Source organism: uncultured Exiguobacterium sp., from assembly GCF_964277885.1.
Lineage (GTDB): Bacteria > Bacillota > Bacilli > Exiguobacteriales > Exiguobacteriaceae > Exiguobacterium_A.
This window is the reverse complement of sequence record NZ_CAXYJR010000005.1, coordinates 803,975-919,317: the sequence shown is the minus strand read 5'-3', so window position 1 is coordinate 919,317 and position 115,343 is coordinate 803,975. Positions and strand designations below refer to the sequence as shown.

General features: G+C 47.8%; 117 protein-coding genes and 1 riboswitch (2 of these 118 running past the window's edge). Of the genes, 10 read left to right on the top strand and 107 right to left on the bottom strand.

What is annotated here, in order from left to right:
• The 29 genes from fliI to smc all read right to left on the bottom strand — a co-directional run.
• Positions 1-1,028, bottom strand: partial view of a flagellar protein export ATPase FliI gene (gene fliI, locus ACHWTJ_RS06300; protein ID WP_294740851.1) — the 5' portion only. It extends 286 nt beyond the left edge of the window; 1,028 of the gene's 1,314 nt are visible here — the first part of the coding sequence; its start codon is at positions 1,026-1,028; its stop codon lies beyond the left edge, outside the window.
• Positions 1,021-1,752: a FliH/SctL family protein gene (locus ACHWTJ_RS06295; RefSeq protein WP_294740849.1), complete on the bottom strand. Its 732-nt coding sequence runs from the start codon at positions 1,750-1,752 to the stop codon at positions 1,021-1,023. Before ACHWTJ_RS06295 ends, fliI begins: the two co-directional genes overlap by 8 nt.
• On the bottom strand, positions 1,736-2,743 hold the full coding sequence (gene fliG, locus ACHWTJ_RS06290; protein ID WP_023468720.1) for a flagellar motor switch protein FliG: 1,008 nt from the start codon (positions 2,741-2,743) through the stop codon (positions 1,736-1,738). Before fliG ends, ACHWTJ_RS06295 begins: the two co-directional genes overlap by 17 nt.
• Before the next feature lie 4 nt (positions 2,744-2,747).
• Complete coding sequence (gene fliF / locus ACHWTJ_RS06285) at positions 2,748-4,316, bottom strand: flagellar basal-body MS-ring/collar protein FliF (RefSeq protein ID WP_294740847.1); 1,569 nt, start codon at positions 4,314-4,316, stop codon at positions 2,748-2,750.
• Positions 4,317-4,344: 28 nt separating this feature from the next.
• On the bottom strand, positions 4,345-4,632 hold the full coding sequence (gene fliE / locus ACHWTJ_RS06280; RefSeq protein WP_294740845.1) for a flagellar hook-basal body complex protein FliE: 288 nt from the start codon (positions 4,630-4,632) through the stop codon (positions 4,345-4,347).
• Between the two features lie 23 nt (positions 4,633-4,655).
• Complete coding sequence (flgC, locus tag ACHWTJ_RS06275) at positions 4,656-5,054, bottom strand: flagellar basal body rod protein FlgC (protein ID WP_294740843.1); 399 nt, start codon at positions 5,052-5,054, stop codon at positions 4,656-4,658.
• Between the two features lie 2 nt (positions 5,055-5,056).
• The gene (gene flgB, locus ACHWTJ_RS06270; protein WP_294740841.1) at positions 5,057-5,419 is read right to left on the bottom strand and encodes a flagellar basal body rod protein FlgB; all 363 of its coding nucleotides are present in this window, start codon (positions 5,417-5,419) and stop codon (positions 5,057-5,059) included.
• A 564-nt stretch (positions 5,420-5,983) separates the two neighbouring features.
• On the bottom strand, positions 5,984-6,763 hold the full coding sequence (gene codY, locus ACHWTJ_RS06265; protein WP_023468725.1) for a GTP-sensing pleiotropic transcriptional regulator CodY: 780 nt from the start codon (positions 6,761-6,763) through the stop codon (positions 5,984-5,986).
• 16 nt (positions 6,764-6,779) lie between these two features.
• Positions 6,780-8,153: an ATP-dependent protease ATPase subunit HslU gene (gene hslU / locus ACHWTJ_RS06260; protein WP_035406964.1), complete on the bottom strand. Its 1,374-nt coding sequence runs from the start codon at positions 8,151-8,153 to the stop codon at positions 6,780-6,782.
• Entirely contained in the window at positions 8,146-8,697 is a 552-nt protein-coding gene (gene hslV / locus ACHWTJ_RS06255; RefSeq protein WP_294740840.1) for an ATP-dependent protease subunit HslV, read from the bottom strand. The genes hslU and hslV overlap by 8 nt, the downstream gene beginning before the upstream one ends.
• A gap of 14 nt (positions 8,698-8,711) precedes the next feature.
• Entirely contained in the window at positions 8,712-9,617 is a 906-nt protein-coding gene (locus tag ACHWTJ_RS06250; RefSeq protein WP_294745638.1) for a tyrosine recombinase XerC, read from the bottom strand.
• A 145-nt stretch (positions 9,618-9,762) separates the two neighbouring features.
• A complete protein-coding gene (gene trmFO, locus ACHWTJ_RS06245) occupies positions 9,763-11,067 on the bottom strand; it encodes an FADH(2)-oxidizing methylenetetrahydrofolate--tRNA-(uracil(54)-C(5))-methyltransferase TrmFO (protein ID WP_023468729.1) in 1,305 nt (434 codons plus the stop codon).
• Positions 11,068-11,070: 3 nt separating this feature from the next.
• Positions 11,071-13,167, bottom strand: coding sequence for a type I DNA topoisomerase (gene topA, locus ACHWTJ_RS06240; RefSeq protein ID WP_294740836.1), 2,097 nt, complete (start codon positions 13,165-13,167; stop codon positions 11,071-11,073).
• A gap of 47 nt (positions 13,168-13,214) precedes the next feature.
• On the bottom strand, positions 13,215-14,042 hold the full coding sequence (dprA, locus tag ACHWTJ_RS06235; RefSeq protein WP_294740834.1) for a DNA-processing protein DprA: 828 nt from the start codon (positions 14,040-14,042) through the stop codon (positions 13,215-13,217).
• Positions 14,043-14,125: 83 nt separating this feature from the next.
• The gene (sucD, locus tag ACHWTJ_RS06230) at positions 14,126-15,043 is read right to left on the bottom strand and encodes a succinate--CoA ligase subunit alpha (protein ID WP_023468731.1); all 918 of its coding nucleotides are present in this window, start codon (positions 15,041-15,043) and stop codon (positions 14,126-14,128) included.
• 13 nt (positions 15,044-15,056) lie between these two features.
• On the bottom strand, positions 15,057-16,217 hold the full coding sequence (sucC, locus tag ACHWTJ_RS06225) for an ADP-forming succinate--CoA ligase subunit beta (RefSeq protein ID WP_023468732.1): 1,161 nt from the start codon (positions 16,215-16,217) through the stop codon (positions 15,057-15,059).
• Between the two features lie 87 nt (positions 16,218-16,304).
• Positions 16,305-16,565 carry an EscU/YscU/HrcU family type III secretion system export apparatus switch protein gene (locus tag ACHWTJ_RS06220; RefSeq protein ID WP_023468733.1) on the bottom strand — a complete coding sequence of 87 codons (261 nt, stop codon included), beginning with the start codon at positions 16,563-16,565 and terminating at the stop codon, positions 16,305-16,307.
• Entirely contained in the window at positions 16,562-17,428 is an 867-nt protein-coding gene (locus ACHWTJ_RS06215) for a flagellar hook-length control protein FliK (RefSeq protein ID WP_394679274.1), read from the bottom strand. The genes ACHWTJ_RS06220 and ACHWTJ_RS06215 overlap by 4 nt, the downstream gene beginning before the upstream one ends.
• 12 nt (positions 17,429-17,440) lie before the next feature.
• Positions 17,441-18,193: a ribonuclease HII gene (locus ACHWTJ_RS06210; RefSeq protein WP_294740831.1), complete on the bottom strand. Its 753-nt coding sequence runs from the start codon at positions 18,191-18,193 to the stop codon at positions 17,441-17,443.
• Positions 18,194-18,244: 51 nt separating this feature from the next.
• Positions 18,245-19,108 (bottom strand): ribosome biogenesis GTPase YlqF, encoded by an 864-nt coding sequence (gene ylqF / locus ACHWTJ_RS06205; protein ID WP_035396901.1) that lies wholly within the window; start codon positions 19,106-19,108, stop codon positions 18,245-18,247.
• Positions 19,109-19,255: 147 nt separating this feature from the next.
• A complete protein-coding gene (lepB, locus tag ACHWTJ_RS06200; RefSeq protein ID WP_294740829.1) occupies positions 19,256-19,795 on the bottom strand; it encodes a signal peptidase I in 540 nt (179 codons plus the stop codon).
• 104 nt (positions 19,796-19,899) lie between these two features.
• A complete protein-coding gene (rplS, locus tag ACHWTJ_RS06195; RefSeq protein ID WP_023468738.1) occupies positions 19,900-20,253 on the bottom strand; it encodes a 50S ribosomal protein L19 in 354 nt (117 codons plus the stop codon).
• A 111-nt stretch (positions 20,254-20,364) separates the two neighbouring features.
• Positions 20,365-21,093 (bottom strand): tRNA (guanosine(37)-N1)-methyltransferase TrmD, encoded by a 729-nt coding sequence (gene trmD, locus ACHWTJ_RS06190; protein WP_394679273.1) that lies wholly within the window; start codon positions 21,091-21,093, stop codon positions 20,365-20,367.
• Positions 21,090-21,599, bottom strand: coding sequence for a ribosome maturation factor RimM (gene rimM, locus ACHWTJ_RS06185; protein WP_023468740.1), 510 nt, complete (start codon positions 21,597-21,599; stop codon positions 21,090-21,092). Before rimM ends, trmD begins: the two co-directional genes overlap by 4 nt.
• Before the next feature lie 62 nt (positions 21,600-21,661).
• Positions 21,662-21,937 carry a 30S ribosomal protein S16 gene (rpsP, locus tag ACHWTJ_RS06180; protein ID WP_023468741.1) on the bottom strand — a complete coding sequence of 92 codons (276 nt, stop codon included), beginning with the start codon at positions 21,935-21,937 and terminating at the stop codon, positions 21,662-21,664.
• A 93-nt stretch (positions 21,938-22,030) separates the two neighbouring features.
• Positions 22,031-23,380: a signal recognition particle protein gene (gene ffh / locus ACHWTJ_RS06175; protein ID WP_023468742.1), complete on the bottom strand. Its 1,350-nt coding sequence runs from the start codon at positions 23,378-23,380 to the stop codon at positions 22,031-22,033.
• A 12-nt stretch (positions 23,381-23,392) separates the two neighbouring features.
• The gene (locus ACHWTJ_RS06170) at positions 23,393-23,713 is read right to left on the bottom strand and encodes a putative DNA-binding protein (protein WP_023468743.1); all 321 of its coding nucleotides are present in this window, start codon (positions 23,711-23,713) and stop codon (positions 23,393-23,395) included.
• Between the two features lie 99 nt (positions 23,714-23,812).
• A complete protein-coding gene (gene ftsY / locus ACHWTJ_RS06165) occupies positions 23,813-24,817 on the bottom strand; it encodes a signal recognition particle-docking protein FtsY (protein ID WP_294740822.1) in 1,005 nt (334 codons plus the stop codon).
• Positions 24,814-28,377, bottom strand: a complete 3,564-nt coding sequence (gene smc, locus ACHWTJ_RS06160; RefSeq protein WP_394679272.1) for a chromosome segregation protein SMC — start codon at positions 28,375-28,377, stop codon at positions 24,814-24,816. Before smc ends, ftsY begins: the two co-directional genes overlap by 4 nt.
• 126 nt (positions 28,378-28,503) lie before the next feature.
• Here smc and ACHWTJ_RS06155 point away from each other — a divergent pair, with 126 nt between their 5' ends.
• The gene (locus tag ACHWTJ_RS06155; RefSeq protein WP_023468746.1) at positions 28,504-28,704 is read left to right on the top strand and encodes a DUF1128 family protein; all 201 of its coding nucleotides are present in this window, start codon (positions 28,504-28,506) and stop codon (positions 28,702-28,704) included.
• 70 nt (positions 28,705-28,774) lie between these two features.
• Here ACHWTJ_RS06155 and rnc read toward each other — a convergent pair whose 3' ends face one another.
• The 11 genes from rnc to ACHWTJ_RS06100 all read right to left on the bottom strand — a co-directional run bounded on the left by rnc (position 28,775) and on the right by ACHWTJ_RS06100 (position 38,964).
• Positions 28,775-29,545 (bottom strand): ribonuclease III, encoded by a 771-nt coding sequence (rnc, locus tag ACHWTJ_RS06150; protein WP_023468747.1) that lies wholly within the window; start codon positions 29,543-29,545, stop codon positions 28,775-28,777.
• A 56-nt stretch (positions 29,546-29,601) separates the two neighbouring features.
• A complete protein-coding gene (gene acpP / locus ACHWTJ_RS06145) occupies positions 29,602-29,841 on the bottom strand; it encodes an acyl carrier protein (RefSeq protein WP_029342095.1) in 240 nt (79 codons plus the stop codon).
• A gap of 70 nt (positions 29,842-29,911) precedes the next feature.
• Positions 29,912-30,643: a 3-oxoacyl-[acyl-carrier-protein] reductase gene (fabG, locus tag ACHWTJ_RS06140; RefSeq protein ID WP_035396763.1), complete on the bottom strand. Its 732-nt coding sequence runs from the start codon at positions 30,641-30,643 to the stop codon at positions 29,912-29,914.
• Positions 30,640-31,560: an ACP S-malonyltransferase gene (gene fabD / locus ACHWTJ_RS06135; protein WP_035396761.1), complete on the bottom strand. Its 921-nt coding sequence runs from the start codon at positions 31,558-31,560 to the stop codon at positions 30,640-30,642. Before fabD ends, fabG begins: the two co-directional genes overlap by 4 nt.
• A 17-nt stretch (positions 31,561-31,577) precedes the next feature.
• Positions 31,578-32,573, bottom strand: coding sequence for a phosphate acyltransferase PlsX (plsX, locus tag ACHWTJ_RS06130; protein WP_294745611.1), 996 nt, complete (start codon positions 32,571-32,573; stop codon positions 31,578-31,580).
• A complete protein-coding gene (gene fapR, locus ACHWTJ_RS06125; RefSeq protein ID WP_023468752.1) occupies positions 32,570-33,139 on the bottom strand; it encodes a transcription factor FapR in 570 nt (189 codons plus the stop codon). The genes plsX and fapR overlap by 4 nt, the downstream gene beginning before the upstream one ends.
• 85 nt (positions 33,140-33,224) lie before the next feature.
• A complete protein-coding gene (gene recG / locus ACHWTJ_RS06120; protein WP_294745608.1) occupies positions 33,225-35,255 on the bottom strand; it encodes an ATP-dependent DNA helicase RecG in 2,031 nt (676 codons plus the stop codon).
• Complete coding sequence (gene sdaAA / locus ACHWTJ_RS06115) at positions 35,239-36,135, bottom strand: L-serine ammonia-lyase, iron-sulfur-dependent, subunit alpha (protein WP_023468754.1); 897 nt, start codon at positions 36,133-36,135, stop codon at positions 35,239-35,241. Before sdaAA ends, recG begins: the two co-directional genes overlap by 17 nt.
• Positions 36,136-36,139: 4 nt before the next feature.
• A complete protein-coding gene (sdaAB, locus tag ACHWTJ_RS06110; RefSeq protein WP_294745605.1) occupies positions 36,140-36,802 on the bottom strand; it encodes an L-serine ammonia-lyase, iron-sulfur-dependent subunit beta in 663 nt (220 codons plus the stop codon).
• A gap of 100 nt (positions 36,803-36,902) precedes the next feature.
• On the bottom strand, positions 36,903-38,576 hold the full coding sequence (locus tag ACHWTJ_RS06105; protein WP_394679271.1) for a DAK2 domain-containing protein: 1,674 nt from the start codon (positions 38,574-38,576) through the stop codon (positions 36,903-36,905).
• A 25-nt stretch (positions 38,577-38,601) separates the two neighbouring features.
• The gene (locus tag ACHWTJ_RS06100) at positions 38,602-38,964 is read right to left on the bottom strand and encodes an Asp23/Gls24 family envelope stress response protein (protein ID WP_023468757.1); all 363 of its coding nucleotides are present in this window, start codon (positions 38,962-38,964) and stop codon (positions 38,602-38,604) included.
• A 283-nt stretch (positions 38,965-39,247) separates the two neighbouring features.
• On the opposite strand from ACHWTJ_RS06100, the gene rpmB reads away from it, so the two are divergent.
• Together rpmB and ACHWTJ_RS06090 are read left to right on the top strand one after the other, a co-directional pair.
• Positions 39,248-39,436 (top strand): 50S ribosomal protein L28, encoded by a 189-nt coding sequence (rpmB, locus tag ACHWTJ_RS06095; RefSeq protein WP_023468758.1) that lies wholly within the window; start codon positions 39,248-39,250, stop codon positions 39,434-39,436.
• Positions 39,437-39,576: 140 nt separating this feature from the next.
• Positions 39,577-40,980: an amino acid permease gene (locus ACHWTJ_RS06090; RefSeq protein ID WP_294740807.1), complete on the top strand. Its 1,404-nt coding sequence runs from the start codon at positions 39,577-39,579 to the stop codon at positions 40,978-40,980.
• Positions 40,981-41,034: 54 nt separating this feature from the next.
• On the opposite strand, the gene ACHWTJ_RS06085 is transcribed toward ACHWTJ_RS06090, so the two are convergent.
• The 12 genes from ACHWTJ_RS06085 to gmk all read right to left on the bottom strand — a co-directional run bounded on the left by ACHWTJ_RS06085 (position 41,035) and on the right by gmk (position 53,782).
• Positions 41,035-41,637 (bottom strand): thiamine diphosphokinase, encoded by a 603-nt coding sequence (locus tag ACHWTJ_RS06085; protein WP_394679270.1) that lies wholly within the window; start codon positions 41,635-41,637, stop codon positions 41,035-41,037.
• Position 41,638: 1 nt separating this feature from the next.
• Positions 41,639-42,199, bottom strand: a complete 561-nt coding sequence (gene thiT / locus ACHWTJ_RS06080) for an energy-coupled thiamine transporter ThiT (protein WP_394679269.1) — start codon at positions 42,197-42,199, stop codon at positions 41,639-41,641.
• A gap of 60 nt (positions 42,200-42,259) precedes the next feature.
• Positions 42,260-42,369, bottom strand: a riboswitch (TPP riboswitch).
• Positions 42,370-42,391: 22 nt separating this feature from the next.
• Positions 42,392-43,048 carry a ribulose-phosphate 3-epimerase gene (rpe, locus tag ACHWTJ_RS06075; RefSeq protein ID WP_294740801.1) on the bottom strand — a complete coding sequence of 219 codons (657 nt, stop codon included), beginning with the start codon at positions 43,046-43,048 and terminating at the stop codon, positions 42,392-42,394.
• Positions 43,049-43,050: 2 nt separating this feature from the next.
• Positions 43,051-43,956, bottom strand: a complete 906-nt coding sequence (rsgA, locus tag ACHWTJ_RS06070) for a ribosome small subunit-dependent GTPase A (protein ID WP_394679268.1) — start codon at positions 43,954-43,956, stop codon at positions 43,051-43,053.
• A gap of 25 nt (positions 43,957-43,981) precedes the next feature.
• Positions 43,982-45,916: a Stk1 family PASTA domain-containing Ser/Thr kinase gene (gene pknB / locus ACHWTJ_RS06065; RefSeq protein ID WP_294740797.1), complete on the bottom strand. Its 1,935-nt coding sequence runs from the start codon at positions 45,914-45,916 to the stop codon at positions 43,982-43,984.
• A gap of 2 nt (positions 45,917-45,918) precedes the next feature.
• On the bottom strand, positions 45,919-46,653 hold the full coding sequence (locus tag ACHWTJ_RS06060) for a Stp1/IreP family PP2C-type Ser/Thr phosphatase (RefSeq protein WP_294740794.1): 735 nt from the start codon (positions 46,651-46,653) through the stop codon (positions 45,919-45,921).
• A gap of 18 nt (positions 46,654-46,671) precedes the next feature.
• Positions 46,672-48,003 (bottom strand): 16S rRNA (cytosine(967)-C(5))-methyltransferase RsmB, encoded by a 1,332-nt coding sequence (rsmB, locus tag ACHWTJ_RS06055; protein ID WP_294740793.1) that lies wholly within the window; start codon positions 48,001-48,003, stop codon positions 46,672-46,674.
• On the bottom strand, positions 48,000-49,382 hold the full coding sequence (gene fmt, locus ACHWTJ_RS06050) for a methionyl-tRNA formyltransferase (protein WP_294740791.1): 1,383 nt from the start codon (positions 49,380-49,382) through the stop codon (positions 48,000-48,002). The genes rsmB and fmt overlap by 4 nt, the downstream gene beginning before the upstream one ends.
• 9 nt (positions 49,383-49,391) lie before the next feature.
• Positions 49,392-51,716: a primosomal protein N' gene (priA, locus tag ACHWTJ_RS06045; protein WP_394679267.1), complete on the bottom strand. Its 2,325-nt coding sequence runs from the start codon at positions 51,714-51,716 to the stop codon at positions 49,392-49,394.
• A complete protein-coding gene (coaBC, locus tag ACHWTJ_RS06040) occupies positions 51,713-52,903 on the bottom strand; it encodes a bifunctional phosphopantothenoylcysteine decarboxylase/phosphopantothenate--cysteine ligase CoaBC (protein ID WP_394679266.1) in 1,191 nt (396 codons plus the stop codon). Before coaBC ends, priA begins: the two co-directional genes overlap by 4 nt.
• Positions 52,904-52,959: 56 nt before the next feature.
• The gene (rpoZ, locus tag ACHWTJ_RS06035) at positions 52,960-53,163 is read right to left on the bottom strand and encodes a DNA-directed RNA polymerase subunit omega (RefSeq protein ID WP_029342114.1); all 204 of its coding nucleotides are present in this window, start codon (positions 53,161-53,163) and stop codon (positions 52,960-52,962) included.
• A 1-nt stretch (position 53,164) separates the two neighbouring features.
• Positions 53,165-53,782 carry a guanylate kinase gene (gene gmk, locus ACHWTJ_RS06030; protein ID WP_174316772.1) on the bottom strand — a complete coding sequence of 206 codons (618 nt, stop codon included), beginning with the start codon at positions 53,780-53,782 and terminating at the stop codon, positions 53,165-53,167.
• Positions 53,783-53,950: 168 nt separating this feature from the next.
• On the opposite strand from gmk, the gene ACHWTJ_RS06025 reads away from it, so the two are divergent.
• On the top strand, positions 53,951-55,642 hold the full coding sequence (locus ACHWTJ_RS06025) for an NFACT family protein (protein ID WP_394679265.1): 1,692 nt from the start codon (positions 53,951-53,953) through the stop codon (positions 55,640-55,642).
• Between the two features lie 64 nt (positions 55,643-55,706).
• Here the strand turns inward: ACHWTJ_RS06025 and ACHWTJ_RS06020 are convergent, their stop codons facing one another.
• The 4 genes from ACHWTJ_RS06020 to ACHWTJ_RS06005 form a co-directional block, all read right to left on the bottom strand.
• Complete coding sequence (locus tag ACHWTJ_RS06020; RefSeq protein WP_394679264.1) at positions 55,707-56,618, bottom strand: aromatic acid exporter family protein; 912 nt, start codon at positions 56,616-56,618, stop codon at positions 55,707-55,709.
• Positions 56,615-57,517 carry a hypothetical protein gene (locus ACHWTJ_RS06015; protein ID WP_394679263.1) on the bottom strand — a complete coding sequence of 301 codons (903 nt, stop codon included), beginning with the start codon at positions 57,515-57,517 and terminating at the stop codon, positions 56,615-56,617. Before ACHWTJ_RS06015 ends, ACHWTJ_RS06020 begins: the two co-directional genes overlap by 4 nt.
• A 206-nt stretch (positions 57,518-57,723) precedes the next feature.
• Positions 57,724-58,413 carry a metal-dependent hydrolase gene (locus ACHWTJ_RS06010; RefSeq protein WP_023468776.1) on the bottom strand — a complete coding sequence of 230 codons (690 nt, stop codon included), beginning with the start codon at positions 58,411-58,413 and terminating at the stop codon, positions 57,724-57,726.
• 19 nt (positions 58,414-58,432) lie between these two features.
• Positions 58,433-58,747: a helix-turn-helix domain-containing protein gene (locus tag ACHWTJ_RS06005; protein ID WP_023468777.1), complete on the bottom strand. Its 315-nt coding sequence runs from the start codon at positions 58,745-58,747 to the stop codon at positions 58,433-58,435.
• Positions 58,748-58,851: 104 nt separating this feature from the next.
• On the opposite strand from ACHWTJ_RS06005, the gene ACHWTJ_RS06000 reads away from it, so the two are divergent.
• Together ACHWTJ_RS06000 and ACHWTJ_RS05995 are read left to right on the top strand one after the other, a co-directional pair.
• Positions 58,852-59,343, top strand: a complete 492-nt coding sequence (locus tag ACHWTJ_RS06000) for a lactoylglutathione lyase family protein (protein WP_023468778.1) — start codon at positions 58,852-58,854, stop codon at positions 59,341-59,343.
• 2 nt (positions 59,344-59,345) lie between these two features.
• Positions 59,346-60,317: a zinc-binding dehydrogenase gene (locus ACHWTJ_RS05995; RefSeq protein WP_394679262.1), complete on the top strand. Its 972-nt coding sequence runs from the start codon at positions 59,346-59,348 to the stop codon at positions 60,315-60,317.
• Positions 60,318-60,410: 93 nt separating this feature from the next.
• Here the strand turns inward: ACHWTJ_RS05995 and ACHWTJ_RS05990 are convergent, their stop codons facing one another.
• From ACHWTJ_RS05990 to ACHWTJ_RS05820, 35 genes are all read right to left on the bottom strand, one after another.
• A complete protein-coding gene (locus ACHWTJ_RS05990) occupies positions 60,411-61,220 on the bottom strand; it encodes a GNAT family N-acetyltransferase (protein ID WP_394679261.1) in 810 nt (269 codons plus the stop codon).
• Positions 61,221-61,305: 85 nt separating this feature from the next.
• Positions 61,306-61,947 (bottom strand): orotate phosphoribosyltransferase, encoded by a 642-nt coding sequence (gene pyrE, locus ACHWTJ_RS05985; RefSeq protein WP_394679827.1) that lies wholly within the window; start codon positions 61,945-61,947, stop codon positions 61,306-61,308.
• Entirely contained in the window at positions 61,935-62,636 is a 702-nt protein-coding gene (pyrF, locus tag ACHWTJ_RS05980; RefSeq protein WP_394679260.1) for an orotidine-5'-phosphate decarboxylase, read from the bottom strand. Before pyrF ends, pyrE begins: the two co-directional genes overlap by 13 nt.
• Entirely contained in the window at positions 62,611-63,543 is a 933-nt protein-coding gene (locus tag ACHWTJ_RS05975; protein ID WP_394679259.1) for a dihydroorotate dehydrogenase, read from the bottom strand. The genes pyrF and ACHWTJ_RS05975 overlap by 26 nt, the downstream gene beginning before the upstream one ends.
• Positions 63,540-64,271, bottom strand: a complete 732-nt coding sequence (locus ACHWTJ_RS05970; RefSeq protein WP_394679258.1) for an NAD-dependent dihydroorotate dehydrogenase B electron transfer subunit — start codon at positions 64,269-64,271, stop codon at positions 63,540-63,542. The genes ACHWTJ_RS05975 and ACHWTJ_RS05970 overlap by 4 nt, the downstream gene beginning before the upstream one ends.
• Positions 64,268-67,477, bottom strand: a complete 3,210-nt coding sequence (gene carB, locus ACHWTJ_RS05965; RefSeq protein ID WP_394679257.1) for a carbamoyl-phosphate synthase large subunit — start codon at positions 67,475-67,477, stop codon at positions 64,268-64,270. The genes ACHWTJ_RS05970 and carB overlap by 4 nt, the downstream gene beginning before the upstream one ends.
• Positions 67,470-68,558: a carbamoyl phosphate synthase small subunit gene (locus ACHWTJ_RS05960; protein WP_023468786.1), complete on the bottom strand. Its 1,089-nt coding sequence runs from the start codon at positions 68,556-68,558 to the stop codon at positions 67,470-67,472. Before ACHWTJ_RS05960 ends, carB begins: the two co-directional genes overlap by 8 nt.
• Positions 68,551-69,822 (bottom strand): dihydroorotase, encoded by a 1,272-nt coding sequence (locus ACHWTJ_RS05955; protein ID WP_394679256.1) that lies wholly within the window; start codon positions 69,820-69,822, stop codon positions 68,551-68,553. The genes ACHWTJ_RS05960 and ACHWTJ_RS05955 overlap by 8 nt, the downstream gene beginning before the upstream one ends.
• A complete protein-coding gene (locus ACHWTJ_RS05950) occupies positions 69,806-70,741 on the bottom strand; it encodes an aspartate carbamoyltransferase catalytic subunit (protein WP_394679255.1) in 936 nt (311 codons plus the stop codon). Before ACHWTJ_RS05950 ends, ACHWTJ_RS05955 begins: the two co-directional genes overlap by 17 nt.
• Positions 70,742-70,864: 123 nt before the next feature.
• A complete protein-coding gene (locus tag ACHWTJ_RS05945) occupies positions 70,865-72,178 on the bottom strand; it encodes a uracil-xanthine permease family protein (RefSeq protein ID WP_294749726.1) in 1,314 nt (437 codons plus the stop codon).
• 51 nt (positions 72,179-72,229) lie between these two features.
• Positions 72,230-72,760 carry a bifunctional pyr operon transcriptional regulator/uracil phosphoribosyltransferase PyrR gene (gene pyrR / locus ACHWTJ_RS05940; RefSeq protein ID WP_294749731.1) on the bottom strand — a complete coding sequence of 177 codons (531 nt, stop codon included), beginning with the start codon at positions 72,758-72,760 and terminating at the stop codon, positions 72,230-72,232.
• Between the two features lie 248 nt (positions 72,761-73,008).
• Positions 73,009-73,932 carry an RluA family pseudouridine synthase gene (locus ACHWTJ_RS05935; RefSeq protein ID WP_294749727.1) on the bottom strand — a complete coding sequence of 308 codons (924 nt, stop codon included), beginning with the start codon at positions 73,930-73,932 and terminating at the stop codon, positions 73,009-73,011.
• Complete coding sequence (lspA, locus tag ACHWTJ_RS05930) at positions 73,929-74,405, bottom strand: signal peptidase II (protein ID WP_294749728.1); 477 nt, start codon at positions 74,403-74,405, stop codon at positions 73,929-73,931. The genes ACHWTJ_RS05935 and lspA overlap by 4 nt, the downstream gene beginning before the upstream one ends.
• Before the next feature lie 72 nt (positions 74,406-74,477).
• The gene (gene ileS / locus ACHWTJ_RS05925; protein ID WP_394679254.1) at positions 74,478-77,213 is read right to left on the bottom strand and encodes an isoleucine--tRNA ligase; all 2,736 of its coding nucleotides are present in this window, start codon (positions 77,211-77,213) and stop codon (positions 74,478-74,480) included.
• A 298-nt stretch (positions 77,214-77,511) separates the two neighbouring features.
• On the bottom strand, positions 77,512-78,033 hold the full coding sequence (locus ACHWTJ_RS05920) for a DivIVA domain-containing protein (protein ID WP_023468794.1): 522 nt from the start codon (positions 78,031-78,033) through the stop codon (positions 77,512-77,514).
• Positions 78,034-78,057: 24 nt separating this feature from the next.
• Positions 78,058-78,828: an RNA-binding protein gene (locus ACHWTJ_RS05915; RefSeq protein WP_294740756.1), complete on the bottom strand. Its 771-nt coding sequence runs from the start codon at positions 78,826-78,828 to the stop codon at positions 78,058-78,060.
• Positions 78,825-79,100, bottom strand: a complete 276-nt coding sequence (locus ACHWTJ_RS05910; RefSeq protein WP_035406819.1) for a YggT family protein — start codon at positions 79,098-79,100, stop codon at positions 78,825-78,827. Before ACHWTJ_RS05910 ends, ACHWTJ_RS05915 begins: the two co-directional genes overlap by 4 nt.
• A gap of 2 nt (positions 79,101-79,102) precedes the next feature.
• Positions 79,103-79,429: a cell division protein SepF gene (locus ACHWTJ_RS05905; RefSeq protein WP_231496839.1), complete on the bottom strand. Its 327-nt coding sequence runs from the start codon at positions 79,427-79,429 to the stop codon at positions 79,103-79,105.
• A 193-nt stretch (positions 79,430-79,622) separates the two neighbouring features.
• Positions 79,623-80,294, bottom strand: a complete 672-nt coding sequence (locus ACHWTJ_RS05900; RefSeq protein WP_294740754.1) for a YggS family pyridoxal phosphate-dependent enzyme — start codon at positions 80,292-80,294, stop codon at positions 79,623-79,625.
• Positions 80,281-81,057: a peptidoglycan editing factor PgeF gene (gene pgeF / locus ACHWTJ_RS05895; protein WP_294740753.1), complete on the bottom strand. Its 777-nt coding sequence runs from the start codon at positions 81,055-81,057 to the stop codon at positions 80,281-80,283. Before pgeF ends, ACHWTJ_RS05900 begins: the two co-directional genes overlap by 14 nt.
• An 84-nt stretch (positions 81,058-81,141) precedes the next feature.
• A complete protein-coding gene (gene ftsZ, locus ACHWTJ_RS05890; RefSeq protein ID WP_294740751.1) occupies positions 81,142-82,302 on the bottom strand; it encodes a cell division protein FtsZ in 1,161 nt (386 codons plus the stop codon).
• A 46-nt stretch (positions 82,303-82,348) separates the two neighbouring features.
• The gene (gene ftsA / locus ACHWTJ_RS05885) at positions 82,349-83,653 is read right to left on the bottom strand and encodes a cell division protein FtsA (protein WP_294740749.1); all 1,305 of its coding nucleotides are present in this window, start codon (positions 83,651-83,653) and stop codon (positions 82,349-82,351) included.
• Between the two features lie 229 nt (positions 83,654-83,882).
• Positions 83,883-84,662 carry a cell division protein FtsQ/DivIB gene (locus ACHWTJ_RS05880; protein ID WP_294740747.1) on the bottom strand — a complete coding sequence of 260 codons (780 nt, stop codon included), beginning with the start codon at positions 84,660-84,662 and terminating at the stop codon, positions 83,883-83,885.
• 60 nt (positions 84,663-84,722) lie between these two features.
• A complete protein-coding gene (gene murG, locus ACHWTJ_RS05875) occupies positions 84,723-85,817 on the bottom strand; it encodes an undecaprenyldiphospho-muramoylpentapeptide beta-N-acetylglucosaminyltransferase (RefSeq protein ID WP_294745554.1) in 1,095 nt (364 codons plus the stop codon).
• Positions 85,814-87,160, bottom strand: a complete 1,347-nt coding sequence (gene murD / locus ACHWTJ_RS05870; protein ID WP_294740743.1) for a UDP-N-acetylmuramoyl-L-alanine--D-glutamate ligase — start codon at positions 87,158-87,160, stop codon at positions 85,814-85,816. The genes murG and murD overlap by 4 nt, the downstream gene beginning before the upstream one ends.
• 33 nt (positions 87,161-87,193) lie before the next feature.
• Positions 87,194-88,156 carry a phospho-N-acetylmuramoyl-pentapeptide-transferase gene (mraY, locus tag ACHWTJ_RS05865; protein ID WP_294740741.1) on the bottom strand — a complete coding sequence of 321 codons (963 nt, stop codon included), beginning with the start codon at positions 88,154-88,156 and terminating at the stop codon, positions 87,194-87,196.
• Positions 88,157-88,178: 22 nt separating this feature from the next.
• Entirely contained in the window at positions 88,179-89,498 is a 1,320-nt protein-coding gene (gene murF / locus ACHWTJ_RS05860; protein WP_294740740.1) for a UDP-N-acetylmuramoyl-tripeptide--D-alanyl-D-alanine ligase, read from the bottom strand.
• A 108-nt stretch (positions 89,499-89,606) separates the two neighbouring features.
• Positions 89,607-91,619, bottom strand: coding sequence for a penicillin-binding protein (locus ACHWTJ_RS05855; protein ID WP_294740737.1), 2,013 nt, complete (start codon positions 91,617-91,619; stop codon positions 89,607-89,609).
• Between the two features lie 122 nt (positions 91,620-91,741).
• Positions 91,742-92,128, bottom strand: coding sequence for a cell division protein FtsL (ftsL, locus tag ACHWTJ_RS05850; RefSeq protein ID WP_023468808.1), 387 nt, complete (start codon positions 92,126-92,128; stop codon positions 91,742-91,744).
• Positions 92,129-92,141: 13 nt separating this feature from the next.
• Positions 92,142-93,080 (bottom strand): 16S rRNA (cytosine(1402)-N(4))-methyltransferase RsmH, encoded by a 939-nt coding sequence (rsmH, locus tag ACHWTJ_RS05845; protein ID WP_035396712.1) that lies wholly within the window; start codon positions 93,078-93,080, stop codon positions 92,142-92,144.
• A gap of 161 nt (positions 93,081-93,241) precedes the next feature.
• Entirely contained in the window at positions 93,242-94,804 is a 1,563-nt protein-coding gene (gene bshC / locus ACHWTJ_RS05840; RefSeq protein ID WP_394679253.1) for a bacillithiol biosynthesis cysteine-adding enzyme BshC, read from the bottom strand.
• Between the two features lie 29 nt (positions 94,805-94,833).
• Positions 94,834-95,190 (bottom strand): DUF3397 domain-containing protein, encoded by a 357-nt coding sequence (locus ACHWTJ_RS05835; protein WP_294740733.1) that lies wholly within the window; start codon positions 95,188-95,190, stop codon positions 94,834-94,836.
• On the bottom strand, positions 95,187-95,996 hold the full coding sequence (locus ACHWTJ_RS05830; RefSeq protein WP_394679252.1) for a ketopantoate reductase family protein: 810 nt from the start codon (positions 95,994-95,996) through the stop codon (positions 95,187-95,189). Before ACHWTJ_RS05830 ends, ACHWTJ_RS05835 begins: the two co-directional genes overlap by 4 nt.
• A gap of 83 nt (positions 95,997-96,079) precedes the next feature.
• On the bottom strand, positions 96,080-96,253 hold the full coding sequence (gene rpmF, locus ACHWTJ_RS05825) for a 50S ribosomal protein L32 (protein WP_012370841.1): 174 nt from the start codon (positions 96,251-96,253) through the stop codon (positions 96,080-96,082).
• Positions 96,254-96,299: 46 nt separating this feature from the next.
• Positions 96,300-96,824 (bottom strand): DUF177 domain-containing protein, encoded by a 525-nt coding sequence (locus ACHWTJ_RS05820; protein ID WP_023468813.1) that lies wholly within the window; start codon positions 96,822-96,824, stop codon positions 96,300-96,302.
• A gap of 156 nt (positions 96,825-96,980) precedes the next feature.
• Between ACHWTJ_RS05820 and ACHWTJ_RS05815 the strand changes: the two genes are divergently transcribed.
• Positions 96,981-98,132: a nucleotidyltransferase family protein gene (locus ACHWTJ_RS05815; RefSeq protein WP_294745537.1), complete on the top strand. Its 1,152-nt coding sequence runs from the start codon at positions 96,981-96,983 to the stop codon at positions 98,130-98,132.
• On the opposite strand, the gene ACHWTJ_RS05810 is transcribed toward ACHWTJ_RS05815, so the two are convergent.
• Genes ACHWTJ_RS05810 through ACHWTJ_RS05790 form a run of 5 tightly spaced genes read right to left on the bottom strand, consistent with a single transcriptional unit; the run spans position 98,105 to position 100,941 of the window.
• Positions 98,105-99,103: a SepM family pheromone-processing serine protease gene (locus ACHWTJ_RS05810; RefSeq protein WP_294740714.1), complete on the bottom strand. Its 999-nt coding sequence runs from the start codon at positions 99,101-99,103 to the stop codon at positions 98,105-98,107. The genes ACHWTJ_RS05815 and ACHWTJ_RS05810 overlap by 28 nt on opposite strands.
• Positions 99,103-99,594 carry a pantetheine-phosphate adenylyltransferase gene (gene coaD, locus ACHWTJ_RS05805; RefSeq protein ID WP_294740712.1) on the bottom strand — a complete coding sequence of 164 codons (492 nt, stop codon included), beginning with the start codon at positions 99,592-99,594 and terminating at the stop codon, positions 99,103-99,105. The genes ACHWTJ_RS05810 and coaD overlap by 1 nt, the downstream gene beginning before the upstream one ends.
• Positions 99,591-100,172 carry a 16S rRNA (guanine(966)-N(2))-methyltransferase RsmD gene (gene rsmD, locus ACHWTJ_RS05800; RefSeq protein ID WP_294745534.1) on the bottom strand — a complete coding sequence of 194 codons (582 nt, stop codon included), beginning with the start codon at positions 100,170-100,172 and terminating at the stop codon, positions 99,591-99,593. Before rsmD ends, coaD begins: the two co-directional genes overlap by 4 nt.
• A gap of 46 nt (positions 100,173-100,218) precedes the next feature.
• A complete protein-coding gene (locus tag ACHWTJ_RS05795) occupies positions 100,219-100,476 on the bottom strand; it encodes a YlbG family protein (RefSeq protein WP_023468818.1) in 258 nt (85 codons plus the stop codon).
• Positions 100,477-100,500: 24 nt separating this feature from the next.
• Positions 100,501-100,941, bottom strand: a complete 441-nt coding sequence (locus tag ACHWTJ_RS05790) for a YlbF family regulator (protein WP_214859713.1) — start codon at positions 100,939-100,941, stop codon at positions 100,501-100,503.
• Positions 100,942-101,033: 92 nt separating this feature from the next.
• Here ACHWTJ_RS05790 and ACHWTJ_RS05785 point away from each other — a divergent pair, with 92 nt between their 5' ends.
• Both ACHWTJ_RS05785 and ACHWTJ_RS05780 read left to right on the top strand, forming a co-directional pair.
• The gene (locus ACHWTJ_RS05785; RefSeq protein ID WP_294745531.1) at positions 101,034-101,810 is read left to right on the top strand and encodes a RimK family alpha-L-glutamate ligase; all 777 of its coding nucleotides are present in this window, start codon (positions 101,034-101,036) and stop codon (positions 101,808-101,810) included.
• A 110-nt stretch (positions 101,811-101,920) separates the two neighbouring features.
• Complete coding sequence (locus ACHWTJ_RS05780) at positions 101,921-102,271, top strand: YugN family protein (protein WP_035406760.1); 351 nt, start codon at positions 101,921-101,923, stop codon at positions 102,269-102,271.
• A gap of 142 nt (positions 102,272-102,413) precedes the next feature.
• Here the strand turns inward: ACHWTJ_RS05780 and ACHWTJ_RS05775 are convergent, their stop codons facing one another.
• The 9 genes from ACHWTJ_RS05775 to cyoE form a co-directional block, all read right to left on the bottom strand.
• On the bottom strand, positions 102,414-102,671 hold the full coding sequence (locus ACHWTJ_RS05775) for a hypothetical protein (RefSeq protein ID WP_294740706.1): 258 nt from the start codon (positions 102,669-102,671) through the stop codon (positions 102,414-102,416).
• A 6-nt stretch (positions 102,672-102,677) separates the two neighbouring features.
• Positions 102,678-103,283 carry an SCO family protein gene (locus ACHWTJ_RS05770; protein WP_294740704.1) on the bottom strand — a complete coding sequence of 202 codons (606 nt, stop codon included), beginning with the start codon at positions 103,281-103,283 and terminating at the stop codon, positions 102,678-102,680.
• A gap of 12 nt (positions 103,284-103,295) precedes the next feature.
• The gene (locus ACHWTJ_RS05765) at positions 103,296-103,757 is read right to left on the bottom strand and encodes a DUF420 domain-containing protein (protein ID WP_290751586.1); all 462 of its coding nucleotides are present in this window, start codon (positions 103,755-103,757) and stop codon (positions 103,296-103,298) included.
• A gap of 18 nt (positions 103,758-103,775) precedes the next feature.
• Entirely contained in the window at positions 103,776-104,681 is a 906-nt protein-coding gene (gene ctaG / locus ACHWTJ_RS05760; RefSeq protein WP_294740700.1) for a cytochrome c oxidase assembly factor CtaG, read from the bottom strand.
• A gap of 131 nt (positions 104,682-104,812) precedes the next feature.
• Positions 104,813-105,142, bottom strand: a complete 330-nt coding sequence (locus ACHWTJ_RS05755; RefSeq protein WP_294740697.1) for a cytochrome C oxidase subunit IV family protein — start codon at positions 105,140-105,142, stop codon at positions 104,813-104,815.
• A gap of 1 nt (position 105,143) precedes the next feature.
• Positions 105,144-105,773 (bottom strand): cytochrome c oxidase subunit 3, encoded by a 630-nt coding sequence (locus tag ACHWTJ_RS05750; protein WP_035406743.1) that lies wholly within the window; start codon positions 105,771-105,773, stop codon positions 105,144-105,146.
• Between the two features lies 1 nt (position 105,774).
• The gene (gene ctaD / locus ACHWTJ_RS05745; protein ID WP_294743324.1) at positions 105,775-107,643 is read right to left on the bottom strand and encodes a cytochrome c oxidase subunit I; all 1,869 of its coding nucleotides are present in this window, start codon (positions 107,641-107,643) and stop codon (positions 105,775-105,777) included.
• A gap of 35 nt (positions 107,644-107,678) precedes the next feature.
• A complete protein-coding gene (coxB, locus tag ACHWTJ_RS05740) occupies positions 107,679-108,710 on the bottom strand; it encodes a cytochrome c oxidase subunit II (RefSeq protein WP_294740696.1) in 1,032 nt (343 codons plus the stop codon).
• A gap of 64 nt (positions 108,711-108,774) precedes the next feature.
• The gene (cyoE, locus tag ACHWTJ_RS05735; RefSeq protein WP_294740694.1) at positions 108,775-109,707 is read right to left on the bottom strand and encodes a heme o synthase; all 933 of its coding nucleotides are present in this window, start codon (positions 109,705-109,707) and stop codon (positions 108,775-108,777) included.
• A 324-nt stretch (positions 109,708-110,031) separates the two neighbouring features.
• Here cyoE and ACHWTJ_RS05730 point away from each other — a divergent pair, with 324 nt between their 5' ends.
• The gene (locus ACHWTJ_RS05730) at positions 110,032-110,925 is read left to right on the top strand and encodes a heme A synthase (RefSeq protein WP_294740692.1); all 894 of its coding nucleotides are present in this window, start codon (positions 110,032-110,034) and stop codon (positions 110,923-110,925) included.
• Between the two features lie 42 nt (positions 110,926-110,967).
• On the opposite strand, the gene ACHWTJ_RS05725 is transcribed toward ACHWTJ_RS05730, so the two are convergent.
• Both ACHWTJ_RS05725 and ACHWTJ_RS05720 read right to left on the bottom strand, forming a co-directional pair.
• Complete coding sequence (locus ACHWTJ_RS05725) at positions 110,968-112,323, bottom strand: deoxyribodipyrimidine photo-lyase (protein ID WP_294740690.1); 1,356 nt, start codon at positions 112,321-112,323, stop codon at positions 110,968-110,970.
• Between the two features lie 75 nt (positions 112,324-112,398).
• Positions 112,399-115,343 carry the 3' portion of a pyruvate carboxylase gene (locus ACHWTJ_RS05720; RefSeq protein ID WP_294740687.1) on the bottom strand. The gene runs 490 nt beyond the window's last position, so only the last 2,945 of its 3,435 coding nucleotides appear in the window; its start codon lies off the right edge, out of view; its stop codon occupies positions 112,399-112,401.

Below are 115,343 nucleotides of genomic sequence, written 5' to 3'. Positions count from 1 at the left end.
TTGTTTGCTAGATTTCGATCAAGAACGAAATGTCCATCTAGTATTCCACGTACAGCATCTGCAATCGGCTCGTTCATGTCATCACCATCAACCAAGACGGTATAAAAAGCAGTAATGGAGCCATTTTCCGTTTTACCACTCCGCTCCAAGAGTTGCGGGAGAAGTGCGAATACACTCGGTGTGTACCCTTTAGACGCGGGAGGCTCTCCCGTCGCTAAACCAATCTCACGCTGCGCCATTGCAAATCGTGTGACCGAATCCATCATGAGAACGACGTTTTTTCCTTGATCCCGAAAATACTCCGCGATTGCCGTTGCAGTGTAGGCACCTTTCAGTCGAACGAGGGGGGATTGATCACTTGTAGCCACAACGATAATCGAGCGACGCATCCCTTCCTCCCCAAGCTCTGCCTCGATGAACTCCTTGACTTCGCGTCCGCGTTCTCCTATTAAAGCAATGACGTTTATATCTGCTGTCGAACGTTTCGCAATCATCCCTAGAAGCGTTGATTTCCCAACACCAGATCCCGCGAATAAACCAACACGCTGTCCTTCTCCCACCGTCAATAATGTATCAATCGCGCGTATCCCCGTAGATAATACGTCGCTAATACGTGGTCGACTCAGTGGGCTAGGTGGTTTGCGGACGATTGAAGTCGTTTTTAAGTGATCTATATTTTCACCATCTAGCGGTCTGCCTAATCCATCCAATACCTGACCAATCAATGCGTCACCTACCGGAACATGTAGCGGTTTACCTGAAGCGACTACGATAGATCCTGGAGCGATAGCTGTCGTTTCGCCATAAGGCATAAGTAAGACATGACCTTCTTTAAAACCAACGACCTCTGCTTCGATTTCATGGTGTGCATTCAACTGTATAAAACAACGTTCCCCGATTGAGACAGCTGTTGGTCCCCTAGATTCAATCATCAGACCAATCACTTGGACGACCTTCCCCGAATGCTTGAGTAAATCATCAAATTTGATATCTTGAAGCGCTTGTTGCAGGTGCTGCACTTTATACATCCGTCAGCACCTCGAAAATTTTCTTCTCCAGATGTTTGAAGCTTGAATGTAGACCACCCGTGATAGCTCCATTTTCCGAGTCAACCCTGAAATCACGTGGCGGTAATTCCGGATCTAGACGAAGTTGGACGGTCACCGTCGCACCGAGAATGGATTGAATTTTCTCTTCCATCATGATGAGTCGTTCAAAATCTTGAGGGGAAGCGTATATGAATAACTTCTCACGATCTCTGAATTGAATTAGTAGTTGATGAATCATCTTATATAAGGTTTCCTCATCAGAATCTAATAGATTTTCTAAAAACAGATGTGTCGTTTGAAGAGCAGCTACACATAAATCATGCTCCATCATCAGTAACTTTTCTTGAAAGCGTTGCTCAAGTCTGACGCTCAGTTCGTTTACCTCCATCATGGCTTGATGGTAAGTCGCTAATCCACTGGATTGTCCTTCGGTAAACCCTGCTTCGAAACCTTGACGCGCCGCATCTTCTAGTGCCTGTATTTTTTCCTGTTCGAATTGTTGTAGTCGTATTTCTTGTTCTTCCATCAATCGTTTTTCTAGAAGAGTCAACTGGTTTTGGCGTTCTATCCATTCTTCTTCATATGAAATCGTAGCTATGTCGGTTTCATGATCAATGTTTTCAGATGGACTGACTGGATGAATCAACCGCTGTGATTTAGACAAGACACTCTGCCGTTTAATGACATTAGACAACGATATCATCTCCTCCACCACGTGCGACGACGATCTCACCCATATCTTCTAAGCGACGAATGATGCCAACGATACGACTTTGCGCTTCTTCCACATCGCGCAAACGAACGGGTCCCATGAACTCCATGTCTTCTTTGAAAGACTCCACCATCCGCTGAGACATGTTGCGATACACCATATCTTTCACATCATCAGACGATACTTTCAGTGCAAGAAGTAGGTCTTCATTCGATACTTCACGAATGATACGCTGAATAGCACGCGCATCCAATGTGACGATGTCTTCGAATACGAACATCCGTTTCTTGATTTCCTCAGCCAGTTCAGGATCTTGAATCTCAAGTGTGTCCAAAATCGTGCGTTCTGTCGTACGATCAACACCATTTAAGACTTGAACGACTGCTTCGATACCACCCGACTGTGCGTAATCCTGCATTCCTGCTTGAGATAAGTTCCGTTCTAAAATCAGTTCGACTTCACTTATGATTTCCGGATTCATTCGATCCATCGTAGCGATTCGTCTTGCTACATCCGACTGTGCCTCCGCAGGAAGCTCAGATAGGATTTGTCCCGATTTCGCTGGATCCAAGTGTGCAAGGACTAGAGCAATCGTCTGTGGGTGTTCATTTTGAATGAAATTCAGTAATTGTTTTGAGTCAGCCTTGCGCGCAAATTCGAAAGGACGTACTTGAAGTGTTGATGTCAGACGATGAATGAGTTCCATCGCCTTCTCTTCTCCAACCGCTTTCTCTAGTACCGATTTTGCAAATCCGATACCACCTTGAGTGATATAGTTTTGCGCCATCGCCAAGTCGTGAAATTCGTCTAGGACACCAGCCTTGTCCTCTGGATCAATGCGTTTCATACTTGAAATCTGTAGTGTCAGCCATTCCATCTCTTCTTCGCTTAAGTGCTTATATACATTCGCCGCGACTTCTGGACCTAATGAAATCATCAGGACGGCAGCCTTTTCACGACTATTCATCTCTAATTTCTTCATAGGATCAATCCTCCGCTAACCAAGTTCTAAGTAGTTTCGCAAATTCGTCTGGATTTGAAGCTGCTAATTTTTCTAATTGTTTTCGTTTTTGTGCTTCATTACTGTTATCTTCAGTAGTCAGTTCTGGAATTTCTGTTTCGATCGGTGTCCATTCCTCTAGACTCTCTTCTTCTGCTTTACGTCTACGCATCATGAAGAAGATCAACCCTACGATGACTAATCCTGCTGCACCTAATGCAAACCAGACCCACATTGGAATCGTTGCTGTAGCTGCCGTTTGTTTCGTTGTCGTATTAGCGAATGGACGAGACATGACGACTACTTTATTCGTCAATTCCGCATCAGTTAATGTTGTTTTAGCGTCTTTTTTCGTAATCGACGTTCGAATGATCGAGTACATCATTGTTTGAAGATCCGTTTGAAGCTGTGGATCGATTTGCGTCTGTCCTTTTGGTGGTTCTACGATGATTTGAATACCTAAATCACGGATTTCATAAGGTGCCCCAGAAATCTGTTTTGTGATTCGGTTCACTTCATAATTAATGATGTCGTGTGTTTTATCGCTCGTATCACCTGCTCCACCATTTCCTGTCGGGAAATTGATGGTTTCATTTTCACCTGTACCGGCTGTTCCTTGATTTGCTGCACCAGTATAGGCTTCTGCCACTTTTTCCGCAGACGTTACGATTCCTTGTATTTTATCCGGATCTACAGGTTCCACCAGTTTTTGTTCTTCCTGACGTTTCGTGACATCGACATCAGCCGTAACTGATACGAGTGCTTTTTGTGGTCCAAGAACAACTGAGAGCATTTGTTGGATTTGCTTACGTAAATCGTTCTCCGTTGCTTTTTTAAGTGCCATCGGATCCGTTCCGCCTGCTGTTTGCGTAGCATTTCCCGGTTCATAGTACGTGAAGTACTGATCCATGATTGTAATGTTTTCTTCTTTAAGATTTGGAATACTTTTTGCGATCAAATGATACAGACCTTGAACCGTCTGATTATTCAAGTTGCTACCTGCGCTAGAAGTCAATACGACCGATACTGTTGAAGATTCTTTCTCATCAGATAAAAAGACACTCTTTTCTGGGAGCGTAATCATGACTTTGGCTGACTCGATTCCATTGACTTGTGTGATCAAGTTTTCGAGTTCAGTCTGCATTGTGTCGCGTTCCAAAATATTCATTTCTTTATCCGTAGTTCCGAAACCCGCGTTTTCACTAAAGAAAGAGTAATCAATTTGACCAGACTTTGGAATGCCTGCCGTCGCCAGCTCGACTTTCAAATTTTCAACATTCGCTTCAGGTACGAGAATCGTTACTCCGTTCGCCTCACTTACGACCTCAGACGGAATGCCATCTTCGTTTAACTTTTCAGTCACTTGACCAGCTTCCTGCGGTGATAGCTTTGAATATAAGGGTGTCATCGTCGGCTTTGACAACCAGATGATCGCAACGATCAATGCTGCCAGGACCGCGATAATGATTCCAAGAATCGTTGCTTTTTTCGCAAGTGACCACGATTTCCATGTTGTATTGACCGTATTCCATCTTGCTTTTAATCCTTCGTTCATTCAACATCTCCCACGCTTTCCTTAACATTCACAGTTGCATACGCATCATTTCTTGGTATGCTTCGATGCCCTTATTTCGGACTTCAATGGCGAGCTGCATAGAGAGAGATGCTTCTTCTGTTTTAATCATAATATTATGTAGATCCGATGACTTCCCTGTCGCCAGATCTACCCGTGCCTGAGATGATGCATTTTGTGTGGAATTTAATCCATTCATCGCTTGACTCAATACCTCACTAAAGTCACTTGGTGTCGTTTTTGGAGTCATTTGGTTTTGAAGGATTGGCTGTAATCCTTGAATCGCTTGAATTGCCATGGTTATTCATCATCTCCTTTTTCTTACTTGCCTATCTCCATTGCCTTAACGAGCATTGCCTTCGTTGCATTCAATGCTGTTACGTTTGCTTCATAAGATCTCGTAGCACCCATCATGTCCACCATCTCTTTTAAGATATCGACATTCGGCATTTTGACGTATCCTAGATCATCTGCGTCGGGATGGCTAGGGTTGTATTCCAATTTAAATGGTTCCTGATCTTTACGAAGCTCGCTTACCGTGACACCATTGGACGTTTCTTTTAAAACTGCCAATTTACGAGCATATGGTTGCCATTGACCATTGACGAGTTCTCCACGTGTCGTTTGTGCGTTGGCAATGTTTGCTGAAACTGTATCGAGCCGGAGACGTTGTGCAGTTAATCCTGATGCAGAAGTATGAAATCCTCCAAACATGCTCACTGTTATTTCCCTCCTCTAATCACTGATTGAATACCAGAGAATTTACGATTCAACTGTTCGACCAATGCCTCGTACTCAATTTGATTGCGTGATAATTCAGACATCTCAAAATCAATATCGACACCATTTCCATCGTTGCGCATAGAAGTAGATTGTTCGACGATTGCACCTTGCGTATCAATTTTGGCATGACGCTTCAGACTCAACTTCATTTGAGAGTCCAGTACATCTGAAAACACTAACCGTTGCGCTTTATATCCTGGCGTATCGACATTCGCAATGTTTTTGGAGATAACTTTTTGAGAATTGACCGTACGATTGACTGCTTGGGTAAGTAAAGAATAATCGGAGCCTAACCAATCCATGAATCTGACCTCCATATATGAATAGTTTGGAATAGAAGAATATTAAAACTAGTAAGTCATTAGTAACATATCTGAAATAATTGAAACAAATAGGTCAATGTTTGAAAAGGATAAATTTTAAAAAAAGGGTAATGAGATGTTGAATTTTAACCGTTAATTACCATTATGTTCAAAAATGATAAATATTACCTACGTGCCAACTTACAGAATAAACATTATTTAATTATAATGGACTAAATGTCGATAGACATAAAATGGATAAACAGAAAATAAACTAAGATTTTATATATTTCATTTGCGGGCAACAGAATTGATTATACAACTAATATTGAACGAAAAAAACATCAAAATGTAATTTCCTTGAATAAATATAAAAAAAATTCCTTCTATTTTAACTTTTTTATCCATGTTTTTCACCATGGTGAAGGACTTCGTTCATAGGCAGCAACTATGGTGATGATATCCTTTTAGTAAGAATACATAAGGCTATCTAGTAGTTACAAAAAAAACGATTCTTCTCTTTTATGAGAAGAATCGTTTGGTGATTTTGATAGATCCGTATGATCAGTTCGATTTAATTCGCTCTAATTCATATAGGAAATTATCGTTTAAGATTTTAATGTATGTTCCCTTCATCCCGAGCGAGCGTGACTCGATGACTCCTGCACTCTCGAGTTTACGGAGTGCGTTGACGATGACGGAACGTGTGATCCCGACGCGATCCGCAATCTTTGAAGCAACGAGTAGTCCTTCATTTCCTTCAAGCTCTTCGAAGATATGCTCAATCGCTTCAAGTTCCGAATAGGATAGTGAATTGATCGCCATCTGAACGACTGCTTTCTTCCGTGCTTTATCTTCTGCCTCATGAGCCTTTTCACGAAGAATCTCCATCCCTACTACTGTTGCACCATACTCAGCAAGCACGAGGTCTTCTTCGTTGAAGTCTTCGACCATACGACCGAGGACAAGAGTACCAAGGCGCTCGCCACCACCGATGATTGGTACGATCGTCGTTTTCGACGTTTCGAACGTGTCACGGTTGTCAACTGGGAATGCCGTGTGTTCACTATCGATGGCAATGTTTGCCGTCGTTTCCGTGACGTTAAACAATTTTTTCGTGTAATCTTCCGGGAATTGACGTTCTTCTAAGAAACCACGGACCCGGTCATTTTCGATTTGTTGCTTGATTGCGATACCTAGTAACTTACCGCGCCGACTTACGATGAACGTATTCGATTCCATGACTTCGCTGAGTCGATCAGCCATGACCTTGAAATCAACATGTGTGCTCGCTTCTTGTTGTAACATCGTATTCAGCTTCCGCGTTTTCGCCAATAAATTCATTTTTTCTTCCTCCACTTTATAAGATGAACTGACTTAAGTCTCGATCATCTGCTACTTTTCCAACTCGATCCGTCACGTATTGTGGCGTGATCGTCACATCCGTCTCCGGCATGTCTGCTGCTTCGAAGGATAATTCTTCGAGTACGCGCTCCATGATCGTATACAAGCGTCGCGCTCCGATATTATCCGTCTCATCGTTTACCTGTGCAGCAATCCGTGCGATTTCACGAATCGCCTCTTCTGTAAAGGTGACATGAACGTGCTCTGCCCCTAATAATGCTTTATATTGTTTGAGTAATGCTTGATTCGGTTCAGTTAAAATCTTAACAAAGTCATCTTCTGTCAAACTATCGAGTTCGACACGGATCGGAAAACGACCTTGGAGTTCAGGAATCAGATCAGATGGTTTCGCCATATGGAAGGCACCCGCAGCGATGAACAAGATGTGATCCGTCTTGACTGGACCATATTTCGTAACGATCGTCGATCCTTCAACGATTGGTAAAATGTCTCTTTGAACACCCTCGCGTGAAACACCAGCTGAATCATGTCCTTTTGTCGCGATCTTATCAATCTCATCGACGAAGATGATACCCATCTGTTCTGCGCGACGGACCGCTTCGTCATGGACTTCGTTCAAGTCAAGCAATCGTTCCGCTTCTTCTGCCGTCAGAATTGGTCGTGCTTCCTTAACGGTGAGCTGACGCTTCTTCGTTTTCTTCGGCATGACTTGTCCGAGCATATCCTGAAGATTCGCGAGCCCCTCCATGCCTTGTTGCCCAGAGAATAAATCCACTTGACGTTCTTCAACATCGACCTCGATCATTCGATCCTCGAGTTGTCCCGTCAGTAATTGCTGACGAAGTAACGAACGGTCGGCTGTCGCTTCCGATGTATCCGGCTCTTGTTGCTTCTGGTTGCCGCCGAACAACATTTCAAACGGATTCGTTCCACCACCGAGACCAGATGACGCTTTTTTACCAGACAACGCATCAACGATTCTTTCGTTCGCCACTGCTTCCGCTCGATCTTTGAGCGCTTCCTTTTTCTCATCTTTGACAAGGCGTAGAGACGCTTCCACGAGATCCCGCACCATTGACTCCACATCACGACCGACGTACCCTACTTCCGTGAACTTCGTCGCTTCGATTTTGACGAACGGCGCACGGACGAGTTTCGCAAGACGTCGCGCAATTTCTGTTTTTCCGACCCCAGTCGGTCCAATCATCAGGATATTCTTCGGTGTGACTTCATCCCGCATCGATGCATCGAGTAATTGTCGACGGTACCGATTACGTAAAGCAATCGCCACCGCACGTTTAGCATCCGCTTGTCCGATGACATGTTCATTCAACTTCTCGACGATTTGTCGTGGCGTCAATTCATGCATGGTCATTGCCTCCGATCGTTTCTAGGATGATTTGATCGTTCGTAAAGACACAGAGCTCCCCAGCCGTCTCAAGCGCTGCACGGGCGATTTCCTGTGCTGTCAGATGACTTGCATGTCGAGCTAACGCGCGACCTGCTGCAAGCGCATAATTACCACCTGAACCGATTGCGAGAATACCGTCATCCGGTTCGATGACTTCCCCGTTTCCGGATACAAGTAAGAGATGTGTTCCGTCCATGACGAGTAAGAGTGCTTCTAGTTGGCGCAACATTTTATCGCCTCGCCATTCCTTCGCCAGCTCAACTGCTGCCCGTTGTAAGTTCCCGTTATACATTTCAAGCTTCGCTTCGAATTTTTCAAAGAGTGTGAACGCGTCCGCGACACTTCCAGCAAATCCGGCAATGACTTTGCCACCATAGAGGCGCCGTACTTTTTTCGCACTTTTCTTCATGATGACTTGGTTTCCGAAAGTCACCTGTCCGTCTCCGCTCATCGCGGATTGTCCGTTATGTTGAATCGCAAAAATCGTCGTTGCATGAAACATCAATGTTTCCTCCCTTAGGCACGAGGATGTGCTTGTTGATAAACATGTCGTAATCGTTCCGTCGTTACGTGTGTATACTGACCAGTCGTCGACAGCGATGCATGACCAAGTAACTCCTGGACCGCTCGCAAATCGGCGCCTCTTTCCAGTAAATCGGTCGCGAAACTATGACGAAGCGCATGTGGTGTCACATGTTTCCCAACGAGTTGTTCCCCTTTTTTCATGATTTTCCGAATCGCATCCGTCGTCAATCGACGCCCTGAATGAGACAAGAATAATGCTTGCTCATGACCTACGACTGGATCTCGTGATGGTAAGTACAGTTCTAATGCATCTTTAGCAAAGGTTCCAATCGGCGCGATGCGTTCCTTCCCACCTTTTCCATACACATGGACGTAGGAGTGATCCGTCGCGAGATCACGAAGATCTAGTTGAACGACCTCGCTGACCCGCATACCCGTCGCATATAAAAGTTCTACTAACGCCACATTCCGGTTACCAAGCGTATCACTCGATCGAAAGGCATCGAGGAAACGTTCATATTCCGTTGGGACGAGGAATGTCGGAAGTCCTTGTTGTCGTTTTGGTGCTTTCAATCCATCGAATGGATTAGGCTCATCGGTGTCACGTGTCAAAAAACGACCAAATTGTTTGAGGCAGGAAACTTTTTGTGCAATCGTCGCCCGCGCCAGCTCCTGATCGTAAAGAGCATACAAATAACGCCGTGCACTTGCCAATTCAATCGATCGTAACTGATGATCGCGGCAAAAAGCGGCGTATTGTCGAAGTGTTTGATCATAAGAGCGACCCGTGTTCGGAGATAATTGACGTTCAATATGAACATACCGCATGAAATCTTCTAGCAGTCGCTCAAAAGCAGTGTCTATCCCCATGAATGCGCCCCCTTCTGACCATTTCATTCTCGAATCGCCCTTAGCATAGCACAGACCAAGTAGTCTGACAATAGACCAAAAACCGAAAAATTAACGAAATTATCGCGCTTTTGTGACAAATTAAGAAATGGGGAGAAAGAGCGCTGAATCACGCCTTTCTCCCCATCAACAATCACATATCCGTGAAATCTTTGATTGCTTCAAGTGCTCGCTCTGCGTAGAGCGCATACTTCTCAGGTTTTTTCATTCGAACCGGATGACCGACGAGTGCTGGTACCAATCCGAAGTTGGCATTCATTGGCTGGAAGTTCTTCCCTTCCGTCGTCGTGATATAGTGCGACATCGCACCCATCATCGTTTCCTGCGGGAACGTTACCGGTTCCGCCTCATTGACGAGACGTGCCGCATTGATTCCTGCCGTCAAACCGGACGCTGCTGACTCGACATATCCTTCGACACCTGTCATTTGACCAGCAAAGAACAAGTCGTCACGTGTACGAGTCTGATACGTTGGTTTCAACAAATTCGGTGAGTTGACGAACGTGTTACGGTGCATGACACCATAACGGACGATTTCTGCATTCTCAAGACCAGGAATCAAGCGAATGATCCGCTTTTGTTCGCCCCATTTCAAATGCGTCTGAAAGCCGACGAGATTGAACAATGTTCCAGCTGAGTTGTCCTGACGCAGTTGAACGACAGCATATGGTCGTTTGCCTGTTTTCGGATCTTCCAGTCCGACTGGCTTCATTGGTCCGAACAAGAGTGTTTTCGGTCCGCGAGAAGCGAGAACTTCAAATGGCATACAGCCCTCGAAGTAAATCTCTTTTTCAAATTCCTTCAGTGGAACAACTTCCGCATTAATCAGCTCATCATAGAAGAGCTGGAATTCTTCTTCCGTCATTGGACAATTCAAGTAGGCAGCTTCACCTTTATCATATCGTGATTTCAGGTAAACCTTCTCTCGATCAATCGTGTCTCCATCGAGAATCGGAGCCGCTGCATCGAAGAAGTATAGGTAATCTTCACCTGTGAATTGTTTAAGTGATTCCGATAAGGCCGCACTCGTCAACGGACCCGTCGCGACGATCGTCGGACCATCTGGAATCGCTTCGATTTCTTCATGATGGACGGTAACGTTCGGATGGTTTTTCAACGTTTCCGTCACATATCCTGCGAAGTCATGCCGATCGACAGCAAGTGCTCCACCTGCTGGAACGCTCGCTAAGTCTGCTGCTTTCATGATCAAGGAATCGAGCTGACGCATCTCTTCCTTTAAAACACCGACTGCGTTCGTTAACTGGTTTGCTCGAAGTGAGTTCGAACAGACGAGTTCAGCAAATTGGTCTGTATGGTGCGCGGGTGTCTGTTTGACAGGCCGCATTTCATATAAATCTACTTGTACGCCGCGTTTTGCAAGTTGCCATGCTGCTTCAGAACCTGCAAGTCCCGCGCCGATTACCGTTACACGTTTCAACGGTCATTCCTCCTCTTGCTCCTGATCGATGCGTGTTTCATGATGTCCACAAGATGTACATTCTACTTTCACACCGTTCTTGATTTTCTTTTGTACCATCATACTACTACATACCGGACATGGTTCTTCGACCGGTTTATCCCACGAGACGAACTCACATTCCGGATAGTTTGAACACCCATAGAACAAACGTCCTTTTTTACTACGACGTTCGACGATGTCGCCCGTTCCACATGTCGGACACTTCACACCGATCTCGACTTGGATCGGTTTTGTGTTACGACACTCTGGGAAGTTCGAGCACGCCATGAACTTGCCATAACGTCCCATCTTGATGACCATTGGATGCCCACAGACTTCACAATCTTCTCCAGCCGGTTCATCTTTGATTTCAATCTTTTCGATCTCTGCTTCTGCTCGTGTCAGACGCTTCGCAAAGGACTTATAGATTGGATCGACGACTTCTGTCCACTGCATGTCGCCTTTTTCGATTGCATCGAGTAAGGCTTCCATATCTGCCGTGAACTGGACGGTGATGAACTCCTGGAAGTAGTCACTGATCATATCAATGACCAGTTCACCAAGTTCTGTTGGTAAGAATTTCTTCTCTTCAAGCGTCACGTAACCCCGTTTTTGAATCGTATCGAGCGTCGGCGCATACGTCGACGGACGACCGATTCCGAGTTCTTCCATCGCTCGGACAAGACGTGCTTCCGTATAACGTGGTGGTGGTTGCGTGAAGTGTTGTTTCGGTTCAATCGCTGACTGCTTCAGTTCTTCCCCTTCATCGAGTGGAGGAAGTAATCCTTCTTTGACGTCAGTGACCGCCTCATCATCCGTATCTTCGATGTAAACTTTCATGAAGCCCGGGAATTTAACGGTCGACCCGTTCGCACGGAATGTGACATCATTTGATACGAGATCAATCTTAACGGTATCAAGAATCGCTGGCGCCATCTGGCTTGCGACGAATCGTTCCCAAATCAGTTTGTATAAACGGAATTGGTCACGCGATAGATACGATTTAACGAGTTGTGGTTCGCGCATCGTCGAAGTCGGACGAACTGCTTCGTGTGCATCTTGTGAGTTCGCTGATTTCTTTTCTTTGCGTTTTTCACTTGCGATGTATTCTTTTCCATACGCCTGCTCGATGAACCCGTGTGCTTCGAGGTTCGCTGATTCCGACGTCCGTGTCGAATCGGTACGCATATACGTGATCAAACCGACTGTACCTTCTTTTCCAATCTCGATTCCTTCGTATAACTGTTGTGCGATCATCATCGTCTTCTTCGCTCGGAAGTTCAGCTTACGTGCGGCTTCCTGTTGCAAAGAACTCGTCGTAAATGGTAACGCTGGATTCCGTTTCCGTTCCTTTTTCGTGACGGAATCAACTGTGAAGTCTTCTGAGAGTTGATTCAAGATTTGATCGACTTCTTCTTGCGAGTGAAGTTCACGCTTCTTGCCATCGACTCCGTAGAAGTTCGCTTCGAGCTTTTCACCGTTTGCATCGAGTTCGAGTTTGATCGTCCAGTATTCTTCAGGCATAAACGCATTGATTTCTTGTTCACGATCAATGATCATCTTGACGGCAACGGATTGAACGCGTCCCGCAGATAACCCTTTTTTAATCTTCTTCCATAATAACGGACTCATACTGTAACCAACAAGGCGGTCCAAGATACGACGGGCTTGCTGCGCATCGACAAGATCATAGTTGAGCTTGCGTGGTCGCTTGAACGAATCCTTGATGGCATCTTTCGTGATTTCATTGAAGACGACGCGGCACTCCGTTGATTCATCAACGCCTAATGCTTTGGCTAAATGCCATGCGATCGCTTCCCCTTCACGGTCGGGGTCGGCTGCGAGATAGATTTTTTGTGCTTTTTTCGCAGCTGTCTTGAGTTCTTTTAAAACCGGACCTTTACCACGGATCGTGATATATTTCGGTTCATAGTCATGTTCGACGTCGACTCCCATTTGGCTTTTCGGCAAGTCAATGACGTGCCCCATCGACGCTTTCACGGTATAGTTCGATCCGAGATAACGTTTAATGGTTTTTGCCTTAGCGGGTGACTCGACGATTACTAGATATTTTGCCATTGCAATCGCTCCCTATTAGAGGCGTACTCGTATTTTAATCTCACTTATCATAGTAGTCTCGATTCCCATTTGTCAACGTTCAGCCGAATACTTTTTGAAACTTCTTCCGGATCAAGGAGTGGAATCGCACCTTCTGCGATCAATTGATTCGTTCCGGTAAAGAACGATTCCGTGGGACAACCCGGCAAACAATAGACATCTTTTCCTTGGTCAAGCGCGTGATTAGCAGTGTTCATCGTACCGCTTCGTTTCGCCGCTTCGACGATGATCAATGATGAAGACAAGCCAGCAATGATCCGATTTCGTTCTAGAAATTGAAATTTTTGAATAGGAGTTCCGGGTGGATATTCGGAGAGAAGAAGACCGTGCGAGAGGATACGTTCAAATAGAGTAGCATGGGAAGTAGGATAGAGGCGGTCAAGTCCGCCAGCGAGAACCGCAATCGTTGTCTGCTGGTGTTTTAAGGACAAGCGATGGACGAGGGAATCGATACCATAAGCACCTCCGGAAACGGTGGCGAGATCTGGGTGAAAGAAGGATTGCAGGAAGCGCATGCGGGAAAGGTGTTGCGGTGAGGGAGTACGGCTACCGATGATACTGACGCGTGGGAGTGTTAGGCGGGACGGATCACCGCGGTAAAAGAGGGCATAGACCGGTTGAGGGATCGTCAGTAACGCAGTCGGAAACAATGGATCTCCTTTGACTAGAATCGACTCTTCAATCCAATCAAGCTGGAGTGCTTGTTCATACCGTTTTCGAAGACGCGTCGAAACGGGTAATTCATGACTGGGAACGATTCCGAATTGCTCAATCAATCGGACGATCGTGTACGGTACCTGACACATGGCGAAGCGGACATACAGTTCACGTTTCATGAAATCAACGCTCCTTATTTAAGCTTCTTATTTATATAGAAGAAAGCCGTCCTGATTTGATCAGGACAGCTCCTTTTTTTGATTTATTTGACTGTGCTGTTCGTCACGCACTCGTCATAGATCCCTGCTTCTTTGATGACACGGATTAACGTCTCACCAATGACAGCTGGTGTTTCTGCTACTTCGATTCCATTTGCACGGAGTGTCTTGATTTTTTCAGCAGCTGTTCCTTTACCGCCAGAGATGATCGCACCTGCGTGACCCATCCGTTTACCGGCAGGAGCTGTTTGACCACCGATGAAACCAATGACTGGTTTCGTCATGTTCGCTTTGACCCACTCAGCCGCTTCTTCTTCAGCCGTTCCACCGATTTCACCGAGCATGATGACGGCTTTTGTTTCTGGGTCTTCATTGAACGCTTTGAGCGTATCGATGAAGTCCGTTCCATTAACCGGGTCGCCCCCGATACCAACAGCTGTCGATTGACCGATGCCAGCCGTCGTTAATTGATGGACAGCTTCATACGTCAAAGTCCCAGAACGTGAGACGATACCGACATGACCTGGTGTATGGATATATCCTGGCATGATACCAAGTTTCGCGACACCTGGAGTGATGACGCCCGGGCAGTTCGGTCCGATGAGACGAACTGGTTTACCTTCGAGGTAACGTTTTACTTTGACCATATCAAGAACTGGAATACCTTCCGTGATACAGATGATCAACGCGATGTTCGCGTCTGCTGCTTCCATAATTGCATCCGCTGCGAATGCTGGTGGAACGTAGATGATCGATGCGTTCGCACCTGTTTTTTCGACCGCTTGTGCGACCGTATCAAAGACAGGGACACCACCGAGTACTTCCGTACCGCCTTTTCCTGGTGTGACACCGCCTACGAGATTTGTGCCGTAGTCAATCATCTGTTCACCATGGAACATCCCTTGGTTACCAGTAATCCCTTGAATAATGACTTTCGTCGATTCGTTCACCCAAATACTCATCTTTAGCTCCCCCTTACTTCACGAGCGCAGCGATTTTTTCTGCGCCGTCTGCCATTGATGTAGCTGCTGTAATCGCTAGACCTGAATCTTTGAGAATTTGTTTCCCTGCATCAACGTTCGTCCCTTCAAGACGAACGACGAGTGGCAATTCGAGACCGACTTCTTTTGTCGCCGCGACGATACCTTCTGCGATGACGTCACATTTCATGATTCCACCGAAGATGTTGACGAAAATCCCTTTGACGTTCTCATCCGACAAGATCAGTTTGAAGGCTTCTGTTACTTTTTCCTTCGTCGCACCACCACCGACATCGAGGAAGTTCGCAGGATCACCACTGAAGTGTTTGATGATATCCATCGTTGCCATGGCAAGACCCGCACCATTGACAAGGCAGCCGATGTTTCCATCGAGCGCGATGTAGTTCAAATCACTCTTTGATGCTTCGACTTCGCGTGGATCTTCTTCTGTTTCGTCACGTAACGCCACGATGTCCGCATGACGATACAATGCATTTGAGTCGAAGTTCAACTTCGCATCGAGTGCGAGGACTTCGCCATCCTTCGTCGTAACGAGTGGGTTGATTTCTGCGATCGAACAATCCTTGTCGACGAAGAAGTTGTAGAGTTTCGTGACCATGCCGACGAACTTGTTGACGAGCTTCACAGGAACACCCATTGCGAACGCAAGTTTACGCGCTTGGAATCCTTGAAGACCAACTGCAGGATCGACGACTTCTTTGATGATTTTTTCTGGTGTCGCTTCCGCTACCTCTTCGATATCCATACCACCTTCGCTTGATCCCATGATGACGACACGTCCTGTCACACGATCAAGTACGATTCCAAGATAGTATTCTTTGTCAATCGCACAACCTTCTTCGACAAGAAGACGTTGAACGACTTTTCCTTCTGGACCTGTTTGGTGCGTGACGAGCGTTTTGCCGAGTAACTCCGTCGCATATTCTTTCACTTCTTCTTGCGATTTCGCAAGCTTGACGCCACCTGCTTTACCGCGTCCCCCCGCGTGAATTTGAGCTTTGACGACTTTAATCGGGCCTGACAATTGTTCTGATGCATCGACCGCCTCTTCGACGGTGAAGGCTGCGATTCCGTTTGGTACGGGTACACCGTACGAACGAAGTAATTCTTTTGCCTGATACTCATGTACATTCATGAAAAAATCCCCCTTAACCCCTTTAGTTTCGGCTCTTTCATTGTAGTTAAAATTGGAAGCGCTGTCTATCGTTATCGACCGAAAGCTTTATTTTTTCAGAATTTCATCTTGATCGAGACGATATAAAAAGGCGAATAACTCAGCAATAACACCGTACAATTCTTCTGGAATCTGTTCTGATACTTGAACAGCGTCTAGTAACGTCATCAGCGTTTCGTCCTGCCGAATCGGAATATCATGTTTTAATGCCTCTTCTAAAATCCGTTCTGCAATGTGTTCCGATCCCTTAGCGACGACTTTTGGGGCATGCATCTGTTCTTCGTATGATAGAGCTATTGCTTTTTTCATATATGAAGATCCACCCTTTCGTTACGCGTTGAGATATCATGCGGTACGCGCTCTTTCGTCTGTTCGACCCAATCGAATCGCGTCAATGCATAGCCTTGTTCCTCAAGACGAGTCTGGATATGCGGTGTGTAGGCGCGCATGAACGTATTGACGTGCGCATTCGGATGAAATACGGATATCGAAACATTCCGGTCTGCAATCAAGACGTCAACAGCGACCTCACCGAGCGTCGGTAATTGAAGATATAAGACGACACGGGCATGATTCGGATCAAACGTCCGTTCGAACGGTGCTTCCATCATCAGGTCCACATCTTCGAACGGTCCAAATTGAGGTAATTGAAATAAATAGACTCCTTTCCCTGCTTCGTTCGTTGCTTGGACGAGTTGTTGCGCTAAAATCTGATCACTCGTCTTTCGATCAAGCGTTCGACCCGTCTCATCACCCTTTGCCAGTTGAACGAGTTCGGTAAGAGCGTGCTTTAACTGCTTCACTTCTCCTTCCGTCACCGGTTGACCAATTTGCCTTAGGAGTTCCCGTGTTTGTGCAGTCGGTACCGTCTGGCGTTGTAAAAAGGAATCAAGTAACTGGGGAAGAGCCGACTTTTGCGGAACAGACTCGGTCGAAATGATTTTTAGGACCGGTTGTCCCTCTGCTGACACGACTTGAAAGCGATACATGTTCCCCTCTTTTAGTTCAGCTGTCGTCCCTGCCGTCAAGACGCGTTGACCGACTTGGAGTTCCATCAATCCGTCCGGCAACAGCTTCAATACTTTACCGACGATGTTTGCGCCTTCCCGTAACGGTAGGTTCGCATGATCTATGATTTTAAATGGAAGTAAGGCGCGATGTTCGATTTGCATGCTCGATCCCTCCTAAAGACGTTCTTTGACAGGACGGAATGTTTTCCGGTGAATCGGTGTGACGCCCAATGTATCGAGCGCTTGTAAATGTATTGGTGTTCCGTAACCTGCGTGTGTTTCAAATCCATATCCTGGATACTCGATCGCGTATTGTTCCATCATCGCATCTCGTGTCTCTTTCGCAACGACACTTGCAGCAGCAATGGAGACACTTCGCGCATCTCCTTTGATGAGAGAGAGTTGTGGCGTATCGTCGTCGAGTGTCATCGCGTCGACAAGTAAGGCATCCGGTTGCAATTGGTGTACTGCGTCTTGCATCGCCCGTTTCGATGCTTGATAGATATTGATTTCGTCGATTTCAGCCGGTTCGATGATGCCAATCGCAATCTCAGCAACTTCTTGCAGATGCTTCAGTGCCGCTTGCCGCTGTACTTTACTCATCTGTTTTGAATCCGTTAGTCCTGGATGATAGAAACCGTCTGGTAAGATAACAGCTGCTGCGACGACCGGACCAGCTAGTGGACCTCGTCCGACTTCGTCCACTCCTGCAATCCGAACGTACCCTTGCTGACGATACTCGTCTTCAAACGCGAGTCGCTCCTTAAAATCGATCCGTTGTTGCTCTTCGAGCGCAAATCGTCGTTCCGTCTGACGAAACAGCATATGCACCCCTTTTCGCGTATCTGACGCCAGTTCCTGCTTTATCTGAATAAATTCTTCTAGTGTCGCTTTTTGCAATCGTTCTTTTAATTCTGCTATCTTCATACATCCTGCTCCTTTGAAAAAAACTTGGACATCAAAGGATGTCCAAGTCCGTTATGCATGCGTTTCCCACTCTTCGACTGTTTCAAGCGTCACCCGACCGAGCTTTTCCGTTCGTAATTCATGCAGGAGCATCTCGCTCGTCCGCTCGAAATCGACGTAGCCACCCGAGACGAATCCGCGCTTTTTACCGATTGCTTCGAGTACATCAACTGCTTCTCCTGATACTTCGTCGAGACGATAACGCTCACGTAACTGCTCCGGATAGCGTGTCTTTAGCTCGCGAAGAGCAAACAACGCGATATCATCGATGTTTAAGATATCATCCTTGATCGCACCTGTTGCGGCCAGCCGATACCCGACGACTTGATCGTCGAACTTCGGCCAGAGGATACCCGGCGTATCGAGTAATTCCATCTCACCTGTTTTCATCTTAATCCACTGCTGACGTTTCGTCACACCTGGACGGTCACCCGTGATTGCGATATTTCGACCGGCGAGTCGATTGATGAGCGTCGATTTCCCGACGTTCGGAATGCCGATGATCAAGGCACGAATTGCACTCGGGTTCCGACCTTTCTCCCTCATTCGTGCATGTTTTTCTTTCATTAGTCGTAAAGCACCTTCGTGGATTTGATTCAATCCTTTATTGTGCTTCGCATCGACCGCGACGACATCGACACCATCTGCCCGTAATGCCTGCATCCATTGTTCCGTCACTCGTTTGTCCGCCATATCCGCTTTGTTAAGAACGATTAATCGTGGCTTACCTGCCGTGATTTGTTCGACCATCGGGTTACGGCTCGACATTGGAAGACGTGCGTCGACGAGTTCGATCACGACATCGATCAACTTTAATTTTTCTGTGACTTCCCGCCGTGCTTTGGCCATGTGACCGGGGAACCATTGAATCGTCATATCCTTCACCTCGTTCATATATTCCTGGACTTCTTGCTGATCATACGATACTTGAAAAAACATCCACTCCCTAGTATACGCAACTTCAGACAAGAAAAGAAGATGAGGTACTTACTTTTCACAGTAAGCGTCTCATCTTCGTTCGTTTTAATCGACAGAGCGTAAGTCATTGAATGGATAGAAAACGAAGTTCGTCGTTCCAACGATTTGATCTTCATCCACAAAACCGATATCACGACTATCTTTTGAGTTCTGACGGTTATCTCCCATAACGAATACCTTGCCTTTTGGAACAGTCGTTTTTCCTGTCCGTTCCTCAAGCGTGAAGTCTTCCGTCAATGGAACACCATTCATCTGAGCTTTGTACTCTTTCAAGTACGGCTCAGCGATTTTCTTATCGTTGACGTACAACGTATCGTCTTTATAATACATCGTATCTCCAGGAACAGCGATGACTCGTTTGATATAGTCGCGTGTTTCTGTCGCATGGAAGACGACGATATCGCCTCTTTCTGGTTCATTAAAATAATACGGGATCTTATTGACGATCATCCGATCCGCATTGTGTAAGGTCGGCATCATCGATTCCCCATCAACGATGACAGGTACGAACAGGAACGTTCGAATGATGAACGCGATGACGAGCGCTACGACGAGCGCCTTTACCCAGCTGAATAACTCCTTCACGAATTCCACTCCTTTGATTAACACAATTTCTTCCTAAGGATTAGTATACGCATAAACAGCAAAAAAAAGAAGCTTGTCCGGAGACAAGCCACTTTTTCACATGATTAACGACGAATTTCTTTAATACGCGCCGCTTTACCACGAAGGTTACGGAGGTAGTAAAGTTTCGCACGACGGACTTTACCGTAGCGAACGACTTCGATTTGTGCAACACGTGGTGAGTGGAGCGGGAAAGCACGCTCAACGCCAACTCCGTAAGAAATTTTACGGACTGTGAATGTTTCACTGATGCCGCCACCGTGACGTTTAATGACTACGCCTTCGAAGAGCTGAATACGCTCACGCGTACCCTCGACGACTTTAACGTGTACACGGACTGTATCCCCAGGACGGAACGCAGGGACGTCTGACTTGATTTGTTCTTGTGTAAGTTCACGGAACAATTGTTGTGTGTTCATGAATGATTTCTCCTTTTTCACCAATGTTCTTATCTTCATTTGCTTCAAGCATCCGACAGCGGAACATCGTTAATGGGTGGCTTTTGCCACATGTTTTAACTTATCATAGATTCAGTCGTTTGACAATCCTGAAATCGAGTCTAAATAACGACGATCGTCATCGGTTAATGAAACATCAGCCAACAGATCCGGACGACGCTCTAATGTCCGCTTCAGCGACTGTTCCCGTCGCCATTTTTCAATCCGGGCATGGTTGCCTGATAATAAGACATCGGGTACTCGGTATCCTTTATAATCTGCCGGACGTGTATAGTGCGGGTATTCGAGAAGTCCCGTCGAGAAGGAATCATCTTCGTGACTTGCAGACGCACCGAGGACGTCAGGTAACAAACGGACGACGGCGTCAATCATCGTCATCGCCGCGAGTTCTCCTCCCGTCAAGACGAAGTCTCCGAGCGAGACCTCATCCGTCACTAACTGATCATGGATCCGCTGGTCAAACCCCTCATAGTGACCACATAAAAAGACTAACTCTTCTTCGTTTGCCCACTCTTCTGCCATTCGTTGCGAAAACCGTTTACCGGTCGGTGTCATGACGATGATTCGTCGTTTTCGTTCCGGCAGACTTGCCATCGCATCGAAGACGGGTTGAGGTGTCAACAGCATGCCTGCTCCTCCGCCATACGGATAATCATCGACCTTACCATGTCGATTCGTTGAGAAGTCTCGAAAATTGATTGTTTCGAGCTTGACGTGTTTATCGTCTTGCGCTCGCTTGACGATCGAATGATCAAGCGCTGAAAACATTTCTGGAAACAGCGTCAACACACGGATGTTCATTCTTCGATCAGTCCCGGAAGCGGCGTGATTTGAATGCGTTTCTGTTCGACGTCGACGGAAGCGACGACCTGCTCGATATACGGAATCAGGACATCTTTTTTTCCGTCACGTTTGATCGTCCAGACGTCATTTGCGCCCGTTTCGAGAATGTCGGAGACGACTCCGATTTTCGTCTCACCGTCATAAACCGTACAACCGATGATCTCATGATAGTAAAATTCATGCTCGTCTAAGTCCTGCAAATCTTCTGCGTGGACATAAAGTTTCAATCCTTTGTACTTCTCGACGTCATTGATATGATGCATCCCTTTGAACGTCACCATGATGAATTGTTTATGCTTCCGGTAGCCACTGATCGTTACTGGTGTATACGTCCCTTCAGAGCCGAGAAAGACTTCTTTTCCGACTTTAAAGCGTTCTTCCGGAAAATCCGTGCTTGCGAGTAATTTCAATTCCCCTTTTAGACCGTGCGTGTTGGCGATTTTCGCAATTTCCAACCATTCCATTCGTTTCACTTCCTTTCTTGAATTAAAAAAAGGAGGTAAGCTTTCGCTCACCTCCTAACGTCTTACTTCGCGAGTTTCGCGTTGTGGAATTTCTCCATGATACCAGCTTGTGAGAAGAGGTTACGAACTGTGTCCGAAGGTTTAGCACCTTCAGAGAGCCATTTAAGAGCTAGCTCTTCGTTGATTTTAACTTCTGCTTCTGGTTTAGCAACTGGATTGTAGTATCCGATTTGCTCGATGAAACGACCATCACGTGGTGCACGTGAGTCTGCTACTACCACACGGTAGAAAGGTGATTTTTTTGCGCCCATGCGCTTAAGACGAATTTTAACTGCCATTCGTAAGTCCCTCCAAATAATAAATGATTTTTTCGTTTAGTCAAATTGACAACTTCATTAGTATACAACGTTACAGCAAAAGAGAAAAGACTTTTAAAAGAATGGAAGGCCAAAGCCTTTCTTTTTCCCTTTGCCCATCTGTCCGGAAAATTGTTTCATCATTTTCCGCATGTCTTCGAACTGTTTAATGAGACGGTTGACTTCTTGGATACTACGTCCGCTACCGCGGGCAATCCGCTTCCGGCGACTCGCATTCAAGATTTCAGGCTCAGTCCGCTCTCGTTTCGTCATCGATTGAATGATCGCTTCGACATACACGAGTTGCTTCTCATCGATTTGGGCGTTTTTCAACCCCTTCATCTTGCCTTTACCTGCCCCAGGGATCATTCCCAACAATTCGTCGAGTGGACCCATCTGTTTCACTTGCTGCAACTGCTCGATGAAATCATCGAATGTAAACGATGCATCGCGCATTTTGCTTTCTAACTCTTTGGCACGCGTAGCGTCCATTTGTGACTCTGCTTTTTCAATCAGTGTCAGCATGTCTCCCATGCCTAAAATCCGAGACGCCATCCGCTCGGGATAGAATGGTTCGATGGCATCGAGCTTCTCTCCAAGACCGACGAACTTAATCGGTGCTCCGGTGACTGCCTTGATGGAGAGTGCTGCACCACCTCGCGTATCTCCGTCGAGCTTCGTCAGAACGACTCCCGTTACGCCAAGCTTCTCGTTGAAGCTCTCTGCGACGTTGACGGCATCCTGACCCGTCATCGAATCGACGACAAGGAAGATTTCATGCGGTTTGGCGATCTCCTTGACATCAACGAGTTCCTGCATCAGTTCCTCATCGACATGTAAGCGACCTGCCGTATCGATCAACACGATATCGTGATGATGCTCTTTTGCATAATCGAGTGCACCGGTAACGATTTCTTGCGGACTAACCTGATCTCCCATCGAGAAGACCGGTAACTCCAATTGCTTTCCGAGTGTCTCTAATTGTTTGATTGCTGCCGGACGATAAATATCCGCCGCAACAAGCAAAGGACTACGATTATGTTTTTTACGTAAATGATTGGCAAGTTTACCCGTTGTCGTTGTTTTACCTGCCCCTTGCAAACCTGTCATCATGATGACGGTCGGAGGACGGTTCGCAAGCGTCAACGGTGACACTTCTGCACCCATCAGATTCGTCAATTCATCATGGACGATTTTGACGACTTGTTGCCCTGGCGTCAAAGACGTCATGACATCCTGTCCGACAGCGCGTTCCTTTACATCATTTACGAATTGTTTGACGACCTTGAAGTTGACGTCGGCTTCGAGTAGCGCTAAGCGAACTTCGCGCATCATCTCTTTGACGTCTGCTTCAGAAATCTTACCTTTACCTCGCATTTTAGCGAGACTGGCTTGAAGCCGTTCCGATAATCCTTCGAATGCCATTAAGAATGCCTCCTACTCTAATTGCTCCAATGTCTCAATGATCACTAGGGCTTCACCCGGAAGGTCGCATTGCTTCAGCTGATCGAGTAACTGCTTTCGCCGTTCGTGTTTCTTAAACAGCGATAGTCGTTCTTCATACTGCTCGAGCATGGCTTCCGTGCGTTTTATGTTGTCGTAGACTGCTTGTCGGCTGACTTCAAACTCATCGGCGATCTCACCTAAGGAAAAGTCATCTAAGTAATAGAGTGACATGTAATTCCGTTGTTTTGGCGTCAAAAGCTCCTGATAAAAGTCAATCAGATAATTCATCCGGTTCGTTTTATCAAGTGTCATCCGAGCACCTCCGCAATGTTAAGTGAAATTCCTTTACAGATAGTATAGTACAGCCCCCACAGTGTGTTGTCAAGTTTTTTTCTTTACATGAAACGCCGCTTATTCCGCGCTTTCTTCCGTCTCGACGTTTTCTTTTTCTTCAAAGACATCGCCAAACAGTCCATACACGAATTGTTCTGCGTCAAACGGTTGTAAATCATCGATTTTTTCACCAAGACCCACGAACTTGACCGGGAGGTTCAATTCGTTCTTGATTGCAAGGACGATTCCACCTTTTGCCGTGCCATCAAGCTTCGTCAAGACGATTCCACTGACGTTCGTCGCTTGTTTGAAGGCTTTTGCCTGCACCATCGCGTTTTGCCCTGTCGTCGCGTCAAGCGCTAGTAACACTTCATGGGGTGCACCTGGAATCTCACGTTCGATGACGCGTTTGACCTTTTCGAGTTCGTTCATCAGGTTGACCTTATTTTGAAGACGTCCTGCCGTATCACATATTAGGACATCGACCTTACGTGCTTTCGCCGCTTGGACAGCGTCGTAAACGACAGCAGCCGGATCCGATCCTTCGCCTTGACGGATAACCGGTACACCGGAGCGTTCGCCCCAGACTTGCAGTTGATCGATCGCACCCGCACGGAATGTATCCCCCGCTGCTAACATGACGCTCTTGCCTTCTTGTTTCAAGCGGTTCGCAAGTTTCCCGATCGTCGTCGTCTTCCCGACCCCGTTGACACCAACGAAGAGAATGACATTCAGCTCATGATCAAGATCAAGGGCTGTCTCTTCCTCTTCGACTAGCATCTTAGCGACGACTTCAACGAGGACATCCCGGACTTCCTTCGGATCCTTAACGTTACGTCGTTTGACTTCAGTCTTTAATTCCTCTACCAAATCCATTGTCGTCGTCACACCGACGTCGGCTTGAATCAACACTTCCTCTAATTCTTCGAAAAAGTCTTCATCGACTTCGCGGAAACGATAGACGAGATCATTGACGGCACTTGCCAGCCCATCGCGTGTCTTCGTCAGTCCTTGCGTGAATTTCGTCGTGACTTCTTGCGTCGAAGTCGTTAAGCGGTCTTTCAGTTTTTTAAAGAAACTCATCGTTTAATCTCCTTTGGTTCTTCACTTAATGTACGTCGTGCCTCTTCTAGTTTAACGGATAACACTTCAGATATCCCGTTTTGTTGCATCGTGACGCCATAAAGGACATCTGCCGCCTCCATCGTCCCTTTCCGATGGGTGATGATGACGAACTGTGTCTCGCGTGCTAGCTGATGGACGAACTCGCCGAATCGCGCGACGTTCGCTTCGTCAAGCGCTGCCTCGACCTCATCGAGGACACAGAACGGGACAGGACGTGTCTTTAGAATCGCAAATAATAAGGCGATGGCTGTCAAGGCACGCTCTCCACCGGACAAGAGCGATAAATTCTGCAGCTTCTTACCAGGCGGTTTCGCAACGATATCAATTCCGCTCGTTAACAGATCACTCGGGTCAACAAGGACTAGATCGGCTTCACCGCCCCCGAATAACTCTCGGAATGTTTCCCGGAAGTGTTCTCGGACAGACTCATACGTTTGACGGAACAACCGAATGACTTCTCGGTCCATCTCTTCGATGACGCCATAGAGATCCGTTTTAGCAGCGACGAGATCATCCCGTTGCGCGGATAGGAACGTAAACCGTTCATCGACCTCTGCGAATTCCTCAATCGCACCGATGTTGACGATACCGATTTCTTCGAGTTGGCGTTTGAGCAGATGAATCTCCTCTTTTGCCTCTTCATACGATAGATCAAGAGGTGCAATCAGTTCGAGCAGTAATCCCATCTCTTCCAGCATTTCTTGTCTTGTCTCAAGACGCGTGCTCGTTTTCCCTTGCGAGAGTCGTAGTTGCTCGAGTGCCTGTTTCGTCGTTTGTTGATCGTCCTTCGTTTTCGCTTCGCGGATCCGGATCAAGCGCAGGGATTCTGCTTGTACTTTAATCCGTTGCCCGATCGCGACGAGTTCGGTCTCGACCCGTTGTTGTTCCTGTTCCTGTTCACGCTGTTCCGCGTGCAAGGCATCGATTTTCGCTTCATCGAATCCTTCGAGGACATGACGCAAGTCACGGCGTTTATGACCACGCTCAAGCTTCGCGTGACTGACCTGTTCCGTCAGGCGTTCGATCTCTTGCGAAAGCTGCGCTTGTTTCATTTGAATCGTCCGCTCTTCGAGAACTGCTTCCGCTTGTTCCTTCTTCAGTTCGTCCATCGTGACGGCACCACGGGCTTGCGCATCCTTGAGACGATCTAAGGCTTGTCTGAGCTCTGTTTGACGCTCCGTCCATTTTACAATCTCGACTTCCGACGTCTCGATGATTCGACGTGCTTCCCTCTCTTGTTCGAGTACACGTGCCATCTGTCGATCTTCAACCGACAATTCAGACGTCATGACAGCGAGATGACGCTTCGCATCTGCTAACGTATCGCGCGATTGTTCGAGTTGCCCTTGTAATGCTTGAATCGTTTCTGTCCGTGTCCGAGCAGTGGCATCAAGAGTCTGGATCGCCGCTCTCAGATCTTCCAAGCGGCGCATCTGCTCCCGAATGACCGCTTGCCCACGCGTCAGTCCCTCTTTTAACTCGTCAAGTTCGCGCGATTGACTGAACAATGGTGTGCCTTTTTTCCGACTTCCGCCGGTCATCGTACCGCCGACGTTGACGACATCTCCTTCGAGCGTGACGAGACGATAGCGATGTCCTGTCGAACGGGCGATGTGGTTCGCCTGTTCAAGTGACTCGACGACGAGTGTCGTACCGAGCAAGTTCATCTTTAATTTCGTCAACGTCTCGTCTGTCGTCACGAGATCGCTTGCGATCCCAACGAACCCAGACATCGCCCCGACTTGTTCTCGTACTGAACGATTGACTTCGCGTGCTTGGAGTGAGGCGAGCGGCATGAACGTCGCTCGACCGGCATTTAATCGACGAAGCTCCTGGATCAGACGACGTCCTGTCGCATCGGTATCAACGACGATGTTTTGCATCGCCCCACCAAGCGCTGTCTCGATTGCCGCTTCAAACCGCGCCGGAACCGAAATCAACTCCGCGACCGCTCCGTAAATACCTGGGTGCTGATCTCGTTGTTTTAAAATCGTCTTAACGGCACCGAAATAACCGCTATAGTCGGCTTTGACGGATTCCAGGAATTCAATTCGGTCTTCCGTCTTATGCCGACGTCGCTCTAAATCCGCAACGGACTGTTCGACTTGGCGTAACGCATGTTGTTGTTCATTTCGTGCCGCAAGTGCCGTTGTCTCTTCTTCTGTTGCTTGGTCCAACTTCGTCCGGATCGAAGCGACATCCGCTTCTAGTCGAGCGACGTCTTCCTCGAGTTGACGACGCGTCGATTGTTTCGTACCGCTGTCCGCCGTAAATGAACGTTTTTGTTCTTCTGCCTGCATGAGATCTTGCTTCGCTCGATTATAGGCATTATTCGTCGCAGCTAATCGGCTCGCCACTTCAAAGGCTTCTGAACGTAATACTTCAGCTTCCTTATCAAAATCACGATCAGTTTGTGTCAGCGCTTGATCGGCTCGTTCTCGTTCAGCCGTGATCCGCTTTGCTTGCTGATCGACTTCTGCTTGGCGTTCCTGTAAAGCGGTCAGTTCGCGTTCCAGTTCTTTGACGCGTTCTTCGACGACGGCAACCTCTTGTTCGAGTCGCTCTTTCGTCTCGGTCCCGTGTTTTTCACGCTCTTTCGCTAGGTTAAGGGCACCTTGGATTTCAACAAGTCGCGTCGAGACATGTCGAAGTTGCTCCTGCAACGCGTTTTCTTGTTGTCGTTCTTCTTCAAGCGCCGATTCTTGATTCTCTCGGGACACGACGGTCTCTTCGTAAGTCGTCTTTTGAGACGCAAGGCGTTCTTCACATTGTGCGATGTCACGCGCCAATGTTTCGAGCTCCGTCTGATACGTCGTGATTTCATGCGCCAAGATGCCACGCTCGAGGACATCATGCCGTTCTCGAGCGACGAGATACTCTTTCGCGAGCGCCGCTTGTTCACGTAACGGCTCGATTCGTCCGCCGAGTTCATATAAAATATCATCGACACGCGATAGATTCGCTTCCGTATCACTTAATTTCCGCTCGGCTTGCTTCTTGCGATGACGATACTTCAAGACGCCTGCTGCTTCCTCGATGACAGCACGACGTTCTTCCGGTTTACCGGAGATGACTTGTTCAACTCGCCCTTGTCCGATGATCGCAAAAGCATCACGCGACAAGCCTGTGTCCATGAACAGATCAAGAACATCCTTAAGGCGACATGGTTTTTTATTTAAAAAATAATCGCTGTCTCCGTTGCGGCTGACACGCCGCGTGACGCTGATTTCTTGATACGGTAACGCAACCGTTCCCGACTCGTTGTCTAAGACGAGCGTCACCTCGGCAAATTGTTTCCGGTGTTCAGACAGACTGCCGGCAAAAATGACGTCTTCCATCTTCGCCCCACGCAGTGACTTCGCCGATTGTTCTCCGAGCACCCAACGGACAGCGTCCGATATATTTGATTTCCCACTTCCGTTCGGTCCGACGACTGCCGTGACACCCGGAAGGAATTCTAGTTCAGTTCGACTGGCAAATGATTTGAAGCCATTGATTTCAATTCGTTTTAAGTACATCTTGATCACCCGTATGTTTAAATTTCTTTTGAATTTCTTTCAGTTTACCATAGCCGAAACGCGAGCAACATGATAGGTTTTAAGGTAGTATCACGCGAAACAAGAAGAAGAGGAGCGAATAACACGATGACGATTGAACAAATGATTGAAGCGATCTTAGATAAATTGAACATCATCAATAAAGGGGTCATTAAAGCAGAACAGTTCGACGGTTCAAAAAATGAGGACTTAAAAGAGATTTATGAGTTCGTCATGATGCGCGACTCATTATCACTGGCAGAGGTCGACGCGATCGTCGACGAACTGAAATCCCTCAAGACTGTCTAATCAAGCGAACTTCACACGATAAAGGCCGATCATCTCTCACGTATTCGAGAGATGGTCGGCCTTTTGTTGCTTAAAACTGTTTCTTTAATTCAAGTAAGGCTTGTTTTGCTGCCTGTTGTTCTGCCTCTTTTTTCGAACGTCCCGTTCCAATTCCTTCGAGTTCATCCGCGACTTGGACACGCGAGATGAATTCCCGACTATGCGCCGGACCGCGCTCCTCGATGATTTCATACTCGATGACACCTAAGCCGACACGTTGAATCGCTTCCTGTAATTGACTCTTGAAGTCCGTCTGTTCTTCGAAGAAGCCTGTCGCCACTTTCGGAAAAACCGCTTCGGCGAGGAATCGTTCGGCTGCTTCGATGCCTTGGTCAAGATACAAGGCGCCAATAAAGGATTCGAAGACATCCGCAAGTAAGGCTGGACGATTCCGACCACCGGTCAGTTCTTCCCCCTTACCTAACAGAATCATATCGGAAAACTGATAGTGATTCGCAAATTGGACGAGTGACGGTTCACAGACGATTGCCGCTCGCAATTTCGTTAATTCCCCCTCGGAACGTTCCGGGTAGTGTTCGAATAGATAGCGTGACACCGTCAACTCTAAGACAGCGTCCCCTAAAAATTCTAGGCGTTCGTTATCTCCTTCAGATTCGCGTTGTTCATTGACGAACGAAGAGTGCGTGAAGGCTTGTTTTAATAGTTCGACATTAGAAAACGTGATATTCAGGCGCTCTTGTAACGCTTCGAATTTCTGCTCGATTTGAGCGAGCGTCCGAGCATCCTTGCGTCGTTTTACATAGGGTCCTTTTCGGACACGACGTCCTTTTTGATTCGTCATAGTTCCTCCTAAACAGCTAAAGCCCACCGCACATTGCGGTGGGTCAGCTTCAATGATCAGACTTGTGTTTCGATGTAGTTGACGACATCGCCGACAGTCTTCAAGTTTTCTGCTTGCTCATCTTCGATCGTGATTTCGAACTTGTCTTCTAAGTCCATGACGAGTTCCATGACTTCGAGAGAGTCAGCACCGAGGTCGTCTTTGAACGATTTATCAAGTGTGATTTCACTTTGTTCTTTTCCTAATTTTTCTGCGATTGCTTCTTGTACGTCTACTAAGATTTGTTCTTTTGTCATTTTGAAATCCCTCCATGAGTTGAGTATATAAGATGATTGCCGATTTGGCAAAGTACTACCGTTAGTTGTGTTACATCGTCATGCCGCCATCGACGGCAAGAGTTTGTCCTGTGATGTATCGCGCTTCATCTGAAGCGATGAAACTGACGAGTGAAGCGATATCGTCCGTTTGACCGAAGCGTTTCAACGGAATTTGTCCGAGTGACAGGTTCCGCTGTTCTTCCGTCAATTCGTCCGTCATGTCCGTCTCGATGAAGCCTGGACAGATGGCATTGACTGTGACGCCTTTACTCGCGAGTTCACGTGCGACGGATTTCGTCAGCCCGATCAGACCCGCTTTCGCTGCGACATAGTTCGCTTGCCCTGGATTTCCGGAAATACCGACGACTGATGCGATGTTGATGATACGACCGCTTGTTTTTAACAATGGACGTGTCGCAGCTTGCGTGACGAGAAACGCCCCTTTCAGGTTCGTATCGATGACAGCATCGAAATCCGCTTCCTTCATGCGCATCAGCAAACCATCACGCGTGATACCGGCATTATTGACGACACAATCCAGTTGACCGAACGTGTCGATCGTCTGTTTGATCATCTGTTTGACAGCATCTGCTTCAGCGACATTCGCTTGAATCGCGAGTGCCTCTCCGCCTGCTTCCTTGATTTCACGGACGACCGCTTCCGCCTTGTCCGTGCTTCCTGCATAGTTGACGACGACACGGAAACCATCTGTTGCCAATCGCTTCGCGATGGCAGCTCCGATGCCGCGTGACGCGCCAGTGACGAGTGCTACTTTACTCAACGAATTCCCTCCGCTTCCAATTGCTCAAGTGTCGTGATGCTGATGATTTTCGCATCTTTTTTGATTCGTTTCACGAGACCGCTCAACGGAGATGATGGACCAAACTCGATGAATGTATCCGCACCTTCTTCGATCAGACGCTCAACACATGATTCGAACCGGACCGGTGAGTAGAGCTGCTGAACGAGCAAACGAATCAATTCGTCTGGTTGATCGTGGAACGCACTGTCGACGTTCGAGATGAATTTCGTCTTCGCCGCTTCAAACGGTGACGAGACGAGAATGTCTTCGAAGCGTGGTGCGAATGGTGTCATGAGTGACGAATGGAACGCACCTGAGACATCAAGCGGTAAGACACGTTTTGCTCCGAGCTCTTTTAACTTCGCTGTAGCGGATTCGACCGCTGCGATTTGTCCGGAGATGACGAATTGCCCAGGACAGTTGTAGTTGGCGATTTGAACGATTTCTCCCGTCGCCGCAATCGATTCGACCGCGTGATGGGCTGCCTCGACATCATTCATGCCGATGACCGCCGCCATCGTTCCACCCGTGACTTGATTCATGAGTTTTCCGCGTTCGCGGACGAGATAGACGGCTTCAGACGGTGTGATGACAGAAGCTGCGACGAGCGCGCTATATTCTCCAACACTGTGTCCGAGTACGAAATCAGGTGTATGTCCTTGTGCTGCGTACTGCTGTGCGAGTAATGCACTGTGTGCGACGATGGCTGGTTGAGCGATATCTGTTGCTTTCAATTCATCCTTCGTCCCTGTCGTCATCAGCGTCGTCAGATCCAGACCAATTCGCGTTCCGAGGTCAGCGAGTGCTTGGCGTGTCTCGTCTTGCGTGATGAGCGTCTGTCCCATTCCAGGCGTCTGTGACCCTTGTCCCGGAAACATCCAAACTGTTTTCCCCATCTCCGTCTCACTCCTTCTTAACGTGCTTCAGTTGCCTTCGCCTGAACGATTTTAGCAACGACTTCTTGTTCGACCATCTTTTCAGCTTGAACGAGCGCTCGGCTGAATGCATAGGCATTGCTTGAACCATGCGCCTTGATGACCGGAGCCGAAATGCCGAATAGTCCGGCACCGCCATATTCTTCATAGGCGAGCAACTGCTTCATTTTTTTTAACTTCGGTTTCAGTACGAGAGCGGCGAGCTTTGATGTCCACGAGCTCATGAATTGTTCCTTCATGACACCCATGATCATACTGGCTGCCCCTTCAGTACTTTTAAGTAACGTGTTACCAGCAAAACCTTCCGTGACGATGACATCGACATCACCGCTCATCGCTTCTCTCGCCTCGACGTTCCCAACGAAATGAATCGGTGCTGTCTCAAGTAGCGGATACGTTTCCTTCGTCAGTGCATTCCCTTTACCGGCTTCTGATCCGATATTCAGGAGTCCGACTTTCGGTCGTGTGATGCCGCGAACTTGTTCTGCGTAGACAGACCCCATGATGGCATAATCGAGCAAATGCTCTGCCTTCGCATCTGGGTTGGCGCCAACATCTAAGATGACGACACCTTTCCCATTACGTGTCGGGAAAGTCGGGGCCAGTGCAGGACGGTCAACTCCTTCGATTCGACCGATGACGAACAATCCGGCAGTCATGAGCGCTCCCGTGTTGCCTGCTGAAATCAAGGCATCAGCCTCTCCTGATTTCACCAGGTTTGCAGCCACAACGAGTGAGCTATCTTTCTTGCGGCGAATCGCACGTACCGGTTCATCTTCTCCGGTGATGACGGATGCCGCGTGGACGATCGTCACGCGCGGATCCTCGATTGTGTATGAGCGTAATTTCAACTCATCTCCGACTAGTCGGATATCGATGTTTTCGTTTGGACGTTCTGCCAAATAGGCAACGACCCCTTCTACGATGGCACGGGGTGCGTGATCGCCCCCCATAGCGTCAACTGCTAAAATCATTTCGATTCCTCCTTACTACTTCGATACACCGTGAACTCACCGATAAAGACACATTCTTCACCGACATAACTCTCCACCGTGATGTCAGAACGCCCATCTTGACGATGAGAACTGACGAACGCCTTCGCAACGACGCGTTCCCCGACATGAACGGAGCGTGTGAACTGAACGTTCGCACGTGTCGTCAACGCGAGTTCATCGTCGATGAGCGCAATCGCAAGCGAGTTTGCCTGCGCAAACAAAATATGTCCGCGGGCGATCGCATTCCGACTAAACGCATGTTCCGGCAAAATCTCAAGGATTGAGATCGCAGATGTATCGAGTTTCAGGTCAATCATATCACCAATGACTTCATTTTCAGTCAACGTACGCACATCATCCAGCCGTTCGGTCGCGACGTGTTTAATTCGCTCCCGTAATTCCGGAATTTTTAATTCCATCCGGTCGAGACGAATCGTCTGGATACTGACACGGAATCGTGTCGCCAGCGCTTCATCCGTGATGAACGGATTTTGCTCGATCGTCTGTAATAATTCTTGTTGTCTCTCTTTTTTAGGTACCCGCATGTATGTTCCTCCCACAAGAAGGATGACCACTATTATTACCTGGTACTAACAGTAGTATATATCCCTTGTTGTTCACTTTCAAGTATTATTCGATTCTTTCTCCTTCAAGTAGCCCTTGTCGTTCGATATAGTCACGTAAGACATCGTATTCCGGTGCCTGCCAAAAGGCGTCCGATCGCAGTAAGCGGACTGCATCTTGTCGCGCAGTTTCCATGACTTGTATATCGAGCGCAGGATCAGTCAAGACGAAGCGCGGTAATCCACTTTGTTCGGTACCGAAGAAATTTCCGGCTCCGCGCAGTTTTAAATCCTTTTCCGCTAGCTTGAAGCCATCGTTCGTCTCCGTCATCGTCTTGATCCGTTCTTTTCCCGTATCGGAAGAGGGATCGGCGATTAGAATACAGTACGACTGGGCATCGCCTCGACCGACGCGCCCTCTTAATTGGTGTAACTGCGCAAGACCAAAGCGTTCTGCATCATGAATGACGATGATCGACGCGTTCGGAACGTTCACGCCGACCTCGACGACCGTCGTTGAAACAAGGATTTGAACAGTATTCTCCTTAAACGCCTGCATGACCTCGTCTTTTTCTGAAGAAGTCAAGCGCCCATGCATCAAACCGACATGATAAGGCTTGAACCGCTCGGTCAATGTCGCATGTAATTCGATCGCATTTTGAACTTCGAGTGATTCGGATTCCTCGATCAATGGCGTGATGACGTAGGCTTGTCGACCTTGCGACAATTCTTTCTCGACGAACCCGAAAACGCGTTCCATCTGTTGCGGTTTCGCCCAGTAGGTCTCGATTTCCTTTCGTCCCGCCGGCATCTCATCGATGATCGAAACATCCATATCTCCAAAGACCGATATCGCAAGCGTACGCGGAATCGGTGTCGCTGTCATATATAATACATCTGCCTGTTCGGCTTTCGCGCGCAATCGTTTCCGTTGTTCGACACCGAAGCGATGTTGTTCATCGGTGATGACGAGGTGTAATGCCTTGAACTGGACAGTGTCTTGAATCAGCGCATGTGTCCCGACCAAGACGTCGATCTCTCCTGTTGCGAGGGCTTCGAGCAAGTGTGCGCGCGCTTTCCCTTTAACAGAACTCGTCAGTAGACCGACCCGAATCCCAAGTGGTTCAAGCAATGGGGCGAGCGATGCTGCATGCTGTTCCGCTAAAATTTCGGTCGGCACCATCAAGGCACCTTGTTTTCCGGCACGAACCGTCGCGAACAAGGCGATGGCTGCGATGACAGTCTTTCCGCTTCCGACATCCCCTTGCAGCAACCGATTCATTCGTTCACCGCGTCCGATGTCGTCTAAGATTTCTTTTGTCACGCGTTGTTGCGCTCCTGTCAGCGGAAACGGCAGGCTCTTGATGAAATTCGCAATATCCGTTTCATGCAGTGGCAGAGCGATCCCTTGACCTTTTCGTCGTCCAAGACGCAACGCCTGTAATTTCAGTTGGAAATAGAGGCATTCCTCATAGACGTAACTGCGCCGAGCAGCCGTCAATTCTTGTCGATTCGTCGGGAAATGGAGTGCCTTCAACATCGTCATCCGGTCCTGTAACCGGTACGTCTTCCGGATGCTATCCGGGATTCGTTCAGCTAATGCCTCAGTCTCCTTGAACGCCAAGTCGACGACGCGTCGGAATGTCTTCATCCGCATGTCACCCCGGAGCGAGTAAACGGGTGTCAATTCGCCTTCGATTGCCCCGAATTGCAATTCCGTCGCAGAAATCGTCATCCGGTGTAAATCCCACTTGCCACTGACCGTCACTTCTGCCCCGAGTTGCAATTGGTCTTTGTAGAATGCCCGGTTGAACATCGTTACGGTCACACTATACCGTTCTTCAACGAGCAGACGGAATGTTAAACGATTTTTTCCTTTGCCATAATAGCGCACAAGTGGTTCAGACTGGACCTGACCCGTGAACTTGACTTTATCCTCATGGATTGCTTCCGTTAGACTTCCCGTCACGAAGTCGTCATAACGAAACGGGACGTGCTCGAGCACGTCCGCAACGGTGAGAATATTCATCTCTTCTAGTTTTTTCGCTAAATCCCGTCCGACACCTTTTAATGTCTTGACGTCACGTGATGGATTCATTCGATAACTCTCCGAAAATTTTCGCTTCGAGCCAGCGACCCGTCGGCGTATTCGCGAGTCCACCTTTTGCTGTCTCGCGAAGCGCAGACGGCATCATCTGACCAATCTCATGCATGGCTGAGATGACTTCATCACACGGAATCCGTGACGTGATTCCAGCGAGTGCCATGTCGGCAGCGACAACAGCATTCGCCCCGCCCATCGCATTGCGTTTCACGCATGGTACTTCGACGAGTCCTGCAACAGGATCACAGACGAGTCCGAGCATGTTCTTCAAAGCGATCGCAAAAGCATGTGCTGACTGATCCGGTGTTCCGCCCGCCATTTCAACGATGGCAGCTGCTGCCATCGCTGTTGCTGAACCAACTTCTGCCTGACAGCCACCAGCCGCTCCGGAGATCGACGCATTGTTCGCGACGACGAAGCCGAACGCACCGGATGTGAATAAGAAGCGTAGCATTTGCTCACGCGTCGGGTTTAACCGATCTTTGACGGCAAAAAGCGTACCGGGCACGACGCCGGCACTCCCTGCCGTTGGTGTCGCACAAATTTTCCCCATCGCAGCATTGACTTCATTCGTTCCGATTGCTTTACTAACGGCGTCCAGTAATAAATCACCGGATAATCCTTTACCTGAAGCACGGTACCGTTGAAGCAAGACAGCATCTCCACCAGTTAGTCCTGTCACCGACTGGACACCATCACCATCAAGCGAACGAGCAACTGCTTCTTCCATCACTTGTAGGTTTCGTTCCATCATCGCATAGACTTCATCTCGCTCTAAATGACGAACCGTCATCTCTTGCTCAATCATGACTTCCGAAATCGGAATGTTTCGTTCTGTCGCGATGGCGACGAGTTCTTTTACGGATTTAAACATGTCTTCACTCTCCCATCATGACGGCACGCTCGACTTGAGGTAACCGATCGATTTCTTCCAACACTTCTGCCGTTATCCGGTCATCAATCTCAATTGCCATGAGTGCTTGTTTTCCTTTTTCATGCCGTGACACTTCCATATGCCCGATGTTGATTTCGTAATCAGCCAAAATGCTTGTCACGGCTGCAATCGCACCAAAGCGGTCATGGTGCAAGACGACGAGTGCCGGTCCCCCACCGGACAAACGAAGCGGTACACCATTTAATTCCGTGATTTCAATCGTTCCCCCACCAATTGAAATACCGACCAATTCAAACTCTTCTATTCCATTCGTCAAATGGACACGAGCCGTATTCGGATGATCCGTCAATGCTTCGCTCGTCTCGAAATGAATCTCGATCCCTTTTGACTTCGCGATATCGATCGATTGTGGAATCCGATCGTCGAACGTATCGTATCCAAGAACACCGCCGATGATGGCGACGTCTGTTCCATGTCCACGATACGTATCAGCGAATGAACCGTAAAACGTGATGTGGATGATTTTAGGTGTTTCCCCGAATAATTTACCCGCCATCAATCCGATCCGTGCAGCTCCCGCTGTATGCGAGCTTGATGGACCAACCATGACTGGTCCGATGATGTCAAAGACGCTACGATATTTCATCTCTTTTCCCCTCTCTATGAAACAAACGAAATCCCACCTCTATTATCGCAGATGGTGGGATTCGTGAAAAGGCTAGTCGCCCTTTTTCAGTATGATGGTTTTATTCGACGCTTAAAATGTACGAATAAAGTGGTTGTTTGCCGTCGTGGACTTCCACTTCAGCATCCGGATTGATCGACTCAATATATTCGACGAGTGACTCAACGTCTTCCGTCGATACGCCTTCACCGTAAAGAACCGTGATGATTTCGTCGTCCTCCGTGACGAGTGTATCGACGAGTTTCTTGACAGCACCAAGACTTGAAGCGTCCGTAGCGACGATTTGTTTTTCAGCAATCGCCATATGGTCGTCTTTCTTGATTTCTACACCATCGATGTTCGTATCACGTACGGCATATGTGACTTGTCCTGACTTAACGGCTGCAATCGCATCTGCCATGTGCGCTTCGTTCTCTTCGACAGTCGCTTCCGGGTTATAGACGATCGTTGCTGCTAAACCTTGTGGGACTGTTTTTGATTTCACGACTGTCACACCACAATTCGCAACAGATGCTGCTTGTTCAGCGGCCATGATGATGTTCGAGTTGTTTGGATAGACATAAACATGTTCAGCATGTGCATCCTCGATCGCTTTAACGATATCTTCCGTTGACGGGTTCATCGTTTGTCCGCCTTCGATAACGACACTGACACCGAGTGATTTAAAGAGTTCGCTGATTCCTTCACCCATTGCGACTGTCACGAGGGCGGCTTTCGCTTTTGCCTTCAGTGCAGCGACTGGAGTGACTTGATTCGCGCCTTCTTCTTCGAGGATCGTCGAGTGTTGTTGACGCATGTTTTCAATCTTAACAGCGACGAGCTCACCGAAACGTTGTCCTTTTGTGATGACTTCTCCTGGTGTTTCAACGTGGACGTGAACTTTCAGGAGTTCTTCATCTGCGACGACGAGCAACGAATCACCGAATTCCGCTAATTCGTTCCGGAATGCTTCTTCGCTGAATGGTGCGTTCGCTAATTTGTCATCTTGGAAGCGAACCATGATTTCCGTGCAGTAGCCATAATGGATTTCTTCTGTCGACATGAAGCTTTGAGCCGATTTATGATGCTCTGCTTCGACGAGTGCTTCCATGACTGGCGCATGTGGTTTATCCAGTTCTTTTCCTTCAAGTGTTGCAAGGAATCCTTCATAGATACAGACGAGACCTTGACCACCAGAATCAACGACACCGACTTCTTTTAATACTGGGAGAAGGTCAGGTGTTCCGTCGAGCGATACTTTCGAAGCTTCGACGAGTTGACGCATCAATTCCAAGAAATCCGTCGTTGTCTCAGATTGTGCGATGGCTGCAACAGCTGTCTCACGAGCAACCGTCAAGATTGTTCCTTCGACCGGTTTCATGACTGCTTTGTATGCTGTGTCGACACCTTTTTGCAATGCATCTGCGAATTCCTTCGTATCAATCGTTGTTTTGCCTTCGATTGATTTCGAGAATCCACGGAACAATTGGCTTAAGATGACGCCAGAGTTTCCGCGCGCCCCCATCAATAATCCACGTGCGAAGACGTTCGCGACTTCCGATACAGAATCCGAAGTTGATTTACCTGCTTCTTTTGCACCTGAAGTCATCGTCAAATTCATATTCGTTCCCGTATCACCATCTGGCACAGGGAAGACGTTCAATGAATCGACGAAATCTGCATTTTGGTAGAGATTCGCCGCGCCATTTTGAATCATCTTGACTAACTGCGCTCCTGTTAAACGATCTACACTCACTAAAGTTTCCTCCTCTATTCCCGCCTTAGACATTCGTCAAGCGGACTCCTTGGACAAAGATGTTCACAGATGTCACGTCAAGACCTAGTGCCTGACTGAGCGTGTATTTCACGCGACTCTGTACGTTATTCGCCACCTCTGAGATTTTCGTTCCATAACTTACGATGATATGCATATCGATATGGACCTGCTCTGAAGCCTGTCGAACGATGACACCGCGTGCAAAGTTCTCACGTTTTAAGAGTTCAGCAAGACCATCCTTGATTTGAGACTGGGATGCCATACCAACGACACCAAAACATTCCATTGCTGCGCCGCCCGCAAGTTGCGCGACGACATCATTATCTACATCAATCTTTCCATAGGTCGTTTTCATCTCGATCGCCACCTGAGTAGCCCCCTTTGAATATTGTATTCTTCTCATAATTCTACTATAAGGACCTACTATTGAAAAGTCGCCGTACTGACTATACAATGAATAAGTGAAAAATAGTAGCGGTCAAATGAACTTTTACCATCATCCTCATCCATTATTTTAAATTTCGAGGTTGTCTGTCAAGTTTTTTTCTTGTCAGCTACTTTTTTTATGTTGCAACCGCCCTGACACCATGCTAAGATAGCAAAGTGTCTATTAGGACGAACGCAAAACAACATAAAAGGAGGCGGAACGCATGGCACGTAAATGCTACGTTACTGGGAAATCGCCAAAGTCGGGTAACAACCGTTCACACGCATTGAACAAAACAAAACGTACTTGGGGAGTCAACGTACAAAAAGTACGTATCCTCGTCGACGGTAAGCCGAAAAAGGTTTGGGTTTCAGCTCGAGCTCTTAAATCAGGTAAAGTCGAACGCGTATAAGGCGCAACCACCGGATGGGAATCTTCCCTTCCGGTTTTTTTATACCCTCATTTATTTTTCTCATAAACTAATTGTCGCCTTTATTGAAAACGCTTACAATAAGAACGTACTTTATTTTTTCAGAATTGGGGGAAGTCATCATGCAACTCAAACGAGAGATGACGAGTCGACACCTGTTCATGATTTCACTCGGCGGAATCATCGGGACAGGCTTATTTCTAGGGTCAGGGTTAACAATTTCGCAAGCAGGACCTCTCGGGGCGGTCCTCAGTTACATCGTGGGTGGGACCATCATGTATCTGACGATGTTATGTCTAGGGGAATTAGCGGTCTATCTACCGGTCTCGGGGTCCTTCCAAACCTATACGACCCGCTTCATTGGACCAGGAATCGGCTTTGCCGTCGGTTGGATTTATTGGCTTGGCTGGGCCGTGACGGTCGCACTCGAAATTACAGCTGCCGGCAGTTTGATGGACCGCTGGTTTCCGAACGTTCCGGTCGTCGTCTGGTGTACCGTCTTTACAGTCCTACTTTTCGGTCTGAATGCCGTCTCCGCCAAAGCATTTGGTGAAGCGGAATTCTGGTTCTCGAGTTTAAAAGTCCTCGCAATCCTGTTCTTCATCATTCTAGGTGGCGCTGCCTGGTTCGGCTGGTTACCGATGGAAGCAGATCGCCCAAGCTCGTTATTCGCGAACTTTACAGCAAACGGTTGGTTTCCGAACGGGATTCTCGGTGTGTTGACGACGATGATTGCCGTCAACTTCGCCTTCCAAGGAACAGAATTGATTGGTGTTGCGGCTGGGGAGTCCGACACGCCAGAAAAATCGATTCCAAAAGCGATCCGCAATACAGTCTGGCGGACGTTCATCTTCTTCGTCTTATCAATTACGATCGTTGGTGCATTAATTCCGTATGAGACGGCAGGTGGAGTCAGCAGTCCGTTCATCATGGTCTTTGATGCGATTGGCATTCCGTACGCTGCTGATTTGATGAACATCGTCGTCTTGACGGCGTTGTTGTCCGTCGGAAACTCCGGACTGTATGCCGCGACCCGGATGTTATGGGCGATGGCGCAAGAAGGGATGATTTCAAAGAAATTATCTTACGTCAATGCACGTGGTGTGCCAATGCGGGCGTTGCTCTTTACGATGATGTTCGCGATGTTATCACTTCTGACCGCATTTTTCGCAGAGGATACCGTCTTCATTTGGCTCTTATCCTTAGCCGGACTCGGCGCTCAAGTCGGCTGGATTTCGATCTCTGCTTCTCAGCTCGCATTTCGTCGTCAGTTCGTCCGAAACGGACACGATGTATCCGAATTAAAATTCAAAACACCACTCTATCCGGTGTTACCACTGATATCGTTGACACTTAACGTCGTCGTCCTCGTCAGCCTTGCGTTTCAAGCGGATCAACGAATCGCCCTGTACATCGGTGTTCCTTTCTTCCTTGTCATGTGGGGAAGTTATCATCTCTTTGTCAAAGGAAAACATCTATCCGCTCAAAGCGACATCCGTGTCGCCCCTTCTCAACTCGAAGAATAATTTCATCTAAAAAGAGGCCGCGGAATCATCCACGGCCTCTTTCCTATGATTGTTCTATTCTTTAAGCGTCCGCATCATCAATAGTTCGCCTTGATGGAGCTCTACCTTCGCTTCTGACTCACGCCATTCATTACTGACGGTCAAGGAACCTCCGACGGGTACGGGATGTGCATCAAGTGGATATTTGACTCCGGATAAGCTTAAAGTCGATGGTACGAGTGGAATGAACGAAAGATAATGATAGCTCCCTGCTTCGACTGCATGCGTTCCCTCAGCCAAGTATCGCACCTCTTCTCGTTTCGTCACGAGTCTGGTCTCTGGATATCGCTTTAATAGATATACATTTTGGACGGTCATGTCGAGCCGTCCACCTGTCGCCCCGATGATGATGATCTCCTCATGCTGTTCCCTCTCAGACACTTTACGAAGTGCCAGTTCGAGATCTGTTTCATCTTTCTCGGCTGGATGGACGATTGCGCCTTCAGGTACATAGCCAAGTGAATCGAAATCACCGATTGTCATATCGCATGTCAGCCCAAACGATTCAATCGTCTGAACACCACCGTCGACACCGACGATAAAATCACCTGGCTGACAAAGCGTTAGTAAATCCGGCACTTCTTCTTTTGGACCGGCACAGACGAGAATCGCCCGCATCTCAAACACCTCGTGCCGAATAACGGAGTAAGCGTGGCGCAGTCGTGAATAAAAGACCCGCAACGACACCACAAAGAACGTAAGACGGTACCATGTATATCGCATTATAAATCAATGAATACGGTACGACCGGACCATCCGCATACTCGGCAAAAAAGACGATCCCACTGATGACATGACAGATATATCGGAGTCCTGCTCCTAGTAACGTCGCAAGGAGAACGAACGTCATCAAACGTTTCTTTTGTCCGTTACGTGCTGCTTGTCTGACCTGACGCGCGAACAGACCACTTAATCCAACGACACCATACGCAATCGTGTAGTCAAGCATCGGTTGAACGACCGTCAACACTTGAGGAGCGAACATCAATTGAATCGTACCGACAAGTGCTCCTGTGATGACACCTCCGATGACACCGTGGCGAAATGCCATGACGAAGATCGGTAGCATCGCTAAGCTGATCGAGCCACCTTGTGGCATTTTGAATGGAATCAATAAATCAAAGACGACTCCGAGACTGGCGAAGATGGCGATTTCCATCATCATTTGTAACCGTTTCATGCTATTTTCCTCCTTCATTGTACGAGAGGACGCAAAAAAGCAGTACGACGAACGCCGTACTGCCTGCGTGCGCCACATCCCTACGTCCGTTTGAACGGAACAGGTTCGAAGGGTTAAAGTCTAAAAGACTCCTCTCAGCCGCGTTTCAAGCGACACCCCTTGCGGTCATCATATTTCGTTTTCTCGTTTTTATTATACGGCAGCCCCTTGACGAATGCTAGTGATTGCTTCCGCATAGTCTGGTGCATTATAGATTGCTGATCCTGCGACGAGAACGTTGGCACCATTATCGATGCAAAGCTTTGCCGTTTCCGGATTGACACCACCATCAATTTCGATTTCAAATGTCAGACCACGATCTGCTTTCATTTGCGCGAGTGTTGCGAGCTTCGGCATGACACGCTCGATGAAGGCTTGTCCACCGAAGCCTGGATTAACTGTCATCAATAAAACCATATCGACATCCTCAAGGACGTGTTCAATCGTTGATAACGGCGTATGCGGATTCAAGACGACTCCTGCCTTTGCACCGGCTGCCTTGATTTGTTGCAAGACACGGTGGACATGGTTCGTCGCTTCGACATGGAACGTCACGATGTCTGCTCCTGCCTTGACGAAATCTTCAACGAAACGTTCTGGCTGGTCGATCATTAAGTGAACATCGAGAATCATATCCGTCTTTTGACGTAAACTGCTAAGCACAGGTAATCCAAATGAGATGTTTGGTACGAACTGACCGTCCATGACATCGAAATGAATATAGTCCGCGCCTGCTACTTCGACTGCTTTGACATCACGCTCGAGATTCGCAAAATCTGCTGATAAGATAGATGGTGCAATTTTAATCATCTTCAATACCTCCGGGCTCGATTCTTGATTTCGTCTATAAACATACCATAGTTCTCATAACGAGAGGACATGATTTCTTGTGCCTCGACGGCTTCCTTGACGGCACAACCGGGTTCATTTAAATGCAAGCAACCTCGGTATTTGCAATCATCTTGTACAGCCACGAATTCAGGAAAACTCCATCGTACATCCTCGATTTCCATTTCATACGGAAAATCAAGGTTCGAGAAACCTGGCGTATCAGCAATCAATCCTCCGGCAAGCGGCATCAACGTGACGTGTCGTGTCGTATGCCGCCCGCGTCCGAGTGATTTCGAAATCGCACTCGTTTCTAAATCAAGAGATGGTTCAAGAGCGTTCAAGAGCGAACTTTTCCCAACACCGGATTGTCCGGCGAGTACGCTCGTTTTACCGGCAAGTAATGGGCGGACTTGCTCAACGCCTGTCAACGTCTCACTTGATGTCTCGATGACCGTATAACCAATCTTTCGATAAGCGGCAATGGCATCTCGAACAGCTGGTCCTTTGACATCGTCAAGTAAATCCATCTTCGTTAACAGGATGACGGGTTGGATTTCCTTCGCTTCGATTAAAACGAGAAATCGGTCGAGTAGTTGTGCTGAAAAATCAGGTTCTGCCGCCGAGACGACCAGCAATGCCTGGTCGATATTCGCAACTGGAGGGCGTACTAAAAAGTTGTCACGCTCCTTCACTTCAAGAATATATCCCGTCTCACTTTCGATATGGAGAACGACCTCGTCTCCAACGACTGGACTGATGCCGCGTTTTCGGAAATTCCCTCGTGCCCGTGAACGGACCTCTCCTTCTGGTGTCATAACATCATAAAAGCCACCCTGCAGGCGTATGATCGTTCCTTCTCGATTCTCTTCGATGCGTTGTTCCGTCATCCTATGCACTCCTTTTTCATCACATTCACTGTGCGTCTTTTGCTTGATTGTACGTGATGGTTTTTGAACGATACACCGTATCGTCTTTATAAATCGTAATCTTGCCTTCTTCTCCCGGATCAATCGTCACCGGCACATCGAATGTCTCATCTTGGTCAATCGATTCCTCGATGACGGTCCGCTTCCCTTTCGCATCTTCCGTCTCAATCCGAATGACTTGTTTTGGTGGTTCCTCGTCTTCACCCTCGCTGACTGCATCATAGACGACCTTTTCAGGGAACGTTGCCGTCACTGTTTTTTCTTCCTCACCTTTTGAGATAAAGACGGTCACAGAGTCGTTCGGTTCGACTTGCGCACCCGCTTGTGGGAACTGACGGATGACTTGGTCGAGTTTTACGTCGCTAGAGAATTCTTGCTCGAATGTTCCGTCTAGGCCGACCTTATCAAGGTACGCTTTAGCCTCATCACTTGATAAATTCGTCAAATCCTTCAACTCGAAAGAAGAAGTTCCTTCCGAGACGGTAATTGTGATCGTCTGTTCTTTCGCGATCACTTCCGTACCAGCAGAAATCGACTGCCGAATGACATTTCCTCGATCTATCTCATCTGACTTCTCACGTTCGACTTCGACCTTCGCGAACCCGGCTTCTTTTAATGTCGCGATCGCTTCTTTTTCAGCATCGTCTGTCACATCTGGTACCTCTACCGGCGCACTACCGGTAGAGACGACCAAATTGACCGTCGAGCCTTTTTTCACCTGTGCGTTTTCACGCGGTGTCTGGCTAATAACATCACCCTCATCAACCGTGTCACTATTTCGTTCTGTCGTCTCAACGACGAATCCGAGTTTCTCAAGTTTCGTTTCTGCTTCATCTCCATCCGTTTTGACGACGGATGGGACGGTGACCGTCGGATCTGGCCACATCGCAAAAGCGGTAGCCGCTCCACCGAGTAACACGAGTAATACGAGAATAATCCACCAGCGTTTCTTCTTTTTATTCTCAGGTGGTTTCGGTTGGACGGTCGTGACAGCGGGTGATTCTGGTTCCATTTTCGTCTCATCTGGAACTTGTACTGGTGACAAAACCATCGTCTTTTCCATCTCATCCTCTTCCGCCCCTCGGATGCCTTCACTTGCTCGTTCGTCAGACAACGCCGTCACCATGTCTTCTTTAAATGCTGCGACGGACTGTTGGCGGTCATGCGGTGCTTTTGCGAGTGCCTGCATGATACAGTTCTCGAGCGCTTGCGGCACTCTAGGATTCAATACGGATGGACGACGCGGTGTATCTTGCAGGTGCTTCAGCGCAATCGCAACCGGTGAGTCTCCTTCGAATGGTACTTGTCCTGTGACGAGTTCGTATAAGACGGCACCCAGCGAATAGATATCCGACTTCTCATCCGCAAATTTACCTTTAGCTTGTTCTGGTGAAAAGTAATGCACGGATCCAAGGACGGACATCGTATGCGTCAACGTTGCATTCGACATCGCCACGGCGATTCCGAAATCCGTCACTTTAACGGTACCATCTTCTCGGATTAACATGTTCTGCGGCTTGATGTCGCGATGAATGATTCGGTGTGCATGGGCATGATCGATCGCATCACAAATTTGAGCGATGATATCGACGGCCTGTGGTACAGGTAAAGCTTGATTTTCACAAAATGTCTTTAATGTCATACCATCGATATACTCCATGACGATGTAATAGATGGCATCTTCTTCGCCTACATCATAGACGGCAACGATGTTTGGATGATTCAAACTGGTGGCAGCATGTGCTTCACGTTCGAATCGACGAATGAACTGTTCGTCATGCGAAAATTCGGTCCGTAAAATTTTGATTGCGACATGACGCTTTAAAATCTCATCATAGGCTTGATAGACATTCGCCATCCCGCCACTTCCAACTAGCCGTTCTATGCGGTAGCGGTCATTTAATCGATCTCCGTATCGCATATTCAGACCCTCTTTCTTTCTTTAAAACGGATGGCGGCAATCGTGATATTATCTGCGCCTCCTCGAGCATTCGCTTCTTTCACCAATCGTTCGACAATTTCATCGAGCGGTTCATCCTGTAAAATGATCTGTTCGATGACATCGTCTGGTACTTCATCGGTCAATCCGTCACTACAAACGAGGACGAGATCATAGTCTGGAGCATCCCTGACTTGAATATCGACTTCCACCGTTTCATTCGAACCGACCGATCGTGTAATAACATTCTTACGCGGATGGTTTTCGACTTCCTCATCTGAAAGTTCTCCCATTTGTCGCAACATATTGACGTAGGAATGATCATCCGTCAATTGTTTTAACGTCGATTCTTCAAGGGCATAGACCCTACTATCCCCGACATGACCAATAACGAGCAACTCTTCCACCCAGCAGACGCATGCAATGGTCGTTCCGACGATCGCAAGCTGTTCTTCCTTGGAGAACTGAAGGATTTGAGCATTCGCCTCAGTTACACGTTGTTCAATCCAATCCGACAATTCCATCGGACGATTGGGCATACTCGAAAAAGCAGCTTCAAAGACTTTACGGACGATTTCACTTGCGATATCGCCAGCAGCGTGCCCCCCCATACCATCTGCAACGACGGCAAGACCACGTTCAGCGTTTCCGACGAGTAATACCGTATCCTCATTTTTAGTCCTGACTTTCCCAGTAGTCGAAAGGTGCGCTAACTCCATGACAGTCCTCCGTTCGTGTCAATCTTCTCGTTTTTTAAACGCGGCAATATAGAAGCCGTCCGTTCCGACTGTCGTCGGTAACAATTTGAGTTCTGCTCGATCCCCGATCAGATGTCGTACGGATTCTGGCATGCGTGCCGCGAAAGATGTATCAAAATCGAACCCTTGATCGAGAATGAACGCTGTCTGCTCCTCGTTTTCGACCGGATCAATCGTACAAGTCGAATAGACGAAGGTGCCACCCTTTTTCACGAGTGGTAAGACAGATGTCAGAATATCTCGTTGAATTTTCGGAAGTTGCTCGAGTTGTTCTGGACGTTTCGTCCATTTGATATCTGGTTTTCTCCGAATGACACCGAGTCCTGAACAAGGCGCGTCGACAAGAATCCGATCAAAGGATTCTACTTCGAAGCGTTCCCCTGCTTTACGGGCATCTAACGCTTCTGCTTGAACAGTCGTAAGACCTAATCGTGTCGCTTGTTGTTCAATCAATTTAATCTTATGTGGGTGAAGATCAAGTGCTTGCAAAGTCCCAGTCGTCAAACCTTCAGCAATGTGCATCGCTTTCCCACCAGGTGCGGCACAGCTGTCGAGTACATGATCGGATGATTCTGCACCGAGTGCACGGGCGACGAGCATTGAGCTCTCATCCTGCAAAGAAAGATAGCCGCGATCGATCAAATCCGTTTTTTGGACACTTCCTCGTTCAATTTCGAGACCGTCTGGCGCGACCGTAGATGGTTTTGCCGTCACACCTTGGTCGAGTAGAAGCTCGATCGCTTCCTCTCGCGTCGTCTTCGTCCGATTGATGCGAACCGTGACTGGTGCAGGCGTGTTATTCAATTGACAGATTTGAAGCGTTTCTTCAGGACCAAACAGTTTAATCCAGCGTTCGACGAGCCACTGCGGATGACTCGTTTCGATGCTGATTCGTTTTGCGACAGGCTCAATCTCAGCGAAGTGAGGCATTCCCGCCCGTAATACATTTCGGAGCACTCCATTGACGACTTTCGAGACGTGGACTTTTCCACGTTTTTTAGCAATCTCGACAGCTTCATGGATGACGGCATGGTCCGGTACACGATCAAGATAAAACAATTGATACACACTCATCCGTAACAATGGACGCATGAATGGGTCAAGTTTTTTCTGTTTCGCTAGATACGGCTCCAAAATATAATCCAGTGTTAATTCACGACTGAGCGTCCCGTAGACGAGTTCCGTGAACAGACCGACATCTGTTGCTGAGATAGCACGCTTTTCAAGCATCTGGTGGACCGTGATCGTCGAGAAGGCACCACCTTGACCAATTTTCATCAGTGTCGTTACTGCTGCGTCGCGTACATTCATGCGTTCTCACCTACTTGTTGTCCGAGTTCAAGCGATTGACCGATTCCGCGCATGAACGTGGCACCATCCATCCGTTTTTTTCCGGACGGCTGTAAGTCGATCAGCTTCAACGCTGTTTCCGAACCTGTCGCGATGACGGGGCCATCCGCTTCTAAAGCAATGATTTCACCCGGTCGTCCCGTCCCTTTGACTTTCGTCGCGAAAAAGACTTTCAATCGGTCATCACCGAGCATCGTATACGTGCTCGGGAAAGGATTCATTCCTCGGATTTGATCATAGAGTGTTTCACCCGGTAACGTAAAATCAAGCCGTTCCCGTTCACGTGAGATATTCGGTGCAAACGTCGCTTCTGCCTCGACTTGTGCTTCCGGTGTCAATTCACCTGCGAACAGACGCGGTAAGGTTTCAAGCAACAGACGCGCTCCTGCGTCCGCTAATTTTTCAAACATCGTTCCGACTGTATCGTTTTCTTCGATCGGAACAATGATTTTTGACAACATATCACCGGCATCCAATCGATCGACCATATACATGATCGTCACGCCCGTCTCTTTTTCACCATCGATGATTGCTTGATGAATCGGTGCACCGCCACGATATTTCGGCAAGAGTGACGCATGGACGTTGATCGCCCCAAAACGTGGTGCTTCCAAAATCGCTGTCGGTACAATCTGACCGTAAGCTGCCGTGATGATGAGGTCTGGTTTTAAATCGAGAACATCTTGATAATCCTCTCGAATCCGTTTCGGTTGCAACACAGGAATAGCGTGTTCCATCGCAACTAGTTTCACTGGTGTCGGTTTGACTTCCCGTTTTCGTCCGACCGGTTTATCTGGTTGTGAGACAACACCGACGACGTCGTACCCGGCATCGATCACTTCACGTAGTGTTCCTGCCGCAAACTCAGGTGTCCCCATGAAGACGACGCGCGGCTTTTCTTGCTCAACAAGTTTATCCGTAAACAGGACACCGTCTAAATGATCCATCTCATGCTGGATGGCACGTGCAAAAAAGCCGTTTGCTTTGATTTTGACCGTCCGTCCGAGACGATCCTGAGACTTGACGACGATGCGGTCGAACCGTTCGACAGGACCGAAGATGCCAGGCATGCTGAGGCATCCTTCATCATCGATTTGTGAACCATCGGCTTCGATGATTTCCGGATTGATCAGCTCGATTGGTCCCGTCTCATCATCCGTGTGAACGACGGCTACACGGATCGGTTGATTGATTTGTGGTGCCGCTAGGCCGACACCATCATATTCGTACATCGTATCGAACATCCGATCAATCATCTTACCGAGTTTTTTATCGAACTTTGTGACAGGTTCACATACCTGTCGTAATACATCGTTTGGTACTTCTACTACTTTATACATACAGACACCTCACATGAATACAAATGGATTCAAGTCGATTGCGACTTGTGTTTTTGACTTTTGACGACGGGCTAAGATATCACGGAGATGTGTCCGGACGTCTTCCTGCCCTTTATGTTTAATTAAGACTTGTTGCCTGTACATATTCTTCAATCGAGCAAGGGGCGCATCGAACGGTCCATTGACGACTAAGTCCTCCGATTCGAAAGCCCGCAACTCGGAAGCGATTTGTTGCGCTTCGGCCTGTGCTTCGAGTGGATGTGTCGCCGAGACCGTGATCAGACCAAGGAACCAGAAAGGAGGGTGTCCCCCGAGTTTGCGCAACTGCATCTCTCGCTTATAGAACGTTTCGAAATCATGCTGTTTTGCCGTCTGAATGACGTAGTGCTCCGGATTATAGGTTTGGATGATCGACTGTCCGGCGAGTTGCCCCCGCCCGGCACGACCCGACACTTGGGTAATCAACTGGAACGTTCGCTCACTTGCCCGAAAATCCGGAATACCAAGCGTCGCATCGGCAGCAAGTACCCCTACGAGCGTGACATTTGGAAAGTCGAGACCTTTTGCGATCATCTGTGTTCCGAGAAGAATGTTTCCTTCCTTGCGCTCGAAGGCATCGAGTAACTTCTCGTGTGCTCCTTTACGAGACGTCGTATCCTGATCCATCCGGATAATGCGCGCTTCCGGAATCAAATGCGCCAACTCTTCCTCGATTTTTTGCGTGCCCGTTCCGAACTGACGGATCTTCGTCGATTCACAGGACGGACAAGTTTTCGGCATCGCTGCTTCAAACCCACAATAGTGGCACTTTAAGCGATCCTCATGTTGATGATACGTTAAATTGACGGCACAATGCGGACATTGTAACGTTTCCCCGCAATCCCGACATAAGACGAATGTCGTGTACCCACGACGATTCAAAAGCAACACCGTCTGTTCCCCACGCTCGATTCGTTCTTTAATACCTTCGACTAGCGCGAGGCTGAACGGAGTCCGATTCCCCCGTTCAAGTTCCTTACGCATATCAACGATGTCTACTGGAGGCAGTTCTCCACCGAATCGTTCACGAAGCGGTAAGTAATGATAGACTCCTTTTTGTGCCCGCGCATACGTCTCAAGTAATGGCGTTGCACTTCCGAGCACGACGGGACATCGATGATAGGCCGCGCGCCATTTTGCGACATCACGCGTATGATAGCGCGGATTCTCTTCTTGTTTATAGGTTGTTTCATGTTCTTCATCAAGAATGATGATTCCGATATTCGTCAGCGGCGCAAACACGGCGGATCGTGCACCGACGACGACATCGACTTCACCTTGGGCAATTTTGCGCCACTCATCATACTTTTCTCCGAGCGATAGACCGCTATGCAAAACAGCGACTCGTTCTCCGAAACGACGTTTGAACCGTTTGACCATCATCGGCGTCAAACTGATTTCTGGGACGAGCAAGATTGCTTGTCTACCGCGTTCAAGTTGTGCATGAATCGATTCAAGATAAACTTCCGTCTTACCGCTTCCTGTTACGCCATGTAACAAAAACGTTCCGGTCTCCGCTTCAGCTGTTATCGCTGAGACGGCTTCCTGTTGCTTTTCGGTCAAAGAGGACGGCACAAAGATGTCTTGGACGAGATGCTCGTAAGGATTTCGCCGCACATCGATCGTCTCGACTTCCATGATGCCTTTTTTCTCAAGGGCGTTCAATGTTGCGCTCGTTACGCCTGTCGCTTGCTTGACTTCACTCCACAACGCATTTGGAAATTCTTGAATATATGCATATAGTGCCGCTTGTTGACTCGCTTGTTTTGTAAAGGTTGCTTGCTCCTCTAGGAGACGAATCCGTTTATCAGTCTTAGACGTCTTTTTCTCGCGAATGACCGGTTGAAGCGTCACGTCAGCTTGTTTCGCCGCTGTTAAGATGATTTGTTGGACTTCCGTTGGTAATTGACTCATTTTCTTACCATGATATGCCCGAAGTGGGCCCGACTCGACTATGACCAGTTTATCATAACTCACCTTTAAGGCAGCCGGCAGCATCGCAAGCAATGCCGTCGCCTGAAAACACAAGGTCGTTTCTGATAGATACGCTGATAACTCAAGTAATTCTTCTGTATAGGTCGGAGTCTCATCTAAGACACGAACGATTGATTTGACGTTCGTCAGATCAGAGGTGGCTTTCGTTCCGACAACGATGCCAAGCAACGCGCGTGGACCAAATGGTACCTCGACGCGCATCCCGGGAACGATCAGCTCCTGCCAAAGTTCCGGCACGGCATAATCAAACGGACGATCGACGGTTGCTGCTGCGACATCAACGATGACTTCGGCTATCATGCCAATGCCTCCGCGAATTGGCGCATGAGCGCTTTAGCGAGGGTCGATTTCAATTGTTGATCGTATCGCGTGACAGAATCATTCTTCCCGAAGACGACGACCTCGTTTTCGTCGCTGACGAATCCAATATCAGAACGTGAAACATCATTCGCAACGATGAAATCCGCTTTCTTGCGGACGAGTTTCTGTTTCGCGAACGTCTCGACGTCCGTCGTCTCCGCTGCAAATCCGACTAATAGCTGATGTTGTTTCTGCTCACCGAGCGTCTTTAGGATATCCGTCGTCTCCTCGAGTTCAATCCGTAATGGTCCGTGAATTTTCTTCTGCTTTTGCTCGTATTGAATAGACGGTCGATAGTCAGCTACGGCAGCGGACATGATGACGATGTCCTGCATCTCATAGTCACGTAACATGGCTTCAAGCATCTCTTCCCCTGATTCAACAGAAATCGTCGCTATCCCGGTCGGTAATCCGATCCGAAGGGGTCCATGGACGAGTGTGACATCGGCTCCTGCATCTCGTGCCGCCTCTGCGAGCGCAATTCCAGTTTTCCCTGAAGAATCATTTGTCAAATAACGAACCGGATCAATCCGTTCTACTGTTGGTCCTGCACTAATCAAAACTTTTCGCCCGGCTAGATATTTTTCTTCAAAGAACGTTGAGAGTGTTGCGACCAAATCTTCTGGTTCCGGTAAGCGACCTTTTCCGACCCAACCACATGCGAGATTTCCGACCCCCGGTGCAATCACCTGGACACCATCCTGCTTGAGTTGTTCAATATTGCGGACAGTCGCCGGATGTTCGAGCATGTTGACGTTCATCGCCGGTGCGACGATGACGGGACATGTTGCTGCGAGAATCGTCGTCGTGATGAAGTCATCTGCGATTCCGTGTGCGAGTTTAGCAATCAAGTTCGCGGTCGCTGGTGCGACGACGATCAAGTCCGCTTCGTCCGCTAAATCGATATGGGCGATTTTTGATGGATCATGCTCGATGAAGACGTCATCATAGACCGCTTTTCGCGTCAGTGCTTCAAACGTCGTCTTACCAACGAATTGTTGCGCATTACGCGTCATCGCGACTTGGACATGTGCGCCTGCTTGAACGAGCTTGGAAGCGAGTGCTGCTGATTTATAGGAAGCGATTCCACCGCCGACACACAGTAGAATGTTTCGGTTGGTTAACATGTAGGTGTCCTCCTTATTGAAAAAAACAGCCACGATGACAAGTGGCTGCTTCAAAATTAGTCTTGCGGTTGGTTCGTGACGGATACTTCTTCGAAATAAAGCTCTTCTAAAGCTTTCCCGACCGGTTTATGCGATTTTGGGTTCGTGACTTTCACGCGTTTCCCGTCTTGGATTTGACGTGCACGCTTAGCGGCAACTGTAACGATCGTATATTTCGATGGTACTTTCTTTTGAAGCTTATCAACTGATGGATATAACATATCACTTAACCTCCATGGCTTTTTTATATAGGGACGCGACCCGTTCCCGACTGCAATGTTCCGCTGTGACGATCGCTTGAATTCGATCACAGGCTTTATGAATTTCGTCGTTCGTCACGACATAGTCATACGCATCCATCATCTCGATCTCTTCCTTAGCGACGAGAAGACGTTGCTTGATGACTTCCTCCGATTCCGTTCCACGTCCTACGAGGCGGTTCCGCAATTCTTGGAGGCTTGGAGGTGCAAGGAATAAGAAGACAGCTTCCGGGAAATGTTCTTTGACCTGCATGGCCCCTTGAACTTCGATTTCGAGAATAACGTCTTTTCCTTCATCTAGGATCTGGTTCACCCATTCGACAGGCGTTCCATAATAATTCCCTACGAATTCAGCATATTCCAAGAGTTGATTGTTCGCAATCATCTCTTCGAATTCTTCACGCGATTTAAAGAAATAGTGGACACCATCTACTTCTCCTTCACGCGGTTGGCGCGTCGTACAGGATACCGAGTAATGCAGATCGTTATCCTGATCTTCGCGCAAAGCACGACAGACCGTTCCCTTTCCGACACCACTTGGACCTGATAATACGAGTAATAAGCCACGCTCTTTGAAAATCACTTCAAAACCCCTCCATCTCACAAACTTCACATTGTTTCATATTAGCAGTAGAGACGGGAAGTTCGCAAGTCATCTTTTTTAGCTCGACTGCTTTATCATACCATAACGATGCCATTTCTGTTACCTTTAGAAAGTGAGAACGAAATCAAGAAAGAAGGTAATCGTATGGCTTTTGACGGATTGATGACGACACGCGTCGTCGAAGAACTCCAACCGCTCGTCGGAGGACGGATCAATAAGGTATACCAACCGTACACATTGGATTTAGTATTCCAGGTCCGGGCCGAGCGAAAAAACGTATTGTTGCTCGCCTCTGCGAATGCCATGTATGCACGGATGCACATTACGTCGGAAGCGGTTAGCAACCCGAGTGAACCCCCACTCTTCTGTATGATGCTCCGCAAACATGTCGAAGGCGGGTTCATCGAGTCAATCGAACAACTCGAACGCGACCGGATCATCGTCTTGCGCGTCCGCTCCCGGAACGAACTTGGCGATGAGGAAGCGAAAAAAATCTATATCGAATTGATGGGACGTCACTCGAACATCATTTTGACCGATGGACAAGATAAGATCCTCGATGCGATCAAACACTTACCACTCAGTCAAAATACCTTCCGGACGATCATGCCGGGCATGACCTATCAACTTCCACCGGCACAGGATAAAGTCGATCCGCTCACAGGAGATATCGAAAAGGCGCTTCACCGGATTGACTGGAACGCTGGGAAGCTCGATCGTCAGTTACTTGGTCTCTTCAGTGGTCTGTCCCCGCAAATCGCAAAAGAGATCGTCTCGCGGGCAGGTCTAGCCAACCGGACGACTCTCGCGTCTGCCTTTCAAGAAGTCCTGAAGGAACTCAATGGTCCTTATGTCTTACAACGGATGGATGGCGGGAAAGAACGTTTCGCCCCTATCCGCTTGACGGAAGGATCCATCATCGATGAGAAGACGTTCGAAACGAGTGGTCAAGTTCTCGATGCGTTCTTCCATCAAAAAGCAAACCGCGATCGCGTCAAACAACAAGCAGCCGATCTCGAACGGTTCATGAAGAGCGAATATGATAAAAATATTCTAAAACGCTCGAAACTCGAAAAAGATTTAGAAGCGACGTTACGGATGGATGAGTGGAAACATAAAGGGGAATTACTAACGACCTATCTGTATCAGCTCGAACGCGGGATGAAGGAAGCGACAGTCGTCGATTACTATGATCCAGACGGCGCTGAGATCACGATTTCGCTTGATCCCCGCTTTTCACCGAATGAGAACGCGCAGCGCTACTACAAACGGTACAACAAATTAAAGACTGCCAAAGTCGAAGTCGCGCGTCAGCTCGAGAAGAACCAGGCTGAGATTGCGTACTTCGAAGGCTTACTTGCGCAACTCGACGTCGCGTCCCCGGAAGACATCCGGGAAATGCGCGAAGAACTCGTCGAAGAAGGTTATTTGCGCGAACGACAAAAGAAGAAAAAGAAACCGCAGCTTCCACAACTCGAAGCATACCGCTCTTCGACTGGTCTTTCGTTCTTTGTCGGAAAGAACAATAAACAAAATGATTACGCGACGTTCAAGTTCGGGCGCCGGTCCGATACGTGGTTACACACGAAGGATATCCCGGGATCGCACGTCATCATTCAAAGTGATGCACCGGACGAGACGACGTTGAAGGAAGCAGCAATCGTCGCGGCTTATTTCTCGAAAGCACGTGAGTCGAGCCAAGTCCCGGTCGACTTTACGGAACTACGTTATGTCAAAAAACCAAGTGGTGCAAAGCCCGGATTCGTCATTTACACGGATCAAACGACTCTCTACGTCACACCTGATCCAGATGTCGTCCAATCCTTACGTCAATGACTCTACACAAAAAAAGCGCTGTTTTTCCTAAATGTTACTTAGGAAAAACAGCGCTTTTTCATCTTCACTTCATTTTTTCTAACTGTTCCCGGTAATCGAGCAAATGCCCATGGATGATATCCTTCGCCTCGCTTAATTCTTGATCGAATGAGAACATCGCTTGTTTTCGTTCGTGGGAGAAGATGACATCGTAATGATGGCTGAGTAAGAAATCAATTTCCTGACCGAGCGTCTTTTCTTGTTCTTCCGTCATCGGGATGTTCCGGTGACTGGCAATGCTTTCAAGTAAGACGAGCAACTTGTCTTCGAGATCGACGAGTTCCTTCAGTCGAATGAACGCTTCACTTTGACCGCTTGCCATCAATGGATATTTTTGATCTTCTTGGAGCATCAACATCATTTCCTCGTGTTTGAGAATTTGTTTCCGAACGGCAAGCAACCGCGTGTCATCTTTCACGAGGCTTCGCCAATCTTCCATCAACTGTTGCGTCGTTTTTTTGACGAGTAACAGTAAGCGGTCCTCATAATGTGGTGGGAAGACGATGTAATTGACGAGGACGGCAGATAACACACCGACGACAGTCAGCAACGACCGTGATAAAGCATAGTGGACGTAGTCGGCGGTCGGGCTCTCGAACATCAAAACGATCGCAAAAGCGGCGAACGTCGACATATCGGTCCGACCAATCATCGAATTCAGGACGAGCGAGACGACGACGGCGAGTCCGATCGTCAGTGGATTGGCACCAAGTGTCGCAACGATGGCGAGTCCACACATCAGTCCGAGTACCGTTCCGAAAATCCGGTTGAAGACGATTTTAAATGAACGATGGATCGTCGGTTGCATCGCAACGATGGCCGCGACAGCTCCCATTCCTGAGTAAATATCAAAGACATACCAAGAGATACTGAGTGCAAGAGCTACCGCAATGCCGGTCTTGACCGTCCGAAGTCCAATCCGAAACTTTAATTTCACTCGAGCGTCACCTGCCCGACTTCACTATTGACTGTCACTTCCGGTTTTTCTTGTTTCGACAGTTCATAAATCGTCTCATCCTTATTCTTTTGTTTCGTATATCGGTCAGAGGCTTTAATATCGCCTCCCGTGTCAATCGTAATCGTACCGGCTGCTTTATTTGGTTTTAGCTTCGTCGCGCCGTCAATCGTTGTGACGTCAAGACTCAACTTCGCCATATAGTCTGCCAGCGAAACACTCTCCCCTGTCACCTGCGCATGGACGGCGTCCATTTCCTTGACGGAAATCGCACGTGTTGCATTCAGTGTAATCTCATCACCTTTTACTTTATCGAGACTCATCGCTTCTCCGTCCATCTCAATCGTTTTTGCGTAGATGCCCATTCCTTTCAGTGTACCGGCATCGACATCGACACGGTTCATATAGCTTGGTAGTCCCACTTGAATCGTATAGTCTGCTGTTTTTTCGCTCGGACGATTGCCAAGTCGAGACAGCAAACCATCTCGTCCTGTCACCGTTACCGTATTCGCCGATGTACTGATTTTCAGTCGTTTCCCACTCGAGGCACTATCAACGAGTTTGATTTGGACGTTTCCGTCTGTGCTTCGAACGAACTGTACCGTTGCGTGCGGCGCCTCGATGGCGAGAGATTTATAGCGATTCGTCGTTTTGAATGTTTCGCCGCGCGATAACAATTCTGTTGAGACGAGCAATGTGATCGAATAGATAACGACAAGTCCGAGAATGACACCACCATATAAATAGAGCGGTCGCTTCACTGGTCCTTTTTCTCCAATCCGGTTCAACCGTGCATCCATCTTTTGTTTTTGTTTATTTTTTAAGCGTGTGAACGACGATTGTTTTCGTTTTCGCACACTCCTACTATTATGTTCTTCCATGTCAGCCCCTCCATCTCATGTCTTCCATTATTCCGAATATCTGAATCGGCTGTCAACAGCCCCCTTCTTATCATAGAAGAAGTTCACCGTTTCGCCATCGGGCGGAAGAAGGAAGCGTCATCGGAGGAACCACTGAGATTCCAGTAGAATCATAGACAAAAAGGAGAGGAACATTGACGTTTCCTCTCCTTTGCTTAAAAAACGGATTATAATTCGAGTGACTCGCCGATCGCGAGTGGATGACCGGTTTGACCTTGTGCTTCAATCTTTTCACAAAATGCGTTCGCATCTTGTTTGATTAAATCAAATGTATCGTAGTGAATCGGTACGACGGCTTTCGCTTGCAACATATCTGCAGCGATCAACGCATCATCCGGACCCATCGTGAAGTTATCACCAATCGGTAAGAAGGCTAAATCGATTTCGTGATGGGCGCCATAAAGGGCTAAATCCCCGAACAGTGCCGTATCACCTGCATGATAGATTTCTTTGCCTTCGATCGTCAGCAAGAATCCAGCCGGCATCCCCATATACGTAATCGTCTGTTTTTCCTCATCGATGATACTTGATGAATGGAATGCCTGTGTCATCTTCACTTTACCAAATGGGAATTCAAACTGTCCGCCGAGATTCATCGGATGAACGTTGAGCCCTTTGAAACTCAGATACGTCGCCAGTTCATGAGTAGCAATGATTGTCGCCCCCGTGGCTTTTGCGATTCGTTCCGCATCAAGCATATGATCGGCATGGGCATGGGTTAACAAAATAAAATCTGCCTTGACGTCATCTGGATTCGTCGTCGCTTTTTCGTTACCGCTAAAGAATGGATCGATGACGAGATGATGCCCGTTCGTCTCGATTGTTACTGTCGATTGTCCGTGATAAGTCAATTTCATGAGTGTCACTGCCTCTCGTTTAGGATTCGGATAATTGATTCCCTTCCCCCCACGCGCATAAACCTTTCATGGCCGGTTGCAGTGTAAATGCCGCCTCTGTCAATTTGTATTCGACGTGTAAGACGGCTTCATCATACTCAATCCGCTCGATCATTCCGAGTCGTTCAAGTTCTTTTAACTGATCGGTCAAGACTTTCCGAGAAATCCCGGGAATGGCACGTTGTAACTCTAAAAAACGTTTCGGACCGTTCTCTAACGTGCAATATAATTGTGGACGCCATTTTCCGCCGATGATGGCGAGCGCCCGATTGACCGGAAATTGTTCTGTCGACATGTTGTTCTCTCCTCCAGAGTAGTTACTTCAAAGTGCGTACTATGCAATCGAGTGTAGCGTAAGTTAGAGTATGCGTAAATCATTTTGCAAAAGGAGTGTTAAGCATGACGTATCCACGTAATTTTTCGCACATCGGTCTTTCCGTGCCGAATCTCGACGAAGCCGTCCGTTTTTATCAAGAGGTGATGGGCTGGTATATCATCATGGAACCATCTGATGTCCTCGAAGATGATTCTGCCATCGGTGTCATGTGTACGGATGTCTTTGGTGCAGGGTGGAACAAGTTCCGGATTGCTCACATGGCGACAGGTGACCGCATCGGAATCGAGTTGTTCGAGTTCCCGAACAATGAACAGCCCGAGAACAACTTCGAATTCTGGAAAACAGGTATCTTCCATTATGCGATCCAAGATCCAGACGTCGAAGGTCTCGTCGAAAAAATCGTCGCCCACGGTGGCAAACAACGGATGCCAATCCGCGAATACTATCCGGGAGACAAGCCGTATCGAATGGTCTACTGTGAGGATCCATTCGGTAACCTCGTCGAAATCTACTCTCACTCGTATGAACTCACGTATTCGGAAGGAGCGTATTAAACATGAAAGCATGGTTAAATCACTCAGGTACAGCCATTGATCAATGGACATTCGAAGAAGTCGCAACACCGACGCCAGGAGAAGGTCAAGCCTTGATTCGCGTCAAGACTGTCGCACTGAATCCCGTCGACTATAAGGCGACCAACAATCCTGCTTGGACGTTCCCGCATATTCCGGGCGTTGACTTGGCCGGTGTCGTCGAACAAATCGGACCCGGCGCAGAAGTAAAAATCGGCGATCGTGTAGCGATTCATACGAATCTGCAACGCGATGGTGCTTTTGCTGAATATGCGCTCGTCGATACACGTGCGCTCGCCCTGATTCCGGAAGACGTCTCATTCGCTGAAGCCGCTGCGATTCTTTGCGCAGGCATGACTGCCTATGAAGCCATCATTCAGAAGATGAACACGACAGGAAAAGAAACGATCCTCATTCATGCTGGTGCGGGTGGTGTTGGTGGCATCGGCATTCAACTCGCAAAACGCCTTGGTCTTTCGGTCGCAACGACTGCTTCGACGGAAAACCATGAGTGGGTCAAGCGACTCGGTGCCGATCTTGCCATCGACTACAAAAAAGAAAATGTCACGGATGTCATCCGCGATTGGACGAATGGTCGCGGCGCTGACTTAATTTTCAATACAGTCGGTCGTGACGAAGCAACAGCTGATCTCGGACGTCTTGCCTTCTCGGGGCAGCTCGCCTTCATCGCCGGTGGTCCCGATCAGTCGGTCGTCAAGCCGTTCACGCTCTCCCCATCGATCCATGAAGTGGCACTCGCTGCTGCTTACGCCAGCGAAGATGACCGCGCCATCCGAAACCTCGGTCATATGGCAAGCGAGTTATTAAAACTTGTCGCAACAAAAGAACTCGATCCACTCGTTACAGACGAGATTCCAGCATCAGACATCGTCAAAGGATTGCAACGTTTATCTGAACGCCACGTCCGAGGTAAAATCATCGCTAAATTCAATTAATTTCTCTAACATGAAACAGCCGATCGTCCTTAGTTAAAAGGATGATCGGCTGTTTTTGTACCTTTGATTCTTTAAACAACGATAACTTTTGCTTTATCGGTAGCGGTCTTGCTTCTTGATATGTAAGGATCGTCCGACTAACTCGAAACCGACATGCTGATAGATTTTATTCGCTGTTTGATTTGACCAATCGGTATAGAGCGTCACGACCGGATAAGACTTTAGTAAATGTTCAGATAGTTTTGCGACGAGATAAGAGGCATACCCATTTCCACGCAGTTCTTCCGGTGTATAGACGTAAGAAATCGTAATTCCCGTTTGCGTCGGGCGGGTCGCTGCTGCCATCGCTACGAGCATTCGTCCACTAAACAACCCATACAAGCTTCCTTGTTCGATATGTCGTGTCATCGACTGATGAAGTTGCGCAAGCTGTCGCTCAGAAGGTCGCGTTTCAACTTCATATAAAAATCCTGACGCAAACGCTAAGGCTTGTTGTCTTTCATCGTCCGAAATCGATCGGAAGACGACGTTTTTCGGAACCTGCGGCATCTCGACCTTCTTCAGTGCATACATCCCCTGTTCCATATGTACCTCATACATGGAATGTGGCAGTAACAGTGGCTCTAAGATGGACTGTTCTCCGACAAATCCTGGGCTATCTAAAATTCGGACAAGCTTTCGGATTCCCTCTTTTGAGAACACATCGCCTGCGATGATCATTTGCTCTGGTATCGTTTGTAAAATGACAAGGCGGCGATCGTCTTCTTGTGCCGTTGCCATCAAGAGCGGCTCATCCCCACGTTCCAAAATACCAAGAATCAACTGATGGGTATCAGGACGTTCAAGCAGAAACGGGAGGACTACCGTCTTGAACTGTTCATAATCACGATAATGCGTCACCATTGTCGACGACCTCCTTTATTTTTCTAGTGTACCAAATCTTACACGAGAAATCGTAGGTCGTTCGACGGAATCGCTTCTTTTTTATTTAAACGCTTGCGGTAAAACGTTCACTCCAAGCAACCGGATTCTTTGACCAATCCGCCAATTGCTGTTGCTCTTCTGCTGTGATATCACCTTGTTGTTGTGCCGTTTCGAGTAACGCTTCGAACGTCAGTAATGCATCCGCGTCCATTTTTGCCTCTCGGAGATTGTTTGACAAGCGCTCCATCCCGTACGAGAAGATCGCTTGAATGCGAATAACGTTCGCTCCTTTTGCTTGCAGAGCTTCCGCCGCCTCGATCGCAGACATTCCGGTCGATAATAAATCTTCGATGACGACGACGCGTTGTCCAGGATGAACGACACCTTCGATTTGATTTCCTTTTCCGTGTTTCTTATTCCCACTACGTACGTAAACCATCGGTAATCCTAGCCGTTCTGCGACGAATGCTGCATGCGGAATGCCTGCCGTAGCGGTTCCCGCAATCACATCGACTGCAAGTCCCTTCACTTTCTCAGCGAGTGCATCGGCAATTAAGGAACGAACTTCCGGGTACGACAGCGTCAACCGATTATCACAATAGATCGGTGAACGAAGTCCACTCGCCCATGTGTATGGATCATTTGGTGATAAGGTGACGGCTTCAATACGGAGTAATGCACTAGCGATTGGATTTACCATGAGAATTGCCCCTTCCATTGTTCAAGTAACATGTGATAGACCTGTTCTGGATGTTCAGCACGTGTAATCGGACGACCGATGACTAAATCCGACGCTCCATTTTGACGAGCATCAAGAACGGTTGCGACCCGCTTTTGATCATCCGCTTGACTGTTCGTCGGACGAATGCCGGGTGTGACGAACCGAAAATCTGCTCGACAGGCTGGAACTAATTCCGGAAGATCGAGTGCTGAACAGACGATACCATCTAGTCCCGCTGCTTCTGCGAGTTGCGCATACGCACGAACGACAGCCGGCATCGCTCCTTCAATCTTTAAATCGCGTAACATCGCTTCATCCGTAGATGTCAACTGAGTCACGCCAATCAGTTGTGTCTTGGCTTTCGTCTCACGCAGTCCTTCTCGGGCTGCGATCATCATCTCTTTCCCACCAGCAACATGGACGTTCGTCAGTTCGACGCCTAATTGTCCGATGATCCGCATCGTCCGGCGTGCCGTTTCTGGAATGTCGTGGACTTTGACATCGAGGAACACCGCGTGTCCACGCTCGACGAGTTTACGGACGAACGTTCCGCCTGCTGCATAAAACAATTCCATCCCGATTTTCACGGCTGGTCGTGTCGCTTCAAACCGTTCAAGAAACGAAAAAACTTCTGCTTCGGTCGGAAAATCAAGCGCGATGTAAAGTTGATTCATATGCTTTCCCCCTGATGTCTAAAATATGATCGATGCCAAGTTCGTTCATCCGTTCTGGTAACTGCTGAATCAATTCTTGACAGATGTATGGATTGACGAAGTTTGCGGTACCGACGGCAACAGCCGAAGCCCCGGCGTAAATCATTTCGAGGACATCATCGACCTCCATTACGCCACCCATGCCGATGATCGGGATCGAGACGACTTGCGCGACATCATGAATCATCCGAATCGCGACCGGTTTGATCGATGGACCTGATAATCCACCAATCCGATTGGCAAGGATCGGCTGCCCCGTCCGGACATCGATTCGCATCCCAACGAGTGTATTGATCATCGTCAGACCATCTGCACCAGCTGCTTCGACGGCACGTGCCATCTCAACGATCGAGGCGACATTCGGTGATAGTTTGACGTAGACCGGTTTAGTCGAGACCCGTTTGACACGTCGTGTCAATTCAGCAGCAAGCGACGGATCCGTTCCGAATTGAATTCCCCCCGATTTGACGTTCGGACAAGAAATATTTAATTCCAGTGCATGGATGCCAGGATGCTGACTCATTTTCTCTGCGACGAGCTCATATTCTTCCGGTGTCGAACCCGCGACATTGGCGATGATCGCCGTATCGAACGTCTCGAGGAAAGGCATTTTATTCGTTAGGATGCCATCGACACCCGGGTTTTGGAGACCGATTGCATTCAACATCCCCATCCCACTCTCTGCGACACGCGGCGTCGGGTTTCCGTAGCGTTCTTCACCCGTCGCTGCTTTAATCATGATTGCCCCAAGCTCTGATAAATCATACAACTTCGCATATTCCTCACCGAACCCAAAACATCCGGATGCCGGCATGATCGGATTTTTTAAAGAGAGTCCCGGCAACTCGACACGCAATCGTTCCGTCATAGTACGACCTCCTCTGCCCGAAAGACTGGACCATCGGAACACGTCTTGACGTACCCGCCCGTCGGTGTTTGACAGACACAGGCAAAGCATGCTCCGATCCCGCAACCCATTCGGTTTTCGATCGACAGATACTTATGTTCAATCGGTTGTTGCTGTAGTGACTTCAGCATCGGTTCCGGTCCGCAGGCGAGTAGGACATCGTAGCTTTCCGGACGTAAGGCAGCCGTGACGAACCCTTTTGTGCCATGCGTCCCATCGACGGTCGTGACCGTCGTCTTACCGAGTGCTTGGAATTCCGCTTCGTAAAAAACACTTGTTGCCGTATCGAATCCTAGAATCGCTTCACAGGTCACACCCAGGGCGACAAGTTGGCGCATCGTCTCATACAGCGGCGGGACACCGATCCCTCCACCAACGAGGACGACGCGTTGAGTTGGATGGATCGCAGCAATCGGAAACCCGTTACCAAGCGGTCCGAGGGCATCGATCGTATCATCCGGACGCAAGGAAGCCAGTTCTGCTGTTCCTTGTCCGATTTCTTTAAAGAGAAACGTGATCAAGTCACGATCGACCCGGGCAATCGAGATCGGTCGGCGTAAGAGTGGACCGACGCGCAGATGCATGAATCGCCCTGGTTCGATGTCCTGAGGTTGCTCGAGGCGACAGACGAGTTCTGTCGCACCCTGAGCTACCGTTCGTCGAGAGACGACCGTCAAGAGTTGCTTCATTGGATCACCACTTTCTTTTCGTGTGTGAAAGCTTGGATCGCACTCGCTTCGAACGAGCGACTTTCGATGACGCGTAGAATTGCTTCCGCCGTATCGAGTGATGTCAGACAGACGACTTGATTCTCGGCTGCTGCCCGGCGAATGATGAAGCCATCTTTCGTGACTTGTGAGTCCCGACTCATCGTATTGATGACGTATTCGATCTCCCCTTTTTCAATCACGTCGAGCATCGATTCGGAAGACGAGTCGATTTTGCCGACCGTCTGGACCGGTAATCCTTGCTCCGTCAAGTAGGCTGCCGTTCCTTCCGTTGCGAGTAACGTGAATCCAAGTGAGGCAAAGCGTCGTGCAAGATCCGTCATTTCTGCTTTATCTGGATCTGCGACCGTCAAGAGGACACGACCGTGCTCTGGAATCGCCATTCCTGATGCGAGTAACCCTTTATAAAGTGCTTTTTCAAGTGTCCGGTCCGTTCCGATGACTTCACCGGTTGATTTCATTTCCGGTCCGAGCGTCGGGTCGACTTCTTTAAGCTTCGCAAATGAGAAGACCGGCACTTTGACCGAGACGAGCGGTTCTTCCGGAAGGACACCACTTGTTAACCCATAAGAAGCAAGTGTCTCACCGAGAATGATGTCCGTTGCGAGACGCGCGACCGGAAGTCCCGTCACTTTCGAGATGAATGGCACCGTCCGGCTGGCACGCGGATTGACTTCAAGGACATAGAGGGCGCCGTCCGCGTAGACGAACTGGATGTTGAGTAAGCCTTTGATGCCGAATGCTTTCGCAATCCGTGTCGTGTAGTCGACGATCCGGTCCTTGATGTCTTGGGAGACCCGTTGTGGCGGATAGACACCAATCGAGTCACCCGAGTGAACACCGGCACGTTCGATATGCTCCATGATTCCTGGAATAACGACATCCGTTCCGTCGCAGATCGCGTCGACTTCGAGTTCGATTCCTGTCAGGTAGCGGTCGACGAGGACTGGTCGTTCCGGTGAGGCGATGACCGCGTGTTTCATGTAATGTTCGAGTTCTTCTTGAGCATAGACAATTTCCATTGCCCGACCGCCGAGGACATACGATGGACGAACGAGAACCGGGTAACCGAGTGACGCTGCTGCCGTGACCGCTTCTTCGACCGTGACGGCCGTTTTACCTGGTGGCTGTGGAATGTCAAGTGCTGTCAATGCTGCTTCGAACTGTTTCCGGTCCTCGGCCCGGTCGAGATCCTCAAGCGATGTGCCGAGGATTTTTACACCTTCTGCTGCTAATGACTCGGCTAAGTTGATCGCTGTCTGTCCACCGAACTGGACGATGACACCGAGTGGACGTTCGTTTCGGATGACTTCTAGTACATCTTCCGTCGTCAGTGGTTCAAAGTAGAGCCGATCGGAAATCGAGAAGTCGGTCGACACCGTTTCCGGATTGTTGTTGACGATGATTGCTTCGTATCCGGCTTGTCGAATCGCTTGAATCGAATGGACTGTCGCATAATCGAACTCGACGCCTTGACCAATCCGGATCGGACCTGATCCTAAGACGAGAATCGAAGAACGGTTCGTCGCGATTGCTTCATTTTCACGTTCGTATGTTCCGTAGTAGTATGGCGTGTCGGACGCGAACTCTGCCGCACACGTATCGACCATCTTATAGACCGGGTGAATCGCTTGTGCTTCACGCATCCGGCGAATCTCCGTTTCCGTTTGTCCGGTGATCCGAGCGAGCATCGGGTCACTGAATCCATACCGCTTCACATGCAGGAGTAGCTCAGGTGTCAAACCAGCCGCGACCGATTGCTCGAGCTGCCAAATATGGTGCAACTTCTCTAGGAATAGGCGATCAATCGCCGTCCAGTCATGAATCTGTCCGACGCTGTAACCGCGGACGAAGCCCGCGTACAAGGCGAAGAGTCGATCGTCCGTCGCTTGACGAATCGCTTGTTGTAAGGCATCATCTGCCATTTTGATGAAACGTGGCATATATAGATCCGCTGTACCAATCTCGAGTGAACGAACGGCTTTCAGTAATGCCTCTTCCATCGTCCGTCCCATTGCCATGACCTCACCAGTTGCTTTCATCTGTGTGCCGAGTGTTCGATCTGCCGTTTCGAATTTATCGAAAGGCCAGCGCGGAATCTTGGCGACGACATAATCGAGTGCCGGTTCGAAGGAAGCAAAACTTGTCTCAGTGATCGGGTTCTTTAATTCGGATAAGGCATACCCGACGGCAATCTTCGCAGCTAGTTTTGCGATTGGGTAACCCGTTGCTTTTGACGCGAGTGCGGACGAGCGTGAGACACGTGGGTTGACTTCGATGACATAGTAGTCGAAGCTCGTCGGATCCAGTGCGAACTGGATGTTACATCCGCCCTCGATTCCAAGTGCACGAATGATATCGAGCGAGACGTTTCGTAGCAATTGATAATCGCGATCCGATAGCGTTTGGGTCGGTGCGAAGACGATCGAGTCTCCAGTATGAACACCGACGGGATCGAAGTTTTCCATCGCACAGACGATGATCGCCTGATTCGTCGCATCGCGCATAACTTCGAACTCGACTTCCTTCATCCCGGCAATTGATTTTTCAAGAAGTACCTGTGTTGCCGGACTTGCCTTGAGTCCCCCTTCGACGATTCGCGTGAACTCTTCTGGTGTGTTGGCGATTCCGCCGCCCGTTCCCCCAAGCGTATACGCCGGACGGATGATGATCGGTAGACCGATCTGTTGTCGGAATTGTTGTGCCTCTTCAAGCGTATGCACGATTTCACTGTCCGGCACACCATGCCCGCGTTTAAACATCAGTTGACGGAACAAATCACGATCTTCTGCCTCTTCGATTGCTGACAATTTCGTACCGAGTAACTCGACACCATACTCAGCAAGGACACCGAGACGATCCAGTTCGACAGCCAAGTTCAGACCCGTTTGACCTCCGAGTGTCGCAAGCAAGGCATCCGGACGTTCCTTGCGGATGATCCGTGAGACGAACTCTGCTTGGAGGGGCTCGATGTAGACACGATCAGCGACCGTTGGATCCGTCATGATCGTTGCTGGGTTCGAGTTGACGAGGATGACTTCATATCCTTCTTCCTTCAAGGCTTGACACGCTTGTGTTCCAGCGTAGTCGAATTCAGCTGCTTGTCCGATCACGATAGGACCGGACCCGATAACGAGAATTTTCTGGATATCTTGACGTTTAGGCATGAGAGACCTCCTGTTGTTTCGTGATTTCTTCTAAAAACTGTTGGAATAGACCGTTCGCATCCATCGGACCAGGTGATGCTTCCGGATGGTACTGGACGGAGAAGACCGCTGCTGTCGTATGACGGATTCCTTCGACCGTTCCGTCGTTGATCGCAAGATGCGTCACTTCAAGCACGGTATCGCGTAAGGACTGTTCGTCAACGGCATACCCGTGGTTTTGCGACGTGATATCGACGCGACCTGTCCGGATATCTTGGACTGGATGATTCGCCCCTCGGTGACCGAATGGGAGCTTGAACGTATCCGCCCCGTGCGCTAGTGCAATCAACTGATGACCGAGACAGATGCCGAAGATGACGACTTTTCCCGTCAATTCTTGAATCATCGGAATCGCCGTTGGGACATCCTTTGGATTCCCTGGTCCGTTCGATAGCATTACACCGTCCGGACGATAGCGTAAGACTTCCGTTGCGCTGACGTCGTAGGGTACGACGACGACTTCACAGCCGCGTTTGACGAGTTCGCGGACGATTCCGAGCTTCGCACCGAAATCGACGAGAACGATCCGCGGTCCAGCACCCGGAATGATGTACGCTCGTTCCGTTGAGGCCCGTTTGACTTGATCCGTCTCGATTGGTGCGTTTTGAAGATGAACTAGTTCTGCTGCTAAATCGAACTCACCGTCAACGAGTCGTCCGCGCATGACCCCTTTCGAACGGATGTGTCGTGTCAATTGACGCGTATCAATTCCACTTAATCCTGGAATATCAAGATCTTGGAGTGCCGCATCGAGTGACATCTCACTCCGGAAGTTCGACGGTGTCTGACAATGTTCGCGAACGATCAATGCTTTAGCGAGCGGACGCGTCGTCTCATAGTCTTCTCGGTTGATCCCGTAGTTTCCAATTAACGGATTCGTCAACACGATCATCTGATCACAGTAAGATGGATCCGATAGCATTTCTTGATACCCTGTCATTCCGGTCTGAAAGACGACTTCTCCTGTTGTTGTCGTATCTGAGCCAAATGCTGTTCCTTCAAACGTCATCCCATCTTCTAGTATCAGTGTCCGTTTACGCATGTGCTGTGTCCTCCTTGAATACGATTTCTCCCTTGACGAGTGTCATGACTGGGAATCCTTTTAACCGTTCTCCTGCGAATGGTGTGTTCTTACCTTTTGAACGGAATCGTTCCGGTGATACGGTACGCTCCGTTTCTAGATCAAGTAAAACCAAGTCTGCTTCTGCCCCCACTTCGAGTTTGCCGTAAGGGAGTTCAAAGATGGCTGCTGCCTTATCCGTTAAATTCCGGATCAATGTCTCAAGTCGCATCTCTCCTTCAGCGACAAGCTTCGTATAGAGGAGTGGGAAGGCTGTCTCGAACCCTGTGATGCCGAACGGAGCGCGTTCGATACCGAGTGCCTTCTCTTCTGACGCATGGGGAGCGTGATCGGTCGCGATGCAATCAATCGTTCCGTCCGCTAACCCCTCGAGCAATGCTTGGCGATCTGCTTCACTTCGTAAGGGAGGATTCATTTTAAAGTTCGGGTCCTGATTCGGTATGTCTTCATCGATCAACACCAGATGGTGCGGTGTGACTTCTGCCGTCACCCGAATTCCTGCTCGTTTCGCGTCACGGATGACACGAACCGATTCTTTCGTCGAGACATGACAGACGTGATAATGACAGCCAGTTTCTTCTGCGATCAGGACATCACGTGCGATGTGGATACTCTCAGCAAGTGACGGAATACCTTGTAGTCCTTCCCGTCGACTATAGGTTCCCTCATGCACACATCCTGCTTTTAACGAATCATCTTCGCAGTGGGCAACAATCGTTTTCCCGAGCCGTGCCGCTTGTTGCATCGCTGTCCGCATGACTGCTGCCGTCTGGACCCCGACACCGTCATCCGTAAAGGCGACAGCATCTGTTAATTGGTCGAACGCGACGAGTTCTTGTCCGAGTTGATTTTTTGAAATCGCCGCGTAAGGCAAAACCCGAACGGACGCTGTCTCTTCAATCTTTTGGAACAACGCATCAAGTGTTTGACGATCGTCAGGTACGGGGCGCGTGTTCGGCATCGGACAAATCGTCGTGAATCCACCCGCCGCCGCCGCTGCCGTGCCAGTCGCAATCGTCTCCTTATGTTCACCACCCGGTTCCCGCAGGTGGACATGGATGTCGACGAATCCTGGTGCAACGAATAAGCCCGACGCATCAATGACCGTTTCATTCGCTTGCGGTGTTGCTGCTAAATCCGTGATTTTCCCCGCTTCAATCCGAATATCTCCAGTTCGAACTTGTCCCGCCTCGTACCATCTCGCATTCTCAATTCGTGTTGTCATCTGCATCGTCTCCTTTGATTGATTTCGTTGAAAAGCACCATTCCAGAATCGCCATGCGTGCAAAGACACCGTTTCTCATCTGTTCAAAGATCCGCGATCGCGGATGTTCGACCAGTTCGTCAGCAATCTCGACTCCCCGATTGACCGGTGCCGGATGAAGCACGATCGCGGAATGCTTCAGACGCTTCATCCGCTCATGTGTCAATCCGTGCGTTGTGTGGTAGACTGCTGGATCAAATCGCGTCGTCCCGTCATGCCGTTCGTGCTGGACACGCAGTAACATCAAGATGTCGCACTGTTCGACTGCTTCATCCATCGGAAGATACGGTATACCCATCGCAGAGTCGTACCACTCAATAGGTCCTGATCCATAGACGATGGCACCGAGTCGCTTTAAGATGTCCGCGTTCGATCGGGCGACGCGACTATGTTGTAAGTCCCCACAGATGACGACGACTTTTCCTTCGACCGTTCCGTACGTCTCGACGATCGTCATCAAATCGAGTAAGGACTGGGACGGATGTTGACCGCTCCCGTCTCCCGCATTGATGATCGGAATATCGAGTGTCTGCATCAGTTCTTCGTAATATCCGGTTGCTCCATGGCGAATGACTAAAGCATCTGCGCCGATTGCTTCGAGTGTCTTGCATGTATCGCGTAACGTTTCTCCTTTTTGCACGGAGGAAGTCGCCGTTTCGAACGGCAGTAGATGCATGTTCAGACGATGTTCTGCCATTTCAAAGGAAGAGCGTGTCCGAGTCGAGTTTTCAAAGAACAGATTGACGAGCGTCTTATCGGAAAAATCTGGTGCTGGCTCGCCTCGTTTAAAAGCGAGACTGCGTTCAATCAAAGAATTAATTTCTGTCGTGGATAAACTTTCTAGGTTGACGAAATGCCGGTTTTTTAGGATCGTCTTCATATCATTCACTCCTCTTCAGGTCATGAAAAAGGCGCACCTTCTAAGTGAAGGTGCGCCGAAAGAAGGCAGAGTGATTCCCTGCATCTTTTCATGGCCTTCACTTTATCGTTCTCTCGGAACGTCTTAAAAGTTGTTAGCTACCGATTGAGTTGTAGAGGTTTCTGTTGTTTCTTCGACCTGCTCTGTCGTTTTTGGAAGAACTAGATTCAGGATGATTCCAAGAATCGTCGCCAGTGCCATTCCTTCGAGAGAGAAGTTACCGATTTTAAGTGCCGCGCCTCCGATACCTGTGACGAGAATGACGGCTGTAATCGTCAAGTTCCGTTTATCTGCAAGGTCAATCTTACTTTCCGTCAGCGTCCGGAGACCATTCGACGCGATGACTCCGAACAAGAGGATACTGATTCCACCCATGACCGGTGTCGGAATCGTCTTGATGAAACCTTCGACGTATCCAAGGAAACCGAAGCTGATCGCAAGAACTGCCGCACCACCGAGGACATAAACACTGTAGACGCGTGTGATCGACATGACACCGTTGTTCTCACCATACGTCGTAACCGGTGGTCCGCCAAGCATCGAAGCGACTGTCTTCGCGATCCCATCGCCCAGTACGGTCCGGTGCATCCCTGGATCTAGGAGCGTCTCGCGCCCAATGATCCGTGATGTCACTTTTTGTTCGCCAATGTGCTCCGTCAGTGTGACGAGCGTCACGGGAACAATCAGAAGCAAGGCGGCTGTATTCCACGATGGTGTGTAATTCAAGAACGGAATCGTGAAGTCCGGCACGTGGAACAACGTGGCTTGTTGCAGTGGTGTGAAATCAATGATTCCGACCGATGCCGCGACGAGATAACCAACCGTGATCCCGAACAGGATCGGTATCGTACTCCACATCCCTTTTAAATATGTCATCGCGAGAAGTGTGACAACGAGTGTCACCATCGCGACGAGGAAGTACAGTCCGTTGTACTTACCGTCTGCTCCGTTCATCGCCATGTTGATAGCGGTCGGGGCGAGCGATAAACCGATGACCATGATGACCGGTCCGATGACGACCGGTGGGAGTAAGCGGAGCAACCAAGCAGCTCCCGTGTAGCGGATGAGGAGTGAGACGAGTCCGTAGACGAGTCCAGCGACCATTCCGCCGATTAAAGCATCCTCGACACCCCACCGTTCACTGACGGCGATGATCGGGGCGATGTAGGCAAAACTTGAACCAAGGTATGTGGGTACTTTAAAGCGGGTGACGGCGAGGAAAATCAGTGTGCCGACTCCGCTTGCGACGAGCGCGACCGATGTGTTGAGTCCCGTTAAAAGCGGGACGAGCACGGTCGCACCAAACATCGCGAAGACGTGTTGTAGGCTGAGCATCAGCCAGTTTAGAGGATGGGTAGGTACTTCTTGTACATCAAGTACTGCGGCATGTTTTGCCATATGGATGACTCCCTTTCTGGTCTCTCTGGACCACCTTAAAGGTTTTGAATTTTAGCGTTTAATGAATACTTGATCGGCTTCATCGACTTCGGCGAGCGCGACGACGACTTGCTCATCGCGTGACGTCGGAACGTTTTTGCCAATGAAATCTGGTCGAATCGGTAACTCCCGATGTCCGCGGTCGACGAGGACAGCGAGTTGAATCATACTCGGTCTTCCGTGGTCGACGAGCGCGTCCATCGCGGCGCGAACCGTTCGACCTGTGTAAAGCACGTCGTCAACGAGGACGACGATTTTTCCGGTGATGTCTTCCGGTAGATCAGAGCCTTTGATTTCCGGCTCTAAACTGCGCTTTGACAAGTCATCTCGGTACATCGAGATGTCGACAACACCGAGTAAAACCGGTTTGCCTTCGATCTGTTCGATGCGCTTCGCAAGGCGGCTCGCGAGTGTCTCGCCACGCGTCTTGATTCCAACGATCATTAAATCAGCAATGCCTTTGTTACGTTCGATGATTTCATGGGCGATCCGTGTCAGTGCACGTCCGATCGCAGCTTCATCTAAGATGACGGCTGGTTTCATGGTTTCTCCTTTCATACAAAAGACCTTCTGCGGAAATCCGCAGAAGGTCATCGAAGACAGAATCATGGCATACGTGTTGTATGCATGCCTACGCACGATCGTGGTAGGTTCTCCCTTTCGCAGCCTCTCCGGACTCGATTAAAGGTGATACTAGTTAGGTAGGATCGTCACTCGGACGACCGAAGTGTCAGTAGAGGATGTCTCGCATCGCTCTCTAGGTGATACTCTACCGTTTTATTAGAAAAACGTCAAGACTCTAATTCAAGTTTTTTCAATTGACCGATTTCAAATGTCATCTCTTCTGGGAGCGGTGCTTCAAAGCGCATCCACTCACCTGTGCGTGGATGTTCGAAACCGAGAACCGCAGCATGCAAGGCTTGACCGTTCATTTTCATCGTCTTACGTGGACCATATTTCGGGTCACCGGCAAGTGGGAAACCGATATAACGCATATGGACACGGATTTGGTGCGTCCGTCCTGTTTCAAGTTTACATTCAACGACCGTAAAGCCTTCGTACCGATCGAGAACACGGAAATGGGTCACGGCAGACTTTGAATTCTTATCCGTTACCGTCATCCGTTGACGGTCGTTCTTATCGCGTCCGATTGGGGCTTCGATCGTTCCGAGTTCGTGCGGGATTTCACCGTGCACGAGCGCGATGTAGAGACGTTCCGTCGTCTTCTCTTTTAATTGATGCGCCAGTGACTCATGCGCTAAGTCGTTCTTAGCGACCATCAATAGACCAGACGTATCCTTATCGATCCGGTGAACGATTCCTGGACGTTTGACGCCATTGATGCCTGAGAGATCTTGACAGTGGTGTAATAAGGCGTTGACGAGCGTTCCTGAGACATGACCTGCCGCCGGGTGGACTACCATCCCTTTTGGTTTGTTGACGACGATGACGTCCGAGTCCTCATACACGACTTCAAGTGGGATGTCTTCCGGTAAGATCTCGAGCTCCACCGCTTCCGGGATATGAACGACAATCGATTCCGTTCCCGATAATTTATAGTTCGGTTTGACGACACGACCATCGACTTCGACACGTCCCGATTTCAACCATTCCTGTACTTGCGAACGCGACCAATCGTTTTGTTCTGCGAGCCATTTATCAATGCGCCCTGTCGCTCCATCCGCTTGTACGGACCATGTTTCTACTTCATTCATTTATCCATCGTTCCTTTCTTAGTCAACCGTTCTTCGAACATGACGCTGATCAGCATCGTGATGACACCAAACGTCAAACAGACGTCTGCGACATTAAAGATCGGAAAATTATAGCCGAACGGGAAGAAGTGGAAGAAATCAACGACTTCTCCTCGAACCATTCGATCAATGAAATTTCCGATCGCACCACTAAGCAATAACGCGATGCTCCAAGCAAATACCTTATTTTTCGTGCCTTCCTTGTAGAGGAAGTAAACCAATCCAATGACGACGACGACCGTAACGATGAAGAAAAAGCCGAATTTACCTTCGAGCATTCCCCACGCAGCGCCCCGATTCCGATACGAGTTGAGATAAAAGAAATCCGGAATGACCGTGATCGCTTGACCGATCGTCATGTTTTGAACGACGATCCATTTCGTCAACTGGTCGATTCCAACGAGTAAAGCAGCAATCCCTAAGTAAAGCCACATCCTATTGTCCTCCGCATCCAAAAATAATGAGGGACGTCCTGCGAAGTCGCAGTCGCCCCTCCCTTTGTATCATTATAAAGAATTGACGACTTCAGTACAACGTGGGCAAAGCGTCGGATGAGCCGGATCTTGTCCGAGTTCCGTCGAATATGTCCAACAACGTTCACATTTTTCACCGTCAGCTTTTTGAACCGTGATGCCGGTCGTCTCATACATCTTATCCGTCGTTTCCACGAATTCGAGTTGTGAGACTTGGAGTAATTGCTCAAGATGATCGATTGTTCCGAGCAAGGCTTTCGTCTCTTCCTTCGGTGCAAGCAAGAGTTTCGCTTCGAGTGTCTTACCGACGAGTTTCTCAACGCGTGCTTCCTCGAGTGCTTTTAAGACATCATCGCGGAACGTCAGGAACGCGTTCCATTTCTCGATGAGGGCAAGTCCTTCTTCTGAGACTTCGACCGTTTCTGGAAGGTCTGTCAGGAAGATACTCTTCGTCTCAACAGCTGGTACGAATTCCCATGCTTCGTCTGCTGTGTGAGGCAAGACCGGTGCCATCAATTGCAACAAGGCAACGACTGTATCATACATGACCGTCTGAACCGCACGACGCGATGTCGCGTCTGCTTTTTCGATATACAGGATATCTTTCGTGTAATCGAGGTAGAACGACGACAAATCAAGGACACAGAAGTTGTGGAGCAATTGATAGACCGACATAAAGTCGTACGCATCATATGCTGCTTTTACTTTTCCAACAAGTTGATCCAGTTTCGTCCGCATGAAACGATCTGACTCTGGTAAGTCTTCGAATGCGACACGGTGCGCCGCAGGATCAAATTGATCCAAGTTTCCGAGAAGGAAACGAACCGTGTTGCGGATTTTCCGGTATGACTCTGAGACTTGTTTGAAGTTATCCATCGATGCCCGGACATCAGCTTGATAATCGACAGATGCCACCCACAAGCGAAGAATCTCTGCTCCGAATTGTTGCATGACTTGGATCGGTGCGATCGTATTCCCGATCGATTTCGACATCTTGCGACCTTGACCATCCAGAACGAATCCGTGACTGACGACCGCTTTGTATGGCGCTTTTCCTGTCGTTGCGACGGCTGTCGATAGCGACGAGTTGAACCAACCACGGTATTGGTCAGATCCTTCAAGATAGAGATCCGCTGGACGTGTCAATTCAGGACGTGTCGCAAGGACACCGGCATGTGATGAACCAGAATCGAACCAGACATCCATGATGTCCGTTTCTTTTTTGAAGATACCGTTCGGGCTTGCTGGATGTGTGAATCCTTCAGGAAGCAAGTCGACTGCTTCGCGCTCATACCAGACATTTGATCCGTGAGCTGCAAATAAATTCGCGATATGATCAATCGTTTCTGGTGTGACGATTTCCGTTCCATCTTCAGCATAGAAGATTGGAAGTGGAACGCCCCAAGCACGTTGACGTGAGATGACCCAGTCGCCGCGGTCTTTGAACATGTTGTGGAGACGTGTTTCGCCCCACTCTGGTACCCACTGGACACCTTTGATCTCATCAAGGATTTCCGCACGGAAGTCTTTGATTGAAGCGAACCACTGTGGCGTTGCCCGGAAGATGACCGGTTTTTTCGTCCGCCAGTCGTGTGGATACGAGTGTTTGATGAACGATAGTTTTAAGAGAGCGCCCGCTTCTTCGAGTGCAAGACCGATTTCTTTGTTCGCATCCTCATAGAACATGCCTTCGAATCCAGGAGCTTCTGCTGTCATAACCCCTTTATCGTCGACTGGGCAAAGAACGTCAAGACCGTACGCTTGACCGATCCGGAAGTCATCTTCCCCGTGACCTGGAGCCGTATGCACGACACCTGTCGCTTCCGCTGTAACGTGATCGCCGAGCATGACGAGTGATTCACGGTCGTACAATGGATGTTTCGCCTTCATGTACTCGAAGTCCGCACCATTAAAGACACGTCCGACTGTCGCATCTTCCCATCCAAGTGCTTCGATGACTTCAGGGACGAGTGTTTCCGCTACGATATAGCCTTTTCCTTGATACTCGATCCGCGCATATGTCAGTTCCGCACTGACAGAGATTCCGAGGTTCGCTGGAATCGTCCATGGTGTCGTCGTCCAGATGACGAAATGATCCGTTGGCTCTAAGATGTTTTTCCCGTCCATGACTTGGAACGCGACATAGATGGCAGCTGACCGTTTATCTTGATATTCGATTTCTGCTTCAGCGAGTGCTGATTCAGAAGACGGTGACCAATAGACCGGTTTCTTCCCTTTGTAGATATAGCCTTTGTTCGCCATATCCCCGAACAAACGAATTTGAGCTGCTTCAAATTCTGGTTGCAGGGTGATGTATGGGTTGTCATAATCACCGAGAACGCCGAGACGTTTGAATTGTTCGCGTTGGTGATCAACTTGTTCGAGCGCATATTTTGCACATAATTCACGGAATTCTGCGACCGTCATCGATTTACGATCAACACCGGCTTTTTGAAGTGCAGTTTCGATCGGCAAGCCATGTGTGTCCCAACCAGGCACGTACGGAGACTGGAAGCCATTCATCGATTTGTAGCGGACGATGATGTCTTTTAAGACTTTGTTTAATCCGTGACCCATGTGGATGTCACCATTCGCGTACGGAGGACCATCGTGGAGGATGAACGTTGGCTTTCCAGCATTCTTTTCCTGGACCGCGGCGTAGAGATTCATCTCTTCCCATCGTGCTTGCATATCTGGTTCACGTTTTGGCAAGTTGCCTCGCATTAAAAACTCCGTTTTCATCATCAATAAGGTTTCTTTGTAATCCATCTGACTATCTCTCACCTTTCGCTTTAAAAGTACAAAAAAAGCCAAGCTCATCCCTGAGATAGGGACGAGCTTGGCTGAACTCGCGGTACCACCCTACTAATCCTGCTCGTCAATTCGCCGACACAGGACCGCTTAAGAACTCGATAACGGGAGTGAACCGGCACGGCTTACTGTTCAGTGAACGTTCAGTCATGCTCTCCAAGGGGATACCTCATCTCTTTCGTTGCTCGGGCTTCCACCGTTCCCCGATTCGCTGTCAACCGTCCAAGATGCGACGTGTCCTTGTCATTGATTTGATTTATACGACATCGTCGTCATTATACGCAACTGCTGGAACATCGTCAAGCGCTCCACGAGAAGAGAAATCAAACGCATCCCAGTCGTGACTCGTCAGCAATTCCATCTGCGCATCAATTAGCACTTTGAATCGATTACGATAGAGTTCGATTTTTTTGCGCATTTGCTCTACTTCGAAGTCCGTCCGTTGCGCCCGACGTTGTGCTGCGTCTTGCAATTGCTCTGCTTCGCGTTCTGCCTGCTTTAGAATCAAGCTCGCTTCTTTTGAAGCATTGGCTTTGACTTCTTCTGCTGCTTCCTGTGCGACAATGATCGATTTATTCAATGTTTCTTCCATCGAACTAAAGTAATCGACACGCGCTTGCATATTTTGAATGACTTCCTGTTGTTGACGGTTCTCACGTAACAACAATTCAAAATCCTTGATGACTTGGTCTAGGAATTCGTTCACTTCATCCTCGTCATAGCCGCGAAACTTTCGTGTGAACTCCTTATTATGAATATCAAGTGGCGTTAATGGCATGATGAATTCCTCCTTCGCAGTTTCTTATCCTTTTAAAATACCGTATTGTAGTTTGATTCGATCACGTTTCGTTGATCCGAGAATCGCAATCAATTTGACGCGTCCCGTTCCACGTAAAGAAAGCAGATCACCTTCTTCAAGCATGAAACTCACGTCATCCACTACTTTATAATTCACTTTACTTTCACCCTGTTTAATGAGCGCCTGTGCTTTTTGACGCGAGAAGCCGAGAATTTCACTGACAACTGTATCGAACCGAAGTGAGCTGACGAACCCAAGTGTCTCTTCCCACTCCTGTTCCTTCACTTTCAAACGATCTTCTGCGTCTACGCGCGAAAGACGAATCTTCGTCTTGCCTGCGCGTTCGACGTTTGCTTCGATGTATGTCGCGACTTCGTCTGCGACAGCGAACTGCACTTGATCCTGGATGATGACGTCACCGAATTTGGCACGCTTCAATCCGACGTTCAATAATGTACCGGTGACTTGACGATGAGATAGTTCAACGAATTTAGTAGGATAATGAATGCGATAAATGGAAATGTCAAAGTCATCCGCGTTGTATTCATAATAATCTGGTGCGAGGATTGCCCGTTTACGTTCAGCGCCTTCGAAACCGCCCTCAAAAAAGAGGGCGCATTTCGAACCGACGAGTTCTTGCGTGATTTGTTGTTCACGAGGGTCTAAAAAATCTGTTAATTTGAACGTATACGTCGCTTCCACGTGATCAATCCAGTTCAAGACCGAATCGACGAATTCCCGCTCGCTTCCACGATAATGATCATATACACTCATACAAAAAAGATAGCTCGGATACCCGATTGTGCCAAGTTCAAGACGAGAAAGGCTACAATCGGTGAGATATCTAGCATGCCTCCGATAGGCGGGATGATACGACGGAAGGGTGCTAGGAATGGCTCGACCAACATCGCGAGCACTTGTCCGAATTTTGAATCACGAGCATTCGGGAACCAAGATAGCAAAATATAAACAATCATGACATAACTGTAATATTGTAATAACGTACTTAATGTACGACCAATTGCGTACATCACTTGTGAATCCATATTTACCACCCCTTATGATTAATATCATCTTCTCCTAGAAGATTCGAGATGCTACCAGCCAACTCGACATTGTTTGGAACACAGAGGAGGGTATTCTGACTGATTGTCGTGATCGTTCCATCGAGAGCGAATACGACACCAGATAAGAAGTTGATCATCTGTCGTGATTGATCTTTTGACATACGCTGCATATTGACGATGACAGCACGATTCTGACGAAGATGTTCCCCAATCTCCTGGGCTTCGTTGAAGACACGTGGTTCACTCAAGATAACTTGTGATTTCGTTTTTTTCGTCGCATGTAACGGTACAATATTCGATTGTCTCACGCTGTCCTCCTTTTGAGTAACACTTGGGGTAGATTCCTCGTAATACTCTTCGTACTCTTGTTGTGAAGCACCTCTACCTTTATTTATTGTAGCATCATTTTCATACTCGAGTTCATCTAAATCATCGCTGTTGCCGAGAAATAGATTTTGCATTTTTGATTTGAAACTCATATCCATTCTCCCTTCTTCTCGTTTAGGTGTGAACGAGCGTCGTCCCGACTCGGACGAACGTCGCCCCTTCTTCGATGGCAATCTCGAAATCCGATGACATCCCCATGGATAACTCCGTACATGGAGCATACGACAATTTTTTCGCCTTGACCTCTTCTTGCAATGTTTTTAACGATCGGAAAACTTCACGTATACGTGTTGTATCTTCCGTTAAAGGAGCCATCGTCATCAATCCGATGATACGAATCGCGGGATATTGCCCGATTTCATGTAAAAACGATGGTAGATCCTCCGGCGCGATGCCTTGCTTCGATTCTTCTCCAGAAACGTTGACTTGAATGAAACAATCAATGATCCGATCCGTTCGTTTATTGATTTCTTCCGCCAAATGAAGACGGTCGAGCGAATGCAATACATCAATGGCGTCGATGATTTGACGAACTTTACGTGTCTGTAACGTGCCGATGAAGTGCCACGTACATGCCGTTCGTCCGAGCTCTGCCTGTTTTTCAAGCAATCCGTCCGGACGATTTTCTCCGAGATGGGTAACGCCAGCTGCTAATAATTCAGAAGCAACTTGACTTGAGACTGATTTCGTCACACCAATCAACTGTACCTGCTTTTCAGAAGAACTCTTTTCACTCGCTTTTTCCATTCGTTTTGTAACTTCTTGTACATTATCAAGAATTGACATCCAATGACTCCTTTACGATCAAACTTGCAAAGCGCCCACCGTGGTCGCCGTGGCGATAAGAGAAGTAATCTTCCGCCTGACAGTGTGTACATAGACCTGAGTCAAGGACATCACCCACTCCACAACGCTCAGCTAGCGCAGCGTTCGTTTTTTGTAGCGATAACATCGCTTTTCCATCTTCCTTGCGTATGTAAGGAGACTCATCGAGTTCGAGTGCATCGATTGCATCGATGACCGGTTGATCGACTTCGTAACAACAATCACGAATCGATGGACCAATGACCATTTGAATCGATGAACGACTCGCACCCGCACGTTCCATTTGTTTGACTGTCTCTTCAACGATATTGCTAACAGTCCCTCTCCATCCAGCGTGCGTGTTCGCAATGATTCCTGTTGTCGGATCACAAAAAATCAACGGAACACAATCAGCGAAGAGCATCATCAATAAGACATTCGAATCGGTCGTCACCAATCCATCTGTACCCGGAATCGCTGTTTCGTAATCCAAAGCACCGCGCCCCGAGTCAAGTGTCGTCACCTGTTCGACGTGATTTCCGTGAACTTGCTGTGCCCAAATCGAGTTCTCAAGGGATAGATCAAGTTGACGTGCGATGACTTGTCGGTTCTGGATGACACCGTCGCGATCATCGTTGACATGTAACCCTAAATTTCCGTTTTCATGAGGGGCAGCGAACTTCGTCGTAAAGGCAGCACGCACGGTACCTGTAGGTGTATCCCATTTGATCCATTGTCCAAACATGTTCATGCCTCCTTTGATTTTAAAAAAAGAGGCGCCGCTTTCGCGACACCTCATAGTTTAGCAGTCGTGTCACTGGAACATCGATCAACGATTATTCCGGCGAAGGAAAGATGGGATGTCCATCGTTTCTTCGACATCTGGCGCTTTAGCCGGTTCAGGATTCGAGCTGACAGGTGTCTCTTCGACTTGTGGTTGTGGTTTTGACTCCTCTGTTGGTGGTGGAGTCGCTTGTTTTTTCTTCAAGAGGTTTTTCATCATCTCTTGTGCGGATGGAATTTCGAAATCGAGTGGTTCGTTTTCGAATTCCGTCGCGATGACTGTGACGATGATTTCATCTTCTAGGTTATCATTGATGACAGAACCGAAAATCAAGTTGACTTCCTCATCGGCTGCACTCTGAACAATTTGTGCGGCTTCCGTCACTTCGTACAAGCTAAGGTTCGCACTACCCGTGATGTTCATTAGAACACCTTTCGCACCTTCGATCGATGTCTCAAGCAACGGACTCGAAATCGCTTTTTTCGCTGCTTCCGTCGCACGATGTTCACCTGTCGCGACACCGACACCCATCAAAGCAGAACCTTTTTCGGTCATGATCGTCTTCACGTCAGCGAAGTCAAGGTTGATGAGACCAGGTACGGCGATCAAATCAGTGATACCCTGTACACCTTGACGCAAGACGTTATCCGCTTCTTTAAACGCTTCAAGCATCGGTGTATTCCGATCAACGATTTCAAGTAACTTATCGTTCGGAATGACGATCAACGTATCAACTTTTTCTTTGAAGTTCTGGACACCAGAAACAGCATGTTGCATTCGTTTACGTCCTTCAAACATAAATGGCTTTGTCACGACGCCGACTGTCAATGCACCGATTTCTTTTGAAATCTCAGCGATGACAGGAGCAGCTCCCGTTCCGGTCCCACCACCCATACCGGCTGTGACGAAGACCATGTCAGCGCCTGAAAGGATTTCTGTTAATTGTTCACGGCTCTCTTCTGCCGCTTTTTTACCGATTTCCGGATTGGCACCCGCACCGAGACCACGTGTCAATTTTGCGCCGAGTTGTAATTTCACGTCAGCTTGTGACATGTTCAATGCCTGAGCATCCGTGTTTACCGCGATGAACTCTACGCCTTGGACACCGTGTTCAATCATTCGGTTGACGGCGTTCGAACCGCCACCGCCTACACCGATGACCTTGATTTTTGCTACTTGGTCCATCATTTCATCAAAATGCAACATAAAAAGGGCCCCCTAATATTTTTACTCATTGGATTTTTTGTAGGCATTAACCAAAGAATTTCTCAAAGAAACTACTGAATGACTTTTTCTCTTTTGGAGGCTGTTCACGCGTTGGTCGTTCTTCACGAGCAGGTGATGCCTGTTCGTTCATGAGCAGTGCATCCTGTTCACGTCCATGCGCTACGACTTCTTTCTCTTCCGCCCGATCGAAACCTGATTTCGACACAGTGCTTCTTGAGAGTACATAGCGTAACATACCGGCTGCAACGGCATACTTCGGATGACGAATACCGAGACTAGCAGGCTGATAGACATTGACGCTCTGCTTGAAAATCCGCTTCCCGAGCTGATCAATGCCAGGTAGTGAAGAACTTCCACCACATAAGATCAAACCACTATTCATATGAGCGTATCCCGCTTGCGTCATTCGTTTTTGAATCATCTCGAAGATTTCCTCAAGTCGCGCTTCTAGGACGAATCCGATCTCTGATTGTGGTTCGAAACGGTGTTCACCATTAATCGTGACGTAGGAGACCTTCTCCTCCGGATCACCAAGCGCTTCTAGCGCAACGCCGTACTCTTCTTTAGCAAGTTTTGCGTCTTGATATTTACAGTTCATTTTATACGTTAAGTCACGCGTCAAATGATCACCGCCATAAGGCAACGTCGTCGAGTAGACGAGGTCATTCTTTTCGTAGATGGAAAGAGTAGTCGTCTCATGTCCGATATCGATGATTCCAACACCGAGCTCAAGTTCATCAATCGATGCGGCGATTCTAGATACCGCTAAACTCTCCAGCACATATCCAGCAAGCTCTAATCCAGCCCGTTCAATGGAACGTTTAATGCTATGTAGGATCGTCTTCGCTCCGATGATGAGCTTCCCTGTTACTTCGAGACGATAACCGATCATTCCTCTCGGATCAGTGATTTCTGTTTGCTGATCGACCGTAAACGTCTTCGGTAAGACATCAACCACGCTCAGTTCATTCGGAATCCGCATGACCATTGCAGAATGCAAGACATCCTTCACGTCATCATCCGTGATTTCATTGTCCTCACCTTTGATTGACGTCATCCCTTGGCAATCTTTCACTTGAATGTGCTCGCCTGAAATAGCGACATATACTTCACCAATTGGTTCACCTAGTGTACGTTCCACTTCTGTGACCGCTTGTTTAATGGCATGTACTGTTTGATCGATGTCAACGATGACACCTCGTTTAACACCCGCGGATGGTGCAGAACCTTCAGCAAGAACGTTCAGCGTTCCACCAAGTAGTTCACCGACGATGAGCTTCACCTCCGATGTCCCAATGTCGAGCGCGGCAATCGTACCTTTCGTTTCCATGGGAGTGACACCTCCACTTTCATAATACTAATCCTTTTTATTCCTAATTATATTCTAGGAATCGGACAGGCTTCTTCTCGTTTAAGTCTACACTATATAAATACTTACGAAAAGAAGTTATTGCCCGTCTTAGCGTTCGAATAGATTACGATTTGATGACGATACCGATCATGGTCATCGAATGAAAACACACGTTTGTTTTTTCTTAGACCATCCTCTTGTACCTCTTCTATTTTTTTCCTTTATATGGTTTGAAATAGATGCCTCCATCAATTGTAATCGTTCCTGTTTTTCCTTTCGGTAGGGCAGAAATAACTTTTACATACTCATTCAAAGAGTTTGAAAAAGCAGAAGTACTGAGCAGTACCGTATTTCCGTCTGTCATGAATAATTTCAGACCACCCTTGTCCGTCTTATCATTCGCGACGATTTCGGAGATCCGACTTCGCACTTTTGGCTCAATTTTAACAAGTTCCTTCGTCAACCGTTTCAACGACTGATCTGTAAAACCGGTCAAGATCGGGGCATCGAACAACTCTTCTTTCGATTTACCGGGAATAATTGCTCCATCCGCGAGAACGATTCGGTCTCCCGGCTTATCCTTCGCATAGGCAATCTCTTTTTCTTCCGTCACCGTCACACGATATTGATGCAAAAAGTGCTTTTGCATCGTCGCTTCCTGGATGCCGGGAACTTGTTCGATACGTTCAAGAACGTCTTCGTCCGATAGATTGAAAGCATGCGTCTTATTTACCTTCACTCCAGATGCTTGCAAGATATCCGCTGATTTGACATTGATGTTTCCATCGATTTCAAAACGAGCGACTCGAGAGTAGCTCGACTGTAGATAAAAGACGACTCCGACTAGCAGACCAATCAAAATCAGAACATAGATCAGTCTTCGATTGGCCTTTTTGCGACGTTGTTCACGGATATAAGGTATCTTATCTTCGAGACTGCGGACGTTCTCGTCCTCTTGTGGTCGTCCGACCGCTCTCCGTTCCCTCACGTCTCATTCCCCCTCTATACGTAACAGTTCATTCCCCTATCGGTCTTTTCCTGCAATAGTTTAGTTTTTTTGTCCAGTCAGCCGTAACAATTCATCGACTAAATCTCGCGAAGCGTTCGGCATACCGAGTGAAAGTGCTGCTTCAGACATCTTTTGTTGTTGCGCTAATGCCTGTTCACATGCCTCAAATAACCGATCCCCTGTCAGCTCTTGTTCACGAATCAATAGACTTGCACCTGTCTCAACGAGCGATGAGGCATTGACTTCTTGATGATTTTCCGTCACGTAAGGACTCGGAATAAGAACACTCGGTAAACCAAGCGTCGTCAATTCCGCCAACGTACTTGCACCCGATCGCGAAATGACGAGTTGACTTGCTTTTAAGATGTTCGGTAAATCATATACGAATGGGCGAAGTTGAATACGTTCTGGTACGGAACCGACGCGTGAAACAATCGTATCAAAATGGATTTGACCTGTAACGAAGAGGAGCGACCAGCCTGCTTGTTCGACTTTGGGCATCATATCGACGACTGCTTCGTTGATGGCAGGTGCACCACGGCTTCCACCGTAAATGACAACGAGTGGACGTCCTTCTTCGAAACCGAATCGCCGACGTTCTTCGAGTGGATCAATCTGTAACTCCGCTACTTCAGAAGCGCGTGGATTTCCGATCAGAATCGTCTTTGTCTCATTCTTACCGAAGTGATGTCCGGAGCCTTTGAAAGATAGTGCGACACGATCCACATAACGCGCTAAGAATTTATTCGTGATACCAGGTAAGCTGTTTTGTTCATGGACAAGTGTCTTAAAACCCATTTTTGCTGCCGTATACAGTACAGGTCCACAGACGAACCCACCTGTACCGACGACGATATCCGGTTGGAACTGGCGCAGTAGTCGACGAACACGACGAACGCTCTTGACGAAACGAATACCTGTCTTGACGTTTTCAAAAGATAACGAACGACGAATTCCGGAAATTTCGATCGATTCAAATGGAATTCCTGCCCGACGTACGATATCCGCCTCAAGACCATTTTCTGTTCCGATATAGAGAACCTCACATGGCATGCGTTGTTCAAGTTCTCGAATCATAGCGAGTGCCGGATAGATATGTCCACCAGTACCGCCTCCAGAGACGACGATTTTCATACTGTTGTTCCTCCTACTTCATGTACGGCACGAACGAAATGATTGCCGCGTTCTTCATATGTCTTGTATTGATCCCAACTTGCGGATGCTGGTGACAGCAAAATGATGTCGCCGGGTTGCGATACTTCAAACGCTACTTTCACGGCTTCATCCATCGTTTCTACGACCGTTGCTGAATAACCGTTCTCTAAAGCAAGCGTTCCGAAACGATGCCCCGTCTCACCAAGTCCGATGACATGTTTGACATGCTTCATTGCATCAAGTAGCGGGGTCAAATCCGCTCCACGTTCGAGTCCGCCACACAACCAGATGATGGGTGCCGTAAATCCTGACAACGCTGCTTCCGTTGCGACGTTATTCGTCGCTTTCGAGTCGTTATAGACTTTTCGACCAGCAATTTCACCGATGAACTGTGTCCGGTGCTCTACACCACCAAACGTCCTTAGAACATGTTGAACGTCAGATAATGCTAGGTTAAACGGTTCGACGAGTGTTAAGGCGGCGAGAACGTTCTCGACATTATGCCCACCACCAAGAGCAAGTTCACTAACAGGTAAGATACTCGTCCCATTGATTGTCAACGTATCGTTCATGACTTCTGCATACGCCGATTGACGACGAGAGAACAAGAGTGGCGTTACTTCAGCAGCCTTTCCGAGCGCATTGACGGACGCATCATCGGCATTCAAGACAAGACGATCCGTTTCTTTCATGTTCTTAAATATCCGGGCTTTCGCTTCGCCATACGATTCAAAATTACCATGATAATCCAAATGTGCCGGTGATAAATTCAAAAAGGCTGCCGTATATGGTCGGAACTGCTCGATCCCCATCAATTGAAAACTTGATAATTCAATGACGATGATATCGTCCTGTTTCGCCTGACATGCGATTTCAATTGCCGGGAATCCAATGTTTCCTGCCAAATGTACACGTCGCTTACCGGTTTTCAACAACTCATGGACAAGCGTTGTCGTCGTCGTTTTCCCGTTCGATCCTGTGATGGCAATCCACGTCGCATCGGTTGCTTGATACGCCAGTTCTACCTCTGTCCAAACCGGAATGTCACGTCGTAGCGCTTCTTGTAGCAGATCGATGTGATACGGAATCCCTGGATTCTTGACGATCAAATCGATGTCGTCGAGTAGTGTGAGCGGATGCTCACCATAAACCGTCTTAACATCAAGTGATGCAAGCGTCGCTTGATCACTCTCGGACGGCGTTTTCCCATCATTGACCGTTACCTCTGCACCAACACTCGCTAAATACCGAGCGGCTGCGATGCCACTTTTCGCCGTTCCGAGAACGAGCACTTTTTGATCATTCCATTGTCGTTGTTCCATTGTTGAATCGCTCACTTTCTCTCTTCTTTTTTATTACACGAATAGATAGGCGATGAATGCCATCAAACAGCTGATTCCTGCGAATGTACCGACGATCCGCCATTCGCTCCACCCGACCATTTCGAAGTGGTGGTGAATTGGACTCATTTTGAAAATTCGTTTCCCTGTCGTCTTAAAGGAGATGACTTGTAGAATGACGGATAATGTCTCAACAACGAAAACGATACCGATTAAGACGAGTAGTAATTCCAGTTTTAAGACGATCGATAGACCTGCTAGTGCAGCACCGAGTGCAAGAGATCCTGTATCTCCCATGAAGATCTTCGCTGGGTGCGCATTGAATAACAGGAAGCCGATCAATGCACCGACTGCTGAGAAAGCAAAACAAGCAGCGCCTACTTCATCTGCGATAAACCAACTGTATAATCCGAAGAAGAGGAATGTTGGAATCGCTGTGAATGATACAAGACCGTCCAACCCGTCCGTCAAGTTGACTGCATTTGAGAAACCGACTAACCAGAACAAGGCAACGAACGGATAGATGATTCCGAAATCAAGCTCAAAATCGGTAAATGGAATCGATAGATACGTCGCGTCACTCGTGAATCCACCGCTCAACCAGACGAATAACAATCCGACGACGATTTGTCCAATTAATTTTTGTTTCGAATTCAGACCAAGGTTACGTTTCTTGACGACTTTGATGTAATCATCAATGAAGCCGATGACGCCATACGCAAGTGTTAAAAACAGTAACGATAATTGAGTCGTCGATAGATCGCCCATGACGATCGCACCAAGAACACTGACGATCATCGCGACGAGAATGACGATCCCACCCATCGTTGGCGTTCCCGATTTGACTTGATGCCACTGGGGTCCCTCTTCCCGAATTTCCTGACCGAACTTCAATCGGTGTAGAAATGGAATCGCCTTTGGCATGACAAGTAGTACAACAAGAAATGCAAGAATAAGACTGATGAATAATGTGATCATAGCAGACACCCTTTTTCAAAAATTAGTTTTCGTTCAGATAGGTCAATATCCGTTCGAGCGCCATCCCACGTGACGCTTTCAACAAGACGATCGTTCGTTCTCCAAGCAGCGAACGCAATCGTTTTGCAGCATCCTCGACGGTTGCCGCGAATTGGATTTGGACGGATGGGTCGCTGATTCCTTCAGCAATCCATGCGCCTTTCTCCCCTACTAGGATAGCATGCGAGATCGGTAACGCAATCCGCTTTCCGACCGAGGCATGTAACAAGCGCTCTTGGTCCCCTAATTCATACATATCGCCGAGAACGAGAACGCGCGTCGTATACCCATCTAGTGCAGTGATCGTCTCAATCGCTGCATTCATTGATGTCGGACTTGCGTTATACGCATCGTTAATGACCGCCGTCTCCTCGAAGAGTAGTCGTTCCATTCGCATCGGTGTTAGTTCAACCGCGTCGAATCCTTCCTGAATACGGGCATCCGTCACGCCAAGTGCGCGCGCTGTCGCAATTGCGTACGCTGCATTTCGGACTTGGTGTTTTCCTAAGACTGGTAGATGAAAGGCCGTACCATCGTAAGTAAAGGCTGTTCCGAAAAATGTCGCCTCCGTCGTCTCGATCCGGTACGTATTTCCGATTTGATAGCCAATCTTTTCCGCTTCGACTTCTGCGAGAAGTGATTCATCCCCATCAATAAACAAATGACCTCCCGGTTTAAGGCCAGATTGTATCTCAAGCTTCGCTTTAGCGATACCACTGCGTCCACCGACTTGCTCCGCATGTGATTCGCCGATGTTCGTGACGAGTGCGATATCTGGTTCAGCAAGATTCGACAAGAATTCGATATCGCCAAAACCGTTCATTCCCATCTCAAGCACAGCGACTTCCGTATCAGCCGGCATCATGAGAATCGTTAATGGCATTCCGATATCTGAATTGAAGTTTCCTTGTGTCTTATGTGTCTTGAAGGTCGTCTTGAGTACACTTTCAACCATATCCTTCGTTGATGTCTTCCCATTTGATCCAGTGATGGCAACGACTTTTGGCGCAACCTGCATTAAGTACTGCTTTGCGATCTGTTGCAAGGCAACCAGCGGTTCATCGACTTCTAAGAAAACGACGTCGATATCTGGTCGATCAATGCCTCTCTTCCATAAGGTGACGATCGCTCCTTGTTTTTTTGCACCTTCAAGGAATCGATGTCCATCGACGCGTGCTCCTTGAATCGGAACATAGAGACCGTCTTCAAGTTGCGCGCGTGAATCCGTTGCGAAGTGGCGGACGACACGGTCGTCTTTGACATCGAGATGTAACCACTCAGCAATTTGCGTAATTGTTAACATGATATATACCTCCATTTGATGACAGCAAAAGAGGACGAATGCAAAAGTCAACGAATGACTCCTGTTCGTCCTCGTCTTCCTGTAAAAATCAGGAAATTTGCTCCACCGTTATTCTTTAGGTTCAGCTAGTTCGACCGTTAACTTTCCATTTTCCTTCACTAGTGTACCAGTTCGAGCTGATTGTTTGGTTACAAAACCTTTACCGATGACGTCGAGCTTCAAATCATATAAGCTGACGAGTTTCTTAACGTCTCGTTGCGACCATCCCGTCAAATTCGGCATCTTGAATGTGTTCGCAGTCTTCAGCAAGACACGCTCTCCGCTGACGAACTCTTGACCACGAGATGGGATCTGCGAAACAACTTCTGCCCCATCCCCAAGGATGATCGGAACAGCCTCTTGTTCTTTAGCCAACTCCGTCGCTTGTCGAGTACTCTTCTTGATGTAGCTCGGTGTGATCTTCGCTTTAACATCCACTGAGTCTTTTTGCGTCTCCGGTTGAATGCTTCGGTACTGCAAAGCCGTATTCATGACACTTTTGAATACCGGGCTCATGATGAGGGGTCCTGAAACCGATGATTCACTTTTTGATGGACGATCGACCGCAATGTACATGATTAATTCCGGATCATCTTTTGGAGCCATACCGATGAATGAGTGAATGAACTGCCCTTGAATATACTTTCCATTCTCAGAAATTTGAGCTGTACCGGTCTTACCGATGACACGGTAGTCTTTTAACTTGTACATTTGACCGGTTCCGATTTTACTGTTGACGACACCGTCAAGTGCATCCCGCGTCGCTTTTGCTGCTTCGGCTGAAATCGGCTTACCGACGACTTCCGTTTTCGCCCGGTACGGCGCTTTATCCGTATGGTCCGCCTTTTGGATGATATGCGGTTTGACCATTTCACCGTCACCAGCAATTGCCGTCGCCCCTTGGAGCAATTGCATTGGTGTGACCGCAGTTGATTGTCCCCATGAGGTGATGAGCGCATTCAACGGTTTTGACAAATCAGATTGACTATTTACTTCTCCCGAGATGTCTATACCCGTTCGTTGGTCAAAATGAAACTTCTTAAAGTATTCTTTATATCGTTCGATTCCTATTTTTTCCGCCGTCAACTTTGAGAACATGACGTTCGAGGAGTGGTATACACCCTCGATCATCGGAATCGTTCCCCAACCGACATCATTGTAATCCTTGATGACCGTTCCTTTATAATTATAGCTACCCGATTTATACATTTCGTTCGGACGGAAGACTCCCGCGTCAATCGCTGCTGCGAGCGTGAAAATCTTCATCGTCGAACCAGGTTCGAATCGGGAGGAAACAGCAAAATTCGTGAAATCCTTCATGTCACGTAAGTTCGGGTTGAACGATGGACGATCCGCCATAGCAAGAATTTCACCAGTCTTCGCATCCATGACAATTCCTGTCGCATTTTTCGGCTTATATGTGTTGTACATTTTTTGCATCTGTTTCTCGAGCGACTGTTGAATGCGATGATCGATCGTCAAATAGAGGTTCGATCCGTCCTTCGGTTCATTCGAGACACGCGACGAACCTTGGATCAACGGATTACCGCTCCGGTCTTTCTCGAAGACACGTGCTCCGTAAGATTCGCTCAAGGCATGATCATACTGTTTTTCGATTCCCATCTGTCCTTGTAAAGCGACACGACCATTCTCCTCCGTGATCTTTTGGACGAATCCGAGTGTATCGGACAAAAAGATACCGTTCGGGTAGTATCGTTTTGGTTCTTCGATCATCCGGATTCCAGGGAGTTTCAACTTGTCGATCTTCTCTTTTTGATCGAGCGTTAAATCATTTCCTTTTTTTCCGAATTCGATTTGAGAACGGTCTTTGTTCTCAATCAAATACGTCTCTAATTCCTTCGTTGTCATTCCAAGAATCGGTGCAAGACCTTCAGCCGTCTTTTTAAAGTCAATGATTGTCTCGTCCGGATCTTTTACGCCACCTAATCGGTAAATACCGATTAGGTGATACGATGGGACGTTGATCGCAATCGGGGAACCGAGACGATCAAAAATCTCACCACGCTCTGCTCCAAGCGTTTCCTGCGACTCCCATCGCTTTTTCTCAGCATAGGCGATCATGTCCTCCCCATGGAATTGTTTAGTTGTCGCCAAGTATAAAAATCGGCCAATGAACACAAAAAAGAGAGTAGCAAATATCATCATGATAAAGGCTACTCTCCAACGGGATTTTTTCAGTGGATTCATTTAGGAATCACCTTGATATTCCCTTTACGCATATCAAGACCCTGCTCTTTTGCAATCTTATAAATCCGTTCCGGAGAGCTTAAGTTCGTGACCTCTAGTTGTAAACGTTCATTTTCTTTTTTGAGTGACTGTGTGACTTGATTTTCTTTCGCTAAATCACGACTGACATTATACGCTTCGTTGTGCGTACTGATCGTCAAACTCCCAAATAACACAAGACCACCAATCATCGCGCTGTATAAGAATTTTTCAAAGGGATACAAGCGATACTTCGGACGGACGGCGACGCGACGCGCGATATCTTCCGTCTTCCGTGGTTCCTGAACAGGTTGTTGACGAACGGGTTGAACCGTTTGGACCGATTTACGAAGTGGTTCTGCCATTGGAATGCTCCTCTCAAGTTTCTTTCATTTTTTCAGCAACTCGTAATTTTGCCGATCGGGCGCGACGGTTATCATCGAGCTCTTCAACACCAGCCGTAATCGGCTTGCGTGTGACGAGCCGGAGTTCCGGCTCCATTTCGACCGGTATCATCGGTAAACCCGGTGGAAGCTCGGGTAGTGATGATTTTTCTTTAATTGCTTGTTTACACATACGATCTTCAAGTGAATGGAACGTAATGACACATAGACGTCCACCGACCCGTAATAAATCGATTGCTTGGTGTACCGCACGGTCAAAGACATTCAGTTCATCATTGACGGCAATCCGGATTGCTTGGAACGTCCGTTTCGCAGGGTGACCACCTTTACGTCGTGCTGGTGCCGGAATCGCATCCTTGATCAATTCGACGAGTTCAAATGTCGTTTCGATCGGTCGCTCTTCCCGCGCTTTTTCGATTTTACGCGCAATCTGTTTTGAGAATTTCTCTTCCCCGTATGTAAAGAAGATACGTACGAGATCATTGTACGACCACTCATTGACAACTTCGTAGGCAGAAAGTGGAGAAGATTGATCCATGCGCATGTCGAGACGTGCGTCGTGATTGTAACTAAATCCCCGTTCCCCTTCGTCTAATTGTGGTGAAGAGACACCGAGATCGAATAAGATGCCGTCCACTTTCTCGACGCCATGTGCTGCTAACTGCTCTTTTAAATAAGCAAAATTACTCTTTATTAAAGTAAAGCGACCTTCATACGCCGCGAGACGTTCTGCTGCATGAGCGAGGGCGACATCATCTTGGTCAAATGCGTATAGATGACCTGTCGTCAGTTGCTTGACGATTTCTTCGCTATGTCCTGCTCCACCTAATGTACAATCGACATAAATACCGTCGGGTTTAATCGCGAGTCCTTCGATTGACTCCCATTTCAATACCGTTTCATGCTCAAACATGTCCTGCCTCACCTTTCACTGTCCTTGAAGGACGTTACTCTTTTTCAATGTATCACATTCTCTCGTGAAAACGTTACGAAAATGAGACAGTTTCCTTGATTTATTTAACTTTTGTGTAATTTTCGCTAAAAAATCAAAAAAACCTGCTAGTTTCAGCAGGTTTAAAGGAAAATCTTCAGTTGTTCAGTCTCATTCGCCTCATAGGCGTTCCTTAAGTCCCGAACAAAATCAGGCCCATGATAATTCAACCACGGTAGGATGGAATGAATCCGTTCTTGTGGTGCTCCATCAGGAAGGAGATGGTAAGCCGTCTCTTTATATTGCCGTGTTTGTCGATCGAACTGACGTCGATCTTCTACTAACAGACTAGCAATCGATTGTTCGAGTTGTTTCTTGATTTTCTCACTCTTACTCGAAGTTCGCAGTAACTGATGTTCAAGCGAAAGGAATTCAGATACGAAACTATCTTTTAGCATCGCTGCCGTCTGCAGGTGCCCTGTCATCTGTTCTTCCGAATAGACCGGAATCGGAACGCCTGACCGAACGATTTCTTCAAGTGATACGCCGAGCTTCTTCAGCCGTTTTTCATCGCTATGGCGCACTAGTAATCCGCCCATGCGAGGAATCAACAACGGCATCGTCCACTTCAGGTGATGAAAGAGCGGTCGTAAGCGTGTCCAGTACGCTAATTCTCCCGGACCACCGATATAGGCAAGCGTCGGGAACAGGTAATCCTGCATCAATGGACGCGTGACGACACTGTTGGAGAAACGTTCCGGACTGGCGTATAGTAATGCGATCAACTCAAGCTCCGTATACTGCTTCCCTTGTTTCGTCTCAAATCCACTTGCTGTCGGATAAAGTAACTGACGACCGTGATCATCGACGAAAAGATGCGCCGCTTCCTCGTTCAAGAATGTATCTGGTAACTCTTGCGTCTGTGAAATACCATCTGTTAATGCTCGTCTAAATTCCGCATTGTCTTGAATCAACCGTTCAAAGAACGGAATCTCGAGTTCACGGACAAAATGTGTGTCCGCATCAAAGAAGACGACATCAAAATCGATCAATTCACCAATCAATTGTGAGAAAAACATCCCGTACGATGTACATGCTTCAACGAGTTGCTTCAGACGCGTAACTAATCGTTTCGTATGCACCGTCTCCGGCATCGCTCGGAACGTCTCTTCGATGATTTCAAGAAGTGCTGCTTGATCAAAGGACAATCGACTGACCGAGCGGGCAATCGTTTCAGCAGGAGCGACTGCGATTTTTCGTGTTTGAAAATCTGCTGTCGGAACATATACATGATTGATCTCATCAAAGTCGTGGTCTTCGGTCGCGAGCCAAAAAATCGGAACGACAGGACGATCAAGTGTCACTTCCGCCTGCTGCGCGACCTTAAGACAGGTCAACAATTTATAGATAGCATATAATGGTCCGCCAAAAATACCAGTTTGTTGTCCTGTAATCACGGCTTGTGCCTCACCCGTCCGAAGCTTCGCGACACGCTCCCGCAAACGCTCCGTCATATTTGGATTTTGGCGTTCGAGTTCGTCTGTCAGCGCTGCAAGATGCGGATAGCGGCGTTCTTCAAGCAAGCGGCTTCTCGACGCTAAACCACTCGTTCCGAGGTGATCGACATATGTTAAGAATTCTTCTCGTGAAGCACGATGCATTAACGAGTTGTCATCATATAAGGCTTCAAATGGTTGTACCTTCAAACAAAATCCCTTCTTTCTTACCTAACTCGTCAGCTAATGAACAGTTGACGTATACCGAGCACGAACAACACGAAATGGACGGGTAATGCCAGTAAGATAATGATCCTCCAACTATGCCGAATCATTTGTCTTAAATCGACATCAAGTTGTCGAATCCGTTGCCAGAGCGCGTTTAACGCAAACACCAACAACACGACGATGACGATCCACCCTAAGTAGTTTGTTCCAGTTAAGGCAATCAATGCGACATGAATGGCATACAGAACGATGAACGTCCCGAAGTCGAGTGCAAATCGAACGGCCTTCCCGTGTTTTCGAAACAGAAGTAAAAAAACGAGATACAACGCAATCAGGCTGAATAAAGGAAAAATGATGAAGACCGTCACTGCGGACCCTCCCTCTGTTTGATCTGTTCATAATAAAAAGATAAACGTGGCGTCGCAGTCGTTGCCTGACGTAACGCATATCCAAGTATCGGTTCCACTTCTGTCTGTCGTCCGTGCTCAAGATCTCGTAACATCGAAGAACGATTTTTACTCGTGCTCTTCATGATTCGCTCGATTTCAGAATAAGTAATGCTATGATTCGGAAAAATCGTCTGCATTTCGTCAAACAATTGACGTGCTTCTTGTCGATAAGGCATCTCTAGCAAGAACCCATTCTCGACACCGTAATAAGCCGTCACTGGATTGATGACGACGTTGATGAACAGCTTCGTCAACAAGACCGCTTCCATATCCGATTCGAATTCAAAACGGAGCTGTTTTGACGACAAGTTCGCTACCTCTTGATTTCCGTAGCGAATACGTCCTTGTCCAGTATGCTGGACTTCAAACGGCGCAGTGCGCATGGCACCATGTTCGACTACACCGAATAAGACATGAGGCAATTGCTTTTTCCATTTCAAATGATCCATTCCATTTTGCAGGAACATGACGGGACACGTCAGCCGTTTAAGGAATGGAATCACACTTTTTATATCATACGACTTTGTCGCGACAAACACCAAGTCTTCTGACTCGAGCCGATCAATCTTCCGGATCCGTACGAGACGACTCGCTTGTCCATCGCGAATGATCGGTCGTTCCTCTTCTTGTTCTCGTCGCACATAAAGCGTGACTGCATGCTCTTCCGATAAATAAGAGGCAAGCAACAACCCGATGGCACCCGCGCCAATGATTCCAACATTCATCTAGTCATATCCCCTTTCATGAAAAAAACGACCTTAAAACCGATTTCTCGATTCGAAGGTCGCTTTTATACCGATCAATCAGCTTATTTGCTGACGATTTCTTTACCTTTGTACGAGCCACATGCTTTACAAACACGGTGTGAAAGTTTCATTTCACCACAGTTTGGGCACTCGACCATACCTGGTACACGGAGTTTGAAATGAGTACGGCGAAGACGTTTGCGTGTTTTCGACGTTCTGCGGAATGGTACTGCCATCGTTGTCCACCTCCTTGAAAAAATACACTCGCCTTTACTTCAGAAATCAGGAATCCTGATCTTTTTTAAAGAACTGAGCGAGACCCGCGAGTCGCGGATCGATTTTTGGTTCGGTTTCCTCTGGATCTTCTTCAGAAAGAATCGTCCAGCCTTCCCCCTCAACCAACTGATTCTCTTCATCATCCCCATGCACTTGCACTGGCACATGAAGTAAAATCAATTCTTGCACGAGCGGTCGAAGATCGACCGTATTCCCGATCGGTACGTTGATGTCATCTGCTTCGTTCGAAACAGCATCGACCTCGAGCAGGAATGGCTCGATGGATTCAATCTCGAATGGATAAGCGACGTCATTTAGCGTCCGGGCATCCGGAAGCGTCATTTCGCCAGTGATCCGAAGATTGAATATTAATTGATTCGATGTAAACGATGCATTTGCACGAACGTGCACAGGTTGCACCGCCCGGATATCCGGATGGAGGGCGACTAGCTCATTGAGCTCGATCGTCTCGTTAACCTGAAGTTGACCCAGATTGCGCAATTTATTCAATTGCATCAGGGACCATTTCATCCGAATCACCTCAATTGCAACAATATGAATTATAGAGAGGACATCTTGTTTTGTCAATGTTTTTTCTTTACACTGAAATCGCTAGAGAACGAACACTTTTGGACGTCTTTATCCATATTACCGCACTTATTTCGGTTTGCAAAGGAGAAAGTTTTCATGAGGATGACAGCTATCATTTCAGAGTACAATCCGTTTCATAACGGACACTATTATCAAGCGACGACAGCACGACGGGAAACCGATGCCGACATCATAGTCGCCATCATGAGTGGGACGTTCATGCAGCGTGGTGAGCCCGCCTTTACGGACAAATGGACACGTGCTCAAGCAGCAGTCGCAAGTGGTGCCGTTGATCTCGTTCTCGAACTTCCTTTTTATTTTGCCGTACAACGCGCGGATCGTTTTGCGCTCGGTGGGGTAACGATTGCTGAGACGATTGGTTGTGAGTCGCTTTCGTTCGGAAGCGAATGTGGTGATATCCAACCTTTTCTGCATGCAGCAGCGGAACAGATTGAAGAAACGACTGCGTACAAGCAAGCGTTACGCGACGGATTAACAGTAGGGCTTTCTTCCGCTCACGCTGCCAGTCAAGCGTTCAAGCGTGTCTCGCAGACGCTTGACTTGACGCAACCGAACAATACACTCGGTTATTATTATGCTCGCGCCACAAAGAATCTATTGCTTCACACGACGAAACGGATTGGAAGTGGCTATCATGATCTATCAACCGGAGATATCATGAGTGCCACTGCGATACGCGCCCATTACCAAACACATGGTCAGCTACTCGGACTTCCCGAACAGACGGAGAACGTCCTAACAAACGCCTCTTTCGCTCATTTTTCGCACTATTATCCATGGATTCGCCAACGTCTATTGACGACTCCTCTATCCGAGTTGATACGAATCGCCGGAATTGACGATTCATTAGCTCCTCGTCTCATCGAAGGTGCCAAACAAGCAGAGACATTCGATTTCTTTTTAGATTACGTCAAAACACGCCGTTATACGCGTACGAGTCTGCAGCGTGCCCTTATCTATCTGTTGACTTCAACGACAGCAGAGGAGGTCGCACGGATTGATTATGACCATGTTGGTTTCGTTCGCCCCCTCGCTTTTTCAGAACGAGGACGACTGGCACTTAAGAACATCAAAACGCGTGTCCCTGTTTTCAGTACGTTCACGAATCATCCTTGGCTAACGAAAGAAAGCCAAGTCACAGCTGCATACGCACTGCCCTTGGCTCGCTACGACGCGTTGCTCGAACACCGCCGCTTTCCTTATTTCGCTGGAAGTTCTTCCAAATAATCAATCGCATCTTCAACCGTTTTGATCGGAACGAGCTTCATGTTCGTTCCGAGTTTTTTGATGGATGGTTTAGCTTCTTTGTAGTTTTCTCCTGCTGGCACGAACATGATTTCTGCTTCCGCCTCGTCAGCAGCGACGACCTTTTGCCACGCTCCACCGATTGGCCCAACCTTTCCGCCTTCTTCAATTGTCCCCGTACCGGCAATCTTATGTCCTTTCGCCAAATCACCTGGCGTCAATTGATCATAGATTTCAAGCGTGAACATCATCCCAGCAGAAGGACCACCGACATCTTCAACCCGAAATTCGATTTCAGGATCTGTCGTTACGTTAGAAATCGGTAATGGTTCATAAATACCGAGCCCGACTCGTTTGACTTCTTTCGATAACTGATCCACCCGAATTGTCGTCTTCTTGATTTCCGATTTACGCGAGAATTGAATCGGAACGGCTGTTTTTGCTTTTTTTGATTGAATCGTCTTCATGAATCCGTCAAACGACGTAATCGGTTTTCCGTCGACACCCGTGATTCGGTCCCCAGCCTTCAGTTTTCCTTCGGCTGGACCTCCTGGAATGACACCGGAAACGTAGACTCCTTTAAAGTCGACATCGACTTTTTTATCCGCTAATTCGTATGCCTCTATCGTAGCGTTATGCTGCGCTTCTTCCATGTATAGCTTCTGACGTGTTTCATACTGTGCGTCTGACTCACCGTCGTACAAATAATCACTTACACTAGATGTTTCAGAAAACGGCAGGAAGAGGCTTTCTACGAGGAAATAAGGGGTTGCCCGACGCTGAGCGATCGTCAACATCATCAAATCTCCTGGTTCCTTGTCGCCCCCAGACACATCAATCAAATCTTCCGTCGATGTCGCATCACCTGGATAGGAGATGAAATAGGGAAGTGGCACGAAGAATACGAGCAGGGCCGCGATGACCGCTGCTAAGGCCGGTTTCCAAGCTTTCATTATAGTTCTCCTTTCGTATATTTCTGACGTAGCGCCTCTTCTACAGAAGGTGGCACGAGATCAGCGACGGAAGCACCGTATTTAGCCGCTTCCTTGACGATCGAAGAACTCAAAAAGGAATATTGATTGTTCGTCATCATGAACAGTGTCTCGATTTGATCGTTCATCTTTTTGTTGATGGATGCGACTTGCATTTCGTATTCAAAATCCGAAACTGCTCGTAGACCGCGTACAATCGCGGTTGCACCGACTTCCGCCGCGTAATCGACAAGCAATCCATTAAAGGAATCGACTTTGATTTGAGGTAGGTGCGATGTCACATCAGCGATCAACTCCATCCGTTCCTCGACAGAAAAGAGCGGTTGCTTTGAAGAATTATTCAGTACAGCAACGATGATCTCATCAAAAATTGGAACGGCACGCTCGATGATGTCTAAATGTCCGTTCGTGATCGGATCAAAGCTACCTGGGCAAATGGCGATTCGTTTCATACGTGGTCTTCCTCCGCTTCCATGAATTCGTATAACGTGATTGAGATGACAGCGGAATAACGAAGTCGACGAACGACCTCTAGCCGTCCAATCCGGTCCGGTAATACAACCGCAGAGTCATGTTCACAGACGATGACACCATTGTCCGTTAGCATATCGTGTTGCTCTATGTACGTGACATGTTCCGTCAATCGCTCTTTTGCATAGGGAGGGTCTAGATAAATCAACTTAAACGGCTCTTCAGATGCGAGTTCCGTTAAAGCGATCGCTACATCTTTTTTTAAAACACGTGCTTGGTCCGTATAGCGCGTCGTTCGTAAATTATCTTGGATCGTTTGGATCGCTTTATGGTGTTGGTCGACGAACACTGCCTCATCGCATCCTCTTGACAGAGACTCGATACCAAGACCTCCGCTCCCCGCAAACAAATCAAGCGCTCGTCCTCCGTTGAAATAAGGACCGATGACGTTGAATAATGATTCTTTTACTTTATCCGTCGTCGGTCGTGTTTGATCCCCTGGCACTGCTTTTAATCGTGTACCTTTCCGTTCCCCTGAAATGACTCGCATTTCCTTCATTCCTTTCAACAAAGAAGCGACGAGGATGTCCTCATCGCTCCATGGATTATGCTTCTTCTGGCATTTTACCTTTTTTGTTCGCGAACGTCTCCGTGATGAACGGTCGTTCTGAACGTTTGATCGATTCGACGAACGGGAGAGTCGAAATGACTTCCATTACCTGTTCATGCTGATCTAAATCGACATACAGATGAACGTATCGTTCACGTTTAGACGTAAAGTAGACGTTCCCGTAACGGCGTAATTGACGGGATGCTTTCATCGCATTGACATAGACGATGAGTCCCACTCGTTCCTTGATCACGCCAGCCTACCCCCTTCACCTTCGTTATCCGCTACAGCTACAGCTGCCACCGGTCGAACAACCTCCAGCGCATCCTTGATCGAAGAAAGGATTTCCCGTCGGTACTTTAATTTGCGGCGATACTTCTCCAGCGAGCTTCAGACTGATTTGTCCGAGTAACGTTTCGAGTTGTTTTTCCGCCTTTTTAAACTGCGCGACTTCCTCTTGTAAATCAAGTCGCCGTTTGACTTCATGGACCTTTTTCGTGATCGTCTGATAGTCAGGATGATACCGTCCGAATCGTTGTACGAGTTCGTAGTCCTCCTTGACTTGATGAAAATCGCGAATGACAGCCTGTGCCTCTGTTGACTCTTGCTGTGCTTGTTTCGCACATCTATATGCTTGCCCCGTTTCACTTTGAGCGAGAGATCGAATGAGGTCTTCCGCTGCGTTGATGAGGTCAATCGTCTTATCGGTATATATCACAACGAATCTCCTCCTTAACTTTACCATCTTATCATAACATTTCTCTCCCTCCTAGCCCGTTGAATTGTGTATAATTTGTTCAGAAGGAAGGAATGAACTTTATGCAACTGCTCTCTTTTAATATGTTCCGGACGATCGGAATCAAGACGGAACATGCTAAGTCAGATTATCACTTTGATTCCTTAAAAAAGATTGAACAGGCGGATGTCGTCCTGTTCCCCGAATACTGGCAAATCCACTCAATCATCTACGGGATGAAAAAGCCGATTTTCCCGTCTGCCGCCACGTTCCATCTGGGGCATGACAAGATCGAGATGACGCGGATTTTTCAAACCGTCATTCCGGATAACATCCCTCGGACCGGCATCTATGGAAAAAATGAATTCACCGTCGAACGTGTCTTACGTGAATTCTCGTTTCCGTTCGTTGCGAAGACAGTCCGTAGCTCCATGGGACAAGGTGTCCATCTCATCAAAAATGAAACAGACTGGAAGAAATACACGGACACACACGAGACGTTCTATATTCAGGAGTACATCCCGAACGAAAAGGATTTGCGTGTCGTCGTCGTCGGTGATCAAGTCCTCGCTGCGTACTGGCGTGTCGGCGGCGCACAGTTCTTAAATAATGTCGCTCAAGGTGGCGTCCTTGATTTTGATGACGTCCCACAAGATGCGATTGATTTCGTGCTCGCGCTCGCGAAACAGCTCGATATCGATCATGCTGGTTTTGATCTCATCATTCGTGACGGACAATGGTACGTTCTCGAGTTCAACGTCTTCTTCGGTGGCGAAGGACTCAACCACCTCGGTATCCATGCACCGGACACGATTCTTGAATACGTCGAACGAAAATATGGAAGTTCATGAATTCTTCAAAATGACTTCACAACTTTTACGTCACCGTTTCATTCATTATGGTATGATAGTTTGGAAAGACTAGTATCTACTAGCAAACTGGGGTATAGGGGGATTCAAGCATGAAGTTTGAACAATATGGTATTGAAGGCAAGGAACTCAAGTTCGGTCTTCTCGAAACAATCATGGATCATCACCGTTTCGTCCGCGAAGGACAGTGGGATTACGAGCGTGCGATGTACGACATGAAATACGAAAAACAATCAACAGGTGAAGTATTCTACCTTCGTGTTCCAGTCTATGCGATCCAAGGCGAGATCGAAGACCGTCACGCTGTCGTCCGTATGATGACACCGCTTCTTGGAAAGCATTACTATCCACACGGTGTCGAGTATGATGAGACGTTCCCTCCGGAAATCGTCAAAGACTGTGAGCGTCGTTTAGCGGCACTCCTTGAAACACTTGAAAAATAAGCTACATGCAGAGGTTCCAGTCGGGACCTCTATTTTTTTATCTTTTTCCCCATGAAAAAAGTCGATGAACCTCGTATTACTTACGAAGTCATCGACTCATCGCCTATCTGTATGGTGTCACAAGGCGTTCGTTTGTTTCGTTTTAACGCGCGACGAATTGTACGTAAGATACGACGTCATCTCCGAGCTGAATTCCAAGTTGTTGACGGACGTGTTGATAGAGCGCATGCAGTGATGTCGCTGGAGCATCCACCTTCACACTAAATGCAATCTCTTCTCGGTCCATCCGTTTGATTCGGGAGTGATGGACCCCGTAATCCTCGATCGCACAAGCAAGTAACTCTTCGATCGCTTGAACAGAGACGGTCACATCTCCTTGCATGTAATCTTCATAAGTCATCTTCCTTCACTCCTTCGCTAATTGTGTGACCGAAGACATGACTTCTTCCAAATCAACCGGTTCGTCCGGTGTCTTCGCCATCGATGAGATGGCCCGTACTTTATTTTCACGGTCTAAAATGAACATTTGCGTTCCGTGCGTCACTAAGCCGCTTTCTGCTTTTGAATAATAGAAGTTCAACTGACGTGTCAGACGATCGATGACGACCGGATCTCCTGTCAGTACTCTCCATCCTTTGGCATCTGCTTCAAAGTTCGAAGCATACGTTTTTAAGACTTTCGGTGTATCGACTTTCGGATCAACTGTCACTGCGACGAGTTCGACGTCACTTCCGTACAACTCTTCACTCCGAAGCTTTTTCTCAAGTTTTCGATAATCATTTAGCGTCAACGGACAAATATCAGGACAATTCGAATAGAAGAATGTCAACACCTTGACCTTTCCATCTTCCGAGTTGAACGACTTACCGTCTACGGCATTCGTTAATTCAAATGGTGTCGGCTCCGCGATGACAGGTAACTTTTCTTTCATGAAGAAATAATAATATCCCCCTGCTGCCGCAACTAAGATGAGGACAACGGCAGCGACCGTCAAATAACTATTCTTTTTCAAGTTGGCTCCCCCTTAATGACTCCAGATCGCCCGGAATACGTTCGTCGTCTCACCTGGATCGTAGACGACATATAACAAGCAGTAGACGATGACGCCCGTGATTGCCGTCAAAAACCAAATGATCGAAGCAACTGGTCCGATTTTACGGTGACGCGCAAAGTTCTTCTTGTAGGCATGATAGAGCGCCATCAGCCCAAGCACCCCACCTGATGTCGCAAGTAGGATGTGGAAAATCAAGAATCCTGTATAGTATGGTTTGACGGATGCAGGACCGCCAAATGCTGTATTACCCAGCAAAATTGTCCGCAAAGCGTACATGATGAAAAACAGTAAGGCAAGTGCAGCAGCGATCGTCATCACGGTTTGGTGAGCTTTCATGTTGCGACGTGTCTGGGCAATCAAGAACCAGCCAATCGCTACAAAAATCGCGCTGATGACAATCAGCGATACACAAATCAACGGCAAATAACTCATGTTCCAACTTCCTCCAATTTAATCCGCTTTGGGTGTGAAGGACATACCTTCATCCACGGCAGTACTTTTCGAACGGCGTACCCATGTAAAGAAGGTCAATCCGAAGAATAGACCATATACGAGTTCTTGACCGAGCTTCATAAGGACACCGCCGAAGCGTTGATCCTCTAGTAAGTCATCAGTCGTTCCAAGCAATCGTTCCAAGTTCAATCCGCTCAAATCATTGTTCGGCATACAATAGGCGAGTACTTTCGCGAATGTTGCCGGATCTTGATAGGCTTGATACTGAAAACTTTGACTGAAGATCATGAACGCACATGCTGGTGTTAATAAGACACCGTTCGCGACGATATAGACCATCTTCTTCAAGTCAGATAAACTGTCGTCTTCGTTGACAGGTGCGATGATCGGATACCACATCGTCATGCTCAAGAAAATCAGGGTTCCATGAAACAGACGGTGGACGGTATAGTTCGTCAAGACATAATCAAAAATAAATGGCATATGATAGAACGTAAACAAGGCATTAAAAACGACAAGTGCAATCAACGGCTTGACGAAGAAACGAAGAATCTTCCCAAGATACGGGATATTGAACAAGCGCTTATAAAGCCACTCTGGTATCGCAATCAACAAGAGCGGCGGTGCGACCATGTAGACGAACACCATCTGCAACATATGTGCTGAGAAAGTGATATGCGCTAGCAAGTCTAATGGACTTCCAAAACCGATGTAAAAAACGATTAATGCCGCAAGCATAGAAAATTTTTGCCCGAGCGTTGTTTCCGGCTCATCCGGACGACGCAGCTTTTCTGTCACGACAGCATATAGAATATACAATCCAATGAGTATCAACGCATAATACGGACTCCATAAGATAGTCCAATCAAATTGCGAAAGTGCTCCCCTTAAATTGCCTAACATTTTTCTTCACCCCGTTCCTTTCTCTTACAAACTAAGATTACCGTTCCCCTATTTCATTGTAAAGGTTTCTCATAAAACGATTCCAAAATAAAAGACCATCCTGCTAAACGTTAGCAGAATGGTCACATTTCTTACCAGATCAACAGACGGAGCGTCGCGACGATCGTCAAGGCGACGAATACGCCAAGACCCATCATGACTTTAATCCATGTGTTGCCTTTATTGTTCATGTGCATGAACATATAAAGCTGGAGATAAACTTGAACGATTGCCATGATGATCAGGAAGCCACCAGCTGCCCAGTGAGGCATGAGATCTGCCATAACAGCACCGAAAGCGATAAGCGTCAAGAAAATCATGAGTGCGAAACTGATGAGTTGCAGTTGAGTCTCACGACCACGTTCTGCTTTCATTTCGAGTTCGACTTGATTGCGTGTTAATTGCGGTTCGTGTTTTTCCATCTTATTTCACCATCCCCATGAGGTAGACGACTGAGAAGATAAAGACCCAGACGACGTCAATGAAGTGCCAGTAAAGACTTGAAACATAATACTTCGGCGCATTCACGACCGTGATGCCACGATTCCAGTTCCGGATCAACAATGTCGAAATCCAGAGAAGACCGAACAAGACGTGTCCACCGTGGAAACCAACGAGTGTATAGAAGGCAGAACCAAATGCACTCGACGTGAACGTATGACCGATGTGGTAGTAGTGATTGAACTCATAGATCTCACCACTTAAGAATCCAAGACCGAGAAGCAATGTGATGATGAGCCAAAGCTTCATCTTTTTCACATCGTTACGTTTCATTGCCATCATCGCAAGAACGCTTGTCAACGAACTTGTCAAGAGGAGCATCGTCATGATGAAGACGAGACCCATTTCGAAGATGTCATAACTGCGTAGACCTTCTTTCGCACCGGAGTTATGAAGTCCGATGTATGTCCCGAAGAGAGAGGCGAACAAAGTCGTCTCTCCTCCAAGGAAGAACCAGAAGGCTACATATTTATTCTTACCCTCAAGTGTTGCTTTTTCAACATGATCCGGAATACCGGTGATCGGGTTGTTTGGTACTGAATGATGACCCATCTTACTTCGCCTCCTTTTCTGCTTCAAGGCGTAGATCTTCTTCGACGACTGATTTCGGGATGTAGTATCCTTCATCGTCGATCCAAGAACGGAAGAACATCGCGATGAATGTCATCGCAAGACCGACCAAGGCAATGACAAGACCGACAGTACCGTAATCTAGACGAAGAATGAATCCAAGACCTGCAAGGAACAGACCGACTGACATGACGAACGGCAAGATCGAGTTGTTCGGCATGTGGATATCACCGACTTCTTCTGAAACAGAGACTGTTTTGTTACCTGCCATTTTTTCGAGCCAGTACGTATCCAAACCTTTGACGAGTGGAATTTGTGCGAAGTTGTACTCTGGAGTTGGAACAGGAAGTGTCCACTCAAGCGTACGTCCATCGCCCCATACGTCGCGTTTTACATATTCTTTTGACATCAATGCGGCAACGATCGAGATGACGAGAACGATCGTCGACACACCCATGAAGGCTGCACCGATTGAAGAAAGTAAGTTCATTGTTTCCCAGCCTTGGTTTGGCAAGTACGTGAAGACACGACGTGGCATACCTGTCAGACCAAGAATGTGTTGTGGGAAGAATGTCAAGTGGAAGCCGATGAAGAACAACCAGAATTGAATTTTACCCCAGAACTCATTGAGCTGTTTCCCGAACATGAGCGGGAACCAGTAGTAAAGACCTGCGAAGAGACCAAAGACGACCCCACCGACGATAACGTAGTGGAAGTGGGCAACGACGAAATAACTGTCGTGGTACTGGTAATCGGCAGGTGCTACCGAAAGCATGACCCCTGTCATACCACCAACAAGGAATGATGGAATGAAAGCGACCGAGTAAAGCATCGCGACTGGGAACGTCAACTTACCGCCCCATAGCGTAAAGAGCCAGTTGAAGATCTTGACCCCTGTCGGTACAGCGATTGCCATCGTCGCAACTGCGAAGATCGCGTTCGCAACCGGACCGAGACCGACTGTGAACATGTGGTGAACCCATACCATGAATCCGAGGAAACCGATCAACATCGTCGCAAAGACCATCGTCGTGTAACCGAAGAGACGCTTACGAGCAAATGTAGGAATGATTTCAGAGAAAATACCGAATGCCGGTAAGATCAAGATGTAAACTTCCGGGTGACCGAAGATCCAGAAGAGGTGTTCCCAGATGACGATGTTCCCGCCCGCTGCCGGGTCAAAGAAGTGCGCTCCGAAGAGGCGCTCGAACGTCAAGAGGAACAATCCAACCGTAAGTGGTGGGAATGCGAAAACGATCAAGGCAGAAGCAACGAATGCTGTCCATGTGAAGAGCGGCATCCGCATCAGTTTCATACCTGGTGCACGCATGTTCAAAATCGTAACGAGGAAGTTGATCCCCCCCATAAGTGTACCGAAACCAGAAATCTGTAACCCGAGTGAATAGAAGTCAACACCGAGTGACTCTGGTACTGTCGAGAGTGGCGCGTATGCTGTCCACCCTGCGTTTGGTGCAGCGCCGAAGAACCACGAAAGGTTCAGTAAGACTCCACCAAAGAAGAACAACCAAAAACCAAGTGCATTCAAGAACGGGAACGCAACGTCGCGTGCTCCGATTTGAAGCGGTACTGCTGCGTTCATGTAACCGATCAACATCGGCATCGCTGCCAAGAAGATCATCGTCGTACCGTGCATCGTAATCAATTGGTTAAAGAGTTCACCGCTGACGAAATCGTTCATCGGTTTAATCAATTGAAAACGAATCATTAGGGCTTCTACGCCACCGACCAGAAGGAAGAATAATCCGGAAATGATGTAGAGAATCCCGATTTTCTTATGGTCGACTGTCGTTAGCCAGTCCATGATGCCGCTTTTTTTCTGCGGCATACCCATAGTATGTGTCCCCACTATGATTCCCCCTTAAAAAATTATTGGAGCTTTTTGTCCAATAGATAATCTGCCAATTCGCTCAATTCTTCATCGCTGATCTTATCTTCAGAGAATCCAGGCATTTTCGTACCTTGTTTCTCTTTTTGTGGATCGCGAATCCATTTTTCGAGGTTTTCTTTATCATGTTTGAGGTAACCCGCGATACGCTGACGATCACCGAAGTTCGTCAAGCTAGGTGCGACTTTCCCGCCACCATGACAGCTGAGACAGTTCTGGGCATAGACTTGCTCACCAGTCGTCCAGTTCTTTTCGTTTTTCTTATCAAGCTGCTTCGTTTCTGCTTCTTTAGCAGCTTTCATGTCTTTCAACCATTTGTCGTAATCATCTTGCTCCATCGCAACGACTTTAAAGTCCATCAATGCGTGGGAAGGACCACACAACTCGGCACATTTACCGTAGTACGTGCCTGCTTCTTTGGCTTGTAACCACATTTCGTTATCAAGTCCTGGGTTTGTATCTGTCTTACCAGAAAGAGCAGGTACCCAGAATGAGTGGATGACGTCTTTAGACGTCAAGTTGACAGCAACACGTTTACCAACTGGGATGACGAGTTCTTGTCCTGTCGAAACACCTTTGTCTGGGTATTCGAATTCCCACCAGTAAAGGTTTGCTGTGACGTTGATTTGTTCGTTTTTCTTCGCTTCTTTTGCATCTGCGAGTTCAACCGTTGTTTTGATCGTCGGAATTGCAAGAACGATCAAAAGAAGAATCGGAATGACTGTCCAGATGATTTCAAGCGTATGGTTCCCTTCAACTTGCTTCGGAACCGTGTTATCACCTGATTTACGACGGAATTTCATAAGTACGTAAATATAAATGACGGCTACGATCGCAAGGACGAACAACATGACCCACAAGCTAAGCTTGATGATCTCAAGTTGCATTTCAGCGCCTTCTCCGCGAGGCTGTAGCGCAGACAATTCCGGAATTCCACAACCTGATAACATAAGTGCCATCAAGCCGATTGGAAGAAGCCGGAAGAGCATTTTTACTGATTTTTTCACAACCATCCCCACTTTCTTTGTCCCCAATTTTGTCTTTCGTAATGGTGTACGTGAATTATGTCAAATCGTTTTAGAGAGAAACGAGTACGACCGTCACGATCCAAGCCGTGAAATAAAACAGTGAGAAGAAGAACATCTTCGACGCCCATTTAATCTCGGCTTGTTCATCTTGGATCTTCAGACCTTTCAGTCCCATATAGAGCCAATATCCACCGAGCAATGCCATGACGATCATGTAGATGATGCCATAGTGTGCTAAGAGGAGTGATGATGGAATGAGTACTGCAATCCACCATACAATTTGTCGTTTCGTGATCGCGAATCCGTTTACGACAGGTAACATCGGGATACCTGCTGCCCGATACTCCTCTGTCCGTCGCATCGCGAGTGCAAGGAAATGTGGTGGTTGCCACACGAACATGATGAGGAATAAAATCCATGCATCAATGTGAAGCGTCGGAGTGACTGCCGCAAATCCAATGATTGGTGGCACCGCTCCTGATATACCACCTACGACTGTATTGATCGTATGCGTCCGCTTTAACCACATCGTATAAATGACGACGTAAACGAATGATCCGATCAATCCGAACACTGCCGCCACATGGTTGACGATCAACAACAATACCGTACCGGTCGCAAGAATCCCGAGTCCAAGTGCGAGTATCCGTTGTCCATCCATCTTCCCAGTAACGCTTGGTCTTCCCATCGTCCGTTCCATCTTGTAATCGATGTCCCGGTCAATGTAGTTATTGAGGTAGCAACTTCCGGCAATGACCAATCCACTCCCGAGAAGCGTCCACAATAACATCCACTTGGTTTGCCACAGATACAACAGGACATCATCCGTTATGTACGATGCCGCTACGACATACCCTGCGAAGACCGTAATCAGATTGGCACGGACGATACCCATTTTTGCTAGGGTGATATAGTCCTTGAATGTGGGTTGATCCGACTGCTCGATCGCCATATCCAGTGCCTCTCCAGTAACTTTCGCCATGCTGTTCCCTCCTTTTCACCATCTGCTTCCGTTTAGCACCTAGGCTTCACGTAATTTCTTCACAGAAATAACACAGACATGCCACGAAACGTCCTTTTCTCTATAAAAGATACCACATATTGAGGACCGTGACGTATGAAAATACTTTCGACATAATGAACAAAATGTGAAATCTATGTGATTTTCATCACAGTTCACCATATTTACCTAATACTAGAATAGCGTTGTTCTAAAAGATTGCAAGCGTTTCGGGACTTTTTATGCGATACTAGTCCTATGGAAATCCATGTATTTCGTATTTTTTAGAAAGGTGGTGTCCAAATCTTGAATCGAAAGCTTTCGATGTTTTCAGCCTTCGTCACGTTTACGATGATGATCGTCTTACTGATGGGTGGGACAGTCACAAAAACGGACTCGGGAGACGGCTGCGGAACAGATTGGCCACTCTGTCATGGGGAACTCATCCCGACGAACCCAAGTGTTGAAACGATGATTGAATATAGTCACCGCGCTGTGACCGGAGTCGTCGGACTCTTAATCATCGCCTTATGTCTCTGGACGCTCGTTGCCTTTAAGGATCGATTAGATACGAAGATCTTTGCATTTCTTGCCTTCATCTTCATGTTGATTCAATCCATCGTCGGAGCCGGAGCTGTCGTTTGGCAACAATCGGACCTCGTCATGGCGTTACATTTCGGTATCTCCTTGATTTCCTTTGCTGCCCTATTGATTTTAACGATATTGATCATGGAGCGTCCCGGTCAGGAATTCAGGGAATCCGTCCCAGCATTCTTGCGGAAGCTCTTGTACGGCCTGCTCGTCTACACGCTGATCGTCGTCTATACTGGTGCTTACGTTCGCCATGTTGGCGCTACATATGCGTGTGTGGGTTGGCCCGTTTGTTCGCAACCGACGATGACGTTCGAAGCCTGGGTCCAAATGATTCACCGGATTATGGCTGGACTATTGTTCCTGTTCACATTGTTCGTTCATATCACAGCCATTCGCTTAAAACACCGGACGACGAAAATCGGCATGGCATTCGCGACGTTCTTCATCACGTGCCAAGTTGCTACGGGGGCTTGGATCGTTCTTGGTGGACATGCGACGTATGTACCGTTATTACACGCGTTCTTAATCACATGTTATTTCGGGGTCTTATCTTACTTGACGTACCACGCATTCCGAACACGTAAAGCAAACAGTCGTCTCCAGTAAAATAGTAAAAAGGATGTCCCTCACGCGAGGAACATCCTTTTTTCATTTGAATCGAGCAATTGCGCGCTTTCGCGCTTCATCGTGAGCGACGATTGGCTCTGGATATCCATAATCTTCTCGTTGTTGCTTCGTCGGTTCATGAATATATTGCTTTGACAGATCCTTGATTTCCGTGACATACTGCCGAATGAAGTCTCCGTCCTTATCGAACTTCTTCGATTGTGTCGTCGGATTGAAGACACGGAAGTACGGTACGGCATCCGTTCCGACCGATGCTGCCCATTGCCATCCACCGATGTTCGAAGCCGCTTCGTAATCGACGAGTTTCTGTTGGAAATAACGTTCTCCTTTTTGCCAATCAATTAATAGATCCTTTGTCAGGAACGAAGCGACGATCATCCGCAGACGATTGTGCATCCAACCCGTCTGGTTCAATTGACGCATCGCAGCGTCGACGATCGGATAGCCTGTCTTCCCTTCACACCATGCCTTGAATCCATCCTCATCTTCTTCCCATTTGACTTCTCGATATTGTGTGTTGACCGCTTGTCGTTTTGATTCAGGGAAGTGCATTAAAATCATATAATAGAATTCACGCCAGATAAGTTCCGTGATGAATGTCTGCTTCCCTTTTGACTCTTTCGCCTCTTGAACAGCTGCATAGACGGTTCGAATCCCAATCTCACCGGTCCGTAAATAACGAGAGAGTAAACTCGTACCGTCGACAGCAGGAAGATCACGGTTCTCTTCATAATTTTCAAGCGATTGTTCGATGAATTTCTTCAAGCGTTGTTTCGCTTGCTCCTCACCTGGATGAAATGCCGCCTCAGACTGTGCCTTTTTAAAGTAAACATTGATAAAACTATTATCGTGCTGACGCTTTTGATAATGATCCCGTAGCGCTTGCCACTTAACCTTATATGGTGCAGGAATGTCTTTTTTCATGAATGCATTCTTATATGGTGTGAATACTTTGTAGAACTTTCCATCTTGCTTCTTAATATCATGCGGGTGAAGAAGATGCCGGTCTAGTAGTCGCTCCGTCTGACGATCCTTACGCTTTTTAATGATTTTTTCATCTCGTGTCTTAAATGGTTCGACATATTCCGCATTAAATAACAAAAAGTCTGCATCATCAGTTGCGTCTAAGAAAGCCTGTTCATCCCCTTCGATGAAACGGATTGGCATCTCTTTCTCTTTACAGGCATTCGAAAACATTTCAAGCGCTTGGAAGAAATATTGTTGCCGTGCTTCATATTCTCCAATGTAATCCGGATTGAGCCAAAAGACGAACTCAACTGTCGCTTTCGGATTTTCCTTTAATAATTCAATGGCACGTGCCAACATGTGGTTGTCTTGTAATCGAAAATCACTTCGAACCCAACAGATAATGTTCAATCGTATCCTCTCCCACTATATATTGAATGAAAAACAGGCAGCCCGCCGAGCGTGCGCCTGTTTTTCATTGTGACCTTATACGAATTCAATCAGTAAGTCTTGACTTGCGATAGCTTCGCCTTCCTTGACGTGGACTGCTTTGATTTCACCGTCTTCCGGCGCTTGGATCGTCGTTTCCATCTTCATCGCTTCCGTGACAAGGAGTTGCTCTCCTTTACGGACACGCGTGCCTGTCTCGACGAGTACCTTCAATACGCTACCTGGCATCGACGCACCAATTTGTTTCGCGTTACTTCGATCTGCTTTTGGACGACTTGATGAACTTTCCTTGATACTGATGTCTTTGACTTCGACTTCACGAGGCACGCCGTTCATCTCGTAATAGATCGTCCGCATACCATGATCATCTGGCTGACCGATTTGAATCAACTTGAGGTAAAGTGTCTTGCCTCGTTCGATTTCAACCTCGATCGTCTCACCTAGACGCATTCCATGGAAGAACGTATTGGTATCAAGAACCGAGATGTCACCATATCGTGCGACGTACGAACTGTAATCCATGAAGACTTTTGGATAGAGCGCGTAAGCGAGAGCATCAAATTCTGTAACTGGACGTTCAAGTTTTTCGAACAACTCATGTTTGATCGCATCAAAATTGAGTGGTTCCATCATCTTACCTGGGCGTTCTGTCAGCGGAGCAGCTCCTTTGAGAATAGCCTGTTGAACATCTTTCGGGAAACCGTCCGGTGGAGTTCCAAGTTCGCCCTTCATCAGTTCAACGACTGAGTCCGGGAAATCAAGTCCACTTGCGCGGTGCAAGACATCTTCTTCCGTCAGATGATGTTGAACCATGAAGAGTGCCATATCTCCGACGACTTTTGATGACGGCGTGACTTTGACAATATCACCAAACAACATGTTGACGCGCGCATACATCTCTTTGACTTCAGACCAACGATCTGCAAGCCCGACCGCTTTTGCTTGTTGCTGTAAGTTCGAATATTGACCACCCGGCATCTCGTGGTCGTAGACCGTTGGGTTCGGTGCAATCATATCGAGTTCGAATGCTTGATATAGGTGACGCACGTCCTGCCAATAATCTGAAATCTGTTCGAATTTTTGTGCTGAAACGAGTGGTTGACGTGGATGACCACTTAACGCATGAATCAAGCTCCCACCCGCTGGCTGACTCGTCAGTCCTGACATACTCGATGCTGCGACATCAACAACGTCGACCCCGGCATCAATCGCACGCGCATACGTATAAATCCCGTTCCCACTCGCATCGTGTGTGTGGAGATGGATTGGTAATGATACCGCATCTTTGAGTGCCGATACGAGCGCATACGCCGCTTCCGGTTTCAAGAGACCCGCCATATCCTTGATGGCGATGATATGAGCACCGCTCTCTTCCAATTGTTTCGCCAAGTTGACGTAATATGGCAGATGATATTTCGGACGATTCGCATCGAACAGATCCCCCGTATAACAGACAGCTGCTTCCGCGATTTTACCTGTCGGCAAGACCGCATCGATCGCAAGTTGGATTGACTCCGGGTTGTTCAAGCTATCGAAGATCCGAAAGACATCGACTCCTGCTTGCGCCGCTTCCTTGACGAACGTGTGAATGACGTTGTCCGGATAGTTTTTGTAACCGACGCCGTTCGCACCGCGGAGTAACATCTGAATCAGGACGTTCGGCATCTTTTCCCGCAATTTCATCAAACGAACCCATGGGTCCTCCGACAAGAATCGGTAGGCGACATCAAACGTCGCGCCTCCCCATGCCTCAACAGAGAACAGTTCAGGTAGCAGCTTCGCTTCCGCTTCTGCGATTGCGACGAGGTCCTTCGTCCGCATTCTTGTAGCAAGGAGCGACTGATGAGCGTCACGGAATGTCGTATCTGTCAACAGGACGTTTTCCTGATCTTTCAACCATTTCGCGACGGCTTCCGGACCTTCTGCATCGAGGATTGCTTTCGCTCCTGGTGTATAGTCTGTCGGTAGATTTTTTGGAATCCGGACGTCACGCGCAAGCGGCTTGTCCAATTTTCCGATTCCCGGGAACCCATTGACGGAAACCTCTCCGATGTACGTCAAAAGCTTCGTTCCCCGGTCTTGACGTTTCGGGAAGATGAATAATTCTTGTGTATCATCAATGAACGATGTGTTGTAATCCCCGCTGACGAACGCATGATGCTTCAAGACGTTGCTCAGGAATGGGATATTCGTCTTGATCCCGCGGATTCGGAATTCACTCAAGTTCCGACGCATCTTCGCGACCGCTTGATCATACGTCAAACCGTGCGTCGAGATTTTAACGAGCAACGAATCATAATACGGTGAAATTTCTGCTCCAACGTAGGCATTCCCACCATCGAGGCGTACACCAAAACCGCCTGGTGAACGATAGGCTTTAATCTTTCCTGTATCCGGCAAGAAGCCGTTCTCTGGGTCTTCTGACGTGATCCGGCTTTGAATCGCAAAACCAAGCATCTTAATGTCTTCTTGTTGTGGAATGCCGACGAGGTCGCTATGTAACGATTCGCCTTCAGCAACACGAATTTGCGTCTGGACGATGTCAACGCCTGTAATCATCTCCGTAATTGTGTGCTCGACTTGGACACGTGGGTTGACTTCGATGAAATAGAACGATTCATCTTGTGTCACAAGAAACTCTACCGTACCCGCATTTTCGTATCCGACATGTTTCATCAATGTAACGGCTGCGTCACAAATCTTTTTACGCCCCTCGTCTGATAGCGTGACACACGGTGCCACTTCGACGACTTTTTGATGACGACGCTGTACGGAACAATCACGTTCAAACAAATGAATGATATTCCCATGAGCGTCCCCGATGATTTGAACTTCAATATGTTTTGGTCGTTCGATTAATTTTTCGACGTAAATCTCATCCGAACCGAACGCTTTCAAGGCTTCAGACTTCGCCCGTTCGATCATGTCTGGAAGCTCTTCTTCTGTACGAACGACACGCATACCGCGTCCACCACCGCCAA

Bases quoted from the DNA above. Each gene is read 5' to 3' on its own strand.
- ACHWTJ_RS05935 (WP_294749727.1), bottom strand. From the start codon at position 73,932: ATGAATGAAGTAGAAACATGGTCCGTACAAGCGGATGGAGCGACAGGG.
- ctaD (WP_294743324.1), bottom strand. From the start codon at position 107,643: ATGGGTATGCCGCAGAAAAAAAGCGGCATCATGGACTGGCTAACGACA.
- ACHWTJ_RS05830 (WP_394679252.1), bottom strand. From the start codon at position 95,996: ATGAATGTTGGAATCATTGGCGCGGGTGCCATCGGGTTGTTGCTTGCC.
- trmD (WP_394679273.1), bottom strand. From the start codon at position 21,093: ATGAACATCCGTGTGTTGACGCTGTTTCCAGAAATGTTTTCAGCGCTT.
- ACHWTJ_RS06025 (WP_394679265.1), top strand. From the start codon at position 53,951: ATGGCTTTTGACGGATTGATGACGACACGCGTCGTCGAAGAACTCCAA.
- murF (WP_294740740.1), bottom strand. From the start codon at position 89,498: ATGTTAACAATTACGCAAATTGCTGAGTGGTTACATCTCGATGTCAAA.
- rsgA (WP_394679268.1), bottom strand. From the start codon at position 43,956: ATGACGGAACAACGCATCGAAGAGAATCGAGAAGGAACGATCATACGC.
- sucC (WP_023468732.1), bottom strand. From the start codon at position 16,217: ATGAATGTACATGAGTATCAGGCAAAAGAATTACTTCGTTCGTACGGT.
- murD (WP_294740743.1), bottom strand. From the start codon at position 87,160: ATGGAACAACGACAATGGAATGATCAAAAAGTGCTCGTTCTCGGAACG.
- priA (WP_394679267.1), bottom strand. From the start codon at position 51,716: ATGATAGCCGAAGTCATCGTTGATGTCGCAGCAGCAACCGTCGATCGT.
- ACHWTJ_RS06215 (WP_394679274.1), bottom strand. From the start codon at position 17,428: ATGCAAATCGAACATCGCGCCTTACTTCCATTTAAAATCATAGATCAT.
- pgeF (WP_294740753.1), bottom strand. From the start codon at position 81,057: ATGTTTGGACAATGGATCAAATGGGATACACCTACAGGTACCGTGCGT.
- ACHWTJ_RS06010 (WP_023468776.1), bottom strand. From the start codon at position 58,413: ATGAAATTGACTTATCACGGACAATCGACAGTAACAATCGAGACGAAC.
- ACHWTJ_RS05855 (WP_294740737.1), bottom strand. From the start codon at position 91,619: ATGATCGCCTATGCTGAGAAAAAGCGATGGGAGTCGCAGGAAACGCTT.
- ACHWTJ_RS05810 (WP_294740714.1), bottom strand. From the start codon at position 99,103: ATGAAAGCTTGGAAACCGGCCTTAGCAGCGGTCATCGCGGCCCTGCTC.
- murG (WP_294745554.1), bottom strand. From the start codon at position 85,817: ATGAAAATCGTCGTCTCTGGAGGCGGTACTGGTGGACATATCTATCCG.
- codY (WP_023468725.1), bottom strand. From the start codon at position 6,763: ATGAATTTATTGGCGAAAACGCGGAAGCTGAATACGATGTTACAACAA.
- ACHWTJ_RS05900 (WP_294740754.1), bottom strand. From the start codon at position 80,294: ATGTCAATTCTTGATAATGTACAAGAAGTTACAAAACGAATGGAAAAA.
- lspA (WP_294749728.1), bottom strand. From the start codon at position 74,405: ATGTGGCTTTACTTAGGGATTGCTGCTTTACTCGTTGGAATCGACCAG.
- pyrR (WP_294749731.1), bottom strand. From the start codon at position 72,760: ATGAAACCAGCCGTCATCTTAGATGAAGCTGCGATCGGACGTGCACTG.
- ftsY (WP_294740822.1), bottom strand. From the start codon at position 24,817: ATGAGTTTCTTTAAAAAACTGAAAGACCGCTTAACGACTTCGACGCAA.
- recG (WP_294745608.1), bottom strand. From the start codon at position 35,255: ATGAATCCATCACGTGACGTCAAGACATTAAAAGGTGTCGGACGGGAT.
- rsmH (WP_035396712.1), bottom strand. From the start codon at position 93,080: ATGTTTGAGCATGAAACGGTATTGAAATGGGAGTCAATCGAAGGACTC.
- ileS (WP_394679254.1), bottom strand. From the start codon at position 77,213: ATGGATTACAAAGAAACCTTATTGATGATGAAAACGGAGTTTTTAATG.
- ACHWTJ_RS05995 (WP_394679262.1), top strand. From the start codon at position 59,346: ATGAAAGCATGGTTAAATCACTCAGGTACAGCCATTGATCAATGGACA.
- rpsP (WP_023468741.1), bottom strand. From the start codon at position 21,937: ATGGCAGTTAAAATTCGTCTTAAGCGCATGGGCGCAAAAAAATCACCT.
- ACHWTJ_RS05945 (WP_294749726.1), bottom strand. From the start codon at position 72,178: ATGGCAAAACATGCCGCAGTACTTGATGTACAAGAAGTACCTACCCAT.
- rnc (WP_023468747.1), bottom strand. From the start codon at position 29,545: ATGACGAATCAAAAAGGACGTCGTGTCCGAAAAGGACCCTATGTAAAA.
- sdaAB (WP_294745605.1), bottom strand. From the start codon at position 36,802: ATGAAATATCGTAGCGTCTTTGACATCATCGGACCAGTCATGGTTGGT.
- ACHWTJ_RS05815 (WP_294745537.1), top strand. From the start codon at position 96,981: ATGAGGATGACAGCTATCATTTCAGAGTACAATCCGTTTCATAACGGA.
- rpmF (WP_012370841.1), bottom strand. From the start codon at position 96,253: ATGGCAGTACCATTCCGCAGAACGTCGAAAACACGCAAACGTCTTCGC.
- dprA (WP_294740834.1), bottom strand. From the start codon at position 14,042: ATGAAACGTGAACTGTATGTCCGCTTCGCCATGTGTCAGGTACCGTAC.
- ACHWTJ_RS06220 (WP_023468733.1), bottom strand. From the start codon at position 16,565: ATGAAAAAAGCAATAGCTCTATCATACGAAGAACAGATGCATGCCCCA.
- ACHWTJ_RS06250 (WP_294745638.1), bottom strand. From the start codon at position 9,617: ATGAAATGGTCAGAAGGGGGCGCATTCATGGGGATAGACACTGCTTTT.
- ACHWTJ_RS06155 (WP_023468746.1), top strand. From the start codon at position 28,504: ATGACGATTGAACAAATGATTGAAGCGATCTTAGATAAATTGAACATC.
- pknB (WP_294740797.1), bottom strand. From the start codon at position 45,916: ATGCGATACGGAGATCGATTAAATGACCGCTACCGCATAGAACGGCTA.
- rimM (WP_023468740.1), bottom strand. From the start codon at position 21,599: ATGGAATGGTTGGAAATTGCGAAAATCGCCAACACGCACGGTCTAAAA.
- ACHWTJ_RS06015 (WP_394679263.1), bottom strand. From the start codon at position 57,517: ATGGAAGAACATAATAGTAGGAGTGTGCGAAAACGAAAACAATCGTCG.
- ACHWTJ_RS05975 (WP_394679259.1), bottom strand. From the start codon at position 63,543: ATGACGGAACGATTGCGTGTCGAGTTGCCGGGACTCTCTTTAAAAAAT.
- sdaAA (WP_023468754.1), bottom strand. From the start codon at position 36,135: ATGTTTAAATCCGTAAAAGAACTCGTCGCCATCGCGACAGAACGAAAC.
- coaD (WP_294740712.1), bottom strand. From the start codon at position 99,594: ATGAAACGAATCGCCATTTGCCCAGGTAGCTTTGATCCGATCACGAAC.
- ACHWTJ_RS05765 (WP_290751586.1), bottom strand. From the start codon at position 103,757: ATGAGTTATTTGCCGTTGATTTGTGTATCGCTGATTGTCATCAGCGCG.
- ACHWTJ_RS05750 (WP_035406743.1), bottom strand. From the start codon at position 105,773: ATGGGTCATCATTCAGTACCAAACAACCCGATCACCGGTATTCCGGAT.
- ACHWTJ_RS06005 (WP_023468777.1), bottom strand. From the start codon at position 58,747: ATGTCGACAGAACAATTTCCGGTCAATCGGGCGCTCGCCATCATCGGC.
- sucD (WP_023468731.1), bottom strand. From the start codon at position 15,043: ATGAGTATTTGGGTGAACGAATCGACGAAAGTCATTATTCAAGGGATT.
- ACHWTJ_RS05915 (WP_294740756.1), bottom strand. From the start codon at position 78,828: ATGAGTGTATATGATCATTATCGTGGAAGCGAGCGGGAATTCGTCGAT.
- ACHWTJ_RS05970 (WP_394679258.1), bottom strand. From the start codon at position 64,271: ATGAAGCAACTCTTGACGGTCGTCTCTCGACGAACGGTAGCTCAGGGT.
- ACHWTJ_RS05755 (WP_294740697.1), bottom strand. From the start codon at position 105,142: ATGGAAAAACACGAACCGCAATTAACACGCAATCAAGTCGAACTCGAA.
- ftsA (WP_294740749.1), bottom strand. From the start codon at position 83,653: ATGGAAACGAAAGGTACGATTGCCGCGCTCGACATTGGGACATCGGAG.
- rpe (WP_294740801.1), bottom strand. From the start codon at position 43,048: ATGATTAAAATTGCACCATCTATCTTATCAGCAGATTTTGCGAATCTC.
- ACHWTJ_RS05920 (WP_023468794.1), bottom strand. From the start codon at position 78,033: ATGCCATTAACGCCACTTGATATTCATAATAAGGAGTTCACACGAAAG.
- fliF (WP_294740847.1), bottom strand. From the start codon at position 4,316: ATGAACGAAGGATTAAAAGCAAGATGGAATACGGTCAATACAACATGG.
- acpP (WP_029342095.1), bottom strand. From the start codon at position 29,841: ATGACAAAAGAACAAATCTTAGTAGACGTACAAGAAGCAATCGCAGAA.
- ACHWTJ_RS05780 (WP_035406760.1), top strand. From the start codon at position 101,921: ATGAAGTTTGAACAATATGGTATTGAAGGCAAGGAACTCAAGTTCGGT.
- ACHWTJ_RS06170 (WP_023468743.1), bottom strand. From the start codon at position 23,713: ATGACACTTGATAAAACGAACCGGATGAATTATCTGATTGACTTTTAT.
- thiT (WP_394679269.1), bottom strand. From the start codon at position 42,199: ATGAAACGGTTACAAATGATGATGGAAATCGCCATCTTCGCCAGTCTC.
- ACHWTJ_RS05960 (WP_023468786.1), bottom strand. From the start codon at position 68,558: ATGCGTAAACGGACACTGATACTAGAAGATGGGATGACGTTTGAAGGA.
- hslV (WP_294740840.1), bottom strand. From the start codon at position 8,697: ATGTTTCATGCAACGACGATTTTTGCGATTCAACATAACGGACAATCC.
- fliG (WP_023468720.1), bottom strand. From the start codon at position 2,743: ATGAAGAAATTAGAGATGAATAGTCGTGAAAAGGCTGCCGTCCTGATG.
- ACHWTJ_RS05950 (WP_394679255.1), bottom strand. From the start codon at position 70,741: ATGAAGACGATCCTAAAAAACCGGCATTTCGTCAACCTAGAAAGTTTA.
- flgB (WP_294740841.1), bottom strand. From the start codon at position 5,419: ATGGATTGGTTAGGCTCCGATTATTCTTTACTTACCCAAGCAGTCAAT.
- ACHWTJ_RS05785 (WP_294745531.1), top strand. From the start codon at position 101,034: ATGAACTTTATGCAACTGCTCTCTTTTAATATGTTCCGGACGATCGGA.
- ftsL (WP_023468808.1), bottom strand. From the start codon at position 92,128: ATGGCAGAACCACTTCGTAAATCGGTCCAAACGGTTCAACCCGTTCGT.
- coxB (WP_294740696.1), bottom strand. From the start codon at position 108,710: ATGGTTGTGAAAAAATCAGTAAAAATGCTCTTCCGGCTTCTTCCAATC.
- ACHWTJ_RS06295 (WP_294740849.1), bottom strand. From the start codon at position 1,752: ATGATATCGTTGTCTAATGTCATTAAACGGCAGAGTGTCTTGTCTAAA.
- smc (WP_394679272.1), bottom strand. From the start codon at position 28,377: ATGTACTTAAAACGAATTGAAATCAATGGCTTCAAATCATTTGCCAGT.
- rpoZ (WP_029342114.1), bottom strand. From the start codon at position 53,163: ATGTTATATCCATCAGTTGATAAGCTTCAAAAGAAAGTACCATCGAAA.
- cyoE (WP_294740694.1), bottom strand. From the start codon at position 109,707: ATGGCGAAAGTTACTGGAGAGGCACTGGATATGGCGATCGAGCAGTCG.
- fabD (WP_035396761.1), bottom strand. From the start codon at position 31,560: ATGGGGAAAACAGTTTGGATGTTTCCGGGACAAGGGTCACAGACGCCT.
- pyrF (WP_394679260.1), bottom strand. From the start codon at position 62,636: ATGAATCAACTTTACATCGCGCTTGATTTTCCGACCGAAGCAGAAGTT.
- ACHWTJ_RS05910 (WP_035406819.1), bottom strand. From the start codon at position 79,100: ATGGATTCACAAGTGATGTACGCAATTGGTCGTACATTAAGTACGTTA.
- coaBC (WP_394679266.1), bottom strand. From the start codon at position 52,903: ATGTTAACCAACCGAAACATTCTACTGTGTGTCGGCGGTGGAATCGCT.
- fmt (WP_294740791.1), bottom strand. From the start codon at position 49,382: ATGTATAAAGTAGTAGAAGTACCAAACGATGTATTACGACAGGTATGT.
- ACHWTJ_RS06090 (WP_294740807.1), top strand. From the start codon at position 39,577: ATGCAACTCAAACGAGAGATGACGAGTCGACACCTGTTCATGATTTCA.
- ACHWTJ_RS05990 (WP_394679261.1), bottom strand. From the start codon at position 61,220: ATGGTGACGCATTATCGTGATTATGAACAGTTCAAGACGGTAGTCCTC.
- plsX (WP_294745611.1), bottom strand. From the start codon at position 32,573: ATGATTTTAGCAGTTGACGCTATGGGGGGCGATCACGCACCCCGTGCC.
- ACHWTJ_RS05775 (WP_294740706.1), bottom strand. From the start codon at position 102,671: ATGACTTATGAAGATTACATGCAAGGAGATGTGACCGTCTCTGTTCAA.
- ACHWTJ_RS06085 (WP_394679270.1), bottom strand. From the start codon at position 41,637: ATGCGGGCGATTCTCGTCTGTGCCGGTCCAAAAGAAGAAGTGCCGGAT.
- ACHWTJ_RS05820 (WP_023468813.1), bottom strand. From the start codon at position 96,824: ATGAAATGGTCCCTGATGCAATTGAATAAATTGCGCAATCTGGGTCAA.
- rplS (WP_023468738.1), bottom strand. From the start codon at position 20,253: ATGAACACACAACAATTGTTCCGTGAACTTACACAAGAACAAATCAAG.
- carB (WP_394679257.1), bottom strand. From the start codon at position 67,477: ATGCCTAAACGTCAAGATATCCAGAAAATTCTCGTTATCGGGTCCGGT.
- hslU (WP_035406964.1), bottom strand. From the start codon at position 8,153: ATGCATGAATTGACGCCACGACAAATCGTCGAGAAGTTGAATGAACAT.
- ctaG (WP_294740700.1), bottom strand. From the start codon at position 104,681: ATGTTAGGCAATTTAAGGGGAGCACTTTCGCAATTTGATTGGACTATC.
- ACHWTJ_RS05955 (WP_394679256.1), bottom strand. From the start codon at position 69,822: ATGACAACACGAATTGAGAATGCGAGATGGTACGAGGCGGGACAAGTT.
- ftsZ (WP_294740751.1), bottom strand. From the start codon at position 82,302: ATGTTGCATTTTGATGAAATGATGGACCAAGTAGCAAAAATCAAGGTC.
- fapR (WP_023468752.1), bottom strand. From the start codon at position 33,139: ATGCGGGTACCTAAAAAAGAGAGACAACAAGAATTATTACAGACGATC.
- rsmB (WP_294740793.1), bottom strand. From the start codon at position 48,003: ATGAATGTACGCGACGCAGCAGTAACGACACTGATGAAAATTGGTCAA.
- ACHWTJ_RS06000 (WP_023468778.1), top strand. From the start codon at position 58,852: ATGACGTATCCACGTAATTTTTCGCACATCGGTCTTTCCGTGCCGAAT.
- topA (WP_294740836.1), bottom strand. From the start codon at position 13,167: ATGGCAAAATATCTAGTAATCGTCGAGTCACCCGCTAAGGCAAAAACC.
- ylqF (WP_035396901.1), bottom strand. From the start codon at position 19,108: ATGACGATTCAATGGTTCCCCGGTCACATGGCCAAAGCACGGCGGGAA.
- rsmD (WP_294745534.1), bottom strand. From the start codon at position 100,172: ATGAAGGAAATGCGAGTCATTTCAGGGGAACGGAAAGGTACACGATTA.
- fliE (WP_294740845.1), bottom strand. From the start codon at position 4,632: ATGGCAATTCAAGCGATTCAAGGATTACAGCCAATCCTTCAAAACCAA.
- rpmB (WP_023468758.1), top strand. From the start codon at position 39,248: ATGGCACGTAAATGCTACGTTACTGGGAAATCGCCAAAGTCGGGTAAC.
- ffh (WP_023468742.1), bottom strand. From the start codon at position 23,380: ATGGCATTCGAAGGATTATCGGAACGGCTTCAAGCCAGTCTCGCTAAA.
- mraY (WP_294740741.1), bottom strand. From the start codon at position 88,156: ATGATCACATTATTCATCAGTCTTATTCTTGCATTTCTTGTTGTACTA.
- ACHWTJ_RS06210 (WP_294740831.1), bottom strand. From the start codon at position 18,193: ATGAAGATAGCAGAATTAAAAGAACGATTGCAAAAAGCGACACTAGAA.
- ACHWTJ_RS06060 (WP_294740794.1), bottom strand. From the start codon at position 46,653: ATGGAGTTAGCGCACCTTTCGACTACTGGGAAAGTCAGGACTAAAAAT.